Raw genomic sequence first — 112,856 nt, 5'->3', positions numbered from 1 at the left:
ATACCCACTCGGATCCGTATAGCTCAGCGGATTATTCAACACATAAGAGTAAGCGTTGTAATTCTGAAGATTCGAAGGTGCCTGCACCACCGGATCCGCCTGCATAAACCGGCCGGTGTCTGCATCGTAGATCCGACCATTCATATGGGCGATCAGGCTTTACGATCCATCAAAAGAGAAAAACATTCCTCCTTTTAACAAGTTAAGATGTCGGTAGTAGTGAGGCTAAAAACTTTGTGAATGGCACAATATCTTGTCCAACACTGGCCGCTTCCAGTGCCTCCATATATTCATCTCGTCGCTCTACAGGTACAACTGTCCAGGGGAATCCGCCTGCGGCCATCATTAAATTCATGATGAATCTACCCATTCTACCGTTGCCATCAAAGTAAGGATGAATGTAGACGAAAATAAAGTGTCCCAGTACAACCCTAACTGCTGCATTTTCTTCTTCAGCAAGTAAGTCGAACAATGTCGGCATCATGTCGCGGACTGCTTCTCGATTGGGTGGCGTATGCATAGACTGGCGGATATAGACAGGCCCAGTCCGATAACCAGCCAAATCAGATTGCTTAATAATACCGGCAGCCACACTGGGACCAAATAAAGCTAAGTACCAGTCACTGTGCGCTTGTTCCAACACGTCACCGGAATTTCTGCCTTCTAACACTGATCTAACCGCTTTTTTTACTTCCTGAAATGCATCCCAGTACCCTTTGGCGGCCATGGCATCCAAGTGCTTTTTACTCTCGTCTGAGCCCTCGGCTTGCCAATTACCAGAACGAACCAGCTCTATTAATTCGCGAGTTACCCGATAACCTTCAATGGACAGTGAGTGGTAAGCGTCTGTGACATATTTGTCTTCTACTTCAGCCATGTAGATTTCGATGTCGATGGTTCGGCTTAAGGCTGAAGGAAAGTGCACAATCACATTTTCACGCATTTGTGCCCACATTAACCGCATTCGATTCACATAGGGTGAGACATCACGGCGACCGAAACTGACCAACGCCTTGTCCTCAAAAGGGTCTTCTTCATATACTTTCAAATCGGCCGCTTGCATGCCTTTAAGTATATTGTCTGCTATCAAACCTCGGCCAATATTTCTAAAAGCGCCCACTAACCGGCCCGCAATTACACTGTGATTACCCGCAAGTAAAACGGATAACACATCAGAGGCATCAGTCACCATAGATAAGGCGGTACGCATTTGAATTGGTGTCTGTTGAAACTGGTTAGCCGAGCAATAGACCAAAGCGGAAGCCAAGCTGTAAACGTTAAGCCCCTCTAAATTTTCAATGTGCTCAGCGTCGGGCAAATTCAGCCTAACATCAAAAATCGAGGTGTTATGCAAAAAGGCTGTGGGTTTGTTATTTCCTTTTGGTGAGCGCACTAGCAATTGCTGAGGTACGGTTCTGTCGCCAATATGCAGGCTAATTGACTGCTCCGGCGAGAGGCTCCAGGACTGTTCGAAGCGTTCTGATAAATAAGCACCACAGAAGTCCCAGAAGGAAGTATACCAGGAGGTGCTGTCGCCAGGTTTTTCATCTGGCATTGCCGGTATATACCAGCCTCGAATGACTTCGCGAATAAATCCATGCTTTAAAAGCCGCTCTCGGTGCACCCGGCTAAGCTGCTTTGACTGAATAGCAACAACTCCTGATTCCTGAAGCAGCTGTAATTGCTCAAGCGAATCTGCTAATTTTTGTGATATGTCGTTCATGTTCTCGCCCACGGTTGCTCGAAATACGGCTTGGTTTCATATTTCTATCTATAGGTTTTAATGCCTTATCATATATAGGTTTTGATGATTTGTCATTTATAGGTTTTAGAGCGCCATCATTTATAGGTTTTAATGTGCCATACTTTTAAGGCTTTAATGTCATGGTTTGCTCAAGCAGAGTATACAAATAGCAAAGTACACCGGTTACAAACCTCTCAAGAGAAGAAAAGGGTTATAACCAGCGAGCACTTACGACAGGTGATACAAATACGAGTCGACTTCTCCTTTAAGCAGTCGTTTTCCGGCTAGGGCCGCTGGGTGTGTTTTGGCATACGTTTTCTTAAGCTGGGATTGAGTTACCTCCAGGTAGACTTGGGTTGTAGACAAATCCGCGTGCCCCAGGTATTCCTGTAGTTCACGACAATCAGCGCCATTTTCAAGCATGTGTGTGGCTGCGCTATGTCGAAACGCATTGCAGGCCGCACCAACTTCAACACCTGCGCTTAACAGGTACTTCTTAACCAACGCTGTTAATTGGTGTGGCCTGAATGCCAGACCATGATTGTCCAAAAACACCGTTGTTCCAGATTTTAAATTCATCAATCTGGGGCGAACATATTCGCAGTATGCCCTGAGCCAGCTGGCGGTTCTGGGGGCCAGGGGCACATACCGGGTTTTGTCGCCTTTACCATTGACGATGAGTACCTGTTCCCGCTCAAACTTCAAGTCGCTGAGCTTAAGATGACCGAGTTCATTTCGACGTACAGCCGTGGCGTAATAACACTCCAAAATAGCTCTATCCCTGAGCCCCCTCAACCCCATGACTTTCGTTTCAGCCATCACACGTTCAAGGTCTTCTTGAGACAGCAGCGCCGTTACCATAGGCCGTGGAGCCTTAGGCAACCTCAAACGGTGCAGTGGATTAACCTCAAAGTGATCGAGGTAGGTAAGCTCGGCAAAAAATACTCTGACATCAGAAACCCTTTTTCTTCGCGTGGACTTTTTCAACGCACGCCCCGTGTGCGGCGAAATATATTCGACCAAATACGCTTTGTAATGTTCACCTATCTGTTTCGTCACTTCTTCTGGCGAATCTATGCCGTCAGCCCGCGCCCATTTGATAAACATCTCAATGTTGCAGCGTTTATTCCCAACCGTATTTTTTGACAATCCCTCAGCCAGGCAATGTTTCTCGTATGCCTTGAGCGCTGCCACAAAGGTTAATGGATCATGCCGTGCCATATACCACCTCCGTGAAGTTATCTATTTTCCGGTATTTGAGGTCAAACTTTTTCAGCCTGCGCGTAAGTTGCTTTAGATGCTCCGGCGCTGTATGTGATTGTGCAACCACAATGACGCGATCTACACCAGCACCCGCCAAATACGCGCAGTCCTCGTCTCTCGCATTAAAACTATGATCGGTTGCAAAAGCGGGCTGATGGATAGACTCTGTAAGTTGGATAGCAAGCAGTGGGCTCGCACACAAGTAAACCTCCGGATGGTCATCACATTGCGACGTAGCAAACAAACAATGAGGATATAACCTGACAAAGTATTGTGATTTGGCTTTTCTGCACACTCTGTTAATCCGCTCAGCGTAAAAACCCGCAATACTATCACCTGACATGACAGGCACGACGATACAACCCCGAAAAGCTTCATGTCCGGTTCCTTTAAACACACGCAGCCGCTTAAGGCTTCCTCGCAATATTTCACCAGCGTTATCTTTTGCACTTGGTAACTCCAGCCCCAATGAACGATCGGAGTAGCCAATACTGTGCTCCAGTGCAACTGCTGAAGATATGCCATAGACTGTCTCAAGATAGCTTAAAGCTTTCTGGTGCGTTAATAAGCTTTGCTTGTAATACTCCACAATCATTGGTAGGTATTGCTCTGCAACATGTGTATCTGATGCCGATAAGTTCGGTAATTCCAGCAACGTTTCAGCATATACACAGGGAGGAAAATTAGATTTCATGAGTTACCTCCTTTTGCTCTGTGCGATTTGCGCTTCGGATCACCACGCAATGCAATTCGCTCAGCCATTGACGCAATACGATCTAACACAGCATCGGCAATCGTCTGTTCACCAATTGCTTCATGCCATTTGTCGAAATCATATTGACTCGTGATCATCAGTGAGCCGACTTGTTCGCGGCGCTCAATTAACTCATACAGCATTTGCCGTTGTTTATTGGTAAGTGGGAACAAGGCCCAGTCATCAATGACTAAGACATTAAATTTACTGAGTTTTCTTAAAAACTGCGGATGCGTACCCTCTTTTTCATGTAACGCAAGGTCGAATACCAGGTCGTTAAAACGCCACATTCGAACACTATATCCGTGCATTAATAGCTTATTGGCAATCCCGCATGCCAATGTGGTTTTGCCTGTACCTGAGCTGCCGGTAATTACTTGATGGGAATGCCCTTTAACCCAATCGGTTTCACACGCCTTGTCAATGAGGTATTGCACTTCCTGCGTTTCACAGCGATAGTCGAAGTCCTCAAGCAGCGCATCAGGCCACCTTAGCTTAGCGGCCTTTTTAAGCCTTGCCTGTCTACTAACGGCAAAATAATTTTCCTGTGAAACGGCGATATCGTTCAGCACATTACAGACAGCTGTCGTAGAAATAGGCTCCTGCAACTGGAGCTTCTCAATCATCTGTGCAGCCCCCAGCCATTTCAGATCAGCATACTTTTTGGCCACAAGTTTAATATTCATGACGACCTCCCCATATTCTGAAAGTGCTGCGGAGCGTGTAAATTCTTATGCTTACCAACAAGCGATATATCCGCGCCAGTATCCTCATAAAGACGAGATGCCAGTGTGTGCCGCAAAGATGTAGGAGAACATTTATCATAAGTAATGCAATAACGAGCCGCCTCTTCCATTTCTTCAGCGGTATATTTATTTGCTAACGATTGCACTGATTTACACGCCTTGTTAGCGACAATATCTCCATCAGCTTTACCGGCAAACAGTTGCTGAATAAATTGTGTTGTTTGTTCCCCGACAGTTTCAGCCCAACGAGTAAACTCGGACTGTGGTAGCCGTACCATGCCTTTGTGACTGGCATGAAGATGACGTGTTTCGACCGTTTCCTTGCCTTTTTCGAACGAGCGTTTATGCACAACAGGGAATTTATTGGCATGTCTGATAGTTACTTCGTCTTGTGTAATAGTGACCTCTGCTTTTTTATTCGCCCACCGCCAGGGCACAGAATAAAGGTGCTCCTCAAACATAACCCGATAATTGCTGGGAATGGTACAGCCAAAAGCATGCTCGATTGGTTTAAAGGGTTTGGCGGGCAATGCCGTTAGCGCTGGTTTATCGCCACTTTCAAATAACTCACGTCGAGATACGGAACGCTTTTGAAATTGCAGGGCGTTCAGCTTATCGCACTCTTTTCTGAGGTAATCGTTTATTTCATCTGAAGTCCGGAACGCCATAGACTGCATATTGACCAAAACCCGCTCAGTGACAAATCTAACGGTTTCTTCAACAATTCCCTTATCTCTGGGCTCACCGGGCCTTGCCGGCATAGCAATAAATCCATAGTGTTCCACGAAGGCAGCGTACATGAGATTGAGTTTCAGGTTTGGCCGGGGCTGGGCAGCAACGGCTTTAGGGTTGTCCGGTATGCCAATTTGAGGTACACCTCCAATGTAGTTAAAAAAGGCTTTTGTTCCAGCGATCCAATCGTTGGTTGTTTGACCTGGAGTTGCATAGACAAGAAAGTATTTTGAGTAGCACAGTACGCCAACGAACACAGAATACCAGACCTTTTTAGCTGAATTATAAGGAGACAAGCACACCATTTCGCCACAGAAATCGAACTGAGCTTCCTCGCCAGGACAATGTTCTAACAATGCTTCCAGTTTGGTAGTCTTCAAATACTCTTTGAAATGTTGATAGAGCGTGCTGGGTGCATAGGCTGTTGCAGGATCTTCTCTGGTATATAAGGCAATTAAATTGTAGATTGTCTGATGTTTCTTTGTCAGCGCTTTGACCCAGACTGCAAAGTCCGGCAACCGCTTTTTTTGCAACGCCAGTGGGGCCCACGGCGCCAATAACAGGATGAGCTCATCGTCATCACGTTGAGCCACTTGCTCATACGTTAATGACAACTGAGTTATCAGTTTTAAATCTCGCCCGACAGTCTGGTGAGAGCAACCCAGCATTTCGGCTAATTTGCGATTGCTGTAATTCGTTTTAGATCGGATGCGCAGTAATTCACGCACTCTGGCGACAGAATTCATCTTTGATCTCCTGTTTACAATGTGAAAAACAGGCGCACAATGCCACTACTGATGAGAACACCAATATTTGACATAACCGAATCTTGGGCTAAGCTAACAGTGTCTGTTCGAGAAAATAGACACTGATTTGAAAAACCTTGCGAGTACCAGTCGCGAGGTTTTTCGCTTTATGCACCTACAAATTTATTTACGCTTTATATTGTCTCTCCTCGCATTAACCGCTTGCGTTGCCAGCCATGCCGCAACATCTTTTACCAATGCATAATAACCGTGCCTGTCTTCAAGCCTGAAAACAGGTACCGGTAATTTTTTACGTGTTAACGCCTGCCTGTATGCATCAAGGCTGCTAAACCCTAGCGCCATTTGCAGCTTTTCGCCTGACAGCATCGGGGTTTTGTACAGCTCATATAAATCGCGCTCCAAGGCATGGGCGAGCCTCTCTATGTCTTCGTCTACGTTATCATGCATTGCCACACCTTATTTGAGATATAATATCTAAGACTAGACGCCAACCGCTAAGTGTAAATAGCGTTATCACATTGAAAAATAACAACATATCTGTAGTTTATTGCGAAATAACACTAGGTTAGGCAAGCAAAATGACCAGGGTGAACTGAGCCGGGATTAATGCTAAGGAATGAGTATTTAAAACAATTGTTTAGGCAGAACTACAGCGAGAAGTTATGCGCCCGGAAAACAACACAAATGCATAGTAAATACATTTGTTTTGTTGGCTTGCACCAAAATAGAGCAATATTTGCGCTGTTAAGTTGAGTATTATGTACCCATTACAACTTAGATATTACCCGCGGGTAGCACCTGAATTTAAGAGGCTGGCAACGTCCGGACTTGTTCAATATTTAATAAAGCGAGCCCATGTATCGTCTGTGGCACAACTAGTCAGAGCATTTAAACTGTCAGGCAACGATAACGCCATCTTAAGCGAAGAAAAATCGTGCTTCTGGTATTTAAAAAATCAAGGGCAGCCTATAAGAAGTCGCCATAAAATTGAAAGAATTGAAGCTATGTTCCCAAAAGCGCATAAGCTACTGGATCATGTAATTTTTGAGTTACTAACCCTCGGAAAATATATTGACGGGCCTACTATGCAACATGAGTTGAAGTACATTCCGCTGCCGTATTTCATAACTCAATTTAAACGAAGGGTTATCCTCCCCAATAAACTAAGCACAGACAATGCCTGGCCAACATTCAAATATCTTGACCAGCTAAGTAACCAGTCAGATTTTAACTCGCTCACATGCCTGCTTTATTACTATTACCTGAGCCAATGCACACACACCAACTTACCCTGCTTCATGGAAAGACTACTTCTGAAAGCGTCAGAAAATGTAGCGCGGCGCCTTACTTCTTCGTATATCCAAACCCACTTAACAAAATCTGTTTCATCCACTTTTTGCCGTTAACCCAGATCAGACCACAGGTCCGCTGCCCATAATTGTGGTCCACAAATTTCAGAATTTGGTCCAGGCCGAATAGAATGGGTGGATGATTTGAGCATAATATGCAGTTGCATATTATGTGGGGTTTGGACCGCGATTCTGATTTTTACGGCCAGTATTCTATTTTTTGTGGACCAGCATTATGGAAATTTGGACCAATACGCATGTCCGGGGGATCAAGTAGCAAAACGGGTCACAACAGTCCTTAGCTGCCCAATCTTGTATGGTTACACGAGTGTTATTGACACACCACGCTGATCTCGATGCACAAGAAAAAGGCGCTCACTGAGCGCCGATTTCGAATGGATATCACCTGAAATTTCCAATTATTGGTTACTAAACTGTATGCTGGCCTATTGAATCATGCATCAATATACGTCCCAGCAACAACACAGAGTGACCTTAGTCGTCATACGCCGTTTGCGAAAAAACACAAACGGCGTATGACGACTAGATATTTTGTAGTGGGATCATTGCTATTTATCATGCAACAAGTAACTTGACCCCCTTTTTGTTCAAAGAAAGCACTTTAACCTTTGATTTCAACAAAGCGGAAAAAATCCGCCTCACCTTTTTCACATCTAAAGAAAAACCCATCAATAAGAAGGTCATTGCCTTTTCTCGTAATTAATTTATCAGGATTTTCTGATTGCAAGCTAGTAATAAATGCGTCTGTAATTCCAGTTTGAGGACAATCAAGACTATCAACCAATGTCATCGCCTCCTTGTGCTGTTCAATGCTTTCGATGCTACTTTGTTCGTACTCTGTAGAAGACACATTAACCAGCAAAAGATATGCCCCCGCAAGAATCGAAATAAATAACAGTATTCCCATGACAACTTTCATGTATTAGCCCCCAATTGCCGTTCGACCAGCAAACGTTACACAGTTGTTTGCAGCTCCATAACCACCGCGCTGGTGGGACTGGCCGCAAATGCCCCCTCCGCTGGTCAGTTGTGCATGCCAGAGCTGATTTCCACTGCACACCGCGCTGGCATGATTGCACAGAAAAAAGGCGCTCACTGAGCGCCACAAAGTAATAATGAAGAATGTTTATGAAATTTGACGGCAAAGAACCCACAGGTGAGTAATATCAATACAAGAAGCATAGCGAATTTGTGGAGCTTGTACTTCATTCGCTAACTTAATAAGCAATATAGCTTCTCCTCTACTTACAATACCTGATGACCAGTAAATAAACTCCACATGCTTTGACTCCAAATCAACCTGAATTCCTGTCTGAATACCAAGTTGATCAAACATTGACAAAAACCAACTGTACTCCTCTTCTGAAAGTACACCTTTGGGAAACGAGCCTGTTCGGCTAACTCTGGTTACATTAGAGGACAAAGCCCTGGCAGCTACTTCCTCGTATAAAGTGAGATTTGCCAGTACTTTATTTTTTATGGTGTCTTCATCAGGCACCGCATTCTTAAAGCAACCTGCAAGCCCCAGTACAATCAGAATTAACACCATAAGATTTAAAATTAGCCTCATTATTACAGTTTCTCCTTCATTCTGAAGTAATATTGTGCACCCATCCATACATGTGCTTGATCCCTCCAGTTGTCTCCGTAATTTGTGCTGCCTGGATATGCATTTATATCGAAACCCGTACCATCTTCGGCCCGGTATAGCTTGGATTGGAAGTGCTGTTGGTAAAGTCCTGCTCCTCTCATTGCTAAATCAGTAGATATTTCTGGAAAAATAACTGACAAACCTCGTGATGCGCCATCCGCCCAGGCTTGCGATGTTGCGCCAAATGCGAAATTACCAAACTCTTCAACTCCGGGAAGTGAGCGGTACTCGATTCGGTTTTTAAAGTCCCAGTCACCAAAGTTACCAACCTTTTTCATATAGGTTTTCGCATCTCCATTTTGTCCCATTATATAAGCTTCCTTTATAGAGCTTCTAAACTCACCCACCATTTGTTTCCATTTTTCTTGAATAGCAGCTTTCCTTGCAGCATTTGCCTCAGCATTCAACAAATGCATCATAACCGCTGTTTTTGCACCATTTGAGAACTTGCCACCGGTAATCGCACTCGCGGTACCACCGACAATCGCTGCTACGGCCGTTCTACCTGCAATTGCTGACCATTCGCGATTATTCATATTAAAACCGGCATTGCCCATGGCCATTTTAGTAAAGCCAGCCGCAATAAATCCATGGCCAAATTTGCCGCCTGACAGAACAGAAGAAACTCCCCCAACAAGCGCATGACTTCCAGCCCAAAGTAACTGCTCTGTAAACTCAGCAGCTGCAAACTCGCCGTATTGACTCTGAAAGTGAGCACCTACTTGGTGAAACGCTGCGCCTGTAAGTGCACCGATGGCTGCACCTTTCAATGAACCAGATGCTACACCACCAGACGCCGCCCCGAATGCTGCTGCATGCCAAATACTCTTTAATGCCCATTCCTGCATTCCCGGTATGGCCAACATCATGATCCCGGTAAAAGGAGCAAAATCCCCAAGAGCTTTGTTCAGTGACTTAAACGCCCGGTCCACAGTTTTAAGCGGGTTCCACATATACCCACTCGGATCCGTATAACTCAAAGGATTATTCAACACATAAGAATAAGCATTGTAATTCTGAAGGTTACTCGGCGCCTGAACAAACGGATCCGCCTGCATAAATCGACCCGTGTCTGCATCGTAGATCCGACCATTCATATGAACTAATCGGTATGTAACCTCTGGTTAGTCAGGTAAGTTGTCAGTTGTAAGCTATAGGAAAATGGAACCCCAGCACTGAAGGTGGGTATTGTCGAAGTTGAAGAAATTGAAGCGCGCAAAACAGCACAACTTCTGAGAATCTATGAAACAGCGGTAAAAAGCCGACGTAAAAGTCGGCTCTGTCAACGCTGGAAATGTATCGAGACTAAGCCGTTATCTCCCAGTGCTCTTGAACTTCCTCGAGCATAATTGTTTGCTCTGCTTCTTTTGCTTCCGCATCAGATAGCAGATCGAGGAAATAACTCACAGGGTTATTTTTCTCCAGACTCTCCATGTACAAGGATCTAAGTGCCGCATCAGTTGTACGAGGAATATCCGATTGTCCTTTTTCATAGCGAGCAATAGTTTGCTCTGAAACACCAAAACGGGTTGCTAATACTTTTTGAGATAAGTTCAGTTCTATACGGAGGAACTTGAACTCTTCGTGTGTTAACGGCTTACTGCTATCCACAATGCTCTCAGCTATGATCTTATGTAATCCATTCATGTCATCAATGCTTGTATACTCTTCACCATCGATTTCTTCAACAGAAAAGCCATTCTTTAAATAGACGTTTGACAAACCACTTTCTGTGTAATGATACATAAACTGTCTCCTAATCAACCCAAACAGTCACTAAAATCGACTTCGGATCGTCATGATGATTTTTTAGCGCAATGGTAAGCTCTATCACTTTACCAGCAGCCATTCCTTTCAAGTTAAATTTCCAATCCCCGTTAGGTTCTTCATAAGGGCCCTCTCTGAATACAGACCGTTTGCTCTTTAGCAAAGTCAAAATCTGACCAGTTGTAACTCCTCGTTCAACCATTCTCTCTTTAACGTGTCGGCTCCAAATGATTCTACTCGTATAATTTTCTGCGAGTTCATTAATTATTTTCTTGGCCGTAGTTTCTGTTAAAGGGAATTCGTAAATCCCTTGAGGTTTACTCTTACTCATTAAACACCTATCAACTTGATACCTATCATTTTGATAGGTTTTGATTTTATTGTCAATACAAGTTTCTCTCACCACAGTAAAGGGACAACTCAAGCCATTGATTTATATATAATTAAAATAATTATTTATTAGTGTAATTCTACATTCTGTCTCTCAACTATATTGGTACACACGGGTTTAGGTTGTAGAAACGCTAAACCTTAGTGAGAAATCTGGATTCAGACGTAATAGATACCATTTAACTCACTCACCTAAGAAATTGCGTTACCCTCCTGGCTTTGAATTATTCGAAACCACTTAAAGTACATTTGCTGCGATCAAACAGCTCTCGAGTCTTGCGTGAATTAATCACGCGCAAGGTCAATCTTTGCAAAACGTCGTTTGATATCTTCTAACTTACGTTCTATCACTTCGGTCGACTCTCCCGTTTCAATGGCACTGGAGCTTGCCACTGAACGATAAATCATTGCCTTAGTGACGGCTTTTGTCGTTTTTCTTGCAGACACAGCGCTGTCCCCTCCTGTTCAATTATTACGCTTCACTTTAAAGAAAAGGCCGCAATGCGGCCAGTTATCAGAGTTTGTGTCTTGCCAACGGGTGGGCTCGCAAATATATCTTTCGTACATGGCACAAGCTGACATGCACGTATACCTGGGTAGTCGAAATATCTGCATGCCCCAGTATCATCTGTATCGCTCTCAAGTCTGCACCGCCTTCATATAAATGCGTGGCTGCGGCATGGCGAAGCTGGTTACAGGCTCCCCCTTTGGTGATCCCGGCCTTTTTAATATAACCTGCGATCAGCTCAGAGAGCTGAGTCGGCCTAAATGGTTTGCCAAGAGTGGCAACAAATACGGTATTCCCAGAGCAAAGCGTTGTCAGCTTGGGTCTGATCTGATTGATATAGACGCGCAGCTTTTCACATGTATCCGGCGCAATGGGAACAAGCCGATCTTTAAACCCTTTACCATGGCACACTTTCAACTGCTGTTGAGGCAAATCTACATTGTCCATTGTCAGATCAGCGAGTTCTGAACGTCTTAGTGCCGTTGCATAATAGAGTTCCAGCATGATTGCATCTCTCATACCCATTGCCGTTTCAGTGTCAGGCTGATGAATTATACGCTTAACCTCATCCATACTTAGTACAGGTTTTGGCAGCACCCTGCCACAACGTGGTAGCTCCAGCTTCTCAAAACCCGAGTCGGTTATCAGCGACCTGTTAAACAACGCCCTTAGAAACAACTTAACAGCGGTCAGCCGGTTGCGGATTGTACCTCTGCACAGGCGCTGTCCGCTGCGGGTTCTGTACTGATTCAGGAAACACTGATAGTGCTCGCAGGTCGCAAGATCTATGTCCTCCGCAGACGACACCTGATGTTGTTCGCACCAGGCGGAAAACAACGATAAGTTAGAGGCTTTTGCCGCAACCGTTTTATCGCTCTGACCTCTGGCACTGCATAGTTGCAAGTAAAATGGAATACAGCCTGACAGAGCCATATCTGGTGGAGGGTTAAGCATAATGACCTCCCATTTTTGCTAACAAAAAATCAAATGGCGCATAGTAAATACCTGCACGATACCAAAACACCATACGTGGCCGTGCCCTGCTAGCCTGCCGCCGAAATCGCACACCACAGGCGCTACATACTACACCATTGAGATCAAAGCAGGGTTCCACTACACAACCAGCAAATGCTTCATGCCCGGATCTTCTGAGTAACTGCATAGCCTGCAAGCGACCCCGCACAAGTCCGCCCAGTGCTGTTCTGGCACAGGGTAGAACTTTATTCAATGAGCGGTCTGAATAGCCTATGTATTTTTGAAGAACTTGTGCGTCATCAATGCCCTGATTTCTTAGCAACTCAAGTACTTGTGGCATTTCCAGCAACTTTTGGTGGTAATGCTGAAATAACTGCTCTGCGATTTGTCCATCTGATGTTGTAGACATGGAACGCGTATCGTTAAGGGAGTTGGCGTGAGCTGTCATGACTTGCCCTCCCTGAGCGGAGAATGCAATTTGCGCATTGATTCGCCATGCAACTGAATGATATGGGCCCGATGTACAATACGGTCCATGATGGCATCCGCAACAGTGGCCTCACCAATATACTCATGCCATTGCTCAACCGGCAGCTGGGAGGTGATAATAAACGAGCCTGATTCAACCCTATCCTCAACCAAATCAAGCAGGTCATGCCGATTGCCATCACTCATAGGGCTCAGACCGAAGTCATCTAAAATGATGACCTTATATCTGGAGAGTTTATTGCGCAACTTCGGCAAAGATCCATCCCTATGTGCAATGGCCATTTCCTCAAATAACAAGCCGCTTCGATAGTAATGCACTGATCGCATCTGATTAATAGCCTGATTTGCCAGTGCACAGGCAAGCCAGCTTTTACCAACGCCGGTTGGACCTGTAATAACAAGAAACTGATTTTGCGAAATCCAGTCGCAGGTGATTAATGTCGCCAGATAGCCCTTGTCTATTCCCCGATTGGCCTGGTAATCAATATTCTCAACACAGGCATAGCTTTGTTTTAGTCTTGCATCTCGTTTTAACCGCTCTCGCTTTTTCACGTCTCTCGACTGCATTTCGGCATTCGTCAGATACGCTAAGGTATCCAGCAAAGGCCATTCACACATTTGCGGCGTCAGTAGTACTTTTTGCAACGCCTCGCTGACTCCATGTAACCGAAGCGCCTTAAGGTTGTCATAAACAGTTTGCTCGTTACTCATGGCCATCACCCTCGCCACTGTAATAATTTGCTCCACGTACATTATGATGCAGTGGCAGTGATAACTGAGTTACCTCTTCATTTGTATCCGTTTTATCAAGGTTACACTGCAATATAGAGCGCACACTACTCGCTGTCAGTGATTGGATTTCACAGGCGCATTTACATGCATTTTCCAAGCGGTTCGCTCCATATTGTCCGAGCAATTTTTGCAGCTGGGCGCAAGCTTTACACCCCTTCAACGAGTGGTCAGCCTGTTCTGAAAATTGCGCGGTGACTACTGAAACCGTACAAGAGCCAACCCCTTCAGCCCACTTTAAAAAACTCTCTCTTGATTGCTCTGCATAGGCTCTGTGGCTTTTAGGCCTGTGCCGATTCTCTGTTGTTGCACCACCCTGAACATGGCTGCGGACATGAATGGCAACTTGCTTATGATGGCAGTAGATTTCTACTTTTTTTGGACAGACTTTGATATCAACGTACTGATGCGCAAACTCAAAGGGAACAGAATACGCGTGACCATAAACGTACACATGGTAGTCTCTGTCTACTTTTTGATGATGGATCCAGTGACCAATATCAAAAGGCTCGGCAGTCAGGGGCATGAGTGTCTCAGATTCCTGTGTCTCGAACCGGGAACGCCTGCACCCTTCGTAGCGTTTAAACGGTCGATTGTTTAGTACTTCCAGCAGCTCCCTGATCGCCACATTCATCTCTTCTAAACTAAAGAACTGCCGCCGCCGAAGGACCACGGTGATCCAACGAGTGACCAGCAAAACTCCGATTTCCGCCAATGATTTGTCTTGCGGTCTGCGCACCCGGGCGGGTTCTATCACAAACCCGTAGTGCTCCGACATCTCCTGATAACTTCGATTAATAACCGGAAACTTACCAGGCTTAGTGACGGCGGATTTTAAGTTATCAGGGACTATCAGCTGTGGGACACCTCCAAAATAATTGAGCATCTGCTGATGCGCATACAACCAACTTTCCATCTTCTGGTTTAGCACAGCCATGGCGAATATCAGCTGTGAATGACCTAAAACGCCCACAAATAGCTCGGCAAACTGCTGCTTCCCAAACTTAAGCTTTGTCCATGATGGGCGCTTTCCCGCAAAATCAACAAAGGCCACTTCTCCGGGTGCATAGTGCTGCCGCATCGTGATATCAATTGATTTAATATAGTTACGGTAGTAGTGCGTGAACTGGGAATAACAATAGGCATCTTTGGGATTTGCTCTGCGATATTCCTCCCATAGCTGTATTAGCGTTTGATGTCTCAGCTGCATAAGCCCATGAATATAAGGCCAATCTGGCTGGCGACGTTGAAAGGCGTTTGCTTTGTGCGTAGTGAACAGGCTATTGAGTTGATTGTCATCAGACTCATCCAATGCTTGTATTGTCAGGGGCTGACTTTGCAACTTCTTTCGATAGCGTTTGACTGTATTGGGAGCCAATCCGCTCAGGTTTGCAATGTAACCATTGGAGTAATTTGTATTTAACAATAAACGTAATAAATTACGTAACTTATGTGCGTCCATAATAGGACTCCTTAATTTCTAAAACAACGAAATCAAGGCACACAAACGCCCAAGCCGGATATGCCACCCAGCTTGACAGTCTGGCGCTGGACAGCTTTAATTAAGGTGTCGATCGGTCCAAATTTCGACAACCCAGAAGAAGTCAGCATCGGTCAAATGCTGGCTTTTTCGCTATCTGTGCCTTGGAAAAGGGTTAATTGCTAATAAACTCGTCGAATATTCACCTCCCTAATATCAATTGCAGTGTGCGCTACGGCTGCTTATGGCTCATGGTTGCCAGGAAATCAGCCACATCTTTGACATACGCATAGCGACCCCGACGATTTTCCATCGTGTATAAAGGCACGGGTACTGTTTTTCGGTGTATTGCCTGTCTGAACGCATCAAGGCTCGAGTAACCCAATGCCGTACTCAAATTTTCTCCAGATAGAACTGGAGAGCCATAAAGCCGTAATAGCTGTGTTTCAAAATCTTCAGCCAACATATACATATCTTTACTCCCGTCTGAGTTTGCCGTCATATCGCTTGTAGTAATTGGTTAGAGACTAAAACAAAGTGTAGACCCTATGCCCACCTGCGAAAACTGTCTTCTGTACTATGCTTTATGGAATGAATTCGCTGCGAAATAAACATCAAAAAGCATAATAATCAAAACGTTAATTAATTTTTCTTGGAGTTGTTCATGCGCATGCCTAATTTGGAGCAGAGAATGAGTTTGACTCAATTCAGGGCCCTTAAAAGAGAAATTAAGCTATTGGCAACCAGATACTGGCTCGGATTAATATTGACTCGACTCGGGTTGAACAGTTTGAACCAATTAAGCGATTTGATTAAAAGGCGAGAGATGGGAAATTGCTCGGCCAGTTTTTTATATAAAAAATGGAACGAGAGCCCTGTTGGCAGTATGGCTAAGATCCAGTTACTAGATAACCTGGTTCCGGGGTCATCTGGATGCCTGCTCAATCCGCTGTGGAGCCTGCTGAACAACCCTGAACAATGCGTAAAAAATATAGATTCATTTCTGTGCTCTCTGGATTCACGAGTCACTTGCAAAATCTTTGAACCAAATACTGATTTGGCTCACCCCTGTCGCACCCAGCACGTAAACGCAAGCCAACTGCGGCAAATTGCTAATTTCGTAACGCCAGATGCATTCACTTGCTTGCTCTTATTGTCACTCGCCCCTGGGAACAACAAAATGCTTCTGGAGAGATTTGCACACCAGCACTTCGTGCAACTCACGACATTTACACCATTTAGCTTTATTCAGGCAAAGTTATATGACTGTGTGTACGAATTGTTTTTCTCAAAAGCAAAGAGGCAAATTAAAGAAGGGCTGCACAGTTTTACCATCAGAAAAGATTTAGATTCATCGGAATATATTCGGATCTTTCACTTTTTCACCCCTGTACCGACAGGATACCTGAAAGCACTGAGCGAATACTATTGGGATGTTGCACAAGACATGGTATCGCTCGGTTTAATTAATGATGATCCATTTAACAAAATGTTGTTTAGCAATTTATATAGCAACTCTGACCAAGGGTGGGTAAAGGCGGGCATTGCCGGGCTAAAACACGGTCACTCTGAAGATCATAGCAATGGATGGCTGCCAAAAATACTACGCAGCATCAAGTACCTTCAACGCCTCCAATCATGAGTGCAAATAAAAACAGCGTGATAAGCAGATCAAATAAGTAGAACTATGCAGTGACTGCCAGCGCGAGCCATCAATTTCGGCAGCACAGCCAATTGGTGGGACTGGCCACAAATGCACCCTCCGCTGGTCAGCTGTGCATGCCCGCGCTGATTTCCACTGCACACCGCGCTGGCGTGATTGCACAGAAAAAAGGCGCTCACTGAGCGCCGTTTTTGAATGGATACCACCTTAACCTTACTTGTGGTTAATGGGAGTTAACAAAATATGCTATCAACCAAGGCAGCTGTCCTTGTTACTCTGTATATAGCTTTCTAAAAGCGCGAGATCTCTCTTTATAAACCTTCTTAGTCCATACGTTTTTCTTAGTTCATCTCTTTGTACTTCAATATCATCCAGCGTAACCCTTTCGCCATTAGATAACTTAAACATAAACCCAAAGTACACGCCTTGGTTCTTGGCAAGTGCTTCAAAAAAGTTCTCTTCAGGAATTAGTGGTTCTGGATAATTAAAGCTATTTAGTGAAACAACATACTGTTCAACTAACTCATCTTTTTTTCCTATAAAGCTTTCTATGAAAGCTCCAAAGAATTTTTCATCAAAGACTTGCTCAATAGGCAGCACTCTACCATCTCGCAAAACCCGATAATTCAATGGGTGCTGTATTGTCAAACAATAATCTTCAGCCATATCAAAGCCACTAACATTCCCCCATACCTTTGCAAGGTAACGATCATAAATACCGTACTGAACTTGAGGTACATCTCCAACCTTATGGTTAGATATAGTTACCCCTATCGAGTATCGTTCATCGATACCATAAAAATATATAAGGGAACTATCAACCGACGGACCTTTTTTAAACCCGTAACTTTCAACAATTTTTCTCAGTTCTGTTTTTTTCATAACAATGCAACTTCATTGCTTACAACTCAATGTTCACCAATTAACTTAGGTAATACTTTTACAAGTTCATTCGCTAAAATAATATCCTCACCAAGTAAGGTGAACTGATAACCTTTCCCTTGAAAATTTAGTCTAAAAGTACAGTAAACCCTCCCATTGCCGTAGCCCTTTACGCAACTAGCAATGTACTTCAAAGGTTCAACCAAGAACTCTTTCACGATAAACTCATTCAACGTCCAAGAATTTTTATTTCGATAGACTCTATATAAGCTCTTGCCATGAGAAATAGGCTCTAAATTAGATAAGTCAGCTTTTATATGGGTAAAATTTTCTTTAGCTAAGCTATGTAAGTCAAACTCTTTGTCATAAAGCAGTATAGAGGTACTATCGCCACCATATTTTCTATATTGAACAAGAAGTTTTTTTATATCTTCATCATAAACTAAAAACTCTTTTACTCCTGCGTGACAATATACGCTAAAAGTAAAGGTTACAGCTATTAAAAGGCTTCTTAGTTTCATTTTTTAATGACTCCTATCACAATCTGGCTGGCAATAAAAAATCTCTAGAGACCAATCATGCACCCCTGATGCCCAACTCCCCCCATAAAACCGCCGATTAACCCCATTCCTGTCGAAAACAGTATGATGATAACTTGTTATTTCCTCGGCAGATAAATAATACCAAAGGCCCTCTTTATCTGTACCAGTAGCATTGAGGTGGGCATTAGCTATGTCTTTACCAAATGCAAGTAAAAGTTCATCTGACGGTATACTACCGTTAGCAGCAAGTAAACCAGTGAATGCATTTCCCCTTACTGTTGCGCCTACAGAGGCCCAATAAAGGCCTGATGTTTTGCCTAAAGTATCAACTAAATCATCTACTTCACCCCAAGTACCATATCCTACACAACCTATAGGATCACCTCTAAGACAACGACTTTTCCACATTTTAGCAAGCTCGCCCTTTTCAACCATTTCGTATTCCATATCTGTTGGCTTAAGATGCTCCATCTTCTTTTTGTCAAAGCTGTCTGTCACAAACTTATTCATCACAAACTGAAACGCAGCTGTCGTCGCGCCATTCCCAAATTTTCCACCTGTGATGTGTGAAACGGTACCTCCAATCACAGCTGAAGCAATTGTACCTGCCACCAAGCCGCCTGGAACAAGTCGACCTATTTGTGCGCCTTTTGTGATCCCTGCACTCCAGAAACCATGGCCGAAATTGCCGCCTTGTAACTCTGCCATGATGCCACCTGCAAGGGCATGACTACCTAAGTGACCAATACCACCTGTTTTCAGGAAGCCACTTGAAGCACCAAATGCCTGGCCAATTCCATAAAATGCAGCGCCAGACAAAGCCCCCATAACAGCGCCTTTGGCACTGCCTGTTGCAACATACCCTGCAAGGGCTCCGCCTGTAGCCGCTATTGTTGCTGCTGTTCCATAAGCTTCGAATGCTGTGAATAGATCTACACCATATCCTGTAACCGCTAATATGCCTATCGCCGCTATCGTCCGCCAATTCTTCTTAATAATCTTCCCGAGCTTCTTAAACAAATACCCACTCGGGTCCGTATAAGACAGCGGATTATTCAACACATAAGAATAAGCGTTATAGTTTTGAAGATTCGAAGGCGCCTGCACCACCGGATCCGCCTGCATAAACCGGCCGGTGTCTGCATCGTAGATCCGACCATTCATATGAATGATGCGGTTATCTCCACCCAATGAGACTGGCTCATGACCGGTATAGCCGCGCAGGTTCGGTGGTACGGAGTTAAATACAGATAAGGTCAGGTGTGATGCAACATGCCCGCCATTGCGCTCCTGGAATGTAAAGGCCTGTGGCGATTGTTTTCCAAATACGTCGTAACTGAATCGCTTGAGCAATTTATAGTACGCATTGGTTACCGCTACAACGGAGCCTTGGTGATCTGTAAACAGCCACTGCAGCTTACTGGTACCTGAGCTGTAATAGATTTGCATTGCATCATTACCAATATAGCGTTTAACGTAGTGCTCATCTGTACTGTTGTCTACGCTCAGCTCCAGTGCTCCAACATAGTACACCGTTTGGTGCTTGTCAGTACGTTTATACCGGCGGTTGTGTGCATCGTAGGAAAATTGCACCGTCTCTGAGTTGCCCGTCACTTCGCGGACTTTGTTTCTCGTCGTGTATTTCAGCGTCCGATAGTCACTCAAATCAGCAATGTTCCTCTCTGCTGTCTGCATCTGCGTCTGGTTGCCATTGGCATCGTATTTAAAACGCTCGTAAACCATTACCTTTCTAAATTGTGTGAAACCACCACCAAATGCGCTGGTTTCATTTGTAGTGGCAGTGTGTACGGACGTGTTCGCAGAGCCACCGAATACACTGAAGTTACTCGACGAGTACACCTGCGCCCCACCACCAAAAGGGGTGTCTATCGGGTTGCCACCCGGGCCGCTAGCCCCCCCTAACGGAATGATTTTCTGATATTGCCGGGTCGTCAGGGCATGTTTCGCAATACCAGCGCCACCATAGCTGTATGTCCAACCTTTATTGCCATCAAGTTTGGTTAACAGGTTGCCACTGGCCGAGTAGCTGAAGTGCTTACTACCATTAATATGTGTTATCCGATTAAGCCCGTCATAGCCAAATCGCTCTGCGGCCCGATTCGTTAGCGTCCGCTTGGTCAGATTGCCCAGGCCATCAAATTCATAATGCTCGTTTTGTACATAGCTGTAGCGACCTTGTGTATTGATGCTCGCAATCATGCCATTGCTTGCATAGCCCAGTGTCACAGGGATATGCCCTTTCTCATAGCTGCTAACCTGCCCTCTTGCTGTGAGGCCAGTCAGGTTGTAATACACCGTACCATGTGCACCTTCACGTGCCTCCTGCCGAGACTTAAGTTGGCCATATTGATAGTGGTTGCGTATGCCTCTCGCTTCATAGTATCGCCCTGTTTCAGAGCGACGATAATCATCAAGCTGAATACTAACCCGACCATATTCGTCAAACGCCGTTTGCTGAATAACACACAAGCTGGATATTGGGTTTATGAGCGGATTGTTCGGCTCTGCTTTAAGCCTCAGCTCATTCGCCCGGGTATTGAATATGACATGCTCATTACAGCGGGTAGCACCAGATAACCCAGTCAGGGTTGACACCTGCCTACCAAAGCTATCGTAATAATAATGTTGCTTCCAGTCGTTGCCCTGGGTCGCAGTTTTAAGCTGGAAGTAAGTCTCTGCACTGCCTCCATACAGCCACTCACTGGCTCCTTCGTTGACAATATCAGTTTGCAAAAACACAGATGTTGAATCACGATAAGCGCTATCCGGCACACTTTGCCATTGGCGAGTTTTGCGGCCCAATGAGTCATACTCAAAATGGGTCGTGACCAGCCTAGCGTCGGTTTGCGACAGTAGTTCGCCAAAGGCATTATAGGTATAAGACCAGGTACCCAAGTCAACTGTTTTTTGCTGCGTCTTACGTCCCAGTAGGTCGTAACTGACTTCTGCAACTTTACTGTTGCCATCTGCCGATGAGCGTGTCCACACGCGCTGATTTAACACGTCATACCCATAAGACAAGTTATTCCCGTCTGCATCAACAACGGATATAACTTGCCCTGACTCATTGTAGGTTGTGCTACTGAACTGGTTATTTTCAGGCACATTACCGGTCAAAGTAACAGTCGAAGTGAGCCCAAATCGCTCATTTACCGTCGTAATATCTGCGTTAGGGTCTTGCACATATGTAATTCTGTCAAAAACATCATACAGTGTGGTCACCGCCTGTTGGCCTGGTGCAATAACAGTCACAGCACGGCCATATTTATCAAAGCTGTATCGCGTGCTCAGCCAGTTGCCAAGTACCGTACGCGTTTGTGTTTCAAAGACGCGCCCAACCCGGTCTACCATATCACGCTGGACCAACTCACCATTTACATACTTCTCAAGCTGAATATCACATCCAGGCAAATCACAGGCAGTTGCATAGCGATAACTTTGTGCCCCCGTATTTTGATAATTACCTATTTGACTGCCAAAGGTGTCATAAATAAACTCCGTACGGCTGCCACTGGGAGACTCAACAACCAAGGGCTGGCCATATGCATTGCGCTTTTTGACCTCATCGCCTTTGATTTCCAGCTGCTTTTCCGGATCATACTCACCACTTTTGTAGTAATTCCGTTTTGTATGTTGCGGGTAGCGTTTTTCATCATCGTAAACAGTCTCCAGATAACGCACCTGATTACCCTCAGTACACCCAGAGTTTTCAGTTGACACTTTTGTCGTATTGCCCACATCATCATAGCTATAGGTTTTAGTCAGCTCCAGATGACACCCTTGTCCCTTTGCCGTAATTTCTTTATTGAGCATCCATGCATGAGGACTACTTTCATCGTAATACTCAAATTCAGAGCGCCTTGTTAGTCTCATCATCCCTGCCTGTTCATGGGTTACCTCACTTGAAATCAGACGCCCCAGCCGACGTCCTATGTCGCTGCTATCATAGGCGTTTACTGTTGTGACCCAGGACAGTCGGTTTGCATTCACACCGCCGGTTACAAATTGTTCAAAATCAGTGCTAGTATCATACTGTGTCGTAATTGTCTGAGTAACATTGGCATACTTGTCCTGAGTGTTAGACATGGCGTTACAGGCATAGCCGCTGATAGTCATATTGCTGTCGACCCGCGCGCTACACTCTCTGCTCAGTGACTGATATACCTGATGAGCACTCGCCCCGCTGGCTAATGGTGCAAAGTTTCTTACTTCATAGGTATTATGCGCCGCAGAAATCACCTCATTCCCTTGCCACTGTTTGCGCGTACTACTTGGCATTCCGGTTAATGGAAATGCTTGATGGTACTGCGTTGTTGTCACAAAGGTGTATGAAGTGCCCGTACTATCAGCTTTGTCCGTCGATGTCTCCAATTGCTTAAAGCCCAGCCAGCCCCGGCCACCAAACTGTATCCGGGCGCCCCGGTAATGATAGTCAACCGAACTTCTAAGTAGGCTGTTGTCAGATGCAGGGCTGTCTGAGGTAACACGCTGGACCAAAGGCATAGCCGAAATAGCTTTTGTTACCAGCAACCCCTGTTGCTGAAACAAGCGTGCATCTTCATCAAGTACCTCGGCAAGCTCAGAGTACACCGCAGGCTCATTCATCAGCGCGTAGGTAATATTGGTTTTATTTCCTGCGCCTTGTGTGATTTCAAAGAGCATGCCTTCATAAGGGCTTTGCGTTTGGTTAAAACGCATTTTGAGGTGCTTTTTGCTCTTGTACAGAATTTCTGCAACGCCATCCCCATTGTGATCAGTATAAAAAGCGTAGTCGCCTTGCTCAGGAGAGATGTCCGGAGTACTAAAGTGGTGGTCTGACTTTACAAAAGTTTGTTGACCGGGTGACCACTCATAAGCAAACCACAGTGCACCATTATTGCTTTTGAAGTACAGTTCAACACGGCCATTTTTATCAACATCCGCGACTATGGGAGCAAGTTTATCCGTTGCAAGCCCAACCCCCCCTGTTTCACTGCGCGCTTCCTGTACAAACACCTCTTCAAACTCTACTCGCTCACTGGACTGGTTAATGAGCACTTTCCAGCGTTTTTGCTCCTCATCGCTGGCACTGGTGTCCATGTAAATCAGGTCTACCAAGCCGTCGCCATTGATATCAGCAGGGGTGAGGTGTTTTAATTCAGTCCCGGTGGTAACTTGACTGGCTGTAAAGGTATTGAACCAACTCAAATGATTGAGTACAGACATGCCCTGATTGTAATGAACATAGAGGCGATTCACTTTGTTTTCATCACATTGAGTGAATTGGCGACATTTGAACGATACGATATCCGCCAGGCCATCAAAGTTCATATCCAGCAGCACCCAGTCGCTGCCTTTTTCGGTGAAGTCTGCATTCACACTCGTTATGTCTGCATCCAGTATTTCAGGTTGATCAAAGCGTTTAGTCTGGGTGTTAAATACACTCGCGTAGATATGTTGTTCCGCTGCATCCTGCTCATTTTTAAACACCGCATCGACGTATCCATCACCATTCATATCGGCTAGCTTCAGCTCTCGCATAAACCAATTTGGTTTTTCAAAAGGTAACGTTTGCTGCTCCCAGCTGTGGTTCTCAATACCAAATTGCTGCCAGTAAGGTCGGTTGATACCATCTTTACGTGATTTAATATTGATCAGTACACTCTGCCGCCCGTCATTGTCATGGTCGTAAATGGCGATCGCCACTGATTCATCGTGATCTTCTCTGTTGACATCCCGGCAATCTATTTGATTAGTGCCTTCGTAGGCACACAGTACATAACGGTGTGTGGCAGTTCTATATAGAACCACTATTTCAGGCTTGCCATCACCCTGTAAGTCCGCCAGTGAAAAAGCGGCTAAAGTGCTTGCCTGCCCTGAAGAAAGAAGCGTTGTGGCGCTGTCAAAGTTTAGCGCCGTTGCAGCGTCATTGTAGCGAAATTGCACAGGACGCTTGCAGACAGTTCCACGACACTGAGCCACCTCATCCAGTGTACGACGGCCATCAGTTAACGTACTAAATGTGAACTGATATTCTGATAGTTCGTATCCATGATGGTTAAGCATTCGGATATTAGTCAGCCTGGCCAGCTGGCTTGTAGTCGCGGTATCTACATAGGTTAAGGATCTTACAGGTCCGCTTTGATAGCCAAACTCAATGGTATTGTCACTGTAGGTTAACTTGGATAATACCGTCTCGCGATGACCGTTTTCAGCGATGCGTTTGTAATGATATTCGATAGCCGTTTCTTCACTTTCCAGATTGTCATACACCTTGTGCAATAACCAACTGAGCGTTTGCTCTTTTTGATCAAAATCTTTTAAGCGAATTTCATGATCCGGACTTCCTCCATAATGCTTAACGGAGCCGTCCTTCCCCTGCACAATGAATTTAATACCTGAATTGGTACTAACTTTCACCACATTAATTTGGCTATCTATTTCTGTTATGTAACTATCCAACACGGCAAAACCACTGTCATTGTGCTTTTTACCGGTACTGATGAGCCGCTGCCCGTCCAGGCATAACCTGTCATCAGTATCCAGGGTAAGCCCTTTAAACTGGCCGTCTTGTGCCTTTGTCTGCCTACATCGGCTAATGGCTGAACCCGCTTCCAGACTCCAGCCAAGCGCCACATTTGAATCACCACTTTGACTACTGTAATTCAGCGATACTTGTGGAGTAACACCTGCAATCCCTTCAGGAACCATCAGTGGCAAACTATAATTCGCGGCACCGGACTCACTGACTCTGAAACTGCCTAAAGTGGCAGCAAGCCGGGCGTTGGCTGTCAATACTTCGTTCGAAGGCGCTGATTTATCTGCCTGGTGATAGGGCATAACTAAGCTAATTGGCGCATCTACGCCACTGTCAGTTAGGTGTAAGAACTCTACGTTTGAGTAGTTCAGGCTACAGTGTCTATCCTGCACACTATTCGGTAGCGTTATGCGGATACAAGCTTTGACTCTGAAACGATACTCACCATTCGACAGCGAATAATACAGTTCACTTTGGTCGCCGGGTAAAGATGACCTGCTCGGGTGATTATCCTCGGCCTCAAAATACCGCGTTACATTAAAACTCTGGTTATTTACGCTTAGTTCAAACAGATACTCGTCAATATCACCACTCGACTCCGCCTCAAAGGCCAGGTTTCCACTGATATTTTCAGTCAATTTTAGTGTTGGAGTTCCCAGGCCATCGGTTGGTTCCAGAGGGTTGCGGCCCGTTAGCAGCTCAACTTGATCATTCAGGCCATCCCCATCGCTGTCTGGATAATATGTACAGCCTTTTGAGGCCAGACAGTAACCATAAAAATAATACAATGAGCTGTATACCACCTGGCTGTACTCGGGCTTCGCAGTGTTGAGTAGCTGGTAGACCAGCTGCGCTCGGGTTACCCCTGAATTTAAAGCCAGGACCCATTGTGCCTGAGTTTTGCCTCCCAAAGATAAGCTGCTATCTAACGCAAGCTCATTACCTGTCAGGTACTCGAATAAACGATTCACAAACCCGACATTATCGGTATTGGCCAAATCAGGGTTGCCGCTGATGAGTGTAAAAATAATTTCATTTAGCGGATATCCCTTAGTCAGCAGATACGTCAAAAAGCTAAGCTGCGCTTTAGTTGGCGGCCTTTGCATCAAAATATAGTAAGCTTTTGCCACAACTATCGCATTCGTATCCGATTGCTCAGGATGCCAATATAGAGACTCCCATTCAGCCAGTTCGTCTGCAAATGCTTCAGCGAGTTCATCCAGTGATTGCCACTTAAGTGCATTGGCTTTGATCATGCTACGATCAATCTCATGCATATTACCATCGACTGTCGTCACATAGATGTGCCCGGATGCGGAGAGCTGAGGAGCCACACCAATACCACCTGAATTGGGAAATGTGTAATGCCAGTTAACCAGGCCAGTATCAGTATCCAGTGAGTACAAGGCCTCGTCCATTGAACCAACATAGACATTATTGTCAGTATCTAGCTGCGCTGGCGCTAAAATTGCTCCACGCGTCATAAATCGCCACTTTTCAAGATGTCGGTCGGCGAAGTTACCCGCGTTGATTTGATGGCGAACTTTGTAAAAAGTATGGTTTAACGCACCAAAATATAAATCATCGAAGCCCTGGCTACTAACCACAACAGGCGTGGCCGCGACTCCCTTGATTGTATTTATCTCATTGGCTAGCTGAGGATCGGTCAGATGAGTCCATTGATGACTAAGGCCTTTGTTTTCAATCTTAAACGCGGATAACCCCATCTCAGTACCGGCATACAGAAATCCATTATTACTGACAGTCACTGAGCGCCCCATTAAATCTGAGGTTATTTCCAGGCCTCTGCCGTCTAACACCGTATCAGTAATCACCTGTTCACCGTTCTGGTACACACCGTTATTCACCGCCAGATATAAGCCACTATCATGATATCCGTCGATAATGTGCTGTGAGCTAATCTCTGCCTCAACTTTATTTTCGGTGACAGTCAGGCTGGCATTATTAAAGCTGTATGTTTCTCCGGTGCTGCGCAATCGCATGAACAGCTCTGACGATTGGGGGTCAAAATACCGTCCGGCTAGTGTAAGGGTTGCACTATTTTCAGTATGTACCTGCAAGGTTGCCTGCTCTAATAGTGGTACAACATTAGATACAGTTATCTGATGCCCGTCACTACACAAGTCCTGAACATTGCAGGCTGAGAGCTCATAACTGAACTGACCCAAACCCGGCTTGTTAATTCGGTGCTGTAACTGCTCTTTGAATGTAACTACGGTCAATTGGTTATCATCTTTGAACTTATCTGCAACACTGCCTTTCCAGGAGGTTACTTTGAAGTATGCTCTGGCTGCATCTTCACTTTTTTGCCAGCCCAACAGAAAATCCCCGGCAGCCTTACCATTTTGAGGGAAATGCGTGAACTTGGGAACACTAGGGATTGGTAATTGGTGAGACACAACGGTGGAATGACACACAGCTTTGCCCTCTTTTCGGGCTTTTTCATCATACACGATGCGTCCATTTTTAAGTATTTCGCGATACCTTACCAAATAAGCACACGCTGTCAGTGTTGCGCCATGATGCTGATACTTGGTTGCGATACTGTGATTGTAAGAAACGCCCTGAAACTTTATTTCAGAACCCTCAACAAGTTTTTCCCCATTCATCGTTGCTTTGATGTTCAGGGCATGGGCTTTGCTCAGATTGCCTATTTCTATAGAATAAACGCCCACTTCTGCCTGAGTTAAGGTAATTGCAGGCTCTCCGGGGTCGTCAGGCTCACCATAGTCAACGCGCTCACTTTTACAGTTTCGCTCGCCAAAAACAGGGTCTCTTTGCACTCCGTCAATGCTATGGTAATTAACAGCCCTAACACAGACTTCAAGCTTTTTGCTGTGGTCATGCTCAACTGTAGATATGTCAAAGCGAAGATCAGACACTGACTGTTCAGAAACAGGGATCCTGTCGGATACTTCTATAGGCACATTGTCCAATGTCGCAAAAATATCCAGAGCTTTGGTATTATTTAGTACTGCGGGTCGCTTTATCGTTAACCTATACTGACCTGATTTATTGACCGGTTCGTCTAGTTCAACAGTCGGTTTATCTGGCCTCCCTGGAATGGGATAAGTAATGGTGTAGGTGTCTGACTCCGTTGGTCCGTGTAGTTCAGTGTGCCAATTTCCATCGTCTGTTTGTACGGTTTTATACCCAGTTGCATCAACCTCCAGCTGCATCCCTTTTTGGTCGTAGTGGGTGTCTAAATAGCCCGTCCACTTGCTTAAATTTGGATCGTAAACACGACCTAAAATAGTAACTGGCTCCCCCCCCAAAGTAGCCTGCACATTCAAACGTTCTGTATTTACTCCACCCGTGATAGTCACATGCACCCGGTTCCAGTTTTTTTGATCTCCCTGAATAGTAATATCGGGCTTGCCTGGTGCACCTGATGTAAATTTTTCAGGGTCCTGCACTATTTTATTGGCACAACTTAGTTCACTTAAAGTGGCCCGGAACTGCGCACCATCTTCAAGATGATAGTTTCTGCCTTTAACACATACGGACAGCTTCTTACCATGAGCTCTGGCAAGATCCACTCTGATTGTGTTTGAGAACGATCCGTCGCCGGTGACCACTTCTGTACTAGCTGGCCTGTAAAGCACTGTCTCAGTTTCAGCAATTTCCTCAAAAATGAGCTCTTTTGCATCACGATGCTCTACAGTTAGCACGTACTGACCCGGCGTCCACTCATCTTCCATGAGCGCAACTGAAACCTTGGGCTTTTGGGGCAGAGTATATTGAATATTGTGATCATGAGTGACAACGGGCCCTTCCAACTCCCGCCCATCAAAGCTACGTTTTCCCTGAGCGGTTATAATCAGGTTTTGATCATGGTTCTGGATGCTGGTTGTGACCCGGCCTGTCCATACTTCTCCATTGTTGTAACTTTCACCTTCAATAGCGACTGGCTGATTACCTATCCTTGCGCTAACAGCTAGTTCAGTGGTGTTGTAGATATTTGACAGCGTAATTACGCGAATGCGAATGTTGTCAGGCACTGGCAGTGCGTTAATACGTGGGGCTGAAGGAGTCACGCTTTCACGTGACACAATATTCAAAACAACAGCGTCCGAGCGACTCGCGTTACCCGTATTGTCAGCCAGTTGTGCAGAAATAGAGATATTTTGATACGCCTGCTCAGGCGTCCAAACTAGATCAAAGGTACTACTACTATCTGTACAGAGCAGGATTTTATCCTCCGGTTGCGCCCTGTTTACACCACAATGCCTGACATTTTTTATCTCTATGTCAGCGATGTCGATAGGCGAACCATCCAGCAAAAATTGAACGTCGTCATAGTGTATTGACTCTGACAGTGTGCTCTGTGGAAAGGCTGTTACGCTAAATGTTACGGGGTCACCTTCAAGGATATAGGTATTGCTTGGCTGGTCATATTCAATGCGGGTGCTCAAATAGGGTTGAGCATTGACATTAACGGATGCCTCGTTTCCTCGTAATCCTTTGAGATTTTTGACATAGGTATAATAGGTATACCCACCTGGGGAGAGAACCTGATCAGACTTGGTATTTTCTGTATATTCACAGGTGTACACATTATTGTTGCCCGCAGCACCATTACAATCTGCCACTTTACTACTTCCCGCGCACGCCTGATTCCTGGGTAGCCTACTACCGTTTGGAACACGACATAACATCAAAGCTGAATTTTTAGCGTTGAACCCGTGCCTATCATTGACTTCGGCTTTAACAGTGAATGCTTGATCATGAAATGGTGCGTCGTTACTCACACTGATCTGCACTTCAGGCGCGGTCACATAATTAAAGGTAAGACCCGAGGTTGCCTCAGCGCCAGCAGCATCTCTCACCTTCACCTCAACGATGGTAGTCTGGCTAACCTCCCCGATATACTCACTGCATCCAGATTGGCTGGTGCACAAATCGTTACTACTAAAATCAGAGAAATTGCCACTCCCTACTCTGAACACCGCTTCATTCAGTTCATTGTAAGACTCCTGATCTGCATCACTGGCTTTAACAACAAACGAAACCTCGTCTCCCTGCCCAACATCAATGGAGTTACCTGCCTGCTCTATAGAATTCACAAGCCCTTTAATTGTTACTGTGGGCTCGGTGTTACTTTTCAGAACAGTAAACGCAACACTTTTTGAAAGGGCCGTATTATTTTGACTATCTTGAACTGATGCCAGATAGCTGTAATCCCCAGCAGGTGGTGATGTTAAACTTAAATTACAGGTGAGCGTATGATTCCTATCATAGGCACCTGTGCTACACGCCTGTTCAACCTCCGAGCCGACCAGACCGCCTGAAATTGTAAATTGATTTATATCTCTCCCTTCATCCTTCACCTTGAAGCCAATACTGATATCCATACCTGCAGCCAGCTTTCCATCACTGAGCGTGCCATCAATAACCGGGTCGGAAAATACAGGGGAGGTTCGTTTGGCAACAATAACGGTAATTTTACACTGCCCTGAATAAGTCCTGCTGGACTGGTTAGCGTCATTTTTTTCCCAATGATCAGTCCAATTCAGGATGAGCTTATTGGTACCAGGCATCAAATCAGCGATTGACACTGTCGGGGAGTTAGTTCGCGAGCCCAGCCCATTAACATATCGCTTAGTGGTGACGCCGTTAATCTTCAATTTACCGCCCTGACGGAAATCAAAAACAAAACCCCTTCCCGGGTTCGTGGTAAATTCATCAATACTGGGGATTGTGAAGCTGGCGGCGTCCCCTTGAACAATGGTCAGACTTGAAACAGAGCTGTTACATTGGCTAACGGCCCATATTAATGGACTGTTCGCAATTAAAAATACAGCGATTAAAACTCGAATAATGGCCACAATTACAACTCCTGTTTCCACAAAACATCCAAAGTGACTGGCTGTGCCAAAGGCAGAGGTTCATTCTGTTCATCCTCGCCAAATAAAGATGACCATAAACCGTAAATGGAGAACTGTTGCTGGGCTTCCACCATCGGCATTTGCAATCCAAATACACTATTTCCTTCACGATATATAAATTGAGGATCTGAATGCTCTGGGAATGAAGCTCCCGTGATTGCTACAGGAGCGGTTAGCACATTCATGGAAATCTCTTGGGGGACTTGAAAGCGTGCGACTGTCCTAGCATGCTGAGCAAAGTCTAGTACTTCGATGCTGCCATTACGCAAAAATGCATATACACCTGCCAATTCCTGTTTAGATGGCTGCGTACTGAAGAATGAGAACACACCGGAATCAGGCTGCACGGCCTTTACTAGTACAGGGCTTGCTATAATGTTGCTATTTCGAATACCCGAGCATACATGCAGCTCAACGTCATTGATTTGTGTTCTACAAACCTGCCCTCGTTCACGCAATAAGCTCACTGAGTAGTAAACGTATCCGTCACTGAAAATAGGGCGATTTGAAACTACGCCATTAAGCGCAACCTCCCAATCAAATGCCCAACTTCCGTCCTGATTAGAATATTTCACCAATTTGTTATCATGTGTGGCAAAGAATATATTGTCTAAGTGGTGTACGACGGTCCTATGGTTTATATCTCTATTTTCTGCATCAAACAGCAGTGTAGAATCCCCATTCAGAACCTCATCACCTACAACATGATTAAACTTATCAACAAAAACTTTATTTTTACCATTGATTGCTACCAATCGGTAAAAGTGCGTGCCTGCGGACATTGCAGTTAAGTCGGTAAACGTTCCCTGACGGGTAAGCCCAATTGCGCGAGTATCCAGCAACAAACAGGGACCATTAGCATTGTATCTGAATAACCTGAGGTGAGACGTTCCCGTAACGCTCCATCTCAGCGTTAAGGCACTCTGTGACTCGGCCATGCTGACATCAAACTGTTTGATAGTCGGGACCCATAGTGACTTGAGAAACTTCAGGCTATCCGGATCTGGATGACCTCCTCCGGAGCCGATATCTGGATCTAGTGGTGCGCCAGAAGGAGTAGGCGGCCCAGACAGTGAAGGCCCAGACAGTGAAGGCCCGCAGTGGCCGGGCAGAGCATTTGAATCAAATGCCACTGCAAATGAATGCAAAAGCATAGCAATAAAGAGTATCCCGGTCACAATTGTTTGCCGAACCATAACGTCTCCATACAAGGGTCAATAATCGGCGCGGATAATAACCTTAAAATTACATTATCTCAAACAATGGAACACAAAGAACCACCAAAGAATACAAATGATAATACTTGGGATGTTTTTCGCCACATTTTATTAAAGAAAGACTTCCAAGCTGTATGTCATATTTAGGTTGGAGCAATTATGATATGACCCTGTGAGGCCTGATGGCATATTTGGATGCGTCGCATATCTGAAAAGTTAAATCACTGAATATGCTACTGCCACGAGAGTGACATCAGCCACTCGCTGGATAAGCGCTCTGTGGCTGAATATGTGGAGAGCAAAGAGATCTTTGATGCACTCAAAGAGATAGGCATTGATTACGGTCAGGGCTACTATATTTCGCGCCCATTACCGGTTGAACAGCTCAGCGCCATGCTGAAAAATATTTTGTCTGAGAAAACAGCCTGCTAGTATTTTTGTACAAAATTCGACTAAAAATTAGCTGCCTGTTGGGTAATTCTCATCTATAATTAAGCTTACATTTTGACGTGTCACTTTAAATACATGAAACACAGGTATTTACAAGACATTCAATGGATTTGGACACGTCTGGCTATGGAAATGGAGGAATTGCAATGGTACAGCTGTCTATCATATTGTTGCTTATATACGTTGTTATCGCCATACAATGTTACCGAAGCGCAAGCCACAAAGGCTACCCTAAACTGTTTTTTACCTTACTTGGCTTAGTGCCTTACTTTAATCTGGTGGTGTGGGTTTACCTGCTCTTTTTACCCGATCTGAAATCAGGCCGCCAGCTGGGGTCACTGGAATCTTAAGCCAGATTGCGTTAGTTAAAGTTCTCTAACACACTGACATAAAGGGCGTTCGCCCTTTATGGTTTTATTGTGTCACGCCTTTGCTGTCGTTACAGTGGTGGGCAACAAACTCACCCGCTTTATCGCTAAATAGGCGGAAATCCCGGATCCGGCCAGTGGTTTTACGCCATAACAGACCTATCTCACGATATGCATCAGGTTGCGGCGCGGTGGCGACCATTGGTTTGCCATCAAGGATACCGGCGTTCAGTGCCATCTGAGGCAAGAAAGTCACCCCGTTTTGGTATTCCACCATGCTGAGCAAGGTATGCAGGTTAGCGGCCTCAAAGGGGTTAATACAGGCACTGCGGTTAAGGTGGCAGGCACTGAGGGCATGATCTGTCATGCAGTGTTCCCGCTCCAGCAAAAACACGCTTTGCTCCGGTAGCACATTAAAGTCATCCAGCTGCTCGGGTACCTGATACTCCTGATGGCGGACCAAGGAAAAATGATCCCGGGCAATCACCTGAGTGTGGAACTTTTCGGTTCTGTAGGGCAACGCTAGCATGCCCATATCAATATGGCCCTGCTCCAGCTTATCGAGCAAACGATCACTGGTGTCCTCTACCAGCACCAGTTGCAGCTCAGGAAAAGCGTCTTTGCAAAATCTATATAGGGGCGCCGCAATAAAGCTGGCAATGGTCGGAATGATCCCCAGCACCAGTTTGCCCGACAATGGATGCTTAAAGCTCTTGGTCAGCTCTACCACGCTAATGGTGTCGCCAATAATGCGTTTGGCACGCTCCACCACTTCTTCGCCCACATCTGTGAACATTAAACTGCGGTTTTCACGCTCTATCAGTTGGCATCCCAGCGTTTCTTCGAGGTTCTGAATCGCACTGCTCAGCGTTGACTGGCCAATAAAACAAGCTTCCGCAGCGCGGCCAAAATGCTGGTGCTGGTGCACCGCAATTAAATACTGTAACTGTTTAATGCTTGGTAAGTTATTCACTTTTTATACCCACAAATAAAAAGACCCCAACACCAAAGGCATTGAGATCTTTTCAAGCTAAAAGTCTGTCCTTTCTGTTAAACGCCGAACGCGCTTCTCAGAATGTAGAATATAACAATAGCAAGGGCAGCGCCAACTGGCAATGTGATCACCCACGAAACCACAATGTTTCTGATCACACCCATGTTCAGCGCAGCAATACCGCGTGCCATACCGACACCCAATACCGCACCTACTAACGTTTGTGTGGTTGAGATTGGCAAACCCGTACCTGATGCAATAACAACCGTAGACGCGGCTGCAAGCTCAGCAGCAAAACCACGGCTAGGTGTCAGGTGAGTAATGCCTTCACCAATAGTCTTGATTACTTTTTTACCCAGCACAGCCAGACCGACGACGATACCTAAACCACCCAGTGGCAAGATCCACCACGCCAGCGCCGCTTTCTTGGCAATTTCACCATTGTGTTCAACAATGTTCACAACCGCAGCCAGAGGACCAATCGCGTTAGCCACGTCGTTCGAACCGTGTGCGAACGCCATACAACAAGCTGTCAGTACCATCAGAATCGCAAACACTTTCTCAACGTTATTGAAGTGCATTTGCTTGTCTGCATTCGGGTCTATCTTCAGGCGGTTGATGGCCATTTTACCAATCAAACCAACGATCACAGCAATGCCGATCGCCAGCGCAAAGCCTTCAACAGTGCCCAGGTTAATACCAATGTGCTTCAGGCCTTTTTTGATGGTTACCAAAGACATTACAAAACCTGCCAGGCCCATGTATACCGGGACGAAACGCTTGGCGTTTTCCAGTGGCTTGTCGGTGTCAAAGATCAGTTTTTGCGCACTCATAAAGATAAGGTAAGCGATAAAGCCCGAAATCGCCGGGGTCACAATCCAGCTACCAACGATACCGGCAACCTTACCCCACTGGATGGCTTCGCTGCCCACGGCAACCAGCGCAAAACCAATGATGGCACCAATGATAGAGTGCGTTGTAGAGACCGGCCAGCCTAACATGGAGGCCAGTAATAACCAGGTACCCGCGGCAAACAGAGCCGAGATCATTCCCAGCACCATTAGCTCCGGAATGTCCATAAACGGCGTGGCATCAATGATCCCTTTGCGGATCGTCGAGGTTACCTCACCACCGGCCAGGTAAGCACCGGCAAATTCAAAAATCATCGCGATGATGATCGCCTGTTTGATGGTCAGCGCTTTTGAGCCAACCGATGTACCCATCGCATTGGCTACGTCGTTCGCGCCAATGCCATAGGCCATAAAGAAACCAACTGCGGCCGCTATAATAATCAATAGCGTGCCATAGGATGCAATGATATCCATTGTAAAACCTTTAATTCTTAACTAATTGTGTGAAGCCAGATGGTGTGCGCTTAGCGCGCCAGCATCAGCTCCAGTCGTGAGCCTACGCGCTCAGCAATGTCAGCCAACTCACCGACCCACTCGATGATCTTGTATAAGAACATCACATCAATCGGGTTAAGTTCACTTTCAATGTTGCGTAAACCTTTACGAATACGGATCTGCATCTCATCGGTGTCTTCCTCGATGGCATCCAGTTCAACGAGCATTTTTTCGACCAGAGCAACTTCGCGACCACGGAAACCGGTTTCCAGTAGTTCGTCGAATTCGTTAATGGCTTCTGAGGCTTGTTTGGTCGCATCAACACAGCGTGTCAGATACGCCAAAAAGTCGGCTTGAATTGATTCAGGGATCTCCAGGTCACGACCAATCACGCGTCCCGCGATGTCTTTGGCTTTATTGGCGATCTTGTCTTGGTGGGTAATGAGTTCCAGTAAGTCGGTACGTTCTACTGGCATAAACAGACCACGTGGCAAGTGCAGGCGCACTTCTCGTTTTAGTGTATCTGCTTCTCTTTCCAGGTTACGGATCTGCACACGAAGCGCGTCGGCCTCGGTCCACTCCCCTTTGAAGGCATGGTTAAAGAACGGGATCAAGGTTTCACTGGCTTGATGGACGATCTTAATGTGCTCTTCAATTGGCTTAATAGGAGACTTTGCGAATACTCCTAAAAATGCATTACTAGGCATAACTGACCCTTAAATCATATTAATATGCATGTGCAGGGCGCAATTTTACAGCATTAAGCCAGATTGTGAACGCTTTTTCGTGTGAAGTTCTGATTAACGGTACCGAAAAGGCACCGTTATTTGTTACAGATCACAGTGATTTTTCGATATCTTCCTGAGAAGTATGGCGAATATCTTTGCCATTAACGAAATAAATCACATATTCTGCAATATTCTGACAGCGGTCACCGATACGCTCCAGTGAACGAACCGACCAGATCAGGTCCATAATCTTTGGAATAGAACGGGGGTCTTCCATCATATAGGTCATGATCTGACGCGTCAGCGCTTCATATTCACGGTCAACTTTGGCATCTTCTTTGTGCACTTCAAATGCACGCTGGGCATCCATGCGGGCAAACGCATCCAGCACATCGTGTAGCATCTGAGAAACCAGGCGACCCATGTTTTCAACATTAACCAGTAAGTCTTGTTGATCTTTGGTAAAAGAATCCAGCGCTACTTTCGCAATGCGTTCCGCTTCATCACCAATGCGCTCCAGGTCGGCAATGGTTTTGGCAATGGCCACAACCAGGCGTAAGTCACTGGCTGCCGGCTGACGCTTAGCAATAATGCGGGTACATTCTTCGTCAATGCTCACTTCCATAGCATTAACCTGATAATCGTTCTCGCTGACTTTGCGGGCCTTGTTTTCATCGCAGTTGCTCACGGCATCCAGCGCCAGGTTTAATTGTTGTTCAACCAGTCCGCCCATACTCAATACATGGTTGCGAACGTTTTCCAGCTCTTCGTTAAAGCGGCCAGAGATATGCTTATTAATATTATGTTCCATAGTCAGTTCCTAATTTGTTTCAACACGGCATAGGCGCCTCCTTGTGGAGGCGCTGACTCAGCGCTTTGCTGAGCCCGGTGAATTAACCGTAACGACCGGTAATATAGTCTTCGGTTTTCTTCTTCGTCGGTGTTGTAAACAGAGTATTAGTATCTGAATATTCGATCAGCTCACCCATATACATAAAGGCTGTCTGATCGGATACCCGCGCCGCCTGCTGCATGTTGTGGGTAACGATCACCACAGTGTACTTTTCTTTCAGGTCGTTGATCAGCTCTTCAATAACCAAAGTCGAGATAGGGTCCAGTGCCGAGGTTGGCTCATCCAGCAGTAATACTTCTGGCTCAATCGCAATTGAACGTGCAATAACCAGACGCTGCTGCTGACCACCCGACAGACCAAATGCACTGTCGTGCAAGCGGTCTTTCACTTCATCCCATAAAGCAGCACCGCGCAGTGAGCGCTCAACCACTTCATCCAGCTTACGTTTGTCTTTTACACCTTGTAAGCGTAGACCGTAAACCACGTTCTCGTAAATAGACTTAGGGAATGGGTTTGGACGCTGGAATACCATGCCAACATTACGACGCAGAGCCGCTACATCAACACTTTTATCATAAATGTTGGTGCCGTTGAGGTTAATCTCACCTTCAATACGACAGGTATCTACCAGGTCATTCATGCGGTTGATACAACGTAATAGCGTTGATTTACCACAACCAGACGGGCCGATAAACGCCGTTACCTGACCGCGTGGGATCAACATGTTGATGTTGCTCAGAGCCTGCTTATCACCATAGTAAAGGTCAAGGTTTTTGATCTCTAACGCGGTTAGTTCCGGGCTCAAGTTTTCCAGATCCAACTTCTTGCTGGTATCTGCATTATTTACCTGTGGCGCTACTGTAATCATAAATGTTTACCTATTAAAATACTTTACTATTAGTGCTCTAAAGCTCTGAATTTTTCACGTAGGTGGTTACGGATCCCAATTGCAGTGATGTTCAGTGCAATGATCACGGTCACCAGTAAGAAGGCGGTCGCATATACCAAAGGACGTGCCGCTTCTACGTTCGGGCTCTGGAAGCCCACATCATAAATATGGAAACCCAGGTGCATAAACTTCCGGTCAAGGTGAATATACGGGAAGTTACCATCCAGCGGCAAGGTCGGTGCCATTTTCACCACACCCACCAGCATCAGCGGTGCTACCTCACCCGCAGCACGGGCAACCGCCAGAATGAGACCGGTCATAATTGCCGGACTGGCCATTGGGATGATGATCCGCCATAAGGTCTCGGCTTTGGTCGCGCCCAGTGCCAGTGAACCATGGCGCACTGTGCTTGGGATACGTGACAGGCCTTCTTCAGTCGAAACAATAACCACTGGCAGCGTCAGGATTGCCAGCGTCAGTGCTGACCAGATCACGCCGGGCGTGCCAAATACCGGGCTTGGTGACGCTTCTGGATAAAACAACGCATCGATAGAGCCACCCAACATATAGACGAAGAAACCTAAGCCGAATACGCCGTATACGATAGACGGAACACCCGCCAGGTTGATCACCGCGATGCGGATCATCTTAGTCACCGCATTTTTAGCCGCATACTCGTGTAGGTAAATCGCAGCAACCACACCAAATGGCGTCACAATCACCGCCATCAGCATAACCATAAACACAGTACCAAAGATGGCCGGGAATACCCCGCCCTCGGTATTGGCTTCACGCGGGTCATCGCTAATGAATTTACCAATCTGCGACGTATAATGGCCCACTTTCGCAAAGAAGCCCATGTCGTTCGGGAACCAGAAATCTAAGACCTGGTATAAAGGCAGTGTTACTTCTTCACCGCGCATGTCACGCACAACGACTTCGTCGCGCTTGGCACCATTACGTAGTTCAAACAGCGTTTTCTCAAGCACCTTATATTCTTCACGCAGCGCAGCACGCTGTGCTTCCAGGTCTGCGGTGATTTCAGGCGTCAATTCATTATCCAGCTGATAAGCACGCTCTTTAAGACGCAAGCGCTCCAGCTCATAGTTAATGTGGCCAATCTCACCGTTTTGCAGATCCAACGCTTCTTCGTTCAGGTCTACGGCACGCTCAACCATCTCTTCCAGCGCTTCTACCGGATTGTCTGTCACCACCTGACCGTCGCGAATGACCCGCTCAACGTAACCGTAAAAGTTACCATTTTTAGTCCGTTCAAACACCGCTATCTGCGCAGGTTTGGACTGGCTCTGGATATCGGTGGATAAAATCCAGCGGAAATCCAGTTCAACATACTCACGGTTACCGGTTTTTACCAGCAAGCGCTCTATGTACTCGCCAGGATGGTTAGAAAAATCCAGGCCTGTTGCTTCCAGTCGCGATTTAGGCACCAGCTCACGGTCATAGATTTCACCAATCACGGTTTGTTTTTGCACAGTTCCCTGCAGGTGCATCTCAACCACTTCGGAAGGCCAGAAAAAGCTCAGGCCTTTCCACGCTATCATTGCAAGCAGACCCAGTACTGAGATCAAACTGATGCTAACCGCACCGCCTGTCATCCAGATCCACGGAGATCCTGACTTAAACCACTGTCTTACCATGTCATCTCACTCCAGTTACATTGAGCTGTATTTTTCACGTAGCTGCTGACGTACAAACTCAGCTATCGTGTTAAATACGAAAGTAAAAATAAACAATACAAAGGCAGCGAGGAACAGGATCCGATAGTGCGAGCTACCCACTTCAGATTCTGGCATTTCTACCGCAATGTTCGCCGCCAAGGTACGCATACCCTGGAAGATACTCCAGTCCATAATCGGTGTATTTCCCGTCGCCATCAGTACAATCATGGTTTCACCTACGGCGCGACCGAGGCCCATCATCACCGCCGAGAAGATCCCCGGGCTGGCAGTCAGTAACACAACACGCACCAGTGTTTGCCATTGTGTTGCACCCAGTGCCAGCGACCCGTTTGACAGGTGCTTAGGTACACTGAATACCGCGTCTTCGGCAATCGAGAAAATAGTTGGGATAACCGCAAAGCCCATCGCAATACCGACCACCAGAGAGTTACGCTGATCAAACGTCAGGCCCAGTTCGTTGGTCAGATACTGGCGCACGTTACCGCCGAACATCCATCCTTCAATCACGTCACTCATGGCAAAAGAGACCCAGCCAACCAGCAGAACCACAGGGATCAGCAAGATGGAGTGCCAGCCATCAGGCACAAAGTGACGGATGACTTTTGGCAGTTTGGTCCAGCCCAGTGCCGTTGCCAAAATAGCCAGCGGCAACAACAGCAGCAATGCGACGATTGCTGGTAAGTGGCTTTCAATCAAAGGCGCTAACCACAAACCTGCCAGGAAGCCCAGGATAACCGTAGGCAGTGCTTCCATGATTTCAACCGTTGGCTTCACCACGCGGCGCAGTTCACTCGACATAAAGTAAGCGGTGTAAATGGCCGCTGAAAGGGCAATCGGTACCGCGAACAGCATGGCATAGAAAGCGGCTTTAATCGTACCAAATGAAATGGGCACCAATGAGAATTTAGATTCGAAGTCATCGCTGGCTGACGTTGACTGCCAGGTGTATGCTGGCTCTGGATAGCCTTCATACCACACTTCCTGCCACAACGCAGACCAGGTTACTTCCGGGTGCTCATTGTGCAGTTCAAACACGCTCACCTGATTGCCTGTTAGCAGCAAGGCCGCATTCGCACGAGGCGAGATAGCGAAAGCATCAATGGCTTGTTCTGTCACTTTGCCACGCCATAGCTCGGCTTCACTGGTGGTGTAGTACACGCCCAGCTCACCTTTTTCATTGGTGGTAAAGAAAGTACGACGATAGAACTCACTGTGCACTTTCATATGCTTGCTCTTATCGCTGTCAAAGGCGCGAATTTTGGCAAACTCACGGCCATCGTCCGTGTTTACTTCAAACCACTGTGACACTTCACCATTGTCATTGGCCAGCATCAGCGAGTTGGCACCGGCCAGCAGGGTCATACTAACCAGGTTGGCATTTTCTTCGTTAGCCGCTAGCAGCTGAAACTGTTTAACATCATCGGCAAAACGGGTGTCAAAAATATAAATCTGATTTGCAGAGCGCACGAAAGTACGGGTGGTATCCGGTGAAATCAGTAAGTCATCAATGCGGCCATCAATGGGCAGCTCGGTGCGTGTTACCTGCCACTCCAGCTCACCGGTAAACATGTTTTCTTCAGCTACGTATGACGCGAAAATCACCCGTTTGTCGGCAGTCAAAGCAACCACCGCCGTTTTATCTTCGTAATGGCTAAAGGCAAACTTTTTCAGTGCCTGTTGCTGCTCATCAACCAGCAACTGCTGACCCGCAAGGGGATAACCCAGACGAGGTTTCATCACGCGCTGGTTACCCGGAAAGGTGACCACAAAGCTGGGCTTGAGGATCTGTACCTGACCATTATCAAGACCGTATGCATACTGGCCTAAAAATGGCGCGCTTTTCGCGAAGCTGGTGATCTGGCCGTCCAGCTTGGTTTGTAAGGTGCTAACCAGTTTACCTGCACCCTCGCCCTTCACCTGATAAAAATCAACCTGACCGGTATTATCCAGCAAGTACGCAATCTCTGTTTGCTCTTCTACTCCGAGCGCGAAGTAGCGCTTCTCGGCAGACAACGCAATATCAACCCGCTTTTCGACCTTGGCAGATTCGAAAATGGGCTGTACAACGTAAAGCAAATAGAAGAATATCAATAGCAAAGCGACCAATACCATTACCCCACCTGAGGTAATGCCAAATTGGGCAAAGCGGTCCTTAAATAGACGGCTTCTATCCGTTTTAAAGGATGGTTTTTGCGGATTGGAAGTCATCAAAATACCCTTTCATAATCAAACTGCGGCGCATTATATTTCATCAAGATGACAGTTGTGTTACACGCAATCCCAAGTCTGTCCGCTTTGTGGAATTGGTCTTCATTAGTTATGCTCATCACTTGTTTTTTCATGCTGAACTCTGATCATCAGAGAGTATGTTAGTTCCCAACTTTACACCACCCTTCTCCGATTGCCCGACAAAAAACGCGCTCAATCCCCATGAATACAAGGTGTTGGGAACAACCACATAGCTTGGGTAAACGCAAAATACCTCTCTGTTCAAGGAACTTAACACCCTGAGTAAGGCTCGAATTACAGTCACCGATAGGATTTTTGCATTTTTTTACATTGTATCCATTATCGGAAGTAGACAAATAAGTTTCATTTACTAGGCTTATAGAGCGATTATTCGCTTTCATTCAGGGCTTAGATACCGAGCCACCAATAATAAGAGACATGTGATATGAAGCAGTTAGTACTAACACTTATAGGCAAGGACCAACCAGGTCTCGTAGAACGAGTTTCCTCCACCATTCTTAACCACCACGGCAACTGGCTAACCAGTAACCTGAGTCATCTTGCCGGACAATTTGCAGGGATAGTGCAGGTTGAAGTGGCAGAGGAACACTTACAAGAGCTGCAAGACGCCGTACTTAGTATCCCGGAGCTTGAAGTACGCATTGCCAATGGCGAGCAAACCGAAAGTACAGAGCCGGAAACGTTAAACCTGGTGATCACAGGCAATGACAGGCCAGGTATTGTACAGGAGCTGGCAGCCGTGATCCGTCACAAGGGTGCCAATATTACCCACCTAAACTCTAAACAACAGAGTGCACCCAACTGGGGTGTGCCGATATTTAGCGCATTTGCCACCGTTAGCCTGCCTGCGGGCATGATAAAAGACAACGTTGTCGAAGCGCTTGAGTCTATCACCAGCGATCTAATCGTGGATGTCGAACAACCCTGATCGCACTATCCGGTAAGGTCCTCACACCACCTTACCGGCATTTCATTGTTATGTTTTCTACATACCGACACTTTGACATCAAACAAAGCAGATCAAGGAGACTGGTCTATACTTTGTAGATAATTTGGTGACATGACAGCGCATGTCATATTTGGTGACATGACAGCGCATGTCATATAAGTGTCACAATACATACATATTCTACCCGCAGCTTTAATTACCATGGAAAGAAAGATGCAAGCATTATCTAACGATCCCATTACCATCAGCTATTTTGCCAAAGAGCTGAGCTGGCTTTCCTTTAACGAGCGTGTTCTTCAGGAAGCCAAAGACAAAAGCAATCCCATTATTGAGCGGATCCGATTCTTAGGCATATTTTCCAATAATTTAGATGAGTTTTTCCGGGTCCGTGTGGCTGACCTAAAGCGCCGTATTCTCTTAAGCAACCTGCCTGAGACCGATTTCGACGAAGACGAAGCCCTGCTCAATCAAATCAACAAAAAGGTACTGGAGCTGGGCAAAAAGTTCTCACACATTTATGATCAGATCCTGCTGGACTTGAATGAACACAATATTCATATTCAAAAGCCCGCTGAGCTGTCTGATTTTCACCAGCAGTGGCTGGCTAAGTACTTTCAGGACCAGGTGCTACAGCACATGTGTCCTATTTTGCTCACCGAAAGCAAAGACTACTCAGATCACATCAACGATGCCCTGACCTACCTGTTTGTCGAAATGCGTGGCGATAAGCAGCATCACGCTTTGCTTGAATTGCCAACAGATCGCCTTGAGCGCTTTATTGTGCTGCCGCCGGAAAAAACCCGGCGCCACAAAATCATAGTGATGCTCGACGAAGTGGTGCGCTTTTACCTGCACGAAGTGTTCAGAAACTTCCTCAGCTTTGACAACATTGAAGGTTATGAGATAAAGCTGACCCGGGATGCCGAGTACAATCTGGATGATGAAATTGAAGAAGGCCTGTTGGATAAGATGTCGAAAGGCCTTAAACAGCGTTTATATGCTGAGCCGGTGCGGCTGACCTATGACGAAGCCATGCCAGAAGAAATACTGAAGGTCATGAAGAAGCGCCTTGGCGTCACCAGTCAGGATGCCCTGATCCCAGGTGGTCCGTACCGGAACTTCCGCGATTTTATTGGCTTTCCAAATGTCGGTCGTGGTTATCTTGAAAACAAACCCCTGCCGCCACTGCAAAGTGAGGCGTTTAACGCCTATCGCAGTATTTTCAGGGCCATTTCTAAACAAGATATCCTGCTTTATTACCCTTACCACACCTTCAACCACATGCTTGAGTATGTGCGTCAGGCGGCGTTTGATCCTAAAGTCACTCAGATCAAGGTGAATATTTATCGTGTTGCATCGCGCTCCCGGTTAATGGCCTCGCTGATCAATGCGGCCAAGAATGGCAAGAAGGTCACCGTAATGGTCGAGCTCAAGGCGCGCTTTGATGAGCAAAACAACATTGAGTGGGCCAAAATGCTCAGTGAATATGGCATCAAGGTGATGGTCGGGATCCCGGCGCTGAAAGTGCACAGCAAGTTGTGTGTGGTTCACCGTAAAGAAAAGGGTCAGATAGTAAAATATGCCCACATTGGTACCGGTAACTTCCATGAAAAAACTGCCCGTATTTATACCGATTTCAGCTTATTCACTAAACACCCCGAGATCTGTGACGAGTGTGACGACGTATTCAAATTCATTGAGAGCAGCTACAGGCCGTTTAACTTCAAGCACCTGATGCTCTCTCCGGTCAATGCGCGAGAAAAAATCCTCGCACTGATCGATCAGGAAAGTAAAAATGCCCAGGCAGGCAAAACGGCTAAGATCACCGTCAAGGTCAACAACCTGGTAGACAAAGAGCTGATCGACGCCTTATATAATGCCTCGATGTCGGGTGTGAAAATTCGCATGATCATCCGTGGTATGTGTGCCCTGGTGCCAGGCCTGCAACGCTTTAGTGAAAACATCAAAGTGATCAGCATCGTTGACCGCTTTTTAGAGCATCCCAGGGTCATGGTATTTGAAAACGATGGCGATCCTCAGGTCTATATCTCCTCTGCGGACTGGATGACCCGTAACCTGGATCACCGGGTTGAAGTCGGCACCCCGATTTACGATGCTTCACTCAAACAATTGATCATCGATATTCTTGAGCTGCAATTCAAAGACCGCTCAAAAGCACGGATCATTGACAGTGAACAGAAGAATCTCTATGTTCGTCGCGGTAATAAAAAGAAGATCCGCTCCCAGATAGCCATCTATGACCATCTGAAAAAGTGGGAAAACAATCAAACCAATACATAAGGGCAGCTCTATGACCACATACCCTTCCATCGCGGCCGTTGATTTAGGCTCGAACAGTTTTCATCTAGTCGTCGCGCGGGAGGTCGATGGTCGTCTGCAATTATTGCACAAAGAAAAGCAGCGGGTGTTTCTGGCCGCTGGTCTGGACGATCAGTTCAACCTCAGTGAAGAGGCCATAGAGCGCGCGCTGCATGTGCTGCAACAATTTGCAGCTACGTTGCAAGACTTTGACAAGCACAGCGTACAGGTTGTGGCCACTTATACGCTGCGCAATTGTCGTAACATCCGCTATTTCCTGGCCAAGGCCAAAAAGGTGTTTCCGTTTAAAATTAACGTGATTTCCGGGCAGGAAGAAGCGCGGCTTATCTATCAGGGCGTGGCAAATCATATTCACAGCGACGACAACCGCCTGGTGATCGACATTGGCGGTGGCAGCACTGAACTGATCATTGGTAAACACCTGGACCACAAGTTACTGACCAGCCGCAATATTGGCTGTGTTACCCTCAGTAACAGTCACTTTAAAGACCTGAAAGTCACCGCCAAGCGTTTTGCCAAGGCCGAAATTAAGGCCGAGCAAAACATCGAAGCCATCTCCGCCAGCTATCGTAAGGCAGGCTGGCAAACCTGTATCGGCACATCGGGCACCATCAAAACCTTATGTGCCATTGCCCAGGAGCTATTTAATCAGGATACCTTAACGCTTGCAGTGCTGGAGCAAATAAGACAACGCCTGATTGACGCCGACTCACTCGATGCGCTCAACCTCAAAGCGCTGCCCGAAGAGCGGTATGCCAGTATTGCGGGCGGCCTGGCCATTCTGATCGGGGTATTCAGACAGCTGAATATCGACGAGCTGAGTTATTGCGACAATTCATTGCGCGAGGGCCTGCTGCAGGAAATGGCGCAGAATGACGAGTTTGATATCCGTGCCCGCACCATCAGTGCGGTGGGCGATCACTATGCCGTTGATAAACAGCATGCTGAGCATATCTGTAATACGCTAGATCAGATGTATGACATGGTCCGCGAGCACTGGGCCCTGAGTGAAGTGGACCTGCAGATGCTACGCTGGGCCGCGCGATTACACGAAGTGGGACTGGCCATTAACTCCTCCGGGATCCATAAGCACAGTGCCTACATAGTGTTGAATGCCCAGTTGCCAGGGTTTACCCAGGAGCAGCAACAACTGCTGGGCACCTTGATCCGCTTTCATCGCAAAAAAATCAAACGTGCAGAACTGTCGGCTTTAGTCGAAGCCGATCTGACACACTTTGCCCGCCTGCTGACCTTGTTGCGCCTGGCGATTCTGGTGCATCAGAAACGACAAATCGATCAGGTAGCTAAATTCACGATAGAAGCGCTGGATAACAGCCTGCTGCTAACGTTTGAGCCCGACTGGCTGGCACAGCACTCCTTGTTTGTAGCCGACCTGCAACAAGAACAGGCATACTGGAAAACCCTGAACATGACGCTGATGTTCCCGGCAATGAATTAATACCCATTTCACTTAACACTTGTTCGACTTGCAGAGGATAAATATGACGCTAACGGTGTTAAAAACTTCTCCGCTGGAACATGTAAGTACACAGGCCCGTAAACGGGCCTAGGCAACTTCTTCTTTTACCACGGCGTAAATTTCATCGGCATAGACCCGGCTGTCCAGTGCCAGTGAGAACAGCAGCTCAATGCTGGATGCCGGACGAATGGCGTTGAGGATAAGTTCCGCTTCCGCAATATTATTGCGCTCAACTTCTATCGCCAGGCGCAAGGCCCCGCCTATCAGCCCTTTATAGCTTAACAGCGCGCTGCTGAGGTCCGGGTCGAGTGAAAACTCATCGACAATAACGGATAGTTCTACATCCAGTACAGCATCCAGAACCGACATCAGGCCAATCAGATAACCCTGCTGCGCCATTTCATCGCCACCGGGAAGCAGAAACTGTTCTAAAAACTTGGCCCGGGCCAGGCCGAGCTTGGTCAGCTCGCTGGGTTTGTCTGCGCCCAGTTCACTTAACGCCAGTACTTTAACAAACTGGCGGATCGCATCTTCGCCAAGATACACGACTGCCTGAGCGATGGAGCGGATCTCGATTTTGTCTTCACCTGCCTTGGCATTGGCGAGTTTAAGCACCCGCGCCGTCAGGCTCAGATCTTTGGCGATCCTTTGCTGAATTTCTTTAAAACACAAAGACTGCTTTGCGGTGCAACGCAGTAAGTCCAGTACCACCAGTTTCGAAGGCTCGACATTGCCGTGGTTAAGCATTTCCGGCACCGCAAAGAAAAAGCCCTGGAAGTAATCCGCCCCGGCACTTTTGATAAAGCTATAGTGCTCCATGGTTTCAATCCGTTCCACGATGACTTTGGTTTCGGGGAAGCGGCGTTTGAGCTTTTTCAGCATCATGGTGGTTTTAATAACAGGGTCGAGCACTTCTATTTTGATGTAGTCCATCAGTGGCAGCAGCACTTCCCAGCGCTCATCGCCGTCGTAATCATCCAATGCAAAGCGATAACCCAGTTTTTTTAACTTAGTGACTGTGTTAACCAGCTCTGGCAGGTTCGTTGAACGCTCAACAATTTCGATCACCAGCCCCTGAGGCCGGAGTAATTTAGGAAGCTCCTGCAGTAAAGTTTCATCTGACAGATTAATAAAGGCAGGTGCCCCCGCCGCAAGCCGTTCTACGCCGATAAAGAGTAGAGAATTAAAAAACAGCCTGCCCGTTGCCTGGCCGTCGCTGACCCCAATAGGAAAGGCGTTATTGTGTGAGTCCCGATACAACAATTCATAGGCAGCCACGCTCTGTTCACGATTGAATATGGCCTGACGCGCTATATATTGCACCGCGTCTTTTTTTGACTTGGCAATATGACCGCTCATTAACATCCTTAACTCTTGTACTCTAAAGGCTTCCGTTGTCCCAGCATATGAAAACTCACGCCCTTGAGCAATCTATTTCCTCACCCAAAGGTGACAACATAGTGCGCACAAGGAGATTGCCGGAACAGCCACTCTTTTACTAATATAGGTCTTATGAGTTTTACACTTATTTCGCCTTTTTGCATCCTGCTTTTTATCACTTCGTGGCTTTTACTTAGCCAGGATGCTGTCGCATCGGCGCTTAAGCAGAGCAAACATACATCAGACAGCCGCCATGCGCTGACCCTAAAATACAGCATCAGCGGTTCAGGCACTTTCTATCCCTACTTCACTAACGACCCCCAGCATCCGGGGATACTGCCCGATCTCGTGGCAAAAATTTTGGCACAAGCGGCATTACAGGGCGAAAATATTGTGCTGCCAGCAAAGCGCACTAACCGCTATCTGGCCTCAGGAAAAATTGATTTCGACCTTATCAGTCCAGCCTGGCTTAAGGCGGCGCAGCGCAGTGATCCGCGCTTTGTTTTTTCAGAGGCTATCCTGCAAATCCGCGAGTATGTGATCACTCGCACACCCACCGAGCCACCTCTCAGTGATTTGTCGGATCTGACTGTGGGGACGGTCAGGGGCTATTATTACCATGACGATGACAACTTTACTCGCGTTGACTTTGAATCGGAGCGCGCCTTGTTACAGGCGCTGAATAAAGGCCGGGTGGATAGGATAATCATTGGCGATCTGCCCGCCCGGTACTGGTCTGAACAAGATAATGTGACGCTGCACTTTAACCAGCAGCACTCACACGGCACTTTGCACATTCGCCTGCGTGCCGAACATGCTCACCTGCTGCCTGAGCTCAACCAGGCTATCGAGGCGCTGCGTGGATCGGGGCAAATCGCACAAGTAGAAGCCTATTATCTGGCGCACTCATTCGGTCAGTAGACACCAACCGAGTAACATACGTTACTCTGCGACCAGCTGCTCACTGCGGAAAAAGCCCGTCTCTGACGACAGCTGCTGCACCAGCTCAGGGAGCACTTCGTCCATCGTGGCCTTAAGCGTCCAGGGTGGATTTATCACTATCATGCCAGATGCGGTCATACCGCGTTCTTCGGTGTCGGCTTCGGTTGCCAGTTCGAATAACTGAATATTGCGCACACCCGACTCTAGCAAAGTCTGCTCCATCTGATCGATCCGTGCTCTGTCCACGACCGGATACCAGATCATATAAGTGCCCGATGCAAACCGTTTACATGCCTTGATAATTGAGCGTACCGCAACGTCGTAATCAGATTTGATTTCGTACGGTGGGTCCATCAGCACACAGGCACGTCGGGATTGAGGAGGCACCAGGCCCATCAAACCTTTAAAGCCGTCTTCTCCTTTGACGCGCAAAGAGCGCTTATGCGCGGTGTTTTTTTCCAGCAGCTTAAGGTCCTGCGGGTGAAGCTCAAAGAACCAGCCCTTGTCCTGCTTACGCAAAAACTGCTCAGCCACTTTTGGCGAGCCCGGATAATAGGCCAGTGCGTCACGGTTCAAGGATTTAACCAGCTCAACATAGTCGCGGATAGCGGCTACCTCACCAGTATACGACCACAGTTTTGCAATCCCCTGCAGATACTCCTGGGTTTTTTGCGCATCTTTGGCCGCCAGTTCAAACAGTCCGGCGCCGGAGTGAGTATCAATATAATCAAAGGGCTTGTCTTTGCGTGTCATGTATTCCAGCACTTGTGCCAGCACCAGATGTTTAATGACATCGGCAGGGTTACCTGCATGAAATGAATGTCGATAACTGAGCATTATCCGTTCCTAGTTTAGGTGGGCTTTGTCCATTACACAGGCGCCTAAAGGGGCATTTTTGCCTTTGTGGCTGAACCATAAATGAACAAAATCGTTAGTATTTGTCATTATCGCTCAAAACGAGACAAAAATCAGCATAACCTGCCCTAATCACTAGCTTTGCAGCGCACTTTGCTTTACATTTGCATGACATAATCACAGTGATAATGAGCGCATTTAATATGAAAGAAATTCTCCCTCAACTCGAGCAACTGATTGATCAACTTATTGCACAAAACAATACACTGACCGAGCAGGTAAACACCCTCAAAGAACAAAATAGCAAACTCATTGACGAAAATGAGACATTGCAGCTGGAAGTGCTGGAAAGTGAAGAAAAGCAAAAAGAAACCAGCTCAACGCTGAGCGGACTGCTGGAAAAACTACAGAGCGCTAGTCAGGCAGGCTAATGTCAGAATCGCCCGAACAGGTAACCGTCACCCTGCTGGGAAAAAGCCACCAGTTTTCCTGCACGCCAGGACAACAACAAGCGCTGATTGACGCCGTCGACCTGCTCAATGGTCGGGTCGACGAAATGCGTCAACGCGACACCGTGCGCAGCGATCACAGTGCCCTGTTACTCGCTGCTTTGCACCTGTGTCATGAGTTGCTGGCACTGCAAAGTGACACCCAACACGCTCAGCACACCTTGCAGCAACTCACCCAACGTATCAGTACACAAATAGAGAGCAAATAGGTGTTGCGCCTGCTCTCTGTTTTCATGTTATTGCTGGCACTGACGCCGCCAGCCCTGGCCACCAGTTGGCATACCGTTTCACCCCAGATAACTCTCATTTCTCCCGCGCCAAAAGCCCGCAATATTTTGCCAAATATGGCCCTTATTCAGGGCAGTCGCTGTAGTGCCTTGATTGACAGCCACGGCGATTTTGTGGCACTGGAGCAAGTGATCAACCAACTCAAAGCGCGCCTTAAGACGCCGCTGTGCCACCTTATTGCGACCTCCAGCTCGGCCCACCAGCTAACCGGACTGGCGCTGCTAAAACAGGCTTTTCCAGATGCCAAGCTACACCTGCCCACAGCGCCACAGCTGAATGAGCAAGCGATGCGTGCGGCACTCGACAACCAGCTTAGTAATTTTGCGAAAAGCATTGAGCTCAGTGAGCAAAGGCTGAGCAAGCTTCCCGGCGAGCAGCAAGGTCCCTGGCAAACCCGTGTCACACTGGCCAAGCAACGCCTGGCGCGCTGGCAAACGCTGCACAGTGTTGCACTGAACAAGCAAACTAAGCCTGCAACACAGCTTGAACTGGGTGGGTTATCCCTCCAGCTCATCCAGTTTCGGGGTCAAAGCGGATATGACTTGAGTGCATTCAGCGTACAGCACGGTGCCTTATTTGCAGGGCACAGCGCTGACTTACTGCCCTACGTGCGCCATACAACCTGGCAGCACAGCTTACAGTTGCTCCAGGACACACCCGCACTCGATTGGGTAATGCCCGCTTTTGGTAAACCGTATAAAGCCGCACAACTGGCCCTGCCAATCACCTTTATGACACGGGTTCAAGAGCAATTGAAAACAGCCGAACCGCTGATGCCGCGCAGTATTATCGCGCTGTATCAGGGTCAGTCATATACCCACAGGCAGTTGACCCAGCATTTTGTTCAGGCCATCAAAGTCCTCAGCCACAAGAAGACTTTGAATAAATAATCGTCAGCCAGTATAGTGAAACTTATGAGAGTTTCAGGCCCGTTTTTTATGTCTTGGTGGCGCGTATATAGTCCGTTACGCTTCGGTGTCATCCTGTTATGCTCGGTAGTTCTGAGCGCATGCATCAGCTCTACCTCACGGCATGCAAGTCCCGTTGAGATCACCGCAGCGCTGAACCTGCCAGTGACGCAAGCTCCCGCTGCGATGCCAGCGCAACCAGAGGCTACAGCCCAGTTGCCGGCAATCACTGAACAACCACAGCAGCATCAGGAGCTGTGGCAATACATTGCGGCGAACCTGAGCTTTGATATTACGCCCAATGCGCGGCTGCAAAAGCGCGTCGCCTGGTATCTGTCGCAACCCAATTATCTGACCAGTGTGAATGAACGAGCGGCCCCTTACCTCTACCACATAGTCAAAAAAGTAGAACAGCGTAAACTGCCCATGGAGCTGGTTTTACTGCCCTTTGTGGAAAGTGACTTTCGCCCTACCGCCCGCTCTTCCCAGGGCGCGGTGGGGGTTTGGCAACTGGTCGATGCCACCGCTTATCACTTCGGACTACAAAGCAACGACTGGTATGACGGTCGCCAGGATGTGCTGGGGGCAACCGATGCCGCACTCGATTATTTGCAATACCTGAGACAGAGATTTAATGGCAACTGGCTGCACGCACTGGCAGCCTATAACAGCGGCGAAGGGCGGGTCAAAGCAGCCATCCGCTACAATCAAAAACACGGCCGCAGTAGCCACTTCTGGCACCTGAAGCTGCCCAAAGAAACCGCCGACTATGTGCCAAAACTGCTGGCACTGAGCTACCTGTTGCAGCATCCCGGGACCGGTCTGAAACGCCCAAGCCTGGCAAACGAAGCTCAAACGACGGTACTGGATGTGGGACAGCCGTTTAATTTTGGCATTCTGGCCGCACTGCTTGGCATCGATAAACAGCAGCTCCACCAGCTCAATCCTGGTTACCTGCGCCATCAAAGCCCAACCAATGGACCGTTCAGGGTCTTGTTGCCGATGGACCAGCAACAATTGTTTGCCACCGACTTCTACCGCCGCCAGTTTAGTACCCACTATCAGGTTAAGCTCAATGACACCTTGTATGGCATTGCCAGACGACATAACACCAGTGTGGCAAAGTTAAAGCAGCTTAATAATAAAACCCAAGATTTGATCCGGGTTGGCGAGACTTTGCTGATCCACAGGGCACATGCCAAAAACGATCTCACCGTCGATTATGAGATAAGCCCCTATTTGCAACAACAGCGCCCGGCTAAAGTGGCCACCTATGAAAAACATCACATGATCCAGGATGGTGATTCTCTGTGGGCAGTCAGTCGTCAATATCAGGTGCCGATGAAAGATCTGCTCGACTGGAATCAGCTCAACACACAAAGCCTGCTTTCTCCGGGCGATACCCTGATCCTGCATTTGCCGGTTGAAGAAGCTTCGACACCGCAACCAAAGGCCCCAGCAGGGGCTGGCAAAGATTACCTGGATGCGTTAAAAACACTGGTCAAGCCGAAAAGCGATCCGTAGAATGCCTGTCACTACAACACTACGAAAATGAAGAGATTACTATGCAGATCGCAAAAAATACTGTGGTTGAGTTCCACTACACTCTGAGCGAAGCCGGTGAGCAGCTGGAAACCAGCACCAATCAAGACGCACTGGTTTACCTGCACGGCGCCGAAGGCATGTTGCCAGGCCTGGAAGCCGGGTTAGAGGGCAAAGTGGCAGGCGATAAAGTAACCCTGACGCTGGAACCAAAGGATGCCTACGGCGAATATCAGGAAGGCCTGACTCAGCGCATCCCCATTAAACACCTGCAAGGTCTGGGCAATAACAAAGTATGGAAACCAGGTATGACCGCCATCGTTGAGTCTAACCAGGGCCGTCATCAGGTGCAGATCATCAAGGTTGGCCGCTTCAATGCCGATTGCGATCTTAACCACCCATTTGCCGGTAAAACACTGACCTTCGACGTCGAGATCCTGTCTGTACGTGAAGCCACGGCGGAAGAAGTATCACATGGCCACGTTCATGCTGAAGGCGGTTGCGGTCACAACCATTAAGGAATACACATGCAAAAAGTTGCCATTGTAACCGGTGGCAGCGTCGGCATTGGTAAAGCCATTGCCGAGCGTCTGCTCACTCAGGGGTATCAGGTTTTCAACCTGGACATTCAAAACGCACCGCACGGTGAATATCGTCACTGTGACGTCAGCGACGTCGATGCCGTGCGCCGCACCATCGCAGACATACTTGCCACCACAGGACGTATTGATGCATTGGTGTCCAATGCCGGAAAGCACCTCAGCGCCACCATAGAGGACACAGATGAAAGCACCCTGGATCAGCTTTTTGCCTTAAACGTCAAAGGCGCATACAGCGCCATTCAGGCGGTACTGCCAGCGATGAAAGCACAGCGCAATGGCAGTATTGTCTTGATCTCATCTGATCAAGCACTGGTTGGTAAACCCAACTCCTTTGCCTACAACCTGACTAAAGCCGCGCTGGCTTCAATGGCTAAAACCACCGCTCTGGATTATGCCAGTTATAATATTCGCGCCAATGCCGTGTGTCCGGGCACCATTGAAACCCCTTTGTTTCATCAGGCCATTGATCGTTACTGCAAAAAAAGCGGTGCCGATAAACAAGCAATCGTCGCAGAAGAAGCAGCGCTTCAGCCACTGGGCCGACTTGGTCAGGCAGATGAAGTGGCAGCCCTGGTGGCCTTTTTACTCAGTGACGATGCCAGCTTTATTACCGGCAGTTTGCAAACCATAGACGGCGGATATACGGCACGATGAGCAAGATAATTGACCCGCATCTTCACTTTTTTTCACTCCAGCAGGGTCAATATCACTGGCTGAAACACACCCCGCCTGCCTGGCAGAACCTCGACCTGATCCGTCAGGATCACCTGCCCGAGGCACTCTCTGACTTGCGTGACTTTACCCTTGAGGGCTGTGTGCATATTGAGGCGGGCTTTGACAATGATCAGCCTCGTCGCGAGCTCGACTGGCTGGCAGAGATATTGCCTGTCCCGCGTTACAAAGCGGTAGGCTATGCCCAAATTGATGCGCCAAATGCGCAGTTCCGCGCTCAGCTGGACGCACTGCACCACCCCAGCTTGATTGCTGTTCGTGATATCACGGAAGGCCACGATGCCGCTCGCCTGCAAAGCCCTCAGGTGGCCGATAACCTGGCTTACCTCAGCGAGTGTGGACTGCATTTTGAAGCCCAGTTTGAGCTGTCTCAGCACACCGTCGTGCAGCACCTGTGTGATATCGCACGCCAGCTGCCGCAGTTACGCATTATGCTCAATCACAGCGGTCTGGTTGGCCAGCACGATAACTGGCAAGACAATGCAGCCAGACTGGCAGCACTGCCACACTGTGCTATCAAATTCTCCGGACATGAATTGCTGGACCACCCACTGCCTTTGCAAGCGCAGCTGCATAGCCTGCTGAACTTGTTTGGCCGGGAGCGGGTGATGTTTGCCTCCAATCACCCGGTGTGTCTTATTCAGCACAGCTATGAAGCGATTTGGCACAAGTATCTTAATTTGTGTGAGGATGATGCGCCATTGTGGCATCAGCTCAGTTATGCCAACGCCAAAAGCTGGTATGGGTTTAGTTAGCGGATCTGCACTAAATCGTATGCCGCCAGGCTGGGCACTATGCTTTGCAGCCGGGTTTCGGTTTTATCCAGCGCATTCAGGCACTCACAGTATTCATCAGCTTTTTCTTCAAGTTGATAAGCTTTCTTTTTCAGTGACTTATCAATTTCACGTGAGATGATCTCCATACGCTGGCCCATGTCACTAAAGCGGTCTTCTATATTGCCCTCACGTGCTTTAAATGCATCCCCCACCGACACCAAAATTGCGCCCAGAGAGCCGTGCACAGCAGAGTGGATCCGCTCACTGATCTCCTTGGTAAAAAAGTCGTCGATTTTTGACAGTGACTGAGGGGCGATAAAATAGAAGTCTTCGCCGCGCTTGAACTTGTCCATCAAGGCCCGCTCAACGTATTGTAACTGAGTTTTCAGCACCTCAGGGTCGTTGTCTGACATCCCCTCAACCACCTGCTCTATGGCACTCAGGCCCAGATTTACGCCGTCGGTTGCCAGGTTCACCAGTTCAGGCACGGTATCACGGATCCCCAATGCATACTCATTGAGCAACTGGGTGTCCTGATCGCTCAGCTGGATCCACTTACCTTTGATCAGCAGTTGGTTATCATTGTTAATCTGAACCCGGGTCTGGTTCTTATCGACAATCCGGATCACCGAGTCTGTGATGATCAGGCCATGGCCCAATTCAACATCACATTTTCCGGCGGCCTGCAGCGGGATTGCCATCAGCCACAATACAGGCAGTAAAAGGAATTGTATTATGCGTACACGGAACACGTGCTACCTCCACCTTAAGATAATGTGAGCGTAGCAAATTTAGCAAGGCCAACCCACCGCTTTGCGGCGGGACTGGCCAATTTTTGCGCCTAACAGCAGTAAACGCGGTCAGTCTTAACGTCTGCGTTATTCACAGAAGGTATAACGCGCCAGCCTGACATAGGCCTGGGCGCTTTTGTTAAACACATTACTGACTTTGCCATCACCAAAAGACAGTAGCCAGGCATTCGATGGCGTTCCTTCTACCGTAGTGCTGGACCAGTAGTTTTTTTCCAGAGTGGCAAGAAATACAGTCTCGTTGATTGATGGCTTGACACAGCGGTGCTCAACGATGCTGGCCAGCTCTTTAACATTAGGCAAATGCCAGTCACTGTAACCGGCAAACTCCTGGGCATTAGCGGTTTGCAGGGCTTGTTGCCAGCTCAGCTCTTGCGCGACATTATCGCAGCTACCATTGTCACTGTTATACACCTGACCAAACGTACAGCGTTGCCACATCAGGTTAGTTTGCTTATCACAGACAGTGCCATCTTCATTCACCACAAACTGCTCAGCCGGCGTTGTATCCGGCACCAACGTTTGCGACGCACAAATTTGCGATGCATGGCTTAGCGTGCTGATACTCACAGCACCCAACGCGACAAATAGGGTCAATTTGTTCATTGGTCATCCTCCCCGTAACGACGGACTAACCGCACATAGGCCGTCTGCGACTTATTGCGTGTGACATCGTTGCCCGTTTTCATATCTATCACCAGCGCTCTGACCAGGTTGTCGTCTTTGCCGTCGGTTCCATCCACACTGGTTTGCGTGGTCCAGTAATATTGATGCCCCAGCAAGGCCTCAGCCGGAACATTGGGGAAATAGTTAGGGTCGAGTAAATAATCGCCACTGCTGTTATGATCCAGCAGGTTAGCCAGCTCCATATAGGTCGGTAAGCGCCAGTTATTGCCGCCGCAGAAACTGGCCGCATTGACGGTATCGATTAATGCTTGTACACCACAATAGTTATCCTGCGGGCAGGTCGTGTTAGGCGCACCGGGGTTCACATTCGCACCATCGTTGAGATACCAGGTGTAATGGTTTTGTGCATTGCGTGTACTGGTGTTCGGCAAAGTGCCCGCGGTTACTTCTTTGACTTCCCAGATCAGGCCAGTCACGTTATCCAGTACACAGCTGAAGTCCGTTGAATCTGACGTCAGCGGCTCAAATTCCTCACTGAACTTGGTAAAGTCAAAGGCCTGATTGCCCTGACCACTTTTAGGTAAAAACTGTACAACCGCATCCCGTCCCAGCTCGGCATCCTGTCCGGGAAAGTCGCTATTGCCGCAACTGATTTCAGAGGTGTTGTTATAGCACTTAGTGGTGCCGGTATCATTTAGTTTGCCAAGTGGTTTGGGCAAGATTTCGACATTCACCGTGTCTGAACCATTGCGCTGTGCGCTGTCAGTCACAGTGACTTTAAAGTCTATCGAGGTGGCCTGGTTACCACTTTTTAGCGGTGCCATAAAAGAGGTTTTACAGGCCCGTTCATCCGCCAGCGTCACGGCACTGCCGTTACTCACCTGCTCCCATAAACAGCCAAACTGACCATCAACGGTAACGCTTTGCGTGGCGTCAAGCGTCACAGAGTCCAGTTCCTGAACCTGCTGATCACTGCCTGCATTGGCCAGCACCAGTTGATCATTGGCAACTAACGCGAGCTGTTTTGTTGACGTTGCGCTGGCACCTTCATCATCCGTGACAGTCAGCTGCCATGTCACGGTATCCGCCTCAGCCAGTAAGGGATGAACAAAGCTCAAGGTAACCTGATCAGTGCGCTCAGCGCTCACCGTGGCAGGCCCTTCGAGCTTTTCCCACTGGTAAGCAACGATGCTGCCATTTTCATCGTTATCCGCAGATTCTGCCGCAGAGAGGGTGATGGTATCGGCATATTTTGCTGCCCCTTCTTCAGGGGCAGTTTGCGAAATTTTGGCGCTGGGCAGCAGGTTGACAGAAATCACATTCACCACCAACGTATCGCTGGCAGACGAACCATCTGGCGCAGTATAGCTAACCTTCAGTTCAATCTTGCTGTTACCCTTTACATCCGGTGCCTCGACCACCACTTCCTCGCCTTCCTGTGGAAAACCTTCAAGCTCAGGTCCAGATACCATTTGCCAGCTAAAAACGCCACCGGATGGCGAGCCCAATGGTTTGAGCGTAAATTCGGTCTTTTCATTGACACTAATGTCCGGGCCGGCATTAACACTAACACTGATATTCGGGCTTTCATCACCGTCAGAGCCACCCCCGCAAGCACTTAAAACACTCGCAAGGCCCAGAGCCAGTACTGATTTCTTCAGCATGGTAACTCCCAAAAAGTTACTTATCCGTTGTACAGTCACACAGAGACCGCCAACAAACTAGTTGTGACTATGCCAGGGGATTGAGCACAGCAGGCAAGAATATACCTTGCCCGGCGTGCGAGTAGTGGATGGTGAATAGCCTAGAGGTAACTGTCCTGATGGATCCGAACAAATAGCTTTGTGCCTATTTTGCTGTAATCTACCTTATACTCGCGTCCATCGAGCGCCTGGATAAACAGCAGCCTCTTTACTTCACCAAACACATCCACGCTGGCCACGTGAACTACCTCTAAGTAACGCTCTTTTGCCTCGCGACGATTTTTTGGCAGTTCTTCTTTGAACGGTACCAATCCCGTAGGAGTCACCTTAATTTTTGGGTGATTCTCTCCATTCACGATCACTAAATCGAGCTTTTTCTCTTTGTGGATAAGGGTATTTCGACCACTTTTAATAAAAGCTTTATCAAAGCTCATGTATTTATCCTGTTACTTCATTGCTGAGGTAGCCAACTCGCTATGCAAGTTTTTGACCACCTCTTCGGGTGTTAACTTCCAACGATTCATGACAGTGGCAAATTGCCAGATATCCCTGTCCAGTACATTGGCAGGCAACATAAGGTCGTAGCCTGTCAGCGTTTTAAAGTTCTGCATCCGATTTGCGAACATCGCCATTAATCCAGAATAAGGCTGGCCATTCGGTGAGGTGTAGCTCGCCTCTTCAATCAACCATTCTGATGGGCAATTGCCATTACTGCAATGTATTTTAACAGCTTGTAAAAAAATATTCCGCTGTTCTATCAGTAATTTTCCAGCCAGTCTTGGGGTCAGACGGGATAAAAATACATCAATATCCTTTAGTTTAATACCTACGACATTTAACTCAAGCGTTTCAACTCCTTGAGTGACACTTGGCACCCCACTGGAGTGAAAATTATCATGCTCAAGTAAGAATTCTCCAAACTTGTGATTGTAGACCAGCCGCTGCGGACTCATTTCAATACTATAATAAGGTTGCTGGCTTTTCAGAAAGCCCAGCATAATCGCAACAATCGCGGCACTCGCCAGAGCAATTTCAAGTAACGAAATGGGCGTCGCCCGTAAGGTGACAAACACCATGATAACAATGAGCGCTATTGCACCAACCAGCATAAACTCAATGCTGTGGCGATTGGCTGACGCACGCAGTCTGACCGGTTCAACCATAACTATAAAACCACAAATAAAAACCGTACATAATGATCCCCCAGAACACCATTTTACGTATTTTCTGACATCTTTTGCATGGCTTAGATTTTTTCATAATGCCTTAATTTTTGGGTACAAATTTCCACATAGAGGCTCCCTTTTGGGTCGCTTTTCGTTTAATGCACAAATATACAGGACGTTCGACGATTTGCTCTATTTGGAATTTTTGTACACTAAAGCCCCGCAGTCAACGAGAATCAATTATGCGCGCCAGTCAATCGGGTAAAGCCCTCTTTCCTTTTATAATTTTAGTGCTTATTGCTCTATGCGGCTATCTCTATTTGCCTGCCAGCAAGGGTAACAGCAAACCGTTCTCCGGCGCGCCGACTCAGGTCGCGGCGGTCACCATAAAAGAGCAAAGCCGGGCTATCACCATCAATGCAATAGGCTCTGCCCGTGCCAATCATGCCCTGAATATCACCAGTGCGCAAAGTGACTATATCAGCGCCTTGTACTTTGACGATGGAGACAGAGTCAAACGTGGCGACAAACTCGCCCAGCTGCAGGATCTTAAAGAGCAGCTGGCCGTACAAGAGCTAGAGGTCAACCTGAAAGAACAACAACGTCAGCTTAAACGTCTGACAGAGCTGGCCAGAACCCAGTCGGCTGCGCGCTCTCAGCTGGACAGCCAGCATGCCATTGTTGATGCGCTGGAGATCCAATTACAAACGGCACGCACTAAGCTGGCCGAAATGGCCATTTATGCCCCGTTTGATGGCGTACTGGGCCAGCGAATGGTGTCTGTCGGTAGCTTCGTCAACAATAACAGTATACTGGCCACGCTGGATGATATCAGCATCATCAAGGTAGACTTTCAGGTCCCTGAAAAGTACCTGGCACAGCTGCAACTCGACATGCGTGCCTCCGTCTCCAGCGATGCATACCCGGGCGAAGCCTTTGAAGGCATCATTACCCATATTGACCCGCGTATTGATGACGCGACCCGCAGCATTCGCGTCACGGCCAGCTTTGACAACCCGCAAGATTTGCTCAGGCCCGGTATGCTGCTCCATGTGTCGCTCTTTTTGGGTGAGCTGAATGCGCTGATGGTGCCGGAGAAAAGCCTGATCCCCAGACAGGACAAGCACTTCATCTACACCATTAACGAGGGTAAGGCAAAGCAACAACAAGTGAGCGTGCTGTCTCGCTTCCAGGGCTGGGTTGCCATCGATGGTCTGTCTGCGGGTCAGCAAGTGATCACCGAAGGCACCACCAAAATTCGTAACGGCAGTGCCGTCGTGGTTAAGGGGTAGAGCGTGCGGATCACAGATACAGCCGTAAAACGGCCCGTTTTTGCTATCGTTATCAACCTGCTGCTGCTGACCTTTGGCCTGGTGGCCTTTACCATGTTGCCGCTGCGCGAATATCCCGATATCGAAACCCCCATCGTCAGTGTCAGCACCGATTATACCGGCGCCTCTGCTGAGGTCGTTGAAACCAAGATCACCCAGGTGCTGGAAAATCGCATTTCCGGGATCGAAGGGATCAAGAGCATTACCTCATCCAGTCGCAACGGTCGCTCTAATATCACCATAGAGTTCAACATTGACCGCAATATTGATGCCGCCGCCAATGATGTGCGAGAGCGCGTATCCAGGGCGCTGGACCGATTACCTGAGCAGGTTCGCCCGCCTGAAGTGTCTAAGTCAAACAGCGACGAAAGCCCCATCGCCTGGTTCGTGCTGAACAGTGAAACTATGGATACCCTGCAATTATCCGATTATGCTCAGCGCTTTATCGTCGACAGACTGGCGGTGGTGGATGGCGTGTCAAACGTGCGCATCGGTGGCGAGCGTAAATACGCCATGAAGATCTGGCTGGACCGCCGTGCCATGGCGGCCCGGGACATTACTGCCAGCGACATTGAACGCGTGCTGCGTAACGAAAACGTCGAGCTGCCGGCCGGTGAAATTGAATCGCTGGACCGCGACTTTGCCGTGCGCATTGCACGCAGTTATAAAACCCAGCAAGACTTTAATAACCTGGTGATCAAACGTGGTGCTCAGGGCTATCTGGTTCGACTGGGTGAGGTGGCCGATGTACGCCTGGAAGCGGCCGATGTCGAAAGTACCTTCCGCGGTAATGGCAAAAACATGATAGGCCTGGGCATTGTCAAACAAGCCAAGGCCAACACCCTGGATGTGGTTGACAACGCCCGCAAAGAGCTGGAAAAAATCAAGCGCAACCTGCCTGAAGGCACCACCATTCAGGACAGCTATGACTCGTCGGTGTTTATTCGCGAGTCAATCGTAGAAGTATATCGCACCCTGGGCATCGCCATGGGCCTGGTGGTACTGGTGATTTTCATCTTCCTTGGCAATATCCGCGCTACGCTGATCCCGGCGATCACCGTGCCGATTGCACTGATCGCCACCTTTACCTTTTTATTCGCCATGGGGTATTCCATTAACCTGCTGACCCTGCTGGCACTGGTGCTTGCCATCGGCCTGGTGGTGGATGATGCCATTGTGATGCTGGAAAACATCCATCGCCGCATCGAGCTCGGGGAGCCGCGACTGCTGGCCGCCTACCGGGGCGCGCGCGAAGTCGGCTTTGCCATTGTCGCCACCACCTTAGTGCTGGTCGCGGTTTTTGTGCCTCTGGTCTTTATGGAAGGTCGTATTGGTGCCTTGTTTACTGAGTTCGCACTGGCCGTCAGTGCTGCCGTTATCTTCTCCAGTGTCACGGCGCTGACTCTGTCACCGGCCTTGTGCTCCAAAGTGCTCAAAGCCAGCAATAAAGAAAGTAAATTCTCGCAGTGGATGGACCGACAATTTGGCCGCCTCGAAGCTGGCTATCGTAATGTCATCAGCGATAACATCAATCGCCGTTATAGCCTGACACTAACTTTGGCACTGGCCGGCTTCGCCAGCTTTGCACTGTTCCAGCAGATCCCCTCAGAGCTGACGCCCAAAGAAGACCGGGGCACCTTCTTCATAATGATGAATGGTCCGGAGGGTGCCAGCTACGAGAACAACGCCGCAAATATGGCCGAGATTGAGCAACGCTTGCTGCCCTATGTGGAAAATGAAGAACTGAGCCGGGTGCTGGTACGCGTACCGGGCTGGGGCGGTCGTGGCGGCGTCGCCATCGTCGGCATGCCAGACTGGGATGAACGCAAACGCTCAACCTGGGAAGTCATGGGTGAGATCAGTGGTAAAATGCGTGAAGTGACCGACGTGCGCGCCTTTGCCATCATGCGCCGCGGGATCGGCGGAGGTGGCCAGTCTCGCCCCATCGAATTCGTGCTACAGGGCAATGATTACGACGAACTGGTCGACTGGCGGGATCGCATTCTGAAGCGTGCCCGCACCAATCAGGGACTGGTCAGACTCGATCATGATTACAAAGAAACCTTCCCGCAATTTTTGATCAGCATAGATAAACTCAAGGCCGCCGATCTTGGTGTCTCGGTGAGTGACATTGGCCGCACCTTAGAAACCATGCTGGGTCAGCGCCGGGTCACCACCTTTATTGATCGCGGCGAAGAGTATGATGTGATCCTCAAAGGCACCAAGGCCGATTTCAGCGCACCAAACGATATCGCCGACATTTATGTCACCTCGCGCAGCGATCAACTGGTGCCGCTGGATAGCCTGATCACCATTCGCGAAGAAGCCACCGCATCGCGGTTGAATCGCTACAACCGGATGCGGGCAATCACCATCACAGCCAACCTGGCGCCCGGCTATACGCTGGAGCAGGCACTGAATTTCCTTAACCAGGTTGCCGCAGAGGAAAATGACATTGATGGTGCTATCGACTATAAGGGCGAGTCTCAGCTGTTTTACGAAGGCGCATCGGCCATGACCTATGTGTTTATTCTGGCCCTGACCGTGACGTTTTTGGTGCTGGCCGCCCAGTTTGAGAGTTTCGTACACCCGCTGGTGATTATGCTGACCGTACCGCTTGGGCTGGTTGGCGCCATGTTTGGCCTGTATGCCACCGACAGCTCGCTGAATATTTACAGCCAGATCGGGATTGTTATGTTGATTGGCCTCAGTGCCAAAAATGGTATTCTGATCGTTGAATTTGCTAACCAGCTCAGAGACAAGGGTGTGGCCTTTGAGCAGGCGATTATCGATGCGGCGGTACAGCGACTCAGGCCTATTATCATGACCTCACTGACCACGGTAATGAGTGCCATTCCACTGGTACTGGCCTCGGGTCCAGGCTCAGAGAGTCGCATGGTGATCGGGGTCGTGGTATTTGCCGGGGTAAGTGTCGCGACCATTTTGACGCTGTTTGTGATCCCCTGTGCCTACAGCATGCTCGCAAGACGCACGCAATCACCACAGGCCACCAGCGATAAGCTGCTTGAGCAGCACGATGCCCACCCGCAAACACAACAGGAACGGGAGATTTAATAATGGATCAGCAAATTGCCACCTTTGGTGGCGGCTGTTTTTGGTGTATTGATGCCGCTTTTCGCAGTGTCCGGGGCGTCACGCACGTGGCCTCTGGTTATGCCGGCGGTCACACCGACAACCCTACTTATAAACAGATCTGTACCGGTCAAAGCGGTCATGCCGAAGTGGTTCAGCTGACCTTTGATCCCCAGCAGATCGACTTTTCTGTACTGCTGGATATGTTTTTTGCGCTGCATGATCCTACCCAGCTGAATCGTCAGGGCAATGACATTGGCACGCAATACCGCAGCGTCGTGTTTTATCACTCAGAACAACAACGGGCGTTAACTCAGCAGTACATAGATACGTTAGCGCCCACACTGAGTGCGCCTGTTGTCACCGAAGTATCGGCTCATACGCATTTTTACCCTGCGGAGCAGTATCATCAGGACTATTATACCAATAACCCCAACCAGGGTTATTGCAGCGTGATGATAGCACCCAAGTTAGCGGCATTTTCTAAGAAGTTTGCCGACTATCTTGCCTAAGCTAAGCACGTAAGATCAAAAAAGGAGGCATTGCCTCCTTTTTTATTCCCCTTCTACTTAGAAGGTGATGCGGGTGCCCACATAGATCTGTCTGCCCGGCGGCTCATAAGGCAACAAAGTGCCGTCAGCCGTTTTACTGGCAACTGAGTTGAAATACGCTTTATCAGTCAGGTTTTCTACTCTCATTGTCAGTGCAATCGGTTCAAGCAACTGGTAATTAGCACTCAGATTAAATACTGTGTATGACGGCAGGTCAGTATCAAAGTAGCTGATCGACGGACGCTTATCACGGTATTGCATCGCCAGTCTCACATCCAGCTTGTCCCACTGCTTAGACAGAACATAGTTAAACGCTTTGCCAGGACGACGTGGTAAATCTTCACGTTTTTCCTGATCTCTGGCATCCATCAAGGTCAGGTTAACGGCATGTTCCAAACCCAATGCTGAGAATTGTGCGCTAAGCTCAATGCCTTTCATCTGTGCACGACCCACGTTAGCGGGAATATACTTACTGGTTTGCGCGTCAAACTCATTGCTGATCAGGTTGTCGATACGATTGTCAAAAATGGCCACATCATAGCGCACATTTTCGGTATCCACCGTCACGCCCACTTCGTTGTAAGTGCCCTCTTCCGGTTTGATTTCGCTGTTTGGTAAGTACCAGGGGCTGTCTTTTACAAACGCATTAGTCAGGCTCGGCGCACGAAATGCGGTGCCATGGTTAACCCGAAAGGTGACTATGTCGGAGGCTCTGAAACCTAAGTCTGTGGTATAGGTATTGGCACGGCCATGATGCTCGTAATCATCGCTGCGCACCACCGCATTGAGCAACCAACGCGCATGGTCATAAAAAGCCGCGGCAAACACAGCAGTGTTGTCACGTTCCGCAATGGAAAACTGCGCGCTCGATGAAGACAAGTCTTCATTTAAGCGGCTCACACCACCCATCAGTTGTAATGACGGCATGAGTTTGTAGCGGGCGCGATACTCGATCTCATCCCGCTTAGTGCTATAAATATCTTCTGGCGGCGGCGTACCACCGGCTGGCAACACAGACAAAAACTGGGTATTTTCTTCCTGTGCCAGACTGACAGACGCCTCCTGACTCAATAGATCCGATTGTTTCTGCCAGGCCAGCTTAGTGGTGTAATTGTCAAACTTGTATGCATCATTGCCAAAGGCTGAGTCATAGTCTGCCTCACCTTCACTGCGCTGTGCGTGCAGTGCAAGCTGACCATACTGCGCCAGGTCATAGCCCAGTTTCACACCCATATTGGTGTTGTCGTAAGCATCACGATCATGCTCTTTGCTGCGTGGCTGCGCAGGATCTTTGGCAGTCACATCATAGCCATCTGTTGTTTCATAACCAAAGTGATAGTTGACGGTCAGCTTATCCGCTTCAAACTGACCAGCCAGCTGCGCACCACCATAGTTGCGGCTGCCCGAGGTCAGTGCCAGCTGGTGGCCTTTTTGCTCACGGGTAATAATGTTGATCACCCCGGCCACCGCATCAGAGCCGTAAATGGCGGCACGCGCGCCCTTAAGCACTTCAATACGCTCAATGCTGTTGACCGGAATATTGGTGAACGAGACATCGCCCGAGTTGGCATCGCTGATCCGCACACCATCAACCAACACCAGGGTATATTTAGTCGCAGCCCCGCGCACAAACACGCTGGCTTTCTGGCCATAACCGCCACTGCGCACCACATCAATGCCGGCCAGGTTATTTAGCAAGGTTGGCACGTCACGCACATTCGCTCGCTCTATTTCAGCTCGCTCAACCACCGCAACTGAAGTCAGTGTATCGACACTGGCTTGCTCAAACTTGTTCGCCGTGATGGTAATATGTTCAATGTCTTGCGCAGACAGCACAGAGAAAGGTAACACAGCCAGCATAGCTGTGGTTAAAGCAGATTTTTTAAACATGAGATCCCCTGATCCACGCCCACCGCGTGAATTACAACTAATGAGTAGGCTTCAGGGCCGGTTTCCGGACTTACTTATTCCAACCAGACAGTTGCGATAAGCTCACCGTTGCGGGGGCAGCGCCGGACTAATGCCAGTTCCTGAGGCATGCACCAGCTTCCCGATTATTCAGATCTTACAGAGGCTCCGGGCTCCTGATCTGACACCCTGAAAAGTTGGCGCTATTGTCGGGGATCTGAGGGCAAAAAGCAATGGACGTCTAGCATGCCAAAGTCCATTGTTGACGTTCAGCATGCCAGATAAAAGAAGGGGTTAACCTCGCACAGTTTAATCGCGGAAGTTTTTGAACTGGAAAGGCTGGCCAAGCTCAGCACCGCGGATCAACTGCATGGTTTCCTGCAGATCATCACGCTTCTTACCCGTCACACGCACCGTCTCGCCCTGAATAGAAGCCTGCACCTTGATCTTAGAATCTTTAATGGCTTTAACGACTTTCTTCGCCATATCTTTGTCGATCCCTTGCTTCAGCATCACCTTACGTGACACATACTTACCTGATTTTTCAACATCTTTAAGCTCAAAGCTCGCAACGTCCAGACCACGCTTTGCGGCTTTACCCACCAGCATGTCGAATAATTGCATCACTTGTTGCTCAGACTCACTCTTGAGCACAATCACCTCGTCTTTGAGCTCAAATGAGGCTTCTACGCCACGAAAGTCAAAGCGCGTGCTCAGTTCACGATCGGCGTTATCAACGGTGTTTCTCGCCTCAGTCATATCAATTTCAGACACAATGTCAAAAGAAGGCATATCTAGCTCCTGGATAATGTTTTTTCGGATTATAGCAATCCAAAGGCTGCGGCGCGACACCCCCGGTTGCGAACGTTTTCGGTTCAGGAGCAGAATGCCTGTGCTTCATCCTATTTTCAGATTTCAATGATATACTGGCGTTTTCAACCCTAATGATTTGGAAGTATTTGTGGCACGCCGACTTTATCAATGTCTGTTATTACTGTCTCTGGCCGTTTGTACCTTTTTGTTTGCTAAAGAGATCCAGACCAATCAAATTGTTAGGTTTGAACACGCCGACAAGGTCGCGCACTTTGGGGTGTTTTTCGTGCTGGCGTTTTTCTCTCATCATGCATTTAGGTTCAAGATCTGGTTTCATTTGGTATTACTGACGCTTTATGGTGCCGGCATAGAGTGGATGCAAGACTCACTGCCTTATCGCCAGGCATCGTGGGGAGATTTTATTGCCGATCTCGCAGGTGCCGTCAGCTACTTTGTAGCCTATTGGGCTTATTGCAGAAAAACAGGTAAATCTGATGCCTGAGCTGTTTATTGTTGGTAAAGGGGCGGTAGGCCTGTTACTTGCTCAGCGACTGGCAAACACACACCAGGTCACATTGATCACCCGAACGCCCACTGATGCGGTGTTTTTTCGAACCGCTCAGTGTTGCCAGCAACTGCCTGTAAAGTGTCTGACCTGGGAAGCGCTGGCACAACAACAAATAACCATTTCTCAGTGTATTGTTCCGGTTAAGTCTTATCAGCTTGCAGAGGCCTTTATCACGCTCAGGCCTCACTTGAGTGAGGATGCCAATGTCATTCTGAGCCATAACGGGATGCAAACCCTGACTCCCATCACCGATGCGTTATCTGAACATCAGGGACTGTTTTTCCTGTCCACCAGTATGGGAGGATGGAAACCCAACAGTACGACGGTTGAATTTACCGGTCCGGGTCAAAGCGTGTTTGGTCCTTGTAACCTGATTGCACAACAGCGAGCGCAGGTACTGTTTAATCAACTTATTGACCCCGCACTGCCAAATGCGCATTTAGCGTACGACATTGCACTGTTGCGCTGGCAAAAGCTCTGCGTCAACCTGGCCATCAATCCGCTCAGTGCCCTCACCGGACTCAAAAATGGCCGCTTGCGGGCACCTTGCTACGCCACCCAAGTGTTGTCTGTGCTAAATGAAGCATGCAATGTCGCAAACCACATTGGGGTGCCCCTTAAGCTCAGTGAGGAACTCGCGCGCGCCTACCAGGTGATGACCCTGACTGCCGAGAACTTTTCATCTATGGCTCAGGATGTCGCAAACCACCGACGCACAGAAATCAACGCCATGTGTGGGTATATTGTTGAGCTGGCACAGCAGCTGGGCGTACCTGCGCCTCACAATACCTTACTGCTTAATCAAGTTCAGTCACTTCACCCAACCAATAAGTAGTACCTCTTTCTCTTATGGTACGTAATTCATGTTATTTTTTCTGCTGCAAGCCACCTGAGCGGCCCACAAATATCTCTGACACATAAAATTCAAATTTTTCGATAATGATTTTTATTTAGATTAGCTGCAGTTTTGGCAATAATCTCCCGAAGTGATGCGTTGTAAAATTATGCAGCATTCGGCCTGGTGCTTTGCGGTATGGATAAAATGGCATTATTGTCACGCCGCGTAACGTGCATGAATTATTCTTGGCCAAAGATGCGTATGAATAAAAAACAAGTAAACGGTTCGATAATAGATACGATTCCAGCCCTCGGCTCTGTTTTTGGCACAATGAACATGAAATAATTATTCTCATCGATTAGACATAAGTCTAGTCTTTCATTGCCTTCCAGAAATGAATAATCACCCAAATAAAATGCATAATTCATTTACCCAATACTCTCTAGATCTACTCACTATGTGCAACTCGCATGTTTATAAAAGGTTAAACCAAAGAAAACACGATATAAACCGTACTTAATATTGGGAAATTTTTTTGCTACCATGCCCGCGATTTCAACTGCCTAACTTTAATTAAGAAGGAATTAATATGAACGCAAAGGCTTGGTTGCCACTGTGCTGCGCTGTCATTTTGAGTGGCTGTAATAGCGTCTCTTCGCAAACTCCCGCGCAATCTCTTTCTGAGCAAACAGTTGCCGTTAATAAATCAGTCATATTTATTCATGGCGCACATTTGAAAGGCGCGGCCTGGTCTGCTGTGCAATCTCAACTGTCTAAACAGGGGATCAGCAATTATGTGGTCGACTTGCCAGGGCGCAGCACCCACATTGACCCTAAGTCCATCACTCTGGATCATGCTGCGCAAAGCTTGTGTGATCAGTTACGCACATATCCGCAACCTCAATCGCTGGTTGTTCACAGTCAGGGCGGCGCGGTGGCGCATAAAGCCATGACATTGTGCCAGGATGTCAAAATCACTGACCTTGTTTATGTCAGTGCAGTTGCCCCTGTTGACGGTGCCAAACCATTTGCATTGCTCAATAAACAGGATGAAGAAAACTACTTTGCAGGCATCACCTATGAAGATGGCTGGTTGAAGATTTCGGATAAGTCAGCTTATCTGGCGTCGTTTACCGAAGCTCAGAAAAAAAGCCAGCAACAGTTTGTGCTGGATAACTCAGTTGATGAGCCCGCCATCACAGGCGATGGCAAAGTCACCCTGAGCAAAGCCACATTAGCGCCCATCAACAAAGCGTATGTGTTTGCTACTCAGGACAAAATTATCTCTTTGCCATCACAGCAGAAAATTGCCGAATCTATCAATATTACGCACACCTACAGCCTCGACTCAGGCCACTTACCTATGGTGACCAAACCAATCGAGCTGGCTGAGGTAATTACTCAGGCCCTGCAACTTTAACTACGCAGACAAGGATTGAAAAGTATGCAAAAAGGTATTTCTAACTCAGTGCCGGATCCTATGGTCACACTGAACAGCGTTCGGGCATTGGCAAACAACAGCCTGACAACACGCCCAACAGTGACCATTATTGGTGCCGGTGTGGCCGGACTTAGCGCCGCCTATGAGTTGCTCAGACTGGGCGCAAAGGTCACGCTGCTGGAAGCGGATCCCAGCCATATTGGCGGGCGCGTCAGAACACTGCGTGAATCTGACAAACTGTACGCAGAATTGGGCGCGATGCGGATCCCGACAGAGCATCACCTCACCCGCCATTACATCCGTGAAATGGGGCTCAAGATGCGCCATTTTGTACAGGAAAATGATAAAACCTTTGCCATGATCCGGGGCCAGAAAGTACCGCGTAATGAAGCCGGCTTTGAGCAATTGAAGCAGCATTTTGCTTTGACTGAAAGAGAGCTAAAAATGTCTGCCGATAATATGTGGGAAATCGCTATTACTGAGGTGCTGAATTCACTCAGCGGTGATGAACAGCGTGCACTTTACGATGGGACTTTACGCAGTGACAAGCTCAAAGCACTGGATGAAATGTCGTTAAAAGACGCTTTTATCGCCGCAGGCCTGAGCCTGGATGCACTGGAATACGTCAGCGCAATTTATGGCGTCTCAACTTTAATGCACACCTCGTTGAGCGAACACCTCAGAGAAGAGCTTGAACGAGTCTGGTTTGATGGCTTCGACGAGGTGGTAGGTGGTACCGATCTGCTACCGCGTAAACTGTTCGAAAAGATCCAGCATAAAGTGCAGTTCAAAGCCGGTGCGCGCGTTGTTGCCATCGACAGCCAGGCTAACGGCGTTGCAGTGACTTACCAGCTCAGAGATCGATCCAGGCACACCCTGCGCTCAGACTTTGCGATTTGTACATTGCCATTCGGGGTGCTCGGTAAAATTGACTTCAACCAGTCTATTAACCCCGGTAAGTCCCGCGCTTTTGCCCAGGTCAATTATGACTCAGCAACCAAAGTGCTGGTTCGGACAAAAAACCGCTTCTGGGAGCTGAACGAAGGCATTTACGGCGGCAGTACCATTTATGATGTGGGCCTGGGCCACACCTGGTTTCCTGCTGATAACGCCAGCAACAAAGATCCTCAGGTATCACGTTCACCCAGTTACCTGCTGGCCTCTTACACCTGGGGTCAACATGCGCGCCGGGTGGATACGCTGAACAACTTCGAGCTCAAAGAGTTTATCTTCACCGAACTGAAAAAAGTACACCCCTATATTGAGCGCGACGATATTGTCAGTGTGCTGCGCTGGAGCTGGACTAACCATACCCACTCAGCGGGCGCCTACGCCTTTTTTAACCCCAGAGATCATCAGGACTTTTACGCTCTGATGACCCAGCCCGAGCAGCGTCTGTGCTTTGCCGGGGAACATTGCTCTATGTACCACTCATGGATCCAGGGCGCGCTGATCTCGGCGCTGGAAGCCGTTCAGTACATAAGTGAAAAAGCATAACTAGATAAGGAAAGAAGATGTCTTACACTGTTGCTGAGTTTATTACGCTCAGATTAAAGCAACTTGGTTGTTATCACGTATTCGGGGTGCCGGGCACCTCATGCTCGGATTTTATCGACAGCCTGGTGGCCGATCCGGATATGCAGTTTGTTAATACCGTGAACGAGCTAGAAGCCGGTTATGCTGCCGATGGTTATGGCAGGCAGGGCGCAATTGGTGCGGTGTCGGTCGCCTATGGCGTTGGTACGCTCAGCATGGCCAATGGTATTGCCAGTGCCCTGACCGAGCGCGTTCCCTTAGCCGTGATCAATGGCGGTCCCACCGACAAGGACTTACGCCTGGAAGCCGAGTATGACGTGCTTTTCTCCCACTCCACAGGCTTTGGCAAAACCGATCTTAAGGTCTTTCGTAAGCTCACTTTGGGCGCGGCCGAGATCCGTACTCTCGAAGGCGCAGCAGATCGTATTGACCGCTTGCTGATCATGGCGATGGAGCGCTCTGGCCCGGTTTACATCGAGATCCCCCAGGATCTGTGGAAACAACCTATAGGTCACTTCTCACCTAACCTGGCTTACAGCCCGAAACGCTTTAAACGTGGCGCACGGGCATTCACCAATGCAGTCGCTGATAAACTTGCCCAGGCCAGTAATCCAGTGGTCTTGCTCGGTGCCGAGTTGGTGCGCTTTGGTCTGGTTGATGAGGCACTGCATTTTGTCGAAGCACAAAACTTGCCCTTCTATACCACGTTACTCTCTAAATCTCTGATCAGTGAATCTCATCCATTATTCTGTGGTGTCTATGACAGTGACTTGGCCCCCTCTACCGTAACTCAGGGTGTTGAATCGTCGGATTGCGTCATCGCATTAGGCTGCTTGTTTGGTATAGATCATCGCTATATGGTCACTAAGTTGGGCGACAAGCTACTCCGCGTGGCCTTTAATAAAGCCATGATAGGGACTGAAGTTCTGCCCAAACTGTCGCTGGGTGCCTCTTTGGAATCACTCAATCAGCTGCCTGAATTGAGCCGCACAGATCGCCAGATCCCCACCGTCGCCGGACAAACTTATCAGGATCGCCGCGCGCAGTGGCAGTCCAAGCTGGGTGATAACCCTTACAGCGGCACTCTGGGCCACGATGGGATCTTTGCCGCCATTGGGGATTTCCTGATGGATCAAAACGACCCGTATTACATCAGCCTGGATACCTGTTTGGCCAGCTTCCCCGGTGCCGATATTCCCGTGCTGGACACTCAATGCTTCCTGGCAAACCCGATCTGGTTGTCAATCGGCCAGGGTACACCGGCGGCGATCGGTGCCTATTATGCAACTGGCAAACGACCACTGATAGTCACCGGAGATGGCGGCTTCCAGATGGTTTCGCAGGCATTCTCCTCATTCGTGCAGAACCAAATACCTGGCATCATAGTGATCATAGACAACGGCTCGTATGCCATCGAACAGTTCCTGATCGACGGTACTTTCTTTACCGAGCCAGACAAAGCGCCACTGGACTACGTGATGCTTAACGGCTGGAAATACGAAAATATGCCGCACGTATATAACGGCGGGATTGGCCTTAGGGTGACCAGCTATGAGGACTTACTGGGCGCGTTGCGTCATGCCCATGCCCGTCCTGATCAGCCTTGCGTGATCGCAGCCCAGATCCCAATGAAAGATCTGCCGGCCGAAAACCGCGCTTTCCTGGGTATTTAAGTCACTTAGTTCGTTAATTATCTCGTTATTTAATCGTTTTAAGAGGCGTTTACGCCTCTTCAGCACAAGGGTATAAGGATGACATTGTCGCGGCGTACGTTTTTAAAAAGCAGTTTCGCACTTGCAGGACTCACCGGCTGTCAGGTTGCAGCCTCTCCGCTGGTCAGAGCTTTGTTAAATCAGGAGAACAGCTATCATGCACTCTACCTGAATAAAAACCGTCTGACTGAATTACTGCCACTACTGGCTCAGCAATTACACCTGTATCAGGATGCCGAGATCCACACCCAGGCGATCCAGTGTATTGCGCAGCTGGACAGTGAGCACGCCATCTACACGCGTCTCAACGAGTTGCTAACGCAAGACTCTATGAACCTGGGCCTGATCAATATGCACCGCTATCAGGATCGCCAGATGCAGTGTCTTGAGTCTTTGCAGGATCTCGTCTCCACCTCGCCGGTGGATGGTTATATCAGCTTTGGCTTACCCAACAGCAGTTTTGATCCTATCGCTCAGCTGACTCAGGTGAGCGGCACTAAGCTGACCGTCACCCGGACTATGCCAGCGGCTCATAGTCCGATTGCGCGTTCAGATATGATCAGCATCGCCACCACAACCGAAGTAGAGCAGCAAGCGTTGACGCTGGCGGATGACACGCACTTACAACTGGCAGCCATCTATGATGGCCCACATTGCTATAGCAAACCGGTGTTCACTCAGATGATGTCTGGACTGAGCCAGAAAATGCGCGCCGGCGGTCACCTTGCAATGCGCCTTTATGACGTGCAACAGCCGCTGCAACAGCATTTTGCTGCGGTGCTCAATGACTGGGCCAATCTATTTGAAGGGCAACCCTGGCAGCAAGCGGCTGCGCAGCGTGCACGCCTCTCCCCGGCCACAAGCTGGCACCGGGAGCTCGCTCAGTATGGCTTTAAGCTGGTCGATATGCATGCGCTGACATCGCATCAGACACTTCCTGAATACCTCGCTCTTTATCAAAAGGTTTCTTAATCTATGAAAACTCAGCAACATACCTCACTGTCCAGGCGTTCCTTTTTGAAGGGCACCGGGTTAGGACTGGGCGCACTGGCAACCAGCGCACCAACTTTTGCCTGGCAAAACACCATTGATGTACATCAGGGCGTAGTTGCCACCGCCACACTGAAAAATGCCGGCTTGCAGGAGCAAGAACAATTGCACGCTCAGTACACTACTCTGGCAGACACACTGGATTTAGCTATCCGTGCGGATCAGCAGGTGTTAATTGTACTGGGTGTGGTCACTAACAAGCCGTTTCCCTATAGCGTCGATAGTAAGCTGCTATATGCCAGCCTCAAGCACCTGCTCGCGCAGGGGATAAACGCTCAGCAGATCACCATCGCGTATAACAGTGAACACGACCTGGCTCAGACCTCTTCACTGATGGTGTCAGCAAGCAAGGCGCTGGGCAAGGAGTTCGCACCGGCCCGATTTATCAATACCCGTCATACTCAACAATGGGAGACATTGACCCTGCCACGCGCATTACCCAATGTGCGGGTGCTTGTGGGTGCCAAACGTGCCGATCACCTCATTTATCTGGGACAGTTAACCGATCAGCATGGTCAGCCCGTTGCACCAGAACGTGCCATAGCCCAGACGCTGCTGGCGGCCGATGATCTGGTTCATTATACAGAGCAACTGGATGGGCTTACCAAAATATCTGCGCTCAACCAGGCGGTGTTTGCCAAGGTCAGGTTACTGGCAAACAATGCTACCCGCTTTATCGCGGCCACGGATGCACTAAGCACTGAGGAAAAGTGTGTGCACCCGGGGATCCTCAATATCTCTAACGATATGGCAAGTCAGGCGATCTTTGCCCGTCATTATCTTAGTGCACTTCAAAATGAGACCAAGGTAACAGCGCGTCATGCCCAGTCTTTGGTCTGGATGCAGCATGGCAGCAGTCGCGATCCTCTGACTATGCGGCTGGTGGAGTCTGCTCTGAGCCGCTCAGGCGTTGCGTTGAAAAAGGTTACGCTGGGGTAAGGTAGTGTGTGGCTGAGCAGCGTTGCTCAGCCACAGTGCAGCAGTTAGCGCTATGGACGGTATACTCTGACGTTTGCAAAGCCGTTTTCGTGCAGGATCAAGGCCTGTAACTGGCTCATCACGCCCTTATTGCAGTACAGGTAGTAGTCTTTGTCCTGAGGCAGGTCACCGAATTTAGTGGCCAGGCGGAAAAACGGCAAATGGATCACTTCAATCCCATCGAGCTCAAGCGGCTCGGCATCTTCCTCTTCCGGGGAGCGTATATCCACCACCACGGCACCCGCTGGCAGGTCGCTGACATTTTCTGCTTCTTTGACTTCTTCTTTTGCTTCGGCCTCAATCTCGCGGATGTCTTTCACGACGGCATTTTCCACCACAGTGTTCAGTACATCAAAGTCAAACTTACTTTCTTCCGCTTCGATTTTTTCCAGCTTAGCTTTAACCGTTGGCTTTTTCGAAATCACACCACAGTATTCCGGCATCGACTCTGCCATTTCACAAGTGCCTATCTGGCGTGCAATGCGAATGATCTCTTCTTTGTCGTATTGGATCAAAGGACGTAAGATCAGTGTCTCGGTGACACGGTCGATTACGTTAAGATTTGCCAGCGTCTGGCTGGATACCTGACCAATACACTCACCGGTTACCAAAGCCTGAATGCCAAAACGCTCAGCGACTGCAGAACCTGCGCGCATCATCATCCTCTTAAGCACGACGCCCATCTGGCTGCTTTCGATGTTTTCGAGGATCTCGGCGACCACCGGCTCGAAGTCGACCGTAATAAAACGCACTTTATGGGTTGAGCTATATTGCTTCCACAAATAGTGGCTGACCTGTTTAACCCCAATCTCGTGGGCTGCACCACCCAGATTGAAAAACAGGAAGTGGGTTCTCGCCCCTTTTCGGATCATCTGATAGCTGGCCACGCCCGAATCAAAGCCACCCGACATCAAAGACAGTACATCTTCTTGTGTTGGCAATGGGAAGCCACCCATACCCAGGTGTTTAGTGGTTACGATATAAGCACGGTCGCCTTTTACCTCAATTTTAACCGTCACATCGGGCTTGCGTAGCTGCACCCGCGCTCCCGGTACGTTCTGATTCAGACCGCCGCCGACATACCTTTCTACATCACTGGAGGTAAAATCATGATCGCCCTGGCGCTTAACGCGCACACAGAAGGTTTTGTTTTCAATTTGCGGGCCCACCAGCGGCAGAGCTTTTTGATAAATGTCGTCCAGGGTTTCAAATGTCGTTTCCTGTACTTCCAGAAACTGAACAATACCCGGAATACGGCCCAGACCACTGATAAACGCGTTGCGGATCTTAGGATCTTCGCTTTGCGTCACCACAGTGATGTTGTCCCAGTTATTTTTTACCGTCACTTTTTCATCAAAGCGGCTGAGCACCAGTTTAATGTTTCGCTCGAGTACCATAGTAAAGCGTTTGCGAACCGATTTACTTTTGATCACGATTTCGGGGTGCAGTTTGACGATAAATTTAAACATAGAAGTCACTCTTGGTTTGGACATGAATGCGCAATTGGCGCGCCGACAACGGGCGCGCGATTATAGCAGACTTATTAAAGACTAGGAAATATACAGAGGATAACCAGCTTTTTCTGGTCTGTGAGGTCAGGCGATACTGGGCAATGCGGCGTCTGCCATCGCCTGATAGTGTTGCTGTAGTTGTTCAATTTTATCCCGGCTGAGTGCGGTGCCATAGGGTTTAAACAAAACTAAAACCTTTACAATGCCATTGTAGATGTCTTGCTGCTCCAACACTCCGGTCATTCTGCGCGCTTTCACATACGGGGTCCAAAAGCTCACCACCAATTTCAGCATATGCGCCAATTCTTTAGCGTCTTCATTACTAATCGCAATCACTTCAGCCTCACGCAATCCGATAACAACGGCCATGACCTGCTCAAACAAACGTGCCTGAAACGCAATGTAGTCTTTTTTAAGGGCATCATCGCGGGCCAAAATATCATTCAGATTGTCATAGAAGAAATGGTAACGCCACATCAATTCAAACAATGAATCGAGATACTGAGTCAGCTGTTCAACCGGCTCATCGTGGGCGCCCAACGGCTTGAAATGCGTACTTAAGTGCTCGCTGTACTGAGCAAAGATATTGCGGATAATGTCTTCTTTATTTTTAAAGTGGTAATACAGGTTACCTGGGCTGATCCCCATGTTGGAAGCAATGTGATTGGTGGTGATTGTCCGCTCGCCATGTAAGTTAAACAAGGCAATGCTGGTACGAATAATTTTTTCCTTGGTGTTCATATTCGGTTCTCTGATAACACGTAATTAATGGGGCAAGATTGACCTTTCGGTTATAGCGCACAGTGAAAATAGCACTAAATAGGAATAACATTAAATTTTCATTTTGAAATCAGACCAGTGATATTGTGCCGCAAGCTTGATAATATAAGGCAAATTTGAATTGTTATGATCTCAACATGCAAGTAACCGCTTTATATCCGGGCACCTTTGACCCGCTCACCAACGGGCATGCCGACTTAATCAAACGCGCGGCCAAAATGTTTGATACCGTCATTTTAGCCATCGCACACAACCCCAACAAGAAACCTTGTTTTACTTTGGAAGAACGTGTTGCCTTGGCCAAAGAGGTCCTGGCGGCACATAGCAATGTTAAAGTGATTGGCTTCACCGGACTGTTGGTCGATTTGGCCAAACAACAGCAAGCCAATGTGCTGATCCGCGGGATCCGCGCGGTTTCCGATTTTGATTATGAATTCCAGCTGGCCAATATGAATCGCCGCCTGTTTCCAGAGCTGGAAAGTGTCTTTCTGACTCCATCCGAGAAGAACTCTTTCATTTCTTCGACTCTGGTCAAAGAAGTGGCGCTGCATCACGGTGATGTCAGTGAGTTTGTCAGTCCATTAGTCGCCAAAGCCCTTGAGGAAAAGTTACACGGATGAAAAGCCAATTTTTAATGCTCAGCAGCCTGGCGCTGGCGTCAGCGCAAGCGTTTGCCTCACCCTGGATTGAGGCCGAACAAAGCCATCTAAAACACTCCATTGACTTGCTGGTCAGTGCCGGCGTTATCCAGCGCCCGGTCAATCAGTACCCACTGATGTGGAATGGCCTGGTGGCAGACCTGGCCAACGTAGACTCCAACGCACTCCCCGACGATGTGCAGTTTGCCCTGCTACATGTAAAGCATGCGCTTAAGCAGGCTAAGCAAGACACCCACTCAGGCATAAAAGCGCACTACAGTGATGAGCAAACCATGCCTGCGGGCTTTGGCCAGCAAACTCGCTCCCGCAGTGGCATCAGCAGTTATGGACAGATCACAGGCAGCAATGTCAGTGCCCGCGTCCAGGTCAACTATGCGGATGACCCGCAGGATGGCAAACATGTCAATCATCACGGCAGCCACCTTGCTGTGTTACTGGGAGACTGGGCATTCAGTGCGGAGCGACTGGATTACTGGTGGGGTCCGGGCAATGAAAACGCACTCATGCTCTCCAACAATGCCGCCCCGATGAAAGCACTACGCATCAGTCGAGCCAATACCAATTACAGCGGCCCCAGCTTTTTGTCTTTTGTCGGCCCCTGGCAAATTACCGCCATCGCAGCAAAGCAACGCCCATTATTAGATGTCGACAATAAAAAAGACTTCTGGGGTGTCAGAGTCTCGGCCTCTCCTGTCGCAGGTCTGGAACTGGCCTATGCCACCACCGCCAGTGATTTTGTTTACCACACAGATGTACTGGATGAGACCCGCGAACAGCAACGCCTCAGCAGCATTGATTTCAAGTACGCCTCACGCATTGCAGGTATCCCCCTTGCCATTTATGGTGAACTCAGTGGGGAAAACGACCAGGGCGTATTGCCAGAAAACAGCAATGTCACGTTAGGCGCAGAAGCTTTCTGGGGCACTGTGGAGTATCGCATTAAGTCTTATCTTGAATACAGTGACACCGAAACCGATTGTCAGGCACAGCAGGCCAGTTTTCAGTGCCACTTTGCGACCACAGGTAAAGGCGCTGACTACCTGGAGCGAGGACGCTGGCTGGGTGCTCATATGGGCCCACAAGCAAAGTCGCTAAGCTTAGGCGCCAACTACTATGGAATGGGTGGTTACGGGGGGTATGCCAAATTAAAACGACTGGAGTTTAGCACCCTGGATATTGACCGGGATTTACTGCAGGTGGGTTATCAGCAGGGGTTGTTAAACGGCTTGCTGAAGCTGGACCTGGCATACTGGCGCGATAAAGGCGCGACCGACTCAAATAACGAAACATCCGCCTCAGTGAGCTGGGAATACCGCTTCTAAATAAGCTAAAGCGCCTTGGTTGGCGCTTTAGCCAATTACTGTAGGTTTCAGGCCACAAACTGGCAGGGAATACGTGCAGGCTCAGCAGCCTGCAACATAAACTCCATCGCCACTTCATCACAGTTGTTTTTACGCAGGCACAATTCGCAGTCTTTCATGACTTTTTCAGGAAGGCTGTCTTTGCTGCACCCATTAAAGCCTTGCTTATCGAAAAAGCCGGGCACCCGGGTCAGCACGATCACCCGCTTTAACGCCAGTCGCCTGGCTTTATCCAGTAAGTGCGACACCAGCAGTTGCCCTTGCCCTTTCACCTTAACAGCCGGGTCGACACCCAGTGAGCGGATCTCGGCAAGGCCGGTGTCATAAATATACAGCGACGCACAGCCGGTGACCTTGCCATCGACCTCAGTCACGGCAAACTCATTGATACTGTGGATCATATCGCTTTTGGCCCGCGGTAAATTCTCCCCAACTTTGGCCCAGTACTGGATCAACCCTGCGATGGCTTCTACATCGTTTAAGGTCGCGTCACGTACCGTGATTTGCTGTTTTTTTTTCGCCGCGCCAATGGCAGCTGACACCTGCGCCATTGAAGTGCCGCCTTTTGCACTGCGCGCTGCAATGCAGGCATCCAGCTGTAATACCGGGTAAACATCTTGCTCTATCTGTGCACAGACCGACTGAAATTGCGCCAGGCTGAGATCTTCCAGATTTTTTTGCTCACTCAGTGCCAGCTGTACCAGCTGACCAACAATATGATGCCCTTCACGGAACGGGATCCCTTTGGCAACCAGGTAGTCCGCCAGCTCAGTGGCATTGGCGTGTCCGCCCTGCGCCGCCTGCTTGGTTTTATCGCCATTCACCTTAACACTTTCAATGCAGGACTGAGCCATATGCAACGCGGCCAGCCAGGTTGGCATAGCGTCAAATACGCCCTCTTTGTCTTCCTGCATATCTTTATTGTAAGCCAGCGGTAGTGCTTTTAATGTCATCATCATGGCACTGAAAGCACCAAATACCCGGCCAGTTTTGCCCCGGATCAGCTCCAGCGCATCGGGGTTTTTCTTTTGTGGCATCAAAGAGGAGCCCGATGTCACGTTGTCGCCCAGCTCTATAAAGCCCGCCTCTCCGGAGTTATAAAAAATCATGTCCTCGGCAAGGCGCGACAGATGCAACATAGAAATAGAAGCGCAGCTCAGTAATTCCAGCACAAAATCCCGGTCCGACACCGCGTCCAGGCTATTGCGGGTGGCGCAGCGAAAGTTCAATTCTGCTGCCAACTGCTCTCTGTCGATATCGTAGGCAGTGCCCGCCAGTGCACCGCTGCCAAGCGGGCATTCATTCAAGCGTGCCACGGCATCCTGCAAGCGAGAGGTATCACGTTCCAGCATTTCCACATAGGCCATGCACCAGTGGCTGAACAACACAGGCTGTGCCCGTTGCAGGTGGGTGTAACCCGGTAAAATGGTGCCCAGCTCACGCTCTGCCAGCGCAACAAACGCCGCTTTAAGCGCCCCGAGTGCTTCGAGCACAGTGCCTGCCGTGTCGCGACACCACAAGCGAAAATCGGTGGCCACCTGATCGTTGCGGCTGCGCCCGGTATGGAGCTTTTTGCCCAGGTCGCCTACTTTGTCGATCAGTCGCGCTTCCACATAGGAGTGAATGTCTTCATACCCTGCCGTCGCAATAGCTTGCGGATCGGCACTGGCCTCGTCCAGTAACGCCTGCAAAGCCGCCACCAGCTCGGCATGTTCATCAGCGCTCAAGACCTGCACCTGTTTGAGCGCGCCCGCCCAGGCTATCGAGCCAACAATATCCTGCTCAGCCAGCTGATAGTCAAACGGCAAGGAATCATTAAATTGTTTAAAGGCCGCATCCGGCCCAGACGAAAAACGTCCACCCCACAGTGCCATGTTACTTTACTCCTCTGATCACCGTTATTTAACCGACTTTTGCTTGTTCAATGCCGCAATACGACTGGACAAGGAGAACAAGCGGATAAAGCCTTCGGCATGAGACTGGTCGTACACATCGTCCTCACCGAAAGTCGCAAACGCTTCGCTATATAAGCTGTTCACCGAGCGCTTTTGTACCGCACTGACCTGACCTTTATACAGTTTCAGCACCACCTCACCGCTGGCCACCTGCGCCAGAGACTGGGCTGCCGCCAGCAGCGAGTCTTTTAACGGGGTAAACCAGCGACCGTCGTACACCAGATGTGCAAACTCATTGGCCACGGTTTCTTTCCATTTACGGCTGGCCTTGTCCAGCACCAGCTCATCAATGGCCTGAAGGGCTGCCACCATCACAGTTCCCCCCGGGGTTTCGTAACAGCCGCGCGACTTCATACCCACCAAACGGTTTTCAACGATATCAATGCGGCCTACACCATGTTTAGCGGCAATCTCGTTCAGCGTCAGCAGACAGTGATAAGGACTGAGGTTTTGACCATTCACAGCCACCACCTGACCGGCCTCAATCTGTACACTGACCAGTTCAGCCTCATCGGGCGCCTGCTCGGGCGAAGCCGTCCAGGTCCAGACCTGCTCGCTGGGCTGATTCCAGGGGTCTTCCAGCTCGCCGCCTTCGTGAGAAATATGCCAGGCATTGGCATCACGGCTATAGATTTTGGTGGCAGAGGCGGCGCAAGGAATGTTGCGCTCGGCCAGATAATCCAGCAAGGATTCCCGGCTCGACAGCGACCACTCCCGCCACGGCGCGATGACCTCAAGGTCCGGCGCAAGCGCGGCAAAGCAAGATTCGAAACGCACCTGATCATTCCCTTTGCCAGTACAGCCATGGGATAGCGCATCCGCGCCGACTTTGCGCGCTATCTCAACCTGCGCTTTGGCGATAATTGGCCGCGCCATGGAAGTTCCCAGCAGGTAAGTGCCTTCGTAGATCGCGCCACTTTGCAAGGTTGGATAGATGTAATCACTCACCAGTTCGGCCTTTAAGTCGACGATATGACATTCACTGGCACCGGACGCCAGGGCTTTTTCTTCGACGCCCTGTAGCTCTTCTTCACCCTGACCGACATCGGCAACAAAGGCGACCACTTCACAGCCGTAATTTTCTTTTAGCCAGGGCACAATGGCCGACGTATCCAGACCACCTGAGTAAGCCAGAACAACTTTTTTAATCTTTTTCATGATGTTTTTACCTTAATACTTAAATCTTGTTGGCTCAGACGATTTGTTTATTCATGAGCGTCAGTAACAGGGCGTTTTGCGCATGCATGCGGTTTTCTGCCTGCTGCAGGATCCGCGCTTTAGGGCCGTCCATCACCTGGGAGGTGATCTCATAGCCCCGGTGCGCAGGCTGGCAATGCAGCACTGTGCTGGCCCCGGTTTGTTCGAGTAATGCCTGATTGAGCTGGTAGGGCATAAAGGTGGTTTTTGCCTGCTCCAGTGAGGTATCACTGCCCATTGAAACCCAGGTATCTGTGTACAGGGCGTTGGCACCGACTGCGGCTTCAATGCGATCGCTGATCAGCACAGACGCCCCATTTACCGCCGCGATTTGCTCCGCCTGCTTAACGATTTGCGCATCGGGCGAATGGCCTTTCGGGCACACAGCCACAAAATCGGCCCCCAATGTTGCCGCCAGCAGCAATAAAGACTGACAGACATTGTTACCCTCACCCAGATACGCCAATTTGATCTGGCTGACGTCGCCAAACACCTCCTGCAAGGTCAGAAAATCGGCCAGCGCCTGACAGGGGTGATAGAGGTCGCACAAACTGTTCACCACCGGAATTGATGAGTGCTCAGCCAGCACCTCCAGGGTATGGTGAGAAGAAACCCGTGCTACCAGTGCATCGGCCCAGGTAGCAATATTGAGCGCAAAATCCTGTACAGATTCACGGCTGCCCATGGCGCCGTTTTGCTGGTCCAGATAGACCGCATGACCGCCCAGTTTGTTAATCCCAATATCAAACGACAAACGGGTTCTGAGGCTGGGTTTTTCGAATAGCGTGACCACAGACTTGCCCGCCAGTGCGTGGGCAAATTCCTGCGGCTGTTGTTTCATATCACTCGCCAGGGCAAGCAGCTTAAGTGCCTGGCTTTTATCAAATTCCAGACCAGTTATAAAATGACTCGACATAAGGTTTCCTAAGGTAAAATTTGCGTTCCGACGTGCTGCCCCTCCAGCAGGGCAAGCAAGTTATCTGGCTTTTGCCAGCTCGAGATATACACCCCGCGTCGTAAATGTCGGGCAGCGTGAAGACTGGTCTTAACTTTGACCTCCATCCCGCCCACAATCACCTTTTGTGCTATCAGTTGTTCTATCTGGTCGCTATTTAATTGCGCCAGCGGCTGACCTGCGCCATCTAATACCGCCTCTACATCGGTCATAAAAATCAGTTCAGCGCCCAGCTGATGTGCCAGTGCTGCGGCTGCTTCGTCGGCATTGACGTTAAACAGTGCGCCATCTGCACCTATGCCAATCGAACTGACCAATGGGATCCGTCCGGCTGCCAGCAGCTCGGGTAGCAAACTGTCGCCCTGCGGCTCGCAGGTGCCTACCTGCCCCAGTGCTTTGAGTTTTTGCGTGGTCATCAGGCCCGCTTCATACAAGCTGAGCCCAACCGGCCTTAACTCCGCCGTAATAGCCTGGGCCATGAGTTGTTTGTTGGCACACCCGGCCAGTGCGCCGACAATATAAGGCATTTGCTCTTTAGGGCTGATCCGCAATCCCTGGTGTTTAGCTGTGGCAAACCCGGCATCATTGAGCCAGCTATCCACGAGCGCACCTCCGCCATGCACCACCACAAAGCCTTGCGTTTGGTCTTGTTGTGCACGCGTATTCAGTGCGCTGAATAAGTCATGGGCAGCCTGCTCTGAATTAAGCACCGCCCCACCGAGCTTGATCACCCAGATTTTTTTATCTGTCATAAGTTACCCCATCAACCCTTGTTCATGCGGATACTGACTGGCCAGATTCATACACTGCAGCGCCTGCCCTGCCGCCCCTTTGAGTAAATTATCTATCGCCACTGTGACAATCAGTTGCTGCCCCTGCTGCTGCCAGCCAATATCGACAAAGGCGCGATTTGCCACCCCTTTGATTGACGGCATGCTGGCCCCTTTGAGACGGATCAGCGGCTCGTCTGCCAGCACCTGATAGGCCTCTGCAATCTGATGCTCTGAGACACCCGGTTTGAGTGAGACATAGATGGTTTCCAGAATCCCCCGCTGGAAATTCCCCAGATGTGGCGTAAACAACACGGGGTGATCAAGGTAACGCTCAATTTCCGGGGTATGGCGATGGTTAAACAAGCCATAAGGCGCCAAAGATACCTCACAAAAATGGGTGTTCAGGCTGGCTTTGCGGCCCGCACCGGTGACACCCGATACGGCATTGATAATAATGGTACTGTCACTAAGTAAGTCAGCCTGTTTTAGCGGCTTAAGCGCATTCAGGGCGGCGGTTGGATAGCACCCGGGTACCGCCACCAGCTGAGCCTCGCTCAGGGAATCGCCGTACCACTCAACCAGGCCATACTGCGCCTTGTCGAGCCACTGCGAGTAAGGGTGGCTAAAGCCATAGTATTGTTCGTAATCTGCGCTGCTTTTAAGCCGGTAGGCCCCGGACAAGTCGAAAACTTTTTTGCCCATGTTCAGAAAGGTTTGGGCCAGCTCTACGCTTACCTTATGGTCGGTACAAAGGCAGACATAGTCGACATCGCTGTCGGCTATGTCTGCAAACGCCTCATTCGTCAAAGGAAGCAGGGAGACATCAAGTAAACCTGTATGTTCAGGATATAACTCGCTCAGACACTTCCCTTTATCCAGGCTGTGCGCTGACACATAACAGCCACTGAGATTCAAACCCGGGTGGCGGGCCACTAAACTGGCCAGCTCTGCGCCGCTATATCCGCTGGCGCCAACAATTGCTACGTTAAACATCGATAACTCTTTAAACTAAAGTGAACACAAAGACCTTATATTTGCTATTGATGAGCTTATCGTCGCATTGTTGCACCCTCTATATTTATGCTAAAAAAATGAATTGATATTCACCTTACATACATATAGATTTTTATGCAACAGGTTTGAATAAATATTTTTTAGGATAAACACTATGTCTCTACCCGACTTTAAAACCATGTACCGCGAACTGATAGCGCGCCCTTCTGTCAGCGCACTCGATGCCAGTCTCAATCAAAGCAACCGGGCGGTCATTGAACTGCTTGCGCAGTGGTGTGAGCAACTGGGTTTTAGTACCGAAATCACCGAGCTCCACGCCGCGCCGGGCAAGTTCAATTTACTCGCCAGACGGTGTCCGCCGGGCATGGCAGAGCACAGCGGCGGCCTGATGCTGGCCGGACACACAGACACAGTGCCCTTTGATGACAGCCGCTGGAACTTTGATCCCTTCACCCTCAGTGAACAAGACAACCGCTTATATGGCTTAGGCAGTATTGATATGAAAGGTTTTTTTGCTTTTGTGTTGCAAGCACTGGAGGAGCTGAAAGATCTTAAGCAGAGCGCGCCAATCATGCTCCTGGCCACCGCAGATGAAGAGATCACCATGGCAGGCGCACAGGAGATTGCACGCCACAGTAACCTCAAGCCAGAGCGCTGTATCATAGGTGAACCCACCGATATGGTGCCGGTTTATACCCACAAAGGGCATATGTCTTCGGCGATTCGGATCACAGGGCGCTCCGGGCACAGCTCCGATCCGGATCGCGGCCTAAATGCCATCGAGATCATGCAGCAGGTGATTACTAATCTGTTACAGTTAAAAGAAGATTTAAAGAATAAATATTCACTTGAGGATTTTACAATTCCGTACCCGACCTTGAATTTAGGTCATATTCACGGCGGCGATAACGCCAACCGAATTTGTGGCTGCTGCGAGCTGCATATTGACTTACGCCCCCTGCCGGGACTCAGCATTGCAGAGCTACAGGCCTTGTTACTGCAGGCCGTTGCCCCGATCAATGCGCGTTATCCCGACAGCGTGTCAGTGATTGACTTACATGACCCCATCCCTGCTTTTCATGGCACCCGGGATTGCGCACTGGTGACGCTGGCTGAAAAAATTTCAGGTCAGCAGGCCGTGGCCGTAAATTATTGTACAGAAGCGCCCTTTTTACAGCAGCTTGGTTGCGAGACGATTGTGATGGGACCAGGCTCAATTGCCCAGGCACACCAGCCCGATGAATATTTGGCGATGGAAAAAATCAAACCCAGTCAGCAGATCCTCACGGAGCTTATCAAGCAGCAGTGCTTTGTGTAATAGAGTGTAATTTGCACAAACAACAACCAGCCACTATACCTGATCAGATGTAATACATGAGCGGTAAAAGCCTGCCTGAGCGTGCCCCGTCAAGCGCGTTTAAGCTTGCTTTTATCGTGATTGATGTGCCCAACAGGCACATCAGGGCCGTTCGGGCCATCGATTGTCAGCATGGATGCCGCAGTATCGCTCTACTGACAAGGAAGGGGCAAAATATGTGCGAACCACTTTCTCAAATCTGTTGCCATGGTATCCACAGTACCATGCGCCGTTACTTGCCCGGTAAACAACCGACTATCCGCCGTGTTTCTCGCCTTCCGCTGATGTGTGCCGCTCGCCGATTCTTCTCATCACTTTATCAGGGGCAAACTTATGTACAGACTGACCGATTTTTATCGCCTCAGTGCCACATTGACCGGCTACGACGAGGTCGAATTACAGGGCACAGGCGTGGGTCCCACTTACTGCAAAACACTCAGCCAATGGGTGCGTCAGGACGTGATACAGGAACTTTATCACCGGGCTGAGGAGATTGGTTCGCTTGAGTGTGAATCTAACCAGGCACAATTTTACGACCGTATTTGGAACTGCGCCAAACTTGGTCCGGTTGCCAGAAACATCATCAAGATGTGGTATCTCTCCATCTGGTATCAGCTGCCTGCCGACTGGAATGCCCTGTACGGGGTTGACGATTTCAGTGCGGATAAACAGCCCGTTGAAGACTATGTGATCTCCAGCAATGCCTATATTCAGGGCCTGGTGTGGAATGCCCTGGGTAGTCACCCCATGGGAGCAAAACAACCTGGGTACGGCACCTGGGCCTTTCCCGGCCAATCAGCCAAACCTCTCAACCTGGATTAGGACAGCAACATGACACATCATCATAAAGAATACGACGTGGTCATCGTCGGGGCCGGTATTGCAGGCGCTATTATGGCCAAACAACTGGGTGAGCAAGGCAAACAAGTGCTGATCCTGGAAGCTGGCACGGGCACCGATGGACGTTTCTTCGATCAGGGCAAAGAAAAGGGCTATGAGTCATACATGGAGCGTTTCTTCACTGCCATGGCCAAGATCCCCAACGCACCCTATCCCAACAACCCCAATGCCCCGCAACCTTTAGTGACTGATATTCAAAAGCCACCGCTGGATAAACCCGTCAGTGATCATGGCTATTTTGTCCAGTATGGTCCGGATCCGTTTGCCAGTACCTACACCCGCAGCGAGGGCGGCACCACGCTGCACTGGTTGGGCACCTGCCTGCGCATGCTGCCCGAAGACTTTGAGCTGAACACGCGCTTTGGCCGTGGCCGAGACTGGCCCATCAGCTATCAGGATTTACAGCCCTGGTACGAAATCGCGGAACAACATATTGGGGTCTCGGCCAATGCCGATGTGCAGACCTATCAGCAGATTGATAACCCCAGCGTACAACTGCCGTTTGAAGCAAATTACGATTACCCGATGGAGCAAATTCCGCAGAGCTTTTTAGATCAGTACCTGGCCAAAGGACTTCAGGGCATGCAAGTCGAAATTGACAACCAGCCCTACCCCATTGATGTGGTGGCCACCCCACAAGGGCGCAACGGCATGCCGCGGGGGGATTATCGCCCTGTGGGTGCAGTAGGCAACCCAGATCTGGGTCAGCGCTGTGCGGGTAACTCTAACTGTGTGCCAATCTGTCCTATTCAGGCCAAGTACTCAGCTTTAAAAACGCTGGAGCAAGCTAAAAACACCGGCAATGTGACCATAGAAACCCAGGCGGTGGCCTACAACCTGGAAGTGGATCACAAAACGCAGAACATCTCTAAGGTCCACTATAAACGCTACCACTCTACCCAATCCGCGGCTTATGACGATAAAACGGTCAAAGGCAAAGTGGTGGTGCTGGCCGCCCACGCCGTCGAAAACGCCAAGCTATTGCTGGCCTCCAATGTGGCAAATTCCAGCGATCAGGTCGGTCGCAACCTGATGGACCACCCAACTATGCTGACCTGGGGCCTGATGCCCTGCAAAATCGGCGCATTCCGAGGCCCGGGTTCAACCTCCGGGATCCCTTCACTGCGTGGCGGGGCATTTCGCGCCGAGCAAGCCGCTTTTCGTATTGAGATAGGTAACTGGGGCTGGAGCTGGCCAGAAGGCGCGCCGATTGCCACCGTGCCTGAGCTTATCGATGAGCAAAACTTATTTGGCCCGGCCTTGCGCCACAAAATCGCCGAAGAGTACCCGCGCATGTTCCGTTTTGGCTTTTTGGTAGAGCAGCTCCCCGACCCCGATAATCGCGTCACCATAGACGATCAATACCGGGACCAGCTGGGCAACTATCGGCCAGTGATCCACTACAAGGTCACCGACTACACCCGCGCCGGTATGGCACAGGCTAAAGAAGTGTCAGATGCCATTTTCCAGCGCCTGGGTGTAGAGCCTTTTACCAAATATAAAGCCAACGATCCGGGTTATGTGCAGTATCAGGGCAAAGGGTATGTCTACAACGGTGCCGGGCACCTGGTTGGCACTCACCTGATGGGCGACGATCCGAACACCTCAGTGGTAAACCGCGAACAACGTAGCTGGGATCATCCCAACCTCTACCTGGTTGGCTGCGGCAATATGCCCACCATTGCGACCAGCAATCCGACTTTAACCATGGCAGCACTGACCTTCTGGGCTGCTGACAACGTGTTAAACGCACTCGACCAGTATTAATGAGGGATCTGCCATGTATCATAAACTGCAAAAACGTCCGATAGAAACGCTCGAACAGCTGCACTACGACCTGCAACTGGCCATTGAACTGGAATTCTCCACCTTGCCAGTCTACCTCACCGCCTTGTATTCCATTGAGGAAGGGACCAACCAGTGTGCCTGTACAGTGATCCGCTCGGTTGTTATGGAGGAGATGTTCCATCTGACCAATGCTGCGAACCTGCTTATCGCCACCGGAGGTAGTCCGGCCATTAACAGTCCAGAGTTTCTACCTACCTTTCCGACTAAGCTGCCTGACGGCGAAACCTGGTTTGAGGCAGATCTGCAAAAGTTCAGCCCTGAGGCACTGCAAAACTTCCTCAACATTGAAATGCCGGCCGCGTTGGCAAAAGAGGGGGATATCACCATAGGCGAATTCTATGCCGGTATTGAAAACGGCTTGCAAACGCTGCATAACCGCATTGGCCCCGAGCTGTTCCCCGCAGACTGCCACGACAAGCAAATCGCGCATAAATATTACTATGGCGGCGGCGGAGAGATCACCCCAGTGACGGACCTGGCCTCCGCCAACTTTGCCCTCAATGCCATCATAGCACAGGGCGAAGGGGTGCCAGATGAATGCTGGGATCCGGATCAGCCCTTTCCGCTGGGTGATACAACGGGCATAGGCAGCGGCGACCATCAGTTATTTATGCAACCCAGAGAACTGTCCCATTACTACCGCTTTAATGAGCTGCTGTTGGGTTATCGCTATGTCCAGGGCGACACGCCCAACTCAGGACCAACCGGTCCGGCTATTCCGATTGATTATCACCAGGTTTATAACGTGGTGAAAAACCCACAACCCGAACACTATCAGCCTTACCCCGCGATTGCCCGGCTCGACACTGAGTTTAACCTGACCCTGAGCCTGCTGCTGGATCAGCTTCATCTGGCCTTTAATGGCCAGCCAGACTTACTGGTTGCCGCCGTTGGCACTATGTTCGGGCTCAAGGAAAAGGCCTCAAGTATGATGCGGGTGCCACTGCCCGACCACAGCGGGCGCAACGCTACACCCACCTGGCGCTATATTGCCGCCAAAGACCGTCCGGGAGGATGCTGATATGGCCACAAGACGCTTCGATCATATTATTGTGATCATGTTTGAAAACCAGTATCGCGGCTACGTGATGAATAATCCCTACATGCGCAACCTGGCCGCGCAAGGCATTGAACTGACCAACAGCTTTGGCGTGATGCACCCGTCGCAGACCAACTATATTGCGTCACTGGCAGGCGAGCTGTGCAATGTGACCGACGATGAAGTGCCACCGCGTTTGCCCCAGCGCACCCTGGTCGACCTGATTGAAGACTCAGCCCAGAACCTGGACTGGCGTGCTTACATGGAAAGCTATGTAGCAGGCTGGACGCCCTGGAAAGCAACCAACTTCACGCCCGTAAATAGCTATCCCTATGTGCTTAAGCACGACCCGTTTTCATCGTTTTCCCGCATCCTCGACAGCGAAACGCGCTGGCAAAAAATTGGCAACGAAGCACAGTTTTATCAGGACCTGCTCAACGACTCTCTGCCCGAGTTTGCCTGGTTTACCCCCAATATGTGGCACGACGGGCATTACTTACTTGGCACCAAAGACAATGACCTTAAGGGTGAGCGCGCGCCGGTATTGGTGGATCAGCAGGCCGACTGGCTGAAGTCATTCTTTGCGTCGATTAACTTCCCAGGCCCAGACAGCAAGCTGCCCGACAATACCCTGGTGGTCGTCACCTATGACGAGGCCGATTTTGAATCGGATTACGATACCAGCCAGAAGTACAAATATTACTACGACGGACCCAATCAGATTTACACGGTGTTACTGGGCGATACCCTGACGCCGTCGCAGCAACACGAGGGCTACAATCATTACTCCTTGCTGCGCACCATAGAGGAAAACTTCTCGCTCGGCACCCTGGGTAAAAACGACGAGCATGCCAACTATTTCCGCTTTCTGTGGGATGAGGCACTGCACTGGCAACCCGCGGCTTGTGTGCCCCACATTGAGCATGCCAGTGAGCTGCAAGCCGCCAGCCTGGGTGAGCTATTCTATTTGTTTTATACCCGGGACGACAAGCCCGGCCACCTGTATTGCACCAGCTTTGATGGCCATATATGGTCTGTGCCCTTACTGATGCACGAAGACTGTAAAGATCAGCTGCAACTGAGTGCGCAGGGTAATACCCTGGTGCTGGGCTATCGCGACCAGGATCTGAGAATCACGTTGCAAACGCTGACGACAAATCAGGGCTGGCAACCCCTGACTGCGCCCAGCGATGACTGTGTATCGGCCCTTGCCCTTCAGGTGTTGCCGCAAAGTCACGAGCTGCTTTTGGTGTATCGCGACCAGCAAGGCACTATGCAGGCTCAGCGCTATGCCCAGCAACAGTGGCAAAGCCAGCCACAAACACTGGTGTGCAGGCCAGAAGGGACATTTACTCTGGCCTCACTGGGCAGCAATACCTTGTTGATTTACTGTGAAGGCAGCACCAATGCACTGGCCTGCCTGAGCTACAACAGTGCCGAGTTTAATGTCACCGATGTCAGCAACAGCGCCTATGCCGGTCCTCAGGACAATGCCGTAAGCCATCAGTGGTCGGCTAACGGCTTTGGTATTGGCCATTTTTCGCAGGCACCGAGTAAACTTACGCCCGATGAGCCGGAGCCACAAGAGCACAGTTACCAAAGTGACGGTCAGCTGGCCGCCGCCACGCTCGATGGCGTACTGCACTTGTTCCATAACGCCCCCAACAGTCAGCAACTTTTGAGCGCCAATTTCTCGATTCCCGGTGTGCTCACCAGCCAGTTGCCCGTGTCTTACGACCCGGCCAAGGCAGATACCACCAGCAATGGCTACGGCACCATGGCCGAGGCGGGCTGGAGCGAACAGCAGCCGCTCAACAACGTCCACAGACATCCAGACACACCATTGTGCGCCACACGTTATCGCGATCAGCTGTGGTGCTTTTATCAAAGCAGCCAAGACCAACACTTGCGCGCGCATGTGGCAGCCTACCGATCGATACACAGGCACAGGAATGGGGAACAAGACTGAGACACGACAAAACGTGAACACCATAAATCACTGAGTACAGACGAAGGCGGCCAGGGATCCCGTTGCCTTCGTGCAGTCACTGAAGGGATCAGCCTATGGCATACGTGATAAGCACCCAAATGCCAGTAGCAACAAATGAGGACACCACCATGACTGACGTAACGCCCCCAGATCTTTCTAAGCCCCTACTGATCGATCCGGCACAGGATAACCCACCCGCCCCGACCACTGAGCTTGGGCCATTGCAACATCTGATAGGCACCTGGACCAATCAGCCGCTAGGCAACTCTGGCATGGGTGGCACAGACAAACCGTTTTCGTACTGCCTGATGCCGCTGCCTCAGGAAGCCAGCTATATTCTGAAAAACTTTGCTTACTATGAAGAGTTAACCTTTTCAGCCATTCACGGTACGGCGCCCAACCGCGGTGGGTTAGGCACTCAGGTTGCCAATACTCTGTTTTATGAACAGCGCGTCTACTTTGCCGATGGCCCGGCCAAAGATCAGCTGGTGCACGCCGAGAATGGTTCATTGCTGTTTCTGAGCGACCAAAAGCAGCTGCTGGGCCCCTATGGCAATGGCGAAAAGCCTGGTCTGGGCAGCGAAACCGTACCCAACAGCGTGCCGCCCACACAAGCCTATAACTTTATCAAGCAAATGTCGGTGCCCCACGGTAACTCCATTCTCGCCAGCGGCCATTTCCAGTCTGGCACAGGCGTACCGACCATACCGATGCTGAGCAAGAGCGACGTCTTGCCCATGGGCCTGCCCCATGATGTCAGCACCGATCAGTACAGCACTAAAAGTGTCGGTAACCTGAATCCGGACTTTACCCTGAACCCCAACCAGCCGCTGACCAACGCGCTGGAAGTCTCGCCGCCTAAGAAGTTTATTCTGCTGGAAGTCGATACCGCCCACTCCGGCATTCCGGTCACCAACATTGGCTTTGAACAGCAGCACGCCAACGTCAGCCGCTATGCCATCAGCTACTGGCTGGAATCACTCGATGGCAGTGATAACTTTACCCAGTTGCAGTACTCGCAAAATATCACCATGGAGATCCCCATTCAGGGCCAGTCCGTCACCTTCCCGCATATCACCACCAATACCTTAGTCAAAAAAGTCTAAACTGAGCGGGCATAAAAAAACCGGACTGAATTCAGTCCGGTTTTTCTCTAAACACGCTTAGATGGGCGAGCCCGGCGGCATTGGCAAGGCTTTAAAGCCCGCGGGCCATGTGCCGCTTTTCAGATACTGGGCCACCTGCTCAGCCAGGTAGGTTTCGAATGCATCCGCTTTAGAGGCGCCACCAAACAAGGAGTCGTTGCTGTATTGCTCCACCAGCTGGTTGAGGTAAAAACGCAGCTGCGCCTGCACCTCTGGTGCCAGCTTGTCGCTGCTGCTCAGTTCAGCCAGGCGGTAAGCCGTTAAAAACTGCACCCGCTGCGCAAGCTTAGTCGCCATGCCCGGCTGTGCTTTGGGCTGGAAAACATGTTGATAGAGAGTATTCAATACCTCGTCGCTGCTCAGGTGCGCGCGATTGCGGGCCTCCTGCTGTGCCAGACGATTTAATCGCTCAGGGTTAAGCAACAAGTTCAAAGTATGCTGCGCCGCCACTTCCGGCAGTGCCATAGCATCTAGCGTCAGGCCGGTGCGACCTTTCACACTCTCCCGGGTTTTATACTCGCCATAGGCTTTGGGTGGGATCAGCGCCAATACCGACTCAGGGATCATCAGTTGCTCAGGCGATAAGGTCTCCAACAGGGCCGACAGGGCCGACTGCTGTTGCGCTTTAGCTACCACCTGAGCACCTTTCGGGCTCTGCTCGCCTCGCACTTCGTAGTCATAGTCTACGCCGCCAACCAGCTTCACTGCCGATTCAACCTGGTAGCGATGGAACAAATACAGCGGCACCAGCTTTTCTTCCAGCTGCGATAAAGCCTCACCGGTTTTGATGTTATTCAGGCCAAAACGGGCCAGCGCCTTTTGACGAATATCCAGCACTCGCGTTAATTCAGCAGCCGGATCGTCACCGTTATCCCACAGGTGGGCGGTTGGGTGCGCTCCGCCTTTCGGGCGGGCATCGGCATCCGAGATAAATTCCAGCCCCTTACTCTTGTTTTCAGCCAAAATCGCGGCCAGTGCCTGAGCTTCGTCTTGTGCGGTAAAGTCACTGTAACCATACTTAATGACCTGAGTATCCCACTCGCCCATGCCGGTGGCATAGCCTTTACTGATATCCAGCTCACCCTGCTCGTTCATACCCACCAGCGGATGCGGATAATCCATTACCGAGGCACGCTCTTTTACCGACGCCGAGAAGTTATGGGCAATCCCCAGGGTGTGGCCAATTTCGTGGGCACTGAGCTGACGAATACGGTCCAGCGCCATGGCATGCAAACGCTCCGTCACTTCATCGCCTTTAACAAATGGCGCGGCTAAGGCTTCGGCGATCAGGATGTCCTGACGCACCCGCAATGAGCCCAAAGTCACATGACCTTTAATGATCTCGCCAGTGCGCGGATCGATCACCGATGCACCATATGACCAGCCACGGGTCGCACGATGCACCCACTGGATCACGTTGTAACGAATGTCCATAGGGTCGGCATTTTCCGGCAGTACTTTGACCTGGAAAGCATTTTTGTAACCCGCAGCTTCAAAAGCCTGATCCCACCAGCGCGCGCCATCCAGCAACGCGGTTTTTACTGGCTCAGGTACGCCCGGATCCAGGTAATACACAATCGGCTCAACCGGCTCAGACACTTTTGCCGTCGGGTCTTTTTTGCTTAAACGGTGGCGCGGGATATAACGTACATACATAGACTCGCTCAGCGGCGCCGAGTAATCTTTATGCTCTATGCTCCAGTAGCCCGACTGCGGATGAAATGCGCGGGGCTGATAGTTATCATCCGGCAGTTCGATCAACGAGTGGTGCTGGTGGACGGTGACCGCATAAGGGTTCGCCGTCGCCTGCTTCACATACTCACCGGGCTTGCTGCCCTTAAAGGTCAGCACCGCTTCCAGCTCGGTATTTTTCATAAAGGCTTTGGAACGCGGCATATAAGTCGCGCTGCGGCTGGCATCCAGGCTGTAACTGCCCTGCTTGCGCGCCGCCAGGGTGCGAGATACGCCATGTACATCCGATAACAGATAAGGCGTGTAGTCAATCAGTACGCTGTCGTCATCTTCGGCCACCACCTTAAAGCCGTTTAAAATGCTCGAGGCAAAGGCCTCTTTGACGCTTTGCTGCTCCGCCGGGTTATCGGCACTGGCACGAAAATAGGTATTCAGTGCACGCAGCATCACCTTGTCACCAAAGCGCTCGAACTGCACCAGATACGTGCTGCCCAGCTGCCCCCGATCCAGGCCTATGTCGTTTGAGCCGACGCCATACGGCAGGCTGTGCTGCAACAAAAATGGCTGAGCGAGCTTGTCGACATCGAGATAAATCTTGCCACTTGATGGGTCGCTGTAAAACGCATAGAACCCGGGAAAATGGTTGAGTTTGTCAGTAAATTCATCAATAGACTTAATTGCAGCGTGCGCTTGGGGTATCATAGCCAGCAGCAAAGCCGAGAACATGTGAGGTGCAAAGCGTGTTTTTCGCATTTTCTTATCTTTGTTATTTGAGGTTAGATGACTGGTACCCCTTTTGTATATTAAATCGTATACAAAATACAGTTATTTAGGACAAAATTCAGCGCTGTTTGTGGCCTGCTCTCTCACTCTATCAGGGCTGCAACATAACCGTTATCAGGACTAAAATTTATGCGTAGACTTCCACCGGTGTTAATTGAAGACGGCTGTTCCCGTGAACTGGTTTCACTGATCCGAACCATTCTGGCTGCCTGTAAAGAAATCTCTTTCCGCGTTGGTCAGGGCGCGCTGTCAGGCGTGCTGGGTTCAACGCTGGATGAAAACATTCAGGGCGAAACTCAGAAGAAACTCGACGTACTGTCTAACCAGCTACTTAAAGACATTCTGCTGGAATCTGGCTATGTGAAAGCCATTGCCTCGGAAGAAGAGGAAGGCACGGTAGCAGGTAACCCGGATGCCAAGTTTATCGTGGCATTCGACCCGCTGGACGGTTCTTCTAATACCGATATCAATTCACTGGTAGGCACTATCTTCTCTATCATGGAAGCACCAGAAGACGGCGATCCGGCCGATCCGGCTATCTTTATGCAGCCAGGCCACAAGCAAGTTGCCGCAGGCTACGTCCTGTACGGTCCGTGCACCACGCTGGCACTGACCACAGGTAAAGGCACCCGCATCTTCACGCTGGACAAAACCCACGGCAGTTTCCTGCTGACGGAAGAGTTTGCCAAAGTACCGGCCGACACCAAAGAATTTGCCATCAACGCCTCAAACCAGCGCCACTGGCAACCGGCCATGCAAAACTACATCAACGACCTGCTGGCAGGTGACACCGGCCCGCGCGGTAAAAACTTCAACATGCGCTGGATTGCTGCCATGGTAGGTGATGTACACCGCGTACTATGCCGCGGCGGCCTGTTTACCTACCCGGCCGACACCAAAAACCCGGAAAAGCCATACAAACTGCGCCTGATGTACGAAGCCAACCCGATGGCCATGCTGGTAGAACAAGCCGGCGGCCTGGCCCACACCGGTGAGCAACGCATTCTGGATATCGACCCGGAACATATCCACCAGCGCGTGGCGGTGATCTTAGGCTCGAAAAACGAAGTCGAAGCGTGTCTTGGGTATCATAAGTAACACCCTTATTTAGCGACACACTTTATACGCCATGGTGAACTCGCCATGGCGTTTTTATCCCCCTGCTTTTCTCCATCAAAACCTTCTCGTCCCGCTTGCTTTGCACAGTCTGTTTGGCCTGATCGTCCACTGGTATAAACCTGGCACCACACCATAATGCACAAAAAGCCATGGCCGCTTATGCGTGCCATGGCTTTTTTATTTTACTGCATCGCCGGTTACTGGCAGTTTTCGATCGCTTCCCAAGGCCCTAGTGAGGCTGGGTTATTGCCCTGGTTCCACCATTTGGCTTGGTAGGTTTGACCTTCAAAGGTCACCTGATCGCCGGTGGTGTAGATGTCGTTTGCATTCCAAGGGGCCGGGCAGGCATTACCTGGCTCAAAGGTCACCTCTACACTGTGCGCTGCAGACAGTGCCACGAAAGTGTAGCTTGACTGCGCTGTCACGCTAACGCCGTCGACTTTCAATGTCGCAACGCGGTAACCGCTGTCTGGTACAAAGGTCAGTGTGAAGTCGGTGTTGCCTTTGCCACTGATCACGCCGCTGGCATCCGGGGCTGGTGAAATGCTGCCGCCCGTGCCTACAACCGTGGCCGTGATGTCATAGAATACCGGCACATCAATGGTTGCATCGGTAAAGTTGCCCGAGACAAAGTCAAAGTTGGCCGCGCTAAGGCTATTCACATCGGTGTTTTTCAGTACCAAACGCTTTTGATCGCCTTTTGAGGCCGTCTCATCCAGTGTGATCACCGTATCCACGCCTTCCTGCGTCAGGATCAGCATGGAGAAGCTGTAGTTGAACAGTGGCATGCTGATCACGGTTTTGGCCGGATCAAAGCTGTTCACCGTCAGTGCCATATTCCAGCCCCAGTTCTGGCTGTTCAGCGGTACGATAAAGCCCAGGCGGTCATAACCACCCGTCACGTTATCAAACATTTCCGGCGTCAGATCAGCAATCGTCAGGCCGACCAGTTCAACCGAGCTGTAGATACCGCCATCTTTGGCCTGCACACCGATGACCAATGCAGTGTCTGTTTCATAGGCTTTGAGGTGCTTAAAGCCAATTCCGGCAGTACCCCGAATTTTATCAAGCGAAGGGTTAAAGCCGGTCACGCTTTGTTTGCCTGACCAGGCAATTTCATAAATATCCGACTGGGCGATCACCGCTTCGGTGTTCACGTTCACAGCCGCCGCTGATACGCCTTCGAGTACCACACGCTGACCGGCAAACGCCAGTTCGGCACCGGCTGGTACATCCGACACAGACAGGTTGCTCAGCGGTGCGCTCGCCTGCCAGTCGCGCAGGATAATGCGGTCTTCGCCCACGGTGAAATCGCGCACTGTGGTCACAGAGCCACTTTGCTCATGTAGTTCGATAACATCCACGCCACCACCGGGCAGCACTAAATCGTTACCCCAACCTGCCGAGAGTTTTTCATCGTATTTTGAGCCTTCAATGACATCGTCCGCCGGGGTGTCGAAGATAGTATTGTAGCCACCAAATTTATGAACGTACTTGGTGATACAAGTGCCCAGCTCGTCACAGGTGATCTCATCTTTGGTCAGCAAACGCGCCGTGCCCCAGGCACCGCGCAGGTGGGCCGCAGCCAGCAAACCCGACATAGTCGCCTGAACTGTGATGGGGTTGCCATTGTCGTCTTTGTCTGGCCAGCTCTTCGCCAGCGCCTGCTCCCAGGTCATGTTGGCCGCAGTCAATAGCTGGGTCATCACGCCATAGTTAAAGCGCATGGCATCGCGCATCACCAGTTCCTGATTATCCGGGATCAGCAGATCGGCAAACGAGTTTACGCCGTTTTTGCCCACAAAGGTGCCTTCCCAGCGGTTAACGTCGGTAGCCTGAATTTTGTTGCCACCAGAGCCGACAATTTCCACCAGCGCCTCGGTTTTACAGCCAATCCAGGTGCTGTCTTCCACAAACACATAAAAACTATCGTACTCAGTGCCATCCACAGTCACGACTTTCGGACTGTAGTAGCCCGCATCGATAAGTACCGCTTCACCCAGCTGATACCCCACAAACCCCCAGGCGTTCATGGAGTTATACTGCATCTTCTTGAACATGTCGGGGTCATTGGGGGTTTGCGCATTGTAAAAGCCATCAATGCCCAGCTTAGTGAAGAACTGATTGATGGTGGTGGGTTCCGGGATCATACTGCCTGTTGAACAATCCCGGATCATACGTCCCGGTGCCGATACTTTGGCATATTTGTAAACCGGGTTATCGAGATTCTCCAGATAAAAATCTGCAAGCGCAGGGTTAATACCCGATTCGAAGTTTCTTAAGCTGTCCAAAAAGTCCTGTACGCCGGTGCCCGCCGACGCGGAACAACTTAACATTACGGCCACTGCACATCCTGTCATTTTCACTTTCATTAGGTGTTTCCTCATTATTTTTTTAATCGAAACAAACCCAGCCATATCAACCCGATCAGAGCAACAATTTTAATGAACAACCGCAGCCCAACCCGAAGCCGCCTACCAATAAACCCGCATGAATTATCTATACCGGGTTCATATCGCTGAGGTAGTGAGCTAACCTATCTTGCATCACACACAAAACGGGCATTTCTATTTGCTCAACTAATATACAAGCTAGCGTTGACCAAATAATAAGTCAATTGTTTTTACAAAATTTATTGCAATAAGGTTTCATGCAGAAGTGACGGCGAAAAAGCAGAGAAATAAGGCAAGCCGGGCAAACTTGCCTTAACCGAGTAGAAGTGTGAGTGCACAGCGCGGACCCAGCAATATTTGCCTGGGCAACGCGCGCTTACACCCTTATCCGCGCACCTTTGCAACCTTCCTTGCCAGGCTACGCGCGGATTGACCAGTTAAAACCAAACTGGCCTAAAGGAAGCCAGGGCTTCCTTAATTTAGTAACGCACGGTACGGGCTGCCGTGCGCTCTGTCGGTATTAGAAGCGAATGCTGGCACCGACAAAGTAACGGGTACCAAATTCGTCCACAGCATGCACAATATTGCCTGCTGTAGGCTGCCTTAGCACCAGAGCTTCGTTGAGCAGGTTAACCGCTTCCAGTGACACGTCTATGTTGTCTGTTACATGCCAGACCACAGAGGCATCAACCTGATCATAGGCATCGTTCGAGCTGTCCAGGCCACTGCCGTTGAGCTGTCTGACCCAGTTATCACGGTAGTTATACGCCAGGCGCACGCTGAACAGGTCATTTTCGTAGTAACCAGACAAGTTGTAGGAGTTTTTCGATACTTCCTCAATCGGCGTTTCCTTACCGGTCGAGTCGGTACGGCTGCTGTCGGTATAGGTGTAATTTGCCTGCACCCCAAAACCGTTTTCGAATGCATGCTGATATTGCAACTCAATACCACGTACATCGGCCGTGCCCACGTTACGTGAACGCGTTACCAGGCACCCTTCACCACATCCCGGATAAAACTCAGCGGCGGTCGTTTGCTCAATGTAGTCACTGATGTTCTTCACAAACAAGGTGGCACCCAACACAGACGACGGGTTAAAGTACCACTCAACCCCCATGTCGTATTGATCAGACTTATACGGGTCCAAATCCGGGCTACCCACGTTCGCCGTTTTAAAGCTTTGGGAAATGATGTCGGCCACTTTCATGTCATCATAATCTGGGCGCGATACCGTTGAACCGGCGGCAAAACGGAAGATCATGTCTTCAGTCAGGTCGATGGCTAAGTTCAGGCTTGGCAGATAGTTGGTGTAGGTTTTATCCACTTCCCCTTTTACGCCATTGATTTCGCCTTTAGAAAGAATGTCGGTTTCCACCACACGCAGACCCAAATTACCGCGGAACCCTTCACCGGAGAAGTTGGCCTTTACATAGGCTGCGGCAATGTCTTCTTCGATAGAGAAGGCATCTTTGACCGTGACAGTGCCAGGTGCATTGTTGCGTGCGTAGTCCCACAGGCCACGGGTCGCAATCGGGAAAGAAGATAGGCTGCCGGCGCGCCCCTCGGCACTGTGCAGGCCTGAGACAAATCCGCCGTTAAAGTCGCCCAGCGTCAGTCGCTCGCCCCCTTCTCGGATAGCATCTACGCTCAGATCCTGGTTGTTTTCCTGATAAGAAAAGACCTGCTCCTGAAACTTAATCCCCGTCTGAATAGAGGTGATCACCGGCGAGTCCAGCTCAAAGGTGAAGTCGGCCTGGATATAGTCTATTTCATTGTCGCGTTCGTAATTGATGTAAGTGTATTCGTGGAACAGCTCTAAATTATCGTGGCTGCTCAGGTAGTCTGAATTAACCGGCTGTAATTCAAGCGGCCCATCGACATTGTAAGAAAAGCCTGAGTTAGCACGCTCGGTAATGTCGCCCCACCAGGTACTTGTCTGACCGATACGGCCTTCGGCGGTTGACTGGCCCAGTACAAAGTCTGCCGACCAGGCATCAGCCTGATAGTTGGCCGTAAAGTTAAGTACATCCGATTGCATATCAGGTGTGCGCAGTACGCTGTTATTAAATAGTGGCGCACCACCCGGGCCCGATGCGCGCACGGTGGCGCCGGTAACTATGCCCTGCTCATTCACGCTGACGGTGTCGCTCTGTAAGGTACCCGAGCTCATAATGGCGAACATCGCCGAGTTAACGTGGTCGTTTTGCAGCTCAAACAGGTTGTAATCCAGGCTTAGCGTCAATGCATCGCTGGGCGCGTACTGAACACTTATCTGGCTGCTGCTGCGCTCCCTGTCTTCATCAAAGATAATCGATGAGGCACAGCAAGAGGTTTTTCTTAAAATGCCGGCACTGTCTTCCAGCTCAGATGCACCAGGTGGTCCGAAGGTGGATAAGGTTTCACGATATACTTTCGACTCTTCATTGGAGTAAGCGACAAGGATACCGAAGTTTTCCTGGTCATTTTTCCAACTTGCCAGACCGGAATAGGCCGGCGACCAGTCTTCAGCGTTGCTGTGATAGGCATTCTCAACAGACGCAAACACAGTGCCCGAATCCATCTCCAGCGGCTTACGGGTTTTCAGGTTCACCGTACCACCCATCGCACCTTCGTTAATGTCCGACTCCACCGACTTATAGACATCCATGCCCGAGATCTGCTCTGATGCAAGCATCTCAAAGTTAAAGCTACGGTTCATCCCGCCTAAGTCAAACCAGCCAACACTCGCTACGTTTTGACCATTAAGCAGTACCATACTGTGCTCCGGTGCAGTACCACGAACCGTTACGCCGCTGACCTCACCAAAGGTTCTGACCACAGTCACACCCGGAATACGCTGCATCGCATCACCGATGTTTTTATCCGGGAACTTACCAATGTCTTCCGCTGAGATAGAGTCAACGACCGAGTTAGCAAAACGCTTAGTGTTAAGCGCCTCGGTGAGGCTGCGGCGGATCCCTCTGACTTCGATGGTCTCCATTGCCTGACTCGCGCCTTCCTGTTGCTCTGCCGCGGCACCAAATGACATGCCAGACAGCGCCGTTGCGACACAGGCTGCGACATAACTGGATTTCAGATAACTGTTCAGATACCTGCTTTTTACCTTTGAGCCCTGATTTTTCATGCTCTTCTCCCCTTTGCCTTTTCCCAAGCCGTTCATTCCCAGTGAGTCGACAGGCTTGTGTTTTTATTAAACTGTCATTTTTTATTAGTAAAATTGAATTACTAAGTATTTATCAAATCATTTTGACTAATTGTCAAGCACTTATTATTTCGTTTTTCTGATCTGTTTAAAGTTGCTCTGCCATTGCGCGAGCACTGACTGCCCTGCTTGAATAGGCGCAAACATAAGTTGATAAATCAGCATATTGCGTTATTTCGTAGTCTGAGCGCATGGCGATCACAATGACTTTATCGGGCCACTTTTGCAGTGCCTGTTGAACACGTTGCTGCTGCGCCACCACATCAAAGCTTTCGCCGGGTAAGGGATAGTCTTCGGTGATCAGTACCAGAGGCTCTGCCAGCGGTTCAGTAGGTGCCTGTAACGCCGCCATCAGTTGGTCATGTTGCCACAGCCGGTATTCCCGTCCGCGCTCAGCAAGGGTAGAAAGGATCACATCCCGCGCCGAGTTGGGGTCGTTCGGACCTATTCCCCGGCTGTTCACTATGTTGTCGTACCCTTTGGGATCTGCGGCAAATGCCAGGGTAAATGCCTGGCCTTCGAGTGGCCATTGCTGGCGCTCGTTACGCACAACCCGGATGGCTGCCACTGCCGCTTCTCGCGCCAGCTCATTGGCGCTTTCCAGCACGCTGGGTGCGGTGTGTAACGATGCGGCAAAATGCTGATATTTAAAGGCCAGCACCTGCTGCAAACGGGCATCGACGACAGACTCAGGCAGGCTACCTTGCTTCACTGCAGCCACTACGCCATCAATGGTTTGTGCCTGAATGGCCTTATAAGGCGTGGTGCTGTTTTCGTAGTGTTCTTCACTGAGCATTACCAGATTGGCGCCCGCCTGCAATGCCAAAATCGCCGCCTCTGCGGGCGCGTAATTCTTGCGCATCGACCACATGTTCATGCTGTCGGTGATGATCAGTCCCTCAAAACCCAGCTGCTGGCGCAATATGCCCTGTAAAATGGTCGCAGACAGGGTTGCCGGATAATCGGAGTCTATCTGCGGGTAACGGATATGACTGGTCATGATCAGCGGTACGCCCGTTTCAATCGCCGCCTTGAAGGGCAATAAATCTTCGCGCATCAATAGCTGCAAAGACTTGTCGACTTCCGGCAGGGTCTGGTGTGAATCGCTGTGAGTATCGCCGTGGCCGGGAAAGTGTTTGGCGCAGCTCAGGCTGCCACTACGCTGTACACCGCGCACCGCTGCGGCAACATGCCGGGCAACGTGATGGCTCTGCTCGCCAAAGGCCCGCAGGCCAATAATGGGGTTATCCGGGTTGGCATTAACATCGGCACAGGGTGACAGCAAGGTATTGTAGCCCACTTCCTGCATCTGCTCGGCAAACACCTGATACATGTCGGCGGTAAGGGCCGTATTATCGGCCTTGCCCAGGCCCAAATTACCAGGACCCAGATCGGTATACTGAGTCAGGATCCCCCAGGCACCTTCCTGATCAACGGCCAGCAGCAAAGGCGCATCGCAGGCTCTCAGTGAGGCTTCGTGTTGTAACTCGCGTGCCAGCTGGGCGGCACTGGTGGGGTTCGCGGCATTGTCATCGGTGATGTAAAAGCCGCCGATATGGCGCTCCTTGACCAAGGTTTTAGCGTAGTCGCGATCCTCTCCGGCAAATGCCAGAACAAACAGCTGCCCGACTTTTTCTTCAACAGAAAGTGTGTCGATAAGCTGTGCTACTTTCTTTTCAATATCCATACTGCCCTCTGATTTTTGGCAAAACAAAGCCCTCGGCGCCAGTGCGCCGCTTTAAAATGGGTTCAGGTTAACGCGGTGCCCCTCTGGCACCTCACAGGTAAATCAGACTCGCCTTAATGGCCGACTAAGCGCGGCTCGGCGGCGAGCGAGTGCCTTTACGCGGCGGATTTTGCCCCGGTGATCAGCCCAACCAGATCTTCTTTGGTCACATCACTGACCGACACATCCGCAACCGACTGGCCCTGATATAACACCACGGCGCGGTCGCAGGTTTCGACCACATGTTGCATATTGTGGCTGATCAGCAGCACCGCGACGCCCTGCGAGCTGATCACATTGATCAGTTCATTGACCTGGGCACTTTGCTCCACTCCCAGCGCGGCCGTTGGCTCATCCATAATGACAATGTCGGCACCCCAGTTCACGGCACGGGCAATGGCTACCGCCTGGCGCTGACCACCAGACAAGCGGTGGATCTGCTCCTGATAACTCGGGATGCGGCTGTTCAGTCGGTTGAGGGCTTTCTTTGCCCGTTTTTCCATGGCTTTTTTATCCAGCCAGCCGAGTCGACGTAAGATCGGGTTCTTGTGCAGGATCTCCCGATTAAGAAAGAGGTTTTCAGTGATGTCGAACTCAGGCACCATGGCCAGGTCCTGGAACACAGTTTCTATTCCGGCCTCACGTGCCGCCAGCGGCGAATCGATATGGACCGGCTGACCATTCACCAGGATGGCACCTTCATCGGGTGGGTGGATCCCTGAGATACAGCGTACCAGTGTGGATTTACCCGCACCGTTGTCGCCTAGTAAGCCGACTACTTCGCCTTTATTGATGGTAAAGCTGACCCCTTTCAGGGCGTGAACGCCGCCAAAGCGCTTGTGTACATCCCTGACTTCGAGGGCGATTTGATCCAGTGCACTTCTAACCATTTTTCAACTCCTTGACACCAATTGCCACTGCCACAATCAATATCGCGCCGCGGGCTATCATTTGTTCATTTGTGGAAAAGCCAGACAAGATCAGGCCGTTGTTGATCATGCCCATCAACCAGGAACCCAGAATGGCACCGATGATACAGGCCCGGCCACCAAACAGGCTGGTGCCGCCAATTGCCACGGCTGCGATAACCGTCAGCAGGTCGGCCTCGCCCAGGGTATAACGCGCCCCGTGCAGTCGGCCTGCGTACAGCAGTCCCGCCAGTGCCGCTGCCATGGAAGAAATAACCAGCGCGTAAATACGCACCTGAGTTACCTTAATCCCCATGGCCAATGCTGCTTTAGGGCTGCCACCTACCGCAAGTAAGTGCTTACCAAAGGCTAGCTTGGTCAAAACCACATAACCCAGTGCCGCAATGACCAGGGTCCAGATAAATAAAGACGGAATACCAAACAACTCACCGGCACCAAAAAATGCGGTAAAGGTTTGATCTATGATTGGCACAGACTCCAGATTGGTCAGCTGGCGCGATAAGCCCGTGATCACCCCCATGGTGCCTAAGGTGATCAACAAGGAAGAAACCTGCAACCGCTCAATCAGCAAGCCGTTGATCAGGCCCACAATCAGGCCCACACTGAGTGCCCCCAGTACCGCCAGCGGAATGCCCACATGCTGTAGCAGCAATGCCCCGACCAGCGCCGATAAGGCCACCACAGAGCCAATCGACAAATCGATGTGGCCCACAGCCAGTGCAAAGGTCAGCCCGACCGCCATCACGGTGATGGGTGCAGTCTGGCGCACAATGTTCATAAAGTTGGTCAGGCTAAAAAAGCCCGTGTCATGCAGTGCGACGGCAAAAATCAGCATCACTGCAAGGAATATATAGTAGATAAAAAACTCTCGTTTTACTGCCAGCAGCTTGAGCTGCTGCAAGGGTAGTTGATTAACGCTCATGGTATTCCTTATTGTTTTAACGCTAAATTCAGGAGCCTGGGTACAGGCGACTGGAACGCCTGCTGCCAGATCTCAGCAATATTGTTTCGCTTCACGGTATCAAACGGCACCAAGGTAAAATGCGGTGCCGGCAAGCCCAGTGTGGAGGCCGCCCCCAGCCGCGCCATGGTTTGCCCAATATCAAACGGACGATCTGAAATAGTGCCATAGACGTTGCCCCCCATGGCCATATCCAGCAGGTTATTAACGCCCAGATCATGGGTGATCACTTTAATATCGCGTCGGCCTAACGAGCGCAATGCTTCTACCACGCCCTCGGCGGCAGCATCCCAGGACACATAAATGGCTTCAAGCTCCGGATGTTGTAATACCATGGCCGCTGCCACATTGCTGGTCTCGTGCTCTTTGATAAAGCCCTTTTCGATGATCACATCCAGTTCAGGGTAGGCTTTTAGCCCTTTACGAAACGCGTTATCGCGATTATTGGTGATAAAGTAGCTGGCATCGTGATAGATCATGCCTATCTTACCTTTGCTATCCAACGCATCCGCCGTCAGGTCAGCCGCCGCCTTGCCCATGCCAAACATGTCGTCAGTGACAATACCAACAAAGTCTTTGCCCTGCTCAAAGCCAGGAATGGGGTTGCTGAGTAATACCAATTTGGCGCCCCGCTCTATCGCCCTGGCATAACTCTGCTTAGTGCTGACACCATCAACACTCAAAGACAAAATGATATCGGGGTTGAGTGCCGCGATGTTTTCCAGATCGGCCACTTGTTTGGCTGGATCGAACTGAGCATCGGTTGCTGCCACCACTTTAATGCCTAACTTTTCGAATTCGGCACGTGCCCCGCGCGATACCGCCGCGACCCAGGGACTGGCACCATGCCAGACCAGTGCAGCAGTCAAATCTTTTGATTTAATCGCCTCACTTTGCTGCTCGCTCAGGTGGATATCACTGGATTTTGCCGCCTTGCTCCAGTCGATGCTTTGTGCCGCCCAGCTCATCGACGTTGCACAGAGCGCAGCAGCGGTAAACATCCCGCTCAGCCACGCCCGACGGCGATGACCCTTTATCTGAGTTCCTGTAGACATAAGTAGATCCTGCTGTTGATTATTAAAATTCGCACATGCGAACATCCTGGCCGCCGTTTTTGTACTGGCATTTAGGATCAGTTTTGTTGTATTTATAGTCATATTCAGCCAACAAATGATTTATGTCAATTAGTTTGACTAATTATTTTTTATTCGGTTTAGTCTCATGATCGAGTAAGATGATCGGCTTAGTTCAGGGATAATGTGTTGTATAAGCAGGTACATACGGCACAATCACTGGGGCGATATCACAATACAGCCCCAACATCAGATTCAAATAGTAAGGCGAATACATTGAAAGGCTCCAACGCAAAACAGAATAAATCGATAAATTTGCGTCTTGTACTCTCTCAGATTGTCACACAGGGGCCAATCTCCCGTGTTGAGATTGCCCGCAATACCCAGCTGACCAAGCAAACCATTACCAATATGGTTGAAGAGCTGCTGAGCGTGCAGCTGGTAGAAGAAACGGGCATTAAGAAATCCGAAGGCGCAGGTAAGCCCTCGAAAATGCTGGTGCTGAATAAAAGGGCCGCGTATACGCTGGCGGTGCGCATTGTTGATAGCGAACTGGAAGTCGGTTTATTTTACCTCAATGGCGAGCTGCTTAACCGCTTGCACACCCGGCTCGAAAGCAACGACGTCTTGCTCAACAAGATCCAATACCTGATAGACACGTTACTGACCGTCGCAAACCTGAGCGTTACCCAGGTGCTGGGTTGTGGTTTGTCGGTACAACTTAGCCACCTCAAAGGCGTCGAGATTTTTGCTCACAACCGCCAGCTTCAGCAACAACTGGCGGATACCCTGGCCGTACCCGTCGCGCTCGAAAGCACCGCATCTGCCTGTGCCAGTTACCAAATGCTGTTTGGTGAAGCACGGCTGCTGGATAGCTTTGTCTATGTCCATCTGGGCAATCAGGTGGAGTCGGCAGTAGTTTACGAGCGGCGGATCCTGCTCGGTCAAAATGGGTTGACCGGCGCGCTGGGTGAGCTATTTGTGACCCCGGAAACCGATGAAGACACCGCTGAGCTGGGCAGGCTTAATGACTTTGCGTCGCTCAGTGCACTTAAACAGAGCCTGGGACGCCCGGGTTGCAGTACCGAAGAGCTGCACCACCAGTTGCAGGAGCACCCGGTGATAGAGCGCTGGCTTGAACAGGCCGCCGAACCCATGCGGATAGCTATTCACAGCCTGGAATCTGTGCTCAATACCCAGACCATTATTTTAGGCGGCGACATTAATGACTGGCTGCTGGATAAGCTGACCTCAGAACTGCGCCCGTTTATTCCATCCATTGCGCAGTTTGGCGAACGCCAGGTGGTGCGTCTGGTCAAAACCCCGGACGTTGCCAATATCGCCCTCAAGGGCATTGCCACTTTACCGCTGCACAGTGCACTCAGTGCCAAAAATATGCAGACTTTGTATCTGCCTGCACTCAATCAGCCCAGCGAGCTTCAGGAACTGGTGTTTTAATTTTGTGGGGTAAGGGCTGCGACCGGCACGTCCAAATCTTGCCCCCACTCGCTCCAGGACGCATCGTAAACAGATAACGGATAAAACCCACATTCATCGGCAATCATGGCCAGAATACAGGCGGTGATCCCGGAGCCACAACTAAACTGCAAGGCCTGGTTGGTGACGCCCGCCTCACTCAGCAGCGCCCGCAACTGCGCCTTAGGTTTTAGCAAACCACTGTCATCCAGCACGCTGGCATAATGCACATTGGCACTGCCCGGAATATGGCCACTGCGCATGCCTGCTCTGGGCTCGCGCTCCTGTCCACTAAACCTTTGCGGGCTGCGCGCATCCAGTAATAGCACCTCGGGGCCGTCTATGGCCGCCAGCACCGCTGTTTTATCAATAAAATAGCCAGTTTGGGGGTTGGCAACAAAATCACCCGGTTCGCTTGTATGGGCATACTCAGCTGCCAGTGGTAAGCCCAGCTCAAGCCACTTAACCAAACCGCCATCCAGCACATAAACCTGTTCAAACCCCATGGCCTTAAACATCCACCAGCCACGGGCGGCACTGAACAAGCCAAAGTTGTCGTACACAATCACAGTATCCTGCTGGCTGATCCCCAACTCTCTGACACCTTGCTGAAACTGCTCGGCACTACACATGGTATTTGGAAATATACCATCGCTGTCGCTGAAGGTTTGGCCAATATCAAAACGCTGTGCTCCGGCAATGATCCCCGGCGGCTCGTAATTTCCTTTTGTCCCGGGTTTGAGCATGCCGCAATCGAGTACGACCACCCGATCTAGGTTGTTCAGTAACCAGTGACAACTTTTGATGTTTTTCATAATGTTAACTTTTGCTGAAATTGAGGTACAAAGGTGATTTTGTTCACAAGCTTTGGTTATACTAGGCTGCTTTAATGCCCAAAACAAGAAAGTCCATGTCCTTACAAGCCATAGATCCTCGCCATTTGAGTGGCCCCATCTTAGTGGTCCTGCCCCGCTATATTGGTGACGCCATCAATACATTGCCAGCCATCGCGCTGCTCAATGAATTGTATCCGGGAAAAAAGATCTATCTGCTAGTTCGCCCTTATATGCGAGAAGTGCTACAAAGAGCGCACGGATATGACTTTGAATTATTGGATGATGCCAGGCATCAGGCAGAAGAACAGGTAAGTTTGCTTGGTTTCGCCAAAACACTCCGGGCACTTCGCTGCTCCATGGCGGTGTTGTTTCGCGGCTCGCTCACCGATGCCGTACTCTGTAAACTGGCCAGGATCCGCTATGTAGCCGGATATGCCCAAAACGGCCGTACCCCGCTGTTGTCACATCCGCTCAAAGTAAATCATTGCCACCACTATCTATTTCGCTATTGCCGTCTGGTGAACGACATTCATGGCAAACCATTCGAAAAATTTGCGCTGCCCCGACTCACAGCAAAAACATTGCCGCTCAAACAGTCTCAATCGCGCGCAACGGGGGTTTATATTGGTAGTAAAAACAAAGGTGCCCGCCACTACCCCGAAGAATTAGCTGCACAGGCACTGCTAAGAATACATCAACAATGCAACACCCGGTTTTATTTACTTGGGGATCCATCCGAGCAGCAAGATATGGAAGAGCTTAAACAGCTGCTAGACGCAGAGGGAGTTCAGGTCGCCAACCTGGCGGGCAAAACATCTGTGGGCGAGTTAGTCGACACCATTGCAGCCATGGATGCCATGATCACCATAGATTCCGGTCCAATGCATATTGCTGCCGCATGCCAGGTGCCCACGCTGGCGCTGGCAGGTCTGGGCACCTCGCCTTTTTCATTGGTTGCGCCATTAACACCGCTGTGCCAAACCATCGCCAGCCACTCAACAAGCCTTAATGAGGCGGAAATTATCTGCGCTATTGCTCCACAAGAAGTCGCTAAGCAATACCTAGATTTGTTTAGCTGAGTATGTGAGAATAATGTAAAATATCTCCAAGAATAAAGTAGCGAATACTATGACACAACCTCCAATTTTTATAATCAATATGGATGGCTGTGAAGACAGATGGCAGTCCACTTACACTCGTTTAAGAGAGGTGGGTCTTGATGCAACCCGTTTTCCCGCCACCAACGGCAAGCTGCTATCCGAATCCGAAGTAACAGCTTGGTATAACCACTCTGAGAATCGCAAGCGCTATCACAGGCACTTAACACCGGGTGAGATTGGTTGTTATATAAGCCACTATCGCATCTACGAAAAAGTCGTCAATGAGAATATTCCATATGCATTGGTACTGGAAGATGATCTTCATATTGAAGATAGTTTGGCACCATTGTTGTCACTGTTTTCAGATATAGAAGGCTGGGATATGGTGAAACTGTCGGATAATCGAGCAAACCCTTTTGTTGATCAAACCGTCTTAAATCAAAATTTTAAGATGGGAAACTATAAGAAGGTTCCAAATGGAGCTCAAGGCTACTTAATCAGCCTAGATGGGGCTAAGAAATTGATAAAACGCAAACCTTTCTTCAGGCCTGTCGATGTTGATTTTCAGTTTCATGGGGAACTCGGGTTACGTATAATTGGTATCAAACCTTACCCTATATCCGAAGACATCAGTTTTGAAAGTGCAATAGAAAACATTAATCAAGGACGGCATTCAAATAGAAGTACATTCTTGCGCAATATTAAGCATCGAGTACGAATGTATATACAGCGCCAATCACGTTCTGCAGATTTAAAGAAAGTTACTTTTAAATGAATGCATGGATAATTGTGAAAAGCCCAGTATGCAACCAGGCTTTTTCTAATAACGCCTAAGGACAGATTTCCCCAAATCCACCACAGTCATCAGGTGGATTAATAACACCACCGCCACCAGTAGGAGTCGAGGGACTACAACTACCAGTCGTTACTTTGACAGAAGAAGCCTTATCATTGAAGCTATAAGTATCTAGTGTCGCAACATTTCGATTAAACTCTTTCTTTATACCGGTATAGCGGTAATGTTCATACATTTTTACACAAGCTCCATCACCGACAATAATGGAACTAATTTTGTCATTTGCATGATTGCCACGATGCCAGTTACCACCTTCAAGGTCTCGGAGGTAGCTGTTAGGTGGTAGAGAGAAATCTCCACCTCCGGTTCTATAATCCCGGTGAACTCTAAAATGCGTCATGATACTGCTATCACAGCGGTTGCTTTTAAATACCTGAATTGAGCTAGTCGTATCGTTAATTCCATAATTAACTAGATCAACATAAGTTCCGCCTTGGAAGTACTTTGCAGTTGAGCTGTAACCTGCATCGCGATAAAGCACAGCACATGAGCCATAGTCAACCTTGAGCGATGAGATGCTGTCATTTCTAAAAACACCTCTTTTTTCAATTGCATCAATTAGCTCTCCATCATTTATATAAGAACGCTCACCTTTCATGTAACTGTGTTCATATATTGTCGCTCCTGCAAAGCTCTGCGCAGATGCTAAGGACACTACCAATGCCAAAATTTGCTTTTTCATGTCTATTTCCTTTTCTGTATAAAGCACAAAAAAAATAACACCAAAAACACAAAAAAAACAAACTGAAACCACTTTATTAATATTTTAATTAAAATAATTCACAACAATATTACCAATCGTAAAAACTTAATGTTCTCATTGATGAAATTTGTCAACAAAATTTGAAATACAAACAAGAAAACCTGTAGGCAGGCCAACGCTTGTAATCAAGATTGAGCAACGTTATTATCTGGCTACATTCAAGGAAATGGCTGAAACACATACATGTCAATCAACAAGCGCGCGCTTCGCCCTCATCACTGCCCCGACCTGATCCGTATGGGGAATAAATTCGACGGTGGGTATATTATTCCCCAATCACAT

90 protein-coding genes, 1 pseudogene and 1 riboswitch (1 of these 92 cut by a window edge) are annotated in these 112,856 nt (G+C 49.3%); of the genes and pseudogenes, 37 read left to right on the top strand and 54 right to left on the bottom strand.

Annotation, left to right across the window (positions count from 1 at the left end):
- From TW77_RS24810 to TW77_RS25785, 18 genes are all read right to left on the bottom strand, one after another.
- Positions 1 to 144 (bottom strand): RHS repeat-associated core domain-containing protein (locus TW77_RS24810; protein WP_342626735.1); only part of this gene is annotated, 144 nt, incomplete at its 3' end.
- A gap of 58 nt (positions 145 to 202) precedes the next feature.
- On the bottom strand, positions 203 to 1,723 hold the full coding sequence (locus tag TW77_RS13275) for a Fic family protein (protein WP_046005454.1): 1,521 nt from the start codon (positions 1,721 to 1,723) through the stop codon (positions 203 to 205).
- Positions 1,724 to 1,972: 249 nt separating this feature from the next.
- Positions 1,973 to 2,965, bottom strand: coding sequence for a tyrosine-type recombinase/integrase (locus tag TW77_RS13270; RefSeq protein WP_052713172.1), 993 nt, complete (start codon positions 2,963 to 2,965; stop codon positions 1,973 to 1,975).
- Positions 2,952 to 3,701: a hypothetical protein gene (locus TW77_RS13265; RefSeq protein WP_046005453.1), complete on the bottom strand. Its 750-nt coding sequence runs from the start codon at positions 3,699 to 3,701 to the stop codon at positions 2,952 to 2,954. The genes TW77_RS13270 and TW77_RS13265 overlap by 14 nt, the downstream gene beginning before the upstream one ends.
- Positions 3,698 to 4,447 carry an ATP-binding protein gene (locus tag TW77_RS13260; RefSeq protein WP_052713171.1) on the bottom strand — a complete coding sequence of 250 codons (750 nt, stop codon included), beginning with the start codon at positions 4,445 to 4,447 and terminating at the stop codon, positions 3,698 to 3,700. Before TW77_RS13260 ends, TW77_RS13265 begins: the two co-directional genes overlap by 4 nt.
- The gene (istA, locus tag TW77_RS13255; RefSeq protein WP_046005452.1) at positions 4,444 to 5,985 is read right to left on the bottom strand and encodes an IS21 family transposase; all 1,542 of its coding nucleotides are present in this window, start codon (positions 5,983 to 5,985) and stop codon (positions 4,444 to 4,446) included. Before istA (TW77_RS13255) ends, TW77_RS13260 begins: the two co-directional genes overlap by 4 nt.
- Positions 5,986 to 6,168: 183 nt before the next feature.
- Positions 6,169 to 6,453, bottom strand: coding sequence for a hypothetical protein (locus TW77_RS13250; protein ID WP_046005451.1), 285 nt, complete (start codon positions 6,451 to 6,453; stop codon positions 6,169 to 6,171).
- Between the two features lie 1,524 nt (positions 6,454 to 7,977).
- On the bottom strand, positions 7,978 to 8,295 hold the full coding sequence (locus TW77_RS13240) for a hypothetical protein (RefSeq protein ID WP_156158665.1): 318 nt from the start codon (positions 8,293 to 8,295) through the stop codon (positions 7,978 to 7,980).
- A 207-nt stretch (positions 8,296 to 8,502) separates the two neighbouring features.
- Positions 8,503 to 8,946 (bottom strand): hypothetical protein, encoded by a 444-nt coding sequence (locus tag TW77_RS13235; RefSeq protein WP_046005448.1) that lies wholly within the window; start codon positions 8,944 to 8,946, stop codon positions 8,503 to 8,505.
- Between the two features lie 2 nt (positions 8,947 to 8,948).
- Complete coding sequence (locus TW77_RS13230) at positions 8,949 to 10,085, bottom strand: hypothetical protein (protein ID WP_240479490.1); 1,137 nt, start codon at positions 10,083 to 10,085, stop codon at positions 8,949 to 8,951.
- A gap of 247 nt (positions 10,086 to 10,332) precedes the next feature.
- Positions 10,333 to 10,773 (bottom strand): helix-turn-helix domain-containing protein, encoded by a 441-nt coding sequence (locus TW77_RS13225; RefSeq protein WP_046005446.1) that lies wholly within the window; start codon positions 10,771 to 10,773, stop codon positions 10,333 to 10,335.
- Between the two features lie 10 nt (positions 10,774 to 10,783).
- A complete protein-coding gene (locus tag TW77_RS13220) occupies positions 10,784 to 11,125 on the bottom strand; it encodes a DUF4258 domain-containing protein (protein WP_046005445.1) in 342 nt (113 codons plus the stop codon).
- Positions 11,126 to 11,469: 344 nt separating this feature from the next.
- Positions 11,470 to 11,631 (bottom strand): hypothetical protein, encoded by a 162-nt coding sequence (locus TW77_RS25185; RefSeq protein WP_156158664.1) that lies wholly within the window; start codon positions 11,629 to 11,631, stop codon positions 11,470 to 11,472.
- 67 nt (positions 11,632 to 11,698) lie between these two features.
- Positions 11,699 to 12,646, bottom strand: a complete 948-nt coding sequence (locus TW77_RS13215; protein ID WP_052713170.1) for a tyrosine-type recombinase/integrase — start codon at positions 12,644 to 12,646, stop codon at positions 11,699 to 11,701.
- On the bottom strand, positions 12,639 to 13,115 hold the full coding sequence (locus TW77_RS13210; RefSeq protein ID WP_046005444.1) for a hypothetical protein: 477 nt from the start codon (positions 13,113 to 13,115) through the stop codon (positions 12,639 to 12,641). Before TW77_RS13210 ends, TW77_RS13215 begins: the two co-directional genes overlap by 8 nt.
- On the bottom strand, positions 13,112 to 13,867 hold the full coding sequence (gene istB / locus TW77_RS13205) for an IS21-like element helper ATPase IstB (RefSeq protein WP_046005443.1): 756 nt from the start codon (positions 13,865 to 13,867) through the stop codon (positions 13,112 to 13,114). The genes TW77_RS13210 and istB overlap by 4 nt, the downstream gene beginning before the upstream one ends.
- The gene (gene istA, locus TW77_RS13200; protein WP_046005442.1) at positions 13,860 to 15,407 is read right to left on the bottom strand and encodes an IS21 family transposase; all 1,548 of its coding nucleotides are present in this window, start codon (positions 15,405 to 15,407) and stop codon (positions 13,860 to 13,862) included. The genes istB and istA (TW77_RS13200) overlap by 8 nt, the downstream gene beginning before the upstream one ends.
- Positions 15,408 to 15,657: 250 nt before the next feature.
- Positions 15,658 to 15,822, bottom strand: a complete 165-nt coding sequence (locus TW77_RS25785; RefSeq protein ID WP_240479489.1) for a hypothetical protein — start codon at positions 15,820 to 15,822, stop codon at positions 15,658 to 15,660.
- Between the two features lie 294 nt (positions 15,823 to 16,116).
- Here TW77_RS25785 and TW77_RS13190 point away from each other — a divergent pair, with 294 nt between their 5' ends.
- Positions 16,117 to 17,067, top strand: a complete 951-nt coding sequence (locus TW77_RS13190; protein WP_156158662.1) for a hypothetical protein — start codon at positions 16,117 to 16,119, stop codon at positions 17,065 to 17,067.
- Positions 17,068 to 17,337: 270 nt separating this feature from the next.
- Here the strand turns inward: TW77_RS13190 and TW77_RS13185 are convergent, their stop codons facing one another.
- From TW77_RS13185 to TW77_RS13170, 4 genes are all read right to left on the bottom strand, one after another.
- A complete protein-coding gene (locus TW77_RS13185; RefSeq protein WP_046005439.1) occupies positions 17,338 to 17,970 on the bottom strand; it encodes a hypothetical protein in 633 nt (210 codons plus the stop codon).
- A 26-nt stretch (positions 17,971 to 17,996) separates the two neighbouring features.
- The gene (locus tag TW77_RS13180; RefSeq protein WP_046005438.1) at positions 17,997 to 18,491 is read right to left on the bottom strand and encodes a hypothetical protein; all 495 of its coding nucleotides are present in this window, start codon (positions 18,489 to 18,491) and stop codon (positions 17,997 to 17,999) included.
- Between the two features lie 3 nt (positions 18,492 to 18,494).
- Positions 18,495 to 30,137, bottom strand: coding sequence for a SpvB/TcaC N-terminal domain-containing protein (locus TW77_RS13175; protein WP_162197956.1), 11,643 nt, complete (start codon positions 30,135 to 30,137; stop codon positions 18,495 to 18,497).
- 764 nt (positions 30,138 to 30,901) lie between these two features.
- Positions 30,902 to 32,155 (bottom strand): hypothetical protein, encoded by a 1,254-nt coding sequence (locus TW77_RS13170; RefSeq protein ID WP_046005436.1) that lies wholly within the window; start codon positions 32,153 to 32,155, stop codon positions 30,902 to 30,904.
- A 267-nt stretch (positions 32,156 to 32,422) separates the two neighbouring features.
- On the opposite strand from TW77_RS13170, the pseudogene TW77_RS25180 reads away from it, so the two are divergent.
- Both TW77_RS25180 and TW77_RS13165 read left to right on the top strand, forming a co-directional pair.
- Positions 32,423 to 32,608 (top strand): annotated as a pseudogene (locus tag TW77_RS25180) (EAL domain-containing protein); the annotation flags it as partial.
- Between the two features lie 164 nt (positions 32,609 to 32,772).
- A complete protein-coding gene (locus TW77_RS13165) occupies positions 32,773 to 32,976 on the top strand; it encodes a hypothetical protein (protein WP_046005435.1) in 204 nt (67 codons plus the stop codon).
- A 64-nt stretch (positions 32,977 to 33,040) separates the two neighbouring features.
- On the opposite strand, the gene TW77_RS13160 is transcribed toward TW77_RS13165, so the two are convergent.
- The 7 genes from TW77_RS13160 to TW77_RS13130 form a co-directional block, all read right to left on the bottom strand.
- Positions 33,041 to 33,967 carry a hydrogen peroxide-inducible genes activator gene (locus TW77_RS13160; protein WP_046005434.1) on the bottom strand — a complete coding sequence of 309 codons (927 nt, stop codon included), beginning with the start codon at positions 33,965 to 33,967 and terminating at the stop codon, positions 33,041 to 33,043.
- Between the two features lie 77 nt (positions 33,968 to 34,044).
- On the bottom strand, positions 34,045 to 35,313 hold the full coding sequence (locus tag TW77_RS13155; RefSeq protein ID WP_046005433.1) for an inorganic phosphate transporter: 1,269 nt from the start codon (positions 35,311 to 35,313) through the stop codon (positions 34,045 to 34,047).
- A 50-nt stretch (positions 35,314 to 35,363) separates the two neighbouring features.
- Entirely contained in the window at positions 35,364 to 36,041 is a 678-nt protein-coding gene (locus tag TW77_RS13150) for a TIGR00153 family protein (protein ID WP_046005432.1), read from the bottom strand.
- 130 nt (positions 36,042 to 36,171) lie between these two features.
- A complete protein-coding gene (gene phoU, locus TW77_RS13145; protein WP_046005431.1) occupies positions 36,172 to 36,873 on the bottom strand; it encodes a phosphate signaling complex protein PhoU in 702 nt (233 codons plus the stop codon).
- 82 nt (positions 36,874 to 36,955) lie between these two features.
- Positions 36,956 to 37,783 carry a phosphate ABC transporter ATP-binding protein PstB gene (pstB, locus tag TW77_RS13140; RefSeq protein WP_010383287.1) on the bottom strand — a complete coding sequence of 276 codons (828 nt, stop codon included), beginning with the start codon at positions 37,781 to 37,783 and terminating at the stop codon, positions 36,956 to 36,958.
- Between the two features lie 29 nt (positions 37,784 to 37,812).
- Positions 37,813 to 39,462 carry a phosphate ABC transporter permease PstA gene (pstA, locus tag TW77_RS13135; protein ID WP_046005430.1) on the bottom strand — a complete coding sequence of 550 codons (1,650 nt, stop codon included), beginning with the start codon at positions 39,460 to 39,462 and terminating at the stop codon, positions 37,813 to 37,815.
- 15 nt (positions 39,463 to 39,477) lie between these two features.
- Positions 39,478 to 41,712, bottom strand: a complete 2,235-nt coding sequence (locus tag TW77_RS13130; RefSeq protein WP_046005429.1) for an ABC transporter permease subunit — start codon at positions 41,710 to 41,712, stop codon at positions 39,478 to 39,480.
- 466 nt (positions 41,713 to 42,178) lie between these two features.
- Between TW77_RS13130 and TW77_RS13125 the strand changes: the two genes are divergently transcribed.
- The 3 genes from TW77_RS13125 to TW77_RS13115 all read left to right on the top strand — a co-directional run bounded on the left by TW77_RS13125 (position 42,179) and on the right by TW77_RS13115 (position 46,502).
- On the top strand, positions 42,179 to 42,682 hold the full coding sequence (locus TW77_RS13125; protein ID WP_046005428.1) for a glycine cleavage system protein R: 504 nt from the start codon (positions 42,179 to 42,181) through the stop codon (positions 42,680 to 42,682).
- Positions 42,683 to 42,916: 234 nt separating this feature from the next.
- Positions 42,917 to 45,004: a polyphosphate kinase 1 gene (gene ppk1 / locus TW77_RS13120; protein ID WP_046005427.1), complete on the top strand. Its 2,088-nt coding sequence runs from the start codon at positions 42,917 to 42,919 to the stop codon at positions 45,002 to 45,004.
- Positions 45,005 to 45,014: 10 nt separating this feature from the next.
- Positions 45,015 to 46,502, top strand: a complete 1,488-nt coding sequence (locus TW77_RS13115; protein WP_046005426.1) for a phosphatase — start codon at positions 45,015 to 45,017, stop codon at positions 46,500 to 46,502.
- A 108-nt stretch (positions 46,503 to 46,610) separates the two neighbouring features.
- Here the strand turns inward: TW77_RS13115 and TW77_RS13110 are convergent, their stop codons facing one another.
- The gene (locus TW77_RS13110; protein ID WP_046005425.1) at positions 46,611 to 47,888 is read right to left on the bottom strand and encodes an EAL and HDOD domain-containing protein; all 1,278 of its coding nucleotides are present in this window, start codon (positions 47,886 to 47,888) and stop codon (positions 46,611 to 46,613) included.
- A gap of 147 nt (positions 47,889 to 48,035) precedes the next feature.
- Here TW77_RS13110 and TW77_RS13105 point away from each other — a divergent pair, with 147 nt between their 5' ends.
- Positions 48,036 to 48,824 carry a substrate-binding periplasmic protein gene (locus tag TW77_RS13105; RefSeq protein WP_046005424.1) on the top strand — a complete coding sequence of 263 codons (789 nt, stop codon included), beginning with the start codon at positions 48,036 to 48,038 and terminating at the stop codon, positions 48,822 to 48,824.
- 21 nt (positions 48,825 to 48,845) lie between these two features.
- On the opposite strand, the gene TW77_RS13100 is transcribed toward TW77_RS13105, so the two are convergent.
- Complete coding sequence (locus tag TW77_RS13100) at positions 48,846 to 49,682, bottom strand: 23S rRNA (adenine(2030)-N(6))-methyltransferase RlmJ (protein ID WP_046005423.1); 837 nt, start codon at positions 49,680 to 49,682, stop codon at positions 48,846 to 48,848.
- A gap of 221 nt (positions 49,683 to 49,903) precedes the next feature.
- Between TW77_RS13100 and zapB the strand changes: the two genes are divergently transcribed.
- The 7 genes from zapB to TW77_RS13065 are packed head-to-tail and all read left to right on the top strand — an operon-like array spanning position 49,904 to position 55,036.
- A complete protein-coding gene (gene zapB, locus TW77_RS13095; protein WP_046005422.1) occupies positions 49,904 to 50,131 on the top strand; it encodes a cell division protein ZapB in 228 nt (75 codons plus the stop codon).
- The gene (locus tag TW77_RS13090; protein WP_046005421.1) at positions 50,131 to 50,418 is read left to right on the top strand and encodes a cell division protein ZapA; all 288 of its coding nucleotides are present in this window, start codon (positions 50,131 to 50,133) and stop codon (positions 50,416 to 50,418) included. Before zapB ends, TW77_RS13090 begins: the two co-directional genes overlap by 1 nt.
- Positions 50,419 to 51,387 carry a hypothetical protein gene (locus TW77_RS24285; protein ID WP_052713169.1) on the top strand — a complete coding sequence of 323 codons (969 nt, stop codon included), beginning with the start codon at positions 50,419 to 50,421 and terminating at the stop codon, positions 51,385 to 51,387.
- Positions 51,388 to 51,435: 48 nt separating this feature from the next.
- Positions 51,436 to 52,929, top strand: a complete 1,494-nt coding sequence (locus TW77_RS13080; protein WP_046005420.1) for a transglycosylase SLT domain-containing protein — start codon at positions 51,436 to 51,438, stop codon at positions 52,927 to 52,929.
- Between the two features lie 41 nt (positions 52,930 to 52,970).
- Positions 52,971 to 53,465 (top strand): FKBP-type peptidyl-prolyl cis-trans isomerase, encoded by a 495-nt coding sequence (locus TW77_RS13075; protein WP_046005419.1) that lies wholly within the window; start codon positions 52,971 to 52,973, stop codon positions 53,463 to 53,465.
- 9 nt (positions 53,466 to 53,474) lie between these two features.
- The gene (locus TW77_RS13070; RefSeq protein ID WP_046005418.1) at positions 53,475 to 54,203 is read left to right on the top strand and encodes an SDR family NAD(P)-dependent oxidoreductase; all 729 of its coding nucleotides are present in this window, start codon (positions 53,475 to 53,477) and stop codon (positions 54,201 to 54,203) included.
- Entirely contained in the window at positions 54,200 to 55,036 is an 837-nt protein-coding gene (locus TW77_RS13065) for an amidohydrolase family protein (RefSeq protein ID WP_046005417.1), read from the top strand. Before TW77_RS13070 ends, TW77_RS13065 begins: the two co-directional genes overlap by 4 nt.
- On the opposite strand, the gene TW77_RS13060 is transcribed toward TW77_RS13065, so the two are convergent.
- The 5 genes from TW77_RS13060 to TW77_RS13040 form a co-directional block, all read right to left on the bottom strand.
- Positions 55,033 to 55,758 carry a YggN family protein gene (locus TW77_RS13060; protein WP_125716753.1) on the bottom strand — a complete coding sequence of 242 codons (726 nt, stop codon included), beginning with the start codon at positions 55,756 to 55,758 and terminating at the stop codon, positions 55,033 to 55,035. The two genes, TW77_RS13065 and TW77_RS13060, sit on opposite strands and share 4 nt — an antisense overlap.
- Positions 55,759 to 55,935: 177 nt before the next feature.
- Positions 55,936 to 56,472: a DUF1566 domain-containing protein gene (locus tag TW77_RS13055; protein ID WP_046005416.1), complete on the bottom strand. Its 537-nt coding sequence runs from the start codon at positions 56,470 to 56,472 to the stop codon at positions 55,936 to 55,938.
- Complete coding sequence (locus tag TW77_RS13050) at positions 56,469 to 58,157, bottom strand: DUF1566 domain-containing protein (protein ID WP_046005415.1); 1,689 nt, start codon at positions 58,155 to 58,157, stop codon at positions 56,469 to 56,471. The genes TW77_RS13055 and TW77_RS13050 overlap by 4 nt, the downstream gene beginning before the upstream one ends.
- Before the next feature lie 140 nt (positions 58,158 to 58,297).
- Entirely contained in the window at positions 58,298 to 58,630 is a 333-nt protein-coding gene (locus TW77_RS13045) for a hypothetical protein (RefSeq protein ID WP_046005414.1), read from the bottom strand.
- A 12-nt stretch (positions 58,631 to 58,642) separates the two neighbouring features.
- Entirely contained in the window at positions 58,643 to 59,359 is a 717-nt protein-coding gene (locus tag TW77_RS13040) for a DUF2982 domain-containing protein (RefSeq protein WP_046005413.1), read from the bottom strand.
- 245 nt (positions 59,360 to 59,604) lie between these two features.
- Here TW77_RS13040 and TW77_RS13035 point away from each other — a divergent pair, with 245 nt between their 5' ends.
- Genes TW77_RS13035 through msrA form a run of 3 tightly spaced genes read left to right on the top strand, consistent with a single transcriptional unit; the run spans position 59,605 to position 64,298 of the window.
- Complete coding sequence (locus TW77_RS13035) at positions 59,605 to 60,654, top strand: efflux RND transporter periplasmic adaptor subunit (RefSeq protein WP_046005412.1); 1,050 nt, start codon at positions 59,605 to 59,607, stop codon at positions 60,652 to 60,654.
- A gap of 3 nt (positions 60,655 to 60,657) precedes the next feature.
- Complete coding sequence (locus TW77_RS13030; RefSeq protein WP_046005411.1) at positions 60,658 to 63,768, top strand: efflux RND transporter permease subunit; 3,111 nt, start codon at positions 60,658 to 60,660, stop codon at positions 63,766 to 63,768.
- A 2-nt stretch (positions 63,769 to 63,770) separates the two neighbouring features.
- Positions 63,771 to 64,298: a peptide-methionine (S)-S-oxide reductase MsrA gene (gene msrA, locus TW77_RS13025; RefSeq protein ID WP_046005410.1), complete on the top strand. Its 528-nt coding sequence runs from the start codon at positions 63,771 to 63,773 to the stop codon at positions 64,296 to 64,298.
- A 57-nt stretch (positions 64,299 to 64,355) separates the two neighbouring features.
- On the opposite strand, the gene TW77_RS13020 is transcribed toward msrA, so the two are convergent.
- Complete coding sequence (locus TW77_RS13020; protein ID WP_046005409.1) at positions 64,356 to 66,227, bottom strand: TonB-dependent receptor domain-containing protein; 1,872 nt, start codon at positions 66,225 to 66,227, stop codon at positions 64,356 to 64,358.
- 38 nt (positions 66,228 to 66,265) lie between these two features.
- Positions 66,266 to 66,447, bottom strand: a riboswitch (cobalamin riboswitch).
- 107 nt (positions 66,448 to 66,554) lie between these two features.
- Positions 66,555 to 67,037: a YajQ family cyclic di-GMP-binding protein gene (locus tag TW77_RS13015; protein WP_046005408.1), complete on the bottom strand. Its 483-nt coding sequence runs from the start codon at positions 67,035 to 67,037 to the stop codon at positions 66,555 to 66,557.
- Between the two features lie 169 nt (positions 67,038 to 67,206).
- On the opposite strand from TW77_RS13015, the gene TW77_RS13010 reads away from it, so the two are divergent.
- The 7 genes from TW77_RS13010 (at position 67,207) to TW77_RS12980 (ending at position 75,142) form a co-directional block, all read left to right on the top strand.
- Entirely contained in the window at positions 67,207 to 67,560 is a 354-nt protein-coding gene (locus TW77_RS13010; RefSeq protein ID WP_205623871.1) for a VanZ family protein, read from the top strand.
- A complete protein-coding gene (locus tag TW77_RS13005) occupies positions 67,553 to 68,461 on the top strand; it encodes a ketopantoate reductase family protein (protein ID WP_046005407.1) in 909 nt (302 codons plus the stop codon). Before TW77_RS13010 ends, TW77_RS13005 begins: the two co-directional genes overlap by 8 nt.
- A gap of 592 nt (positions 68,462 to 69,053) precedes the next feature.
- Complete coding sequence (locus tag TW77_RS13000; protein ID WP_046005406.1) at positions 69,054 to 69,884, top strand: alpha/beta hydrolase; 831 nt, start codon at positions 69,054 to 69,056, stop codon at positions 69,882 to 69,884.
- A 24-nt stretch (positions 69,885 to 69,908) separates the two neighbouring features.
- Positions 69,909 to 71,402, top strand: coding sequence for a flavin monoamine oxidase family protein (locus tag TW77_RS12995; RefSeq protein WP_046005405.1), 1,494 nt, complete (start codon positions 69,909 to 69,911; stop codon positions 71,400 to 71,402).
- Positions 71,403 to 71,419: 17 nt separating this feature from the next.
- Positions 71,420 to 73,114 (top strand): thiamine pyrophosphate-binding protein, encoded by a 1,695-nt coding sequence (locus TW77_RS12990; RefSeq protein ID WP_046005404.1) that lies wholly within the window; start codon positions 71,420 to 71,422, stop codon positions 73,112 to 73,114.
- Positions 73,115 to 73,192: 78 nt separating this feature from the next.
- The gene (locus TW77_RS12985; protein ID WP_046005403.1) at positions 73,193 to 74,125 is read left to right on the top strand and encodes a hypothetical protein; all 933 of its coding nucleotides are present in this window, start codon (positions 73,193 to 73,195) and stop codon (positions 74,123 to 74,125) included.
- A 3-nt stretch (positions 74,126 to 74,128) separates the two neighbouring features.
- Positions 74,129 to 75,142, top strand: a complete 1,014-nt coding sequence (locus TW77_RS12980) for a twin-arginine translocation signal domain-containing protein (protein ID WP_046005402.1) — start codon at positions 74,129 to 74,131, stop codon at positions 75,140 to 75,142.
- A 50-nt stretch (positions 75,143 to 75,192) separates the two neighbouring features.
- Here TW77_RS12980 and thiI read toward each other — a convergent pair whose 3' ends face one another.
- The gene (gene thiI, locus TW77_RS12975) at positions 75,193 to 76,650 is read right to left on the bottom strand and encodes a tRNA uracil 4-sulfurtransferase ThiI (protein WP_046005401.1); all 1,458 of its coding nucleotides are present in this window, start codon (positions 76,648 to 76,650) and stop codon (positions 75,193 to 75,195) included.
- A gap of 126 nt (positions 76,651 to 76,776) precedes the next feature.
- Positions 76,777 to 77,433 carry a TetR/AcrR family transcriptional regulator gene (locus TW77_RS12970; RefSeq protein ID WP_046005400.1) on the bottom strand — a complete coding sequence of 219 codons (657 nt, stop codon included), beginning with the start codon at positions 77,431 to 77,433 and terminating at the stop codon, positions 76,777 to 76,779.
- A gap of 176 nt (positions 77,434 to 77,609) precedes the next feature.
- Between TW77_RS12970 and coaD the strand changes: the two genes are divergently transcribed.
- Positions 77,610 to 78,092 (top strand): pantetheine-phosphate adenylyltransferase, encoded by a 483-nt coding sequence (coaD, locus tag TW77_RS12965; protein ID WP_046005399.1) that lies wholly within the window; start codon positions 77,610 to 77,612, stop codon positions 78,090 to 78,092.
- A complete protein-coding gene (locus TW77_RS12960; RefSeq protein ID WP_046005398.1) occupies positions 78,089 to 79,453 on the top strand; it encodes a capsule assembly Wzi family protein in 1,365 nt (454 codons plus the stop codon). The genes coaD and TW77_RS12960 overlap by 4 nt, the downstream gene beginning before the upstream one ends.
- 47 nt (positions 79,454 to 79,500) lie before the next feature.
- Here the strand turns inward: TW77_RS12960 and argH are convergent, their stop codons facing one another.
- From argH to argC, 5 genes are read right to left on the bottom strand one after another with little or no spacing between them, the layout of a single operon-like run.
- Complete coding sequence (gene argH, locus TW77_RS12955) at positions 79,501 to 81,366, bottom strand: argininosuccinate lyase (protein WP_046005397.1); 1,866 nt, start codon at positions 81,364 to 81,366, stop codon at positions 79,501 to 79,503.
- Positions 81,367 to 81,390: 24 nt separating this feature from the next.
- Positions 81,391 to 82,605 carry an argininosuccinate synthase gene (locus tag TW77_RS12950; protein ID WP_046005396.1) on the bottom strand — a complete coding sequence of 405 codons (1,215 nt, stop codon included), beginning with the start codon at positions 82,603 to 82,605 and terminating at the stop codon, positions 81,391 to 81,393.
- 34 nt (positions 82,606 to 82,639) lie between these two features.
- On the bottom strand, positions 82,640 to 83,560 hold the full coding sequence (locus TW77_RS12945) for an ornithine carbamoyltransferase (protein ID WP_046005395.1): 921 nt from the start codon (positions 83,558 to 83,560) through the stop codon (positions 82,640 to 82,642).
- Between the two features lie 8 nt (positions 83,561 to 83,568).
- On the bottom strand, positions 83,569 to 84,351 hold the full coding sequence (argB, locus tag TW77_RS12940; RefSeq protein WP_046005394.1) for an acetylglutamate kinase: 783 nt from the start codon (positions 84,349 to 84,351) through the stop codon (positions 83,569 to 83,571).
- Positions 84,352 to 84,354: 3 nt separating this feature from the next.
- Positions 84,355 to 85,365: an N-acetyl-gamma-glutamyl-phosphate reductase gene (argC, locus tag TW77_RS12935; RefSeq protein ID WP_046005393.1), complete on the bottom strand. Its 1,011-nt coding sequence runs from the start codon at positions 85,363 to 85,365 to the stop codon at positions 84,355 to 84,357.
- Between the two features lie 175 nt (positions 85,366 to 85,540).
- On the opposite strand from argC, the gene argE reads away from it, so the two are divergent.
- From argE to TW77_RS12905, 6 genes are all read left to right on the top strand, one after another.
- The gene (gene argE, locus TW77_RS12930; protein ID WP_046005392.1) at positions 85,541 to 86,704 is read left to right on the top strand and encodes an acetylornithine deacetylase; all 1,164 of its coding nucleotides are present in this window, start codon (positions 85,541 to 85,543) and stop codon (positions 86,702 to 86,704) included.
- Positions 86,705 to 87,076: 372 nt separating this feature from the next.
- Positions 87,077 to 87,565 carry a hypothetical protein gene (locus TW77_RS12925; RefSeq protein ID WP_046005391.1) on the top strand — a complete coding sequence of 163 codons (489 nt, stop codon included), beginning with the start codon at positions 87,077 to 87,079 and terminating at the stop codon, positions 87,563 to 87,565.
- Positions 87,566 to 87,574: 9 nt separating this feature from the next.
- Positions 87,575 to 89,410, top strand: a complete 1,836-nt coding sequence (locus TW77_RS12920; RefSeq protein WP_046005390.1) for a GMC family oxidoreductase — start codon at positions 87,575 to 87,577, stop codon at positions 89,408 to 89,410.
- A 13-nt stretch (positions 89,411 to 89,423) separates the two neighbouring features.
- The gene (locus tag TW77_RS12915) at positions 89,424 to 90,512 is read left to right on the top strand and encodes a ferritin-like domain-containing protein (RefSeq protein ID WP_046005389.1); all 1,089 of its coding nucleotides are present in this window, start codon (positions 89,424 to 89,426) and stop codon (positions 90,510 to 90,512) included.
- 1 nt (position 90,513) lies between these two features.
- Entirely contained in the window at positions 90,514 to 92,499 is a 1,986-nt protein-coding gene (locus tag TW77_RS12910; RefSeq protein WP_046005388.1) for an alkaline phosphatase family protein, read from the top strand.
- A 149-nt stretch (positions 92,500 to 92,648) separates the two neighbouring features.
- A complete protein-coding gene (locus TW77_RS12905; protein WP_046005468.1) occupies positions 92,649 to 93,626 on the top strand; it encodes a heme-binding protein in 978 nt (325 codons plus the stop codon).
- Between the two features lie 57 nt (positions 93,627 to 93,683).
- On the opposite strand, the gene TW77_RS12900 is transcribed toward TW77_RS12905, so the two are convergent.
- Positions 93,684 to 96,110, bottom strand: a complete 2,427-nt coding sequence (locus TW77_RS12900) for a zinc-dependent metalloprotease (protein WP_046005387.1) — start codon at positions 96,108 to 96,110, stop codon at positions 93,684 to 93,686.
- Between the two features lie 159 nt (positions 96,111 to 96,269).
- Between TW77_RS12900 and TW77_RS12895 the strand changes: the two genes are divergently transcribed.
- On the top strand, positions 96,270 to 97,238 hold the full coding sequence (locus TW77_RS12895; protein ID WP_046005386.1) for a class 1 fructose-bisphosphatase: 969 nt from the start codon (positions 96,270 to 96,272) through the stop codon (positions 97,236 to 97,238).
- 218 nt (positions 97,239 to 97,456) lie between these two features.
- Here the strand turns inward: TW77_RS12895 and TW77_RS12890 are convergent, their stop codons facing one another.
- The 6 genes from TW77_RS12890 to TW77_RS12865 all read right to left on the bottom strand — a co-directional run bounded on the left by TW77_RS12890 (position 97,457) and on the right by TW77_RS12865 (position 107,525).
- The gene (locus TW77_RS12890) at positions 97,457 to 99,631 is read right to left on the bottom strand and encodes a carbohydrate-binding protein (RefSeq protein ID WP_046005385.1); all 2,175 of its coding nucleotides are present in this window, start codon (positions 99,629 to 99,631) and stop codon (positions 97,457 to 97,459) included.
- A gap of 541 nt (positions 99,632 to 100,172) precedes the next feature.
- Positions 100,173 to 102,776 (bottom strand): TonB-dependent receptor, encoded by a 2,604-nt coding sequence (locus tag TW77_RS12885; RefSeq protein WP_046005384.1) that lies wholly within the window; start codon positions 102,774 to 102,776, stop codon positions 100,173 to 100,175.
- A 166-nt stretch (positions 102,777 to 102,942) separates the two neighbouring features.
- On the bottom strand, positions 102,943 to 104,541 hold the full coding sequence (locus TW77_RS12880) for a glycoside hydrolase family 3 protein (protein WP_046005383.1): 1,599 nt from the start codon (positions 104,539 to 104,541) through the stop codon (positions 102,943 to 102,945).
- Positions 104,542 to 104,696: 155 nt separating this feature from the next.
- Entirely contained in the window at positions 104,697 to 105,470 is a 774-nt protein-coding gene (locus TW77_RS12875; protein ID WP_046005382.1) for an ATP-binding cassette domain-containing protein, read from the bottom strand.
- Positions 105,463 to 106,431, bottom strand: coding sequence for an ABC transporter permease (locus TW77_RS12870; RefSeq protein WP_046005381.1), 969 nt, complete (start codon positions 106,429 to 106,431; stop codon positions 105,463 to 105,465). Before TW77_RS12870 ends, TW77_RS12875 begins: the two co-directional genes overlap by 8 nt.
- Positions 106,432 to 106,439: 8 nt before the next feature.
- The gene (locus tag TW77_RS12865) at positions 106,440 to 107,525 is read right to left on the bottom strand and encodes a substrate-binding domain-containing protein (protein ID WP_240479488.1); all 1,086 of its coding nucleotides are present in this window, start codon (positions 107,523 to 107,525) and stop codon (positions 106,440 to 106,442) included.
- A gap of 333 nt (positions 107,526 to 107,858) precedes the next feature.
- On the opposite strand from TW77_RS12865, the gene TW77_RS12860 reads away from it, so the two are divergent.
- Positions 107,859 to 109,001 (top strand): ROK family protein, encoded by a 1,143-nt coding sequence (locus tag TW77_RS12860; protein WP_240479487.1) that lies wholly within the window; start codon positions 107,859 to 107,861, stop codon positions 108,999 to 109,001.
- Here TW77_RS12860 and TW77_RS12855 read toward each other — a convergent pair.
- Positions 108,998 to 109,834, bottom strand: coding sequence for a sulfurtransferase (locus tag TW77_RS12855; RefSeq protein ID WP_046005379.1), 837 nt, complete (start codon positions 109,832 to 109,834; stop codon positions 108,998 to 109,000). The genes TW77_RS12860 and TW77_RS12855 overlap by 4 nt on opposite strands.
- Positions 109,835 to 109,929: 95 nt before the next feature.
- Between TW77_RS12855 and TW77_RS12850 the strand changes: the two genes are divergently transcribed.
- Both TW77_RS12850 and TW77_RS12845 read left to right on the top strand, forming a co-directional pair.
- Entirely contained in the window at positions 109,930 to 110,934 is a 1,005-nt protein-coding gene (locus TW77_RS12850; RefSeq protein WP_046005378.1) for a glycosyltransferase family 9 protein, read from the top strand.
- 49 nt (positions 110,935 to 110,983) lie between these two features.
- Positions 110,984 to 111,730, top strand: coding sequence for a glycosyltransferase family 25 protein (locus TW77_RS12845; RefSeq protein WP_046005377.1), 747 nt, complete (start codon positions 110,984 to 110,986; stop codon positions 111,728 to 111,730).
- A 55-nt stretch (positions 111,731 to 111,785) separates the two neighbouring features.
- Here TW77_RS12845 and TW77_RS12840 read toward each other — a convergent pair whose 3' ends face one another.
- Complete coding sequence (locus tag TW77_RS12840) at positions 111,786 to 112,493, bottom strand: beta/gamma crystallin-related protein (protein WP_046005376.1); 708 nt, start codon at positions 112,491 to 112,493, stop codon at positions 111,786 to 111,788.
- Positions 112,494 to 112,757: 264 nt separating this feature from the next.
- On the opposite strand from TW77_RS12840, the gene TW77_RS12835 reads away from it, so the two are divergent.
- Positions 112,758 to 112,856: the beginning of an FkbM family methyltransferase gene (locus tag TW77_RS12835; RefSeq protein WP_046005375.1), read on the top strand. It continues 711 nt past the right edge of the window; only the first 99 of its 810 coding nucleotides appear in the window; its start codon is at positions 112,758 to 112,760; its stop codon lies beyond the right edge, outside the window.

The organism is Pseudoalteromonas rubra, assembly GCF_000967655.1.
Classification (GTDB): Bacteria; Pseudomonadota; Gammaproteobacteria; order Enterobacterales; family Alteromonadaceae; genus Pseudoalteromonas; species Pseudoalteromonas rubra_A.
Note: the sequence above shows the minus strand (reverse complement) of the source record. Positions and strands in the feature narration are given on the sequence as shown.

Excerpts from the sequence above, each read along its gene's own strand:
- TW77_RS13055 (WP_046005416.1), bottom strand. The coding sequence starts at position 56,472 with ATGAACAAATTGACCCTATTTGTCGCGTTGGGTGCTGTGAGTATCAGC.
- TW77_RS13050 (WP_046005415.1), bottom strand. The coding sequence starts at position 58,157 with ATGCTGAAGAAATCAGTACTGGCTCTGGGCCTTGCGAGTGTTTTAAGT.
- TW77_RS13115 (WP_046005426.1), top strand. The coding sequence starts at position 45,015 with ATGACCACATACCCTTCCATCGCGGCCGTTGATTTAGGCTCGAACAGT.
- TW77_RS12900 (WP_046005387.1), bottom strand. The coding sequence starts at position 96,110 with ATGCGAAAAACACGCTTTGCACCTCACATGTTCTCGGCTTTGCTGCTG.
- argH (WP_046005397.1), bottom strand. The coding sequence starts at position 81,366 with ATGGCACTGTGGGGTGGACGTTTTTCGTCTGGGCCGGATGCGGCCTTT.
- TW77_RS12895 (WP_046005386.1), top strand. The coding sequence starts at position 96,270 with ATGCGTAGACTTCCACCGGTGTTAATTGAAGACGGCTGTTCCCGTGAA.
- TW77_RS13000 (WP_046005406.1), top strand. The coding sequence starts at position 69,054 with ATGAACGCAAAGGCTTGGTTGCCACTGTGCTGCGCTGTCATTTTGAGT.
- TW77_RS13080 (WP_046005420.1), top strand. The coding sequence starts at position 51,436 with ATGTCTTGGTGGCGCGTATATAGTCCGTTACGCTTCGGTGTCATCCTG.
- TW77_RS13150 (WP_046005432.1), bottom strand. The coding sequence starts at position 36,041 with ATGCCTAGTAATGCATTTTTAGGAGTATTCGCAAAGTCTCCTATTAAG.
- TW77_RS12945 (WP_046005395.1), bottom strand. The coding sequence starts at position 83,560 with ATGTCGAGTCATTTTATAACTGGTCTGGAATTTGATAAAAGCCAGGCA.
- TW77_RS12865 (WP_240479488.1), bottom strand. The coding sequence starts at position 107,525 with ATGTCTACAGGAACTCAGATAAAGGGTCATCGCCGTCGGGCGTGGCTG.
- TW77_RS13270 (WP_052713172.1), bottom strand. The coding sequence starts at position 2,965 with ATGGCACGGCATGATCCATTAACCTTTGTGGCAGCGCTCAAGGCATAC.
- TW77_RS12875 (WP_046005382.1), bottom strand. The coding sequence starts at position 105,470 with ATGGTTAGAAGTGCACTGGATCAAATCGCCCTCGAAGTCAGGGATGTA.
- istB (WP_046005443.1), bottom strand. The coding sequence starts at position 13,867 with ATGAGTAACGAGCAAACTGTTTATGACAACCTTAAGGCGCTTCGGTTA.
- TW77_RS13105 (WP_046005424.1), top strand. The coding sequence starts at position 48,036 with ATGAGTTTTACACTTATTTCGCCTTTTTGCATCCTGCTTTTTATCACT.
- TW77_RS13170 (WP_046005436.1), bottom strand. The coding sequence starts at position 32,155 with ATGGTTCGGCAAACAATTGTGACCGGGATACTCTTTATTGCTATGCTT.
- argC (WP_046005393.1), bottom strand. The coding sequence starts at position 85,365 with ATGTTTAACGTAGCAATTGTTGGCGCCAGCGGATATAGCGGCGCAGAG.
- TW77_RS12890 (WP_046005385.1), bottom strand. The coding sequence starts at position 99,631 with ATGAAAGTGAAAATGACAGGATGTGCAGTGGCCGTAATGTTAAGTTGT.
- TW77_RS13100 (WP_046005423.1), bottom strand. The coding sequence starts at position 49,682 with ATGCTCAGTTATCGACATTCATTTCATGCAGGTAACCCTGCCGATGTC.
- TW77_RS13110 (WP_046005425.1), bottom strand. The coding sequence starts at position 47,888 with ATGTTAATGAGCGGTCATATTGCCAAGTCAAAAAAAGACGCGGTGCAA.
- msrA (WP_046005410.1), top strand. The coding sequence starts at position 63,771 with ATGGATCAGCAAATTGCCACCTTTGGTGGCGGCTGTTTTTGGTGTATT.
- TW77_RS13125 (WP_046005428.1), top strand. The coding sequence starts at position 42,179 with ATGAAGCAGTTAGTACTAACACTTATAGGCAAGGACCAACCAGGTCTC.
- TW77_RS12870 (WP_046005381.1), bottom strand. The coding sequence starts at position 106,431 with ATGAGCGTTAATCAACTACCCTTGCAGCAGCTCAAGCTGCTGGCAGTA.
- TW77_RS12915 (WP_046005389.1), top strand. The coding sequence starts at position 89,424 with ATGTATCATAAACTGCAAAAACGTCCGATAGAAACGCTCGAACAGCTG.
- thiI (WP_046005401.1), bottom strand. The coding sequence starts at position 76,650 with ATGTTTAAATTTATCGTCAAACTGCACCCCGAAATCGTGATCAAAAGT.
- TW77_RS13210 (WP_046005444.1), bottom strand. The coding sequence starts at position 13,115 with ATGACAGCTCACGCCAACTCCCTTAACGATACGCGTTCCATGTCTACA.
- TW77_RS13240 (WP_156158665.1), bottom strand. The coding sequence starts at position 8,295 with ATGAAAGTTGTCATGGGAATACTGTTATTTATTTCGATTCTTGCGGGG.
- TW77_RS13020 (WP_046005409.1), bottom strand. The coding sequence starts at position 66,227 with ATGTTTAAAAAATCTGCTTTAACCACAGCTATGCTGGCTGTGTTACCT.
- TW77_RS12925 (WP_046005391.1), top strand. The coding sequence starts at position 87,077 with ATGTACAGACTGACCGATTTTTATCGCCTCAGTGCCACATTGACCGGC.
- zapB (WP_046005422.1), top strand. The coding sequence starts at position 49,904 with ATGAAAGAAATTCTCCCTCAACTCGAGCAACTGATTGATCAACTTATT.
- TW77_RS13165 (WP_046005435.1), top strand. The coding sequence starts at position 32,773 with ATGGTACAGCTGTCTATCATATTGTTGCTTATATACGTTGTTATCGCC.
- TW77_RS12855 (WP_046005379.1), bottom strand. The coding sequence starts at position 109,834 with ATGAAAAACATCAAAAGTTGTCACTGGTTACTGAACAACCTAGATCGG.
- TW77_RS13130 (WP_046005429.1), bottom strand. The coding sequence starts at position 41,712 with ATGACTTCCAATCCGCAAAAACCATCCTTTAAAACGGATAGAAGCCGT.
- TW77_RS13065 (WP_046005417.1), top strand. The coding sequence starts at position 54,200 with ATGAGCAAGATAATTGACCCGCATCTTCACTTTTTTTCACTCCAGCAG.
- TW77_RS12880 (WP_046005383.1), bottom strand. The coding sequence starts at position 104,541 with ATGGATATTGAAAAGAAAGTAGCACAGCTTATCGACACACTTTCTGTT.
- argE (WP_046005392.1), top strand. The coding sequence starts at position 85,541 with ATGTCTCTACCCGACTTTAAAACCATGTACCGCGAACTGATAGCGCGC.
- TW77_RS12850 (WP_046005378.1), top strand. The coding sequence starts at position 109,930 with ATGTCCTTACAAGCCATAGATCCTCGCCATTTGAGTGGCCCCATCTTA.
- TW77_RS13225 (WP_046005446.1), bottom strand. The coding sequence starts at position 10,773 with ATGTATCATTACACAGAAAGTGGTTTGTCAAACGTCTATTTAAAGAAT.
- istA (WP_046005442.1), bottom strand. The coding sequence starts at position 15,407 with ATGGACGCACATAAGTTACGTAATTTATTACGTTTATTGTTAAATACA.
- TW77_RS13180 (WP_046005438.1), bottom strand. The coding sequence starts at position 18,491 with ATGAAACTAAGAAGCCTTTTAATAGCTGTAACCTTTACTTTTAGCGTA.
- TW77_RS13220 (WP_046005445.1), bottom strand. The coding sequence starts at position 11,125 with ATGAGTAAGAGTAAACCTCAAGGGATTTACGAATTCCCTTTAACAGAA.
- TW77_RS12985 (WP_046005403.1), top strand. The coding sequence starts at position 73,193 with ATGACATTGTCGCGGCGTACGTTTTTAAAAAGCAGTTTCGCACTTGCA.
- TW77_RS13060 (WP_125716753.1), bottom strand. The coding sequence starts at position 55,758 with ATGGCAATCCCGCTGCAGGCCGCCGGAAAATGTGATGTTGAATTGGGC.
- coaD (WP_046005399.1), top strand. The coding sequence starts at position 77,610 with ATGCAAGTAACCGCTTTATATCCGGGCACCTTTGACCCGCTCACCAAC.
- ppk1 (WP_046005427.1), top strand. The coding sequence starts at position 42,917 with ATGCAAGCATTATCTAACGATCCCATTACCATCAGCTATTTTGCCAAA.
- pstB (WP_010383287.1), bottom strand. The coding sequence starts at position 37,783 with ATGATTACAGTAGCGCCACAGGTAAATAATGCAGATACCAGCAAGAAG.
- TW77_RS13005 (WP_046005407.1), top strand. The coding sequence starts at position 67,553 with ATGCCTGAGCTGTTTATTGTTGGTAAAGGGGCGGTAGGCCTGTTACTT.
- TW77_RS13230 (WP_240479490.1), bottom strand. The coding sequence starts at position 10,085 with ATGCAGGCGGATCCGTTTGTTCAGGCGCCGAGTAACCTTCAGAATTAC.
- TW77_RS13185 (WP_046005439.1), bottom strand. The coding sequence starts at position 17,970 with ATGAAAAAAACAGAACTGAGAAAAATTGTTGAAAGTTACGGGTTTAAA.
- TW77_RS12990 (WP_046005404.1), top strand. The coding sequence starts at position 71,420 with ATGTCTTACACTGTTGCTGAGTTTATTACGCTCAGATTAAAGCAACTT.
- TW77_RS12920 (WP_046005390.1), top strand. The coding sequence starts at position 87,575 with ATGACACATCATCATAAAGAATACGACGTGGTCATCGTCGGGGCCGGT.
- TW77_RS13045 (WP_046005414.1), bottom strand. The coding sequence starts at position 58,630 with ATGAGCTTTGATAAAGCTTTTATTAAAAGTGGTCGAAATACCCTTATC.
- TW77_RS12905 (WP_046005468.1), top strand. The coding sequence starts at position 92,649 with ATGACTGACGTAACGCCCCCAGATCTTTCTAAGCCCCTACTGATCGAT.
- pstA (WP_046005430.1), bottom strand. The coding sequence starts at position 39,462 with ATGGTAAGACAGTGGTTTAAGTCAGGATCTCCGTGGATCTGGATGACA.
- TW77_RS13275 (WP_046005454.1), bottom strand. The coding sequence starts at position 1,723 with ATGAACGACATATCACAAAAATTAGCAGATTCGCTTGAGCAATTACAG.
- TW77_RS13075 (WP_046005419.1), top strand. The coding sequence starts at position 52,971 with ATGCAGATCGCAAAAAATACTGTGGTTGAGTTCCACTACACTCTGAGC.
- TW77_RS12995 (WP_046005405.1), top strand. The coding sequence starts at position 69,909 with ATGCAAAAAGGTATTTCTAACTCAGTGCCGGATCCTATGGTCACACTG.
- TW77_RS12840 (WP_046005376.1), bottom strand. The coding sequence starts at position 112,493 with ATGAAAAAGCAAATTTTGGCATTGGTAGTGTCCTTAGCATCTGCGCAG.
- istA (WP_046005452.1), bottom strand. The coding sequence starts at position 5,985 with ATGAATTCTGTCGCCAGAGTGCGTGAATTACTGCGCATCCGATCTAAA.
- TW77_RS13215 (WP_052713170.1), bottom strand. The coding sequence starts at position 12,646 with ATGCTTAACCCTCCACCAGATATGGCTCTGTCAGGCTGTATTCCATTT.
- TW77_RS12845 (WP_046005377.1), top strand. The coding sequence starts at position 110,984 with ATGACACAACCTCCAATTTTTATAATCAATATGGATGGCTGTGAAGAC.
- TW77_RS13090 (WP_046005421.1), top strand. The coding sequence starts at position 50,131 with ATGTCAGAATCGCCCGAACAGGTAACCGTCACCCTGCTGGGAAAAAGC.
- TW77_RS13015 (WP_046005408.1), bottom strand. The coding sequence starts at position 67,037 with ATGCCTTCTTTTGACATTGTGTCTGAAATTGATATGACTGAGGCGAGA.
- TW77_RS12960 (WP_046005398.1), top strand. The coding sequence starts at position 78,089 with ATGAAAAGCCAATTTTTAATGCTCAGCAGCCTGGCGCTGGCGTCAGCG.
- TW77_RS13035 (WP_046005412.1), top strand. The coding sequence starts at position 59,605 with ATGCGCGCCAGTCAATCGGGTAAAGCCCTCTTTCCTTTTATAATTTTA.
- phoU (WP_046005431.1), bottom strand. The coding sequence starts at position 36,873 with ATGGAACATAATATTAATAAGCATATCTCTGGCCGCTTTAACGAAGAG.
- TW77_RS13265 (WP_046005453.1), bottom strand. The coding sequence starts at position 3,701 with ATGAAATCTAATTTTCCTCCCTGTGTATATGCTGAAACGTTGCTGGAA.
- TW77_RS13155 (WP_046005433.1), bottom strand. The coding sequence starts at position 35,313 with ATGGATATCATTGCATCCTATGGCACGCTATTGATTATTATAGCGGCC.
- TW77_RS12950 (WP_046005396.1), bottom strand. The coding sequence starts at position 82,605 with ATGAAAAAGATTAAAAAAGTTGTTCTGGCTTACTCAGGTGGTCTGGAT.
- TW77_RS12970 (WP_046005400.1), bottom strand. The coding sequence starts at position 77,433 with ATGAACACCAAGGAAAAAATTATTCGTACCAGCATTGCCTTGTTTAAC.
- TW77_RS12910 (WP_046005388.1), top strand. The coding sequence starts at position 90,514 with ATGGCCACAAGACGCTTCGATCATATTATTGTGATCATGTTTGAAAAC.
- TW77_RS12980 (WP_046005402.1), top strand. The coding sequence starts at position 74,129 with ATGAAAACTCAGCAACATACCTCACTGTCCAGGCGTTCCTTTTTGAAG.
- argB (WP_046005394.1), bottom strand. The coding sequence starts at position 84,351 with ATGACAGATAAAAAAATCTGGGTGATCAAGCTCGGTGGGGCGGTGCTT.
- TW77_RS13250 (WP_046005451.1), bottom strand. The coding sequence starts at position 6,453 with ATGCATGATAACGTAGACGAAGACATAGAGAGGCTCGCCCATGCCTTG.
- TW77_RS13190 (WP_156158662.1), top strand. The coding sequence starts at position 16,117 with ATGAGTTTGACTCAATTCAGGGCCCTTAAAAGAGAAATTAAGCTATTG.
- TW77_RS13070 (WP_046005418.1), top strand. The coding sequence starts at position 53,475 with ATGCAAAAAGTTGCCATTGTAACCGGTGGCAGCGTCGGCATTGGTAAA.
- TW77_RS13260 (WP_052713171.1), bottom strand. The coding sequence starts at position 4,447 with ATGAATATTAAACTTGTGGCCAAAAAGTATGCTGATCTGAAATGGCTG.
- TW77_RS12885 (WP_046005384.1), bottom strand. The coding sequence starts at position 102,776 with ATGAAAAATCAGGGCTCAAAGGTAAAAAGCAGGTATCTGAACAGTTAT.
- TW77_RS13235 (WP_046005448.1), bottom strand. The coding sequence starts at position 8,946 with ATGAGGCTAATTTTAAATCTTATGGTGTTAATTCTGATTGTACTGGGG.
- TW77_RS13040 (WP_046005413.1), bottom strand. The coding sequence starts at position 59,359 with ATGGTTGAACCGGTCAGACTGCGTGCGTCAGCCAATCGCCACAGCATT.